This is a genomic window from Streptomyces sp. NPDC030245, assembly GCF_055572995.1.
The window spans coordinates 56,138-152,021 of sequence record NZ_JBVICF010000001.1; the positions used below are offsets into that span (position 1 = coordinate 56,138).

At 72.2% G+C, this 95,884-nt stretch carries 84 protein-coding genes and 1 riboswitch (1 of these 85 only partly in view); of the genes, 52 read left to right on the forward strand and 32 right to left on the reverse strand.

Annotated elements, in window-relative coordinates; all coding sequences use genetic code 11:
* The 4 genes from ACZ4Z4_RS00250 to ACZ4Z4_RS00265 all read right to left on the reverse strand — a co-directional run.
* Positions 1 to 39: the start of a FecCD family ABC transporter permease gene (locus ACZ4Z4_RS00250; RefSeq protein ID WP_468320059.1), read on the reverse strand. It extends 1,059 nt beyond the left edge of the window; 39 of the gene's 1,098 nt are visible here — the first part of the coding sequence; the start codon lies at positions 37 to 39; the stop codon falls past the left edge of the window.
* An 8-nt stretch (positions 40 to 47) separates the two neighbouring features.
* Entirely contained in the window at positions 48 to 1,130 is a 1,083-nt protein-coding gene (locus tag ACZ4Z4_RS00255) for an ABC transporter substrate-binding protein (RefSeq protein ID WP_468320062.1), read from the reverse strand.
* Between the two features lie 66 nt (positions 1,131 to 1,196).
* A riboswitch (cobalamin riboswitch) is annotated at positions 1,197 to 1,381 on the reverse strand.
* Positions 1,379 to 1,870 (reverse strand): VOC family protein, encoded by a 492-nt coding sequence (locus ACZ4Z4_RS00260; protein ID WP_468320065.1) that lies wholly within the window; start codon positions 1,868 to 1,870, stop codon positions 1,379 to 1,381. Its footprint overlaps the riboswitch before it by 3 nt.
* On the reverse strand, positions 1,867 to 2,736 hold the full coding sequence (locus tag ACZ4Z4_RS00265; RefSeq protein WP_468320067.1) for an AraC family transcriptional regulator: 870 nt from the start codon (positions 2,734 to 2,736) through the stop codon (positions 1,867 to 1,869). The genes ACZ4Z4_RS00260 and ACZ4Z4_RS00265 overlap by 4 nt, the downstream gene beginning before the upstream one ends.
* Positions 2,737 to 2,925: 189 nt before the next feature.
* Here ACZ4Z4_RS00265 and ACZ4Z4_RS00270 point away from each other — a divergent pair, with 189 nt between their 5' ends.
* Both ACZ4Z4_RS00270 and ACZ4Z4_RS00275 read left to right on the forward strand, forming a co-directional pair.
* On the forward strand, positions 2,926 to 4,056 hold the full coding sequence (locus tag ACZ4Z4_RS00270; protein ID WP_468320070.1) for an HAD family hydrolase: 1,131 nt from the start codon (positions 2,926 to 2,928) through the stop codon (positions 4,054 to 4,056).
* Positions 4,057 to 4,138: 82 nt separating this feature from the next.
* Complete coding sequence (locus tag ACZ4Z4_RS00275) at positions 4,139 to 4,903, forward strand: alpha/beta hydrolase (protein ID WP_468320073.1); 765 nt, start codon at positions 4,139 to 4,141, stop codon at positions 4,901 to 4,903.
* A 25-nt stretch (positions 4,904 to 4,928) separates the two neighbouring features.
* Here the strand turns inward: ACZ4Z4_RS00275 and ACZ4Z4_RS00280 are convergent, their stop codons facing one another.
* Positions 4,929 to 5,915, reverse strand: coding sequence for an alpha/beta hydrolase family protein (locus ACZ4Z4_RS00280; RefSeq protein ID WP_468320076.1), 987 nt, complete (start codon positions 5,913 to 5,915; stop codon positions 4,929 to 4,931).
* 89 nt (positions 5,916 to 6,004) lie between these two features.
* Positions 6,005 to 6,313, reverse strand: coding sequence for a hypothetical protein (locus ACZ4Z4_RS00285; protein ID WP_362997767.1), 309 nt, complete (start codon positions 6,311 to 6,313; stop codon positions 6,005 to 6,007).
* Between the two features lie 168 nt (positions 6,314 to 6,481).
* Here ACZ4Z4_RS00285 and ACZ4Z4_RS00290 point away from each other — a divergent pair, with 168 nt between their 5' ends.
* From ACZ4Z4_RS00290 to ACZ4Z4_RS00305, 4 genes are all read left to right on the forward strand, one after another.
* Positions 6,482 to 6,850, forward strand: a complete 369-nt coding sequence (locus ACZ4Z4_RS00290) for an arsenate reductase family protein (RefSeq protein WP_468320079.1) — start codon at positions 6,482 to 6,484, stop codon at positions 6,848 to 6,850.
* A 172-nt stretch (positions 6,851 to 7,022) separates the two neighbouring features.
* On the forward strand, positions 7,023 to 8,051 hold the full coding sequence (glnII, locus tag ACZ4Z4_RS00295; protein ID WP_468322014.1) for a glutamine synthetase: 1,029 nt from the start codon (positions 7,023 to 7,025) through the stop codon (positions 8,049 to 8,051).
* Positions 8,052 to 8,353: 302 nt separating this feature from the next.
* The gene (locus tag ACZ4Z4_RS00300) at positions 8,354 to 8,920 is read left to right on the forward strand and encodes a winged helix-turn-helix domain-containing protein (protein WP_468320081.1); all 567 of its coding nucleotides are present in this window, start codon (positions 8,354 to 8,356) and stop codon (positions 8,918 to 8,920) included.
* A gap of 90 nt (positions 8,921 to 9,010) precedes the next feature.
* Entirely contained in the window at positions 9,011 to 9,997 is a 987-nt protein-coding gene (locus ACZ4Z4_RS00305) for an NAD-dependent epimerase/dehydratase family protein (protein WP_468320083.1), read from the forward strand.
* A 68-nt stretch (positions 9,998 to 10,065) separates the two neighbouring features.
* On the opposite strand, the gene ACZ4Z4_RS00310 is transcribed toward ACZ4Z4_RS00305, so the two are convergent.
* Positions 10,066 to 12,264: an MMPL family transporter gene (locus ACZ4Z4_RS00310; protein ID WP_468320086.1), complete on the reverse strand. Its 2,199-nt coding sequence runs from the start codon at positions 12,262 to 12,264 to the stop codon at positions 10,066 to 10,068.
* 253 nt (positions 12,265 to 12,517) lie between these two features.
* On the opposite strand from ACZ4Z4_RS00310, the gene ACZ4Z4_RS00315 reads away from it, so the two are divergent.
* The 3 genes from ACZ4Z4_RS00315 to ACZ4Z4_RS00325 are packed head-to-tail and all read left to right on the forward strand — an operon-like array spanning position 12,518 to position 15,830.
* Positions 12,518 to 13,795, forward strand: a complete 1,278-nt coding sequence (locus ACZ4Z4_RS00315; protein ID WP_468320089.1) for a sensor histidine kinase — start codon at positions 12,518 to 12,520, stop codon at positions 13,793 to 13,795.
* Positions 13,780 to 14,430, forward strand: a complete 651-nt coding sequence (locus ACZ4Z4_RS00320) for a LuxR C-terminal-related transcriptional regulator (RefSeq protein ID WP_468320092.1) — start codon at positions 13,780 to 13,782, stop codon at positions 14,428 to 14,430. The genes ACZ4Z4_RS00315 and ACZ4Z4_RS00320 overlap by 16 nt, the downstream gene beginning before the upstream one ends.
* Before the next feature lie 32 nt (positions 14,431 to 14,462).
* A complete protein-coding gene (locus tag ACZ4Z4_RS00325; protein WP_468320095.1) occupies positions 14,463 to 15,830 on the forward strand; it encodes a DUF1996 domain-containing protein in 1,368 nt (455 codons plus the stop codon).
* 49 nt (positions 15,831 to 15,879) lie between these two features.
* Here ACZ4Z4_RS00325 and ACZ4Z4_RS00330 read toward each other — a convergent pair whose 3' ends face one another.
* Complete coding sequence (locus ACZ4Z4_RS00330; RefSeq protein ID WP_468320097.1) at positions 15,880 to 16,263, reverse strand: hypothetical protein; 384 nt, start codon at positions 16,261 to 16,263, stop codon at positions 15,880 to 15,882.
* A 176-nt stretch (positions 16,264 to 16,439) separates the two neighbouring features.
* On the opposite strand from ACZ4Z4_RS00330, the gene ACZ4Z4_RS00335 reads away from it, so the two are divergent.
* From ACZ4Z4_RS00335 to ACZ4Z4_RS00360, 6 genes are all read left to right on the forward strand, one after another.
* Positions 16,440 to 19,574, forward strand: coding sequence for an alpha-N-acetylglucosaminidase (locus ACZ4Z4_RS00335; protein ID WP_468320100.1), 3,135 nt, complete (start codon positions 16,440 to 16,442; stop codon positions 19,572 to 19,574).
* A 453-nt stretch (positions 19,575 to 20,027) separates the two neighbouring features.
* Positions 20,028 to 21,989 carry a hypothetical protein gene (locus ACZ4Z4_RS00340; RefSeq protein WP_468320103.1) on the forward strand — a complete coding sequence of 654 codons (1,962 nt, stop codon included), beginning with the start codon at positions 20,028 to 20,030 and terminating at the stop codon, positions 21,987 to 21,989.
* Between the two features lie 86 nt (positions 21,990 to 22,075).
* The gene (locus ACZ4Z4_RS00345; RefSeq protein WP_468320105.1) at positions 22,076 to 22,990 is read left to right on the forward strand and encodes a metal-dependent hydrolase; all 915 of its coding nucleotides are present in this window, start codon (positions 22,076 to 22,078) and stop codon (positions 22,988 to 22,990) included.
* A 1-nt stretch (position 22,991) separates the two neighbouring features.
* A complete protein-coding gene (locus ACZ4Z4_RS00350) occupies positions 22,992 to 24,059 on the forward strand; it encodes a PDR/VanB family oxidoreductase (RefSeq protein WP_468320107.1) in 1,068 nt (355 codons plus the stop codon).
* 67 nt (positions 24,060 to 24,126) lie between these two features.
* A complete protein-coding gene (locus ACZ4Z4_RS00355; RefSeq protein ID WP_468320109.1) occupies positions 24,127 to 24,861 on the forward strand; it encodes a TetR/AcrR family transcriptional regulator in 735 nt (244 codons plus the stop codon).
* Positions 24,858 to 25,385, forward strand: a complete 528-nt coding sequence (locus tag ACZ4Z4_RS00360; RefSeq protein ID WP_468320111.1) for a GNAT family N-acetyltransferase — start codon at positions 24,858 to 24,860, stop codon at positions 25,383 to 25,385. The genes ACZ4Z4_RS00355 and ACZ4Z4_RS00360 overlap by 4 nt, the downstream gene beginning before the upstream one ends.
* Before the next feature lie 11 nt (positions 25,386 to 25,396).
* On the opposite strand, the gene ACZ4Z4_RS00365 is transcribed toward ACZ4Z4_RS00360, so the two are convergent.
* Positions 25,397 to 27,037, reverse strand: a complete 1,641-nt coding sequence (locus tag ACZ4Z4_RS00365; protein WP_468320113.1) for a SpoIIE family protein phosphatase — start codon at positions 27,035 to 27,037, stop codon at positions 25,397 to 25,399.
* Positions 27,038 to 27,367: 330 nt separating this feature from the next.
* Here ACZ4Z4_RS00365 and ACZ4Z4_RS00370 point away from each other — a divergent pair, with 330 nt between their 5' ends.
* From ACZ4Z4_RS00370 to ACZ4Z4_RS00380, 3 genes are all read left to right on the forward strand, one after another.
* Entirely contained in the window at positions 27,368 to 29,029 is a 1,662-nt protein-coding gene (locus ACZ4Z4_RS00370; protein ID WP_468320116.1) for a glycoside hydrolase family 13 protein, read from the forward strand.
* Positions 29,030 to 29,054: 25 nt separating this feature from the next.
* Positions 29,055 to 30,080: a LacI family DNA-binding transcriptional regulator gene (locus ACZ4Z4_RS00375; protein ID WP_468320118.1), complete on the forward strand. Its 1,026-nt coding sequence runs from the start codon at positions 29,055 to 29,057 to the stop codon at positions 30,078 to 30,080.
* Positions 30,081 to 30,197: 117 nt separating this feature from the next.
* Entirely contained in the window at positions 30,198 to 31,094 is an 897-nt protein-coding gene (locus ACZ4Z4_RS00380) for a phosphatase PAP2 family protein (RefSeq protein ID WP_468320120.1), read from the forward strand.
* Here the strand turns inward: ACZ4Z4_RS00380 and ACZ4Z4_RS00385 are convergent.
* Both ACZ4Z4_RS00385 and ACZ4Z4_RS00390 read right to left on the reverse strand, forming a co-directional pair.
* Complete coding sequence (locus ACZ4Z4_RS00385) at positions 31,075 to 32,658, reverse strand: amidohydrolase (RefSeq protein WP_468320122.1); 1,584 nt, start codon at positions 32,656 to 32,658, stop codon at positions 31,075 to 31,077. The two genes, ACZ4Z4_RS00380 and ACZ4Z4_RS00385, sit on opposite strands and share 20 nt — an antisense overlap.
* An 11-nt stretch (positions 32,659 to 32,669) precedes the next feature.
* Entirely contained in the window at positions 32,670 to 34,136 is a 1,467-nt protein-coding gene (locus ACZ4Z4_RS00390) for an APC family permease (RefSeq protein ID WP_468320124.1), read from the reverse strand.
* A 178-nt stretch (positions 34,137 to 34,314) separates the two neighbouring features.
* Between ACZ4Z4_RS00390 and ACZ4Z4_RS00395 the strand changes: the two genes are divergently transcribed.
* Both ACZ4Z4_RS00395 and ACZ4Z4_RS00400 read left to right on the forward strand, forming a co-directional pair.
* A complete protein-coding gene (locus tag ACZ4Z4_RS00395) occupies positions 34,315 to 34,932 on the forward strand; it encodes a TetR/AcrR family transcriptional regulator (protein ID WP_468320126.1) in 618 nt (205 codons plus the stop codon).
* A 132-nt stretch (positions 34,933 to 35,064) separates the two neighbouring features.
* Positions 35,065 to 35,832: an NAD(P)-binding domain-containing protein gene (locus tag ACZ4Z4_RS00400; RefSeq protein ID WP_468320129.1), complete on the forward strand. Its 768-nt coding sequence runs from the start codon at positions 35,065 to 35,067 to the stop codon at positions 35,830 to 35,832.
* A 33-nt stretch (positions 35,833 to 35,865) separates the two neighbouring features.
* On the opposite strand, the gene ACZ4Z4_RS00405 is transcribed toward ACZ4Z4_RS00400, so the two are convergent.
* The gene (locus tag ACZ4Z4_RS00405; protein ID WP_468320130.1) at positions 35,866 to 37,074 is read right to left on the reverse strand and encodes an eCIS core domain-containing protein; all 1,209 of its coding nucleotides are present in this window, start codon (positions 37,072 to 37,074) and stop codon (positions 35,866 to 35,868) included.
* 151 nt (positions 37,075 to 37,225) lie between these two features.
* Complete coding sequence (locus ACZ4Z4_RS00410) at positions 37,226 to 40,237, reverse strand: bifunctional [glutamine synthetase] adenylyltransferase/[glutamine synthetase]-adenylyl-L-tyrosine phosphorylase (protein ID WP_468320134.1); 3,012 nt, start codon at positions 40,235 to 40,237, stop codon at positions 37,226 to 37,228.
* Positions 40,238 to 40,356: 119 nt separating this feature from the next.
* Between ACZ4Z4_RS00410 and ACZ4Z4_RS00415 the strand changes: the two genes are divergently transcribed.
* Entirely contained in the window at positions 40,357 to 40,890 is a 534-nt protein-coding gene (locus ACZ4Z4_RS00415) for a pyridoxamine 5'-phosphate oxidase family protein (RefSeq protein WP_468320137.1), read from the forward strand.
* 58 nt (positions 40,891 to 40,948) lie between these two features.
* Positions 40,949 to 41,386, forward strand: coding sequence for a VOC family protein (locus ACZ4Z4_RS00420; RefSeq protein WP_468320140.1), 438 nt, complete (start codon positions 40,949 to 40,951; stop codon positions 41,384 to 41,386).
* Between the two features lie 24 nt (positions 41,387 to 41,410).
* Here the strand turns inward: ACZ4Z4_RS00420 and ACZ4Z4_RS00425 are convergent, their stop codons facing one another.
* Positions 41,411 to 42,328, reverse strand: coding sequence for a helix-turn-helix domain-containing protein (locus ACZ4Z4_RS00425; protein ID WP_468320142.1), 918 nt, complete (start codon positions 42,326 to 42,328; stop codon positions 41,411 to 41,413).
* Between the two features lie 429 nt (positions 42,329 to 42,757).
* Between ACZ4Z4_RS00425 and ACZ4Z4_RS00430 the strand changes: the two genes are divergently transcribed.
* A complete protein-coding gene (locus ACZ4Z4_RS00430; RefSeq protein WP_468320145.1) occupies positions 42,758 to 43,630 on the forward strand; it encodes a helix-turn-helix domain-containing protein in 873 nt (290 codons plus the stop codon).
* Positions 43,627 to 43,836, forward strand: coding sequence for a DUF397 domain-containing protein (locus tag ACZ4Z4_RS00435; RefSeq protein WP_468320148.1), 210 nt, complete (start codon positions 43,627 to 43,629; stop codon positions 43,834 to 43,836). Before ACZ4Z4_RS00430 ends, ACZ4Z4_RS00435 begins: the two co-directional genes overlap by 4 nt.
* A gap of 70 nt (positions 43,837 to 43,906) precedes the next feature.
* On the opposite strand, the gene ACZ4Z4_RS00440 is transcribed toward ACZ4Z4_RS00435, so the two are convergent.
* Complete coding sequence (locus ACZ4Z4_RS00440) at positions 43,907 to 45,268, reverse strand: glutamine synthetase family protein (protein WP_055564891.1); 1,362 nt, start codon at positions 45,266 to 45,268, stop codon at positions 43,907 to 43,909.
* Positions 45,269 to 45,882: 614 nt separating this feature from the next.
* Here ACZ4Z4_RS00440 and ACZ4Z4_RS00445 point away from each other — a divergent pair.
* Together ACZ4Z4_RS00445 and ACZ4Z4_RS00450 are read left to right on the forward strand one after the other, a co-directional pair.
* The gene (locus tag ACZ4Z4_RS00445) at positions 45,883 to 46,542 is read left to right on the forward strand and encodes a DUF3105 domain-containing protein (protein WP_468320150.1); all 660 of its coding nucleotides are present in this window, start codon (positions 45,883 to 45,885) and stop codon (positions 46,540 to 46,542) included.
* Complete coding sequence (locus tag ACZ4Z4_RS00450) at positions 46,539 to 47,162, forward strand: DUF305 domain-containing protein (protein WP_468320153.1); 624 nt, start codon at positions 46,539 to 46,541, stop codon at positions 47,160 to 47,162. The genes ACZ4Z4_RS00445 and ACZ4Z4_RS00450 overlap by 4 nt, the downstream gene beginning before the upstream one ends.
* Before the next feature lie 201 nt (positions 47,163 to 47,363).
* Here the strand turns inward: ACZ4Z4_RS00450 and ACZ4Z4_RS00455 are convergent, their stop codons facing one another.
* Positions 47,364 to 48,335 carry a hydroxyacid dehydrogenase gene (locus ACZ4Z4_RS00455; protein WP_468322017.1) on the reverse strand — a complete coding sequence of 324 codons (972 nt, stop codon included), beginning with the start codon at positions 48,333 to 48,335 and terminating at the stop codon, positions 47,364 to 47,366.
* A 371-nt stretch (positions 48,336 to 48,706) separates the two neighbouring features.
* Here ACZ4Z4_RS00455 and ACZ4Z4_RS00460 point away from each other — a divergent pair, with 371 nt between their 5' ends.
* The 4 genes from ACZ4Z4_RS00460 to ACZ4Z4_RS00475 all read left to right on the forward strand — a co-directional run bounded on the left by ACZ4Z4_RS00460 (position 48,707) and on the right by ACZ4Z4_RS00475 (position 53,320).
* Positions 48,707 to 49,561: an ABC transporter permease gene (locus ACZ4Z4_RS00460; RefSeq protein WP_468320155.1), complete on the forward strand. Its 855-nt coding sequence runs from the start codon at positions 48,707 to 48,709 to the stop codon at positions 49,559 to 49,561.
* 29 nt (positions 49,562 to 49,590) lie between these two features.
* On the forward strand, positions 49,591 to 50,454 hold the full coding sequence (locus ACZ4Z4_RS00465) for a carbohydrate ABC transporter permease (protein ID WP_468322019.1): 864 nt from the start codon (positions 49,591 to 49,593) through the stop codon (positions 50,452 to 50,454).
* Positions 50,455 to 50,507: 53 nt separating this feature from the next.
* Positions 50,508 to 52,142 carry an extracellular solute-binding protein gene (locus ACZ4Z4_RS00470; RefSeq protein ID WP_468320158.1) on the forward strand — a complete coding sequence of 545 codons (1,635 nt, stop codon included), beginning with the start codon at positions 50,508 to 50,510 and terminating at the stop codon, positions 52,140 to 52,142.
* A 125-nt stretch (positions 52,143 to 52,267) separates the two neighbouring features.
* Complete coding sequence (locus tag ACZ4Z4_RS00475) at positions 52,268 to 53,320, forward strand: LacI family DNA-binding transcriptional regulator (RefSeq protein WP_468320161.1); 1,053 nt, start codon at positions 52,268 to 52,270, stop codon at positions 53,318 to 53,320.
* A gap of 83 nt (positions 53,321 to 53,403) precedes the next feature.
* Here ACZ4Z4_RS00475 and ACZ4Z4_RS00480 read toward each other — a convergent pair whose 3' ends face one another.
* From ACZ4Z4_RS00480 to ACZ4Z4_RS00490, 3 genes are read right to left on the reverse strand one after another with little or no spacing between them, the layout of a single operon-like run.
* Positions 53,404 to 54,201 carry an alpha/beta fold hydrolase gene (locus ACZ4Z4_RS00480; RefSeq protein ID WP_468320164.1) on the reverse strand — a complete coding sequence of 266 codons (798 nt, stop codon included), beginning with the start codon at positions 54,199 to 54,201 and terminating at the stop codon, positions 53,404 to 53,406.
* Entirely contained in the window at positions 54,198 to 54,968 is a 771-nt protein-coding gene (locus ACZ4Z4_RS00485; RefSeq protein WP_468320167.1) for a DUF998 domain-containing protein, read from the reverse strand. The genes ACZ4Z4_RS00480 and ACZ4Z4_RS00485 overlap by 4 nt, the downstream gene beginning before the upstream one ends.
* Positions 54,969 to 55,020: 52 nt before the next feature.
* On the reverse strand, positions 55,021 to 56,487 hold the full coding sequence (locus ACZ4Z4_RS00490; protein ID WP_468320170.1) for an APC family permease: 1,467 nt from the start codon (positions 56,485 to 56,487) through the stop codon (positions 55,021 to 55,023).
* 70 nt (positions 56,488 to 56,557) lie between these two features.
* On the opposite strand from ACZ4Z4_RS00490, the gene ACZ4Z4_RS00495 reads away from it, so the two are divergent.
* From ACZ4Z4_RS00495 to ACZ4Z4_RS00510, 4 genes are all read left to right on the forward strand, one after another.
* Positions 56,558 to 57,058: a hypothetical protein gene (locus ACZ4Z4_RS00495; RefSeq protein WP_468320173.1), complete on the forward strand. Its 501-nt coding sequence runs from the start codon at positions 56,558 to 56,560 to the stop codon at positions 57,056 to 57,058.
* Between the two features lie 162 nt (positions 57,059 to 57,220).
* Positions 57,221 to 58,855 (forward strand): multicopper oxidase family protein, encoded by a 1,635-nt coding sequence (locus ACZ4Z4_RS00500; protein WP_468320176.1) that lies wholly within the window; start codon positions 57,221 to 57,223, stop codon positions 58,853 to 58,855.
* Positions 58,856 to 58,946: 91 nt separating this feature from the next.
* A complete protein-coding gene (locus ACZ4Z4_RS00505) occupies positions 58,947 to 59,747 on the forward strand; it encodes a DUF4190 domain-containing protein (protein WP_468320178.1) in 801 nt (266 codons plus the stop codon).
* Positions 59,748 to 59,815: 68 nt separating this feature from the next.
* Entirely contained in the window at positions 59,816 to 61,576 is a 1,761-nt protein-coding gene (locus tag ACZ4Z4_RS00510; RefSeq protein WP_468320182.1) for an NAD+ synthase, read from the forward strand.
* A 131-nt stretch (positions 61,577 to 61,707) separates the two neighbouring features.
* Here the strand turns inward: ACZ4Z4_RS00510 and ACZ4Z4_RS00515 are convergent, their stop codons facing one another.
* Together ACZ4Z4_RS00515 and ACZ4Z4_RS00520 are read right to left on the reverse strand one after the other, a co-directional pair.
* Positions 61,708 to 62,922: an MFS transporter gene (locus ACZ4Z4_RS00515; RefSeq protein ID WP_468320184.1), complete on the reverse strand. Its 1,215-nt coding sequence runs from the start codon at positions 62,920 to 62,922 to the stop codon at positions 61,708 to 61,710.
* Positions 62,923 to 63,103: 181 nt separating this feature from the next.
* The gene (locus tag ACZ4Z4_RS00520) at positions 63,104 to 64,135 is read right to left on the reverse strand and encodes an endonuclease/exonuclease/phosphatase family protein (RefSeq protein WP_468320186.1); all 1,032 of its coding nucleotides are present in this window, start codon (positions 64,133 to 64,135) and stop codon (positions 63,104 to 63,106) included.
* A 327-nt stretch (positions 64,136 to 64,462) separates the two neighbouring features.
* On the opposite strand from ACZ4Z4_RS00520, the gene panB reads away from it, so the two are divergent.
* From panB to ACZ4Z4_RS00535, 3 genes are all read left to right on the forward strand, one after another.
* The gene (gene panB / locus ACZ4Z4_RS00525; protein WP_468320188.1) at positions 64,463 to 65,344 is read left to right on the forward strand and encodes a 3-methyl-2-oxobutanoate hydroxymethyltransferase; all 882 of its coding nucleotides are present in this window, start codon (positions 64,463 to 64,465) and stop codon (positions 65,342 to 65,344) included.
* 243 nt (positions 65,345 to 65,587) lie between these two features.
* Positions 65,588 to 66,616, forward strand: coding sequence for an ATP-binding cassette domain-containing protein (locus ACZ4Z4_RS00530; protein WP_468320191.1), 1,029 nt, complete (start codon positions 65,588 to 65,590; stop codon positions 66,614 to 66,616).
* Positions 66,613 to 67,443, forward strand: a complete 831-nt coding sequence (locus tag ACZ4Z4_RS00535; protein WP_468320194.1) for an ABC transporter permease — start codon at positions 66,613 to 66,615, stop codon at positions 67,441 to 67,443. The genes ACZ4Z4_RS00530 and ACZ4Z4_RS00535 overlap by 4 nt, the downstream gene beginning before the upstream one ends.
* A 35-nt stretch (positions 67,444 to 67,478) precedes the next feature.
* On the opposite strand, the gene ACZ4Z4_RS00540 is transcribed toward ACZ4Z4_RS00535, so the two are convergent.
* Positions 67,479 to 70,880: an ATP-binding protein gene (locus ACZ4Z4_RS00540; protein ID WP_468322022.1), complete on the reverse strand. Its 3,402-nt coding sequence runs from the start codon at positions 70,878 to 70,880 to the stop codon at positions 67,479 to 67,481.
* Between the two features lie 98 nt (positions 70,881 to 70,978).
* On the opposite strand from ACZ4Z4_RS00540, the gene ACZ4Z4_RS00545 reads away from it, so the two are divergent.
* The gene (locus tag ACZ4Z4_RS00545) at positions 70,979 to 72,946 is read left to right on the forward strand and encodes a trypsin-like serine peptidase (protein ID WP_468320196.1); all 1,968 of its coding nucleotides are present in this window, start codon (positions 70,979 to 70,981) and stop codon (positions 72,944 to 72,946) included.
* A 102-nt stretch (positions 72,947 to 73,048) separates the two neighbouring features.
* Entirely contained in the window at positions 73,049 to 73,858 is an 810-nt protein-coding gene (locus ACZ4Z4_RS00550) for a site-2 protease family protein (protein WP_468320198.1), read from the forward strand.
* Here ACZ4Z4_RS00550 and ACZ4Z4_RS00555 read toward each other — a convergent pair.
* From ACZ4Z4_RS00555 to ACZ4Z4_RS00565, 3 genes are all read right to left on the reverse strand, one after another.
* Entirely contained in the window at positions 73,848 to 74,036 is a 189-nt protein-coding gene (locus tag ACZ4Z4_RS00555) for a hypothetical protein (protein WP_468320200.1), read from the reverse strand. The genes ACZ4Z4_RS00550 and ACZ4Z4_RS00555 overlap by 11 nt on opposite strands.
* 102 nt (positions 74,037 to 74,138) lie before the next feature.
* Positions 74,139 to 74,867 (reverse strand): NADPH-dependent F420 reductase, encoded by a 729-nt coding sequence (npdG, locus tag ACZ4Z4_RS00560; RefSeq protein ID WP_468320202.1) that lies wholly within the window; start codon positions 74,865 to 74,867, stop codon positions 74,139 to 74,141.
* Positions 74,868 to 74,876: 9 nt separating this feature from the next.
* The gene (locus tag ACZ4Z4_RS00565; RefSeq protein ID WP_468320204.1) at positions 74,877 to 75,974 is read right to left on the reverse strand and encodes a sialidase family protein; all 1,098 of its coding nucleotides are present in this window, start codon (positions 75,972 to 75,974) and stop codon (positions 74,877 to 74,879) included.
* A gap of 79 nt (positions 75,975 to 76,053) precedes the next feature.
* On the opposite strand from ACZ4Z4_RS00565, the gene ACZ4Z4_RS00570 reads away from it, so the two are divergent.
* Together ACZ4Z4_RS00570 and ACZ4Z4_RS00575 are read left to right on the forward strand one after the other, a co-directional pair.
* Entirely contained in the window at positions 76,054 to 76,656 is a 603-nt protein-coding gene (locus ACZ4Z4_RS00570) for a hypothetical protein (RefSeq protein WP_468320206.1), read from the forward strand.
* 86 nt (positions 76,657 to 76,742) lie between these two features.
* Positions 76,743 to 78,029: an MFS transporter gene (locus ACZ4Z4_RS00575; RefSeq protein ID WP_468320209.1), complete on the forward strand. Its 1,287-nt coding sequence runs from the start codon at positions 76,743 to 76,745 to the stop codon at positions 78,027 to 78,029.
* Positions 78,030 to 78,095: 66 nt separating this feature from the next.
* Here ACZ4Z4_RS00575 and ACZ4Z4_RS00580 read toward each other — a convergent pair whose 3' ends face one another.
* Positions 78,096 to 78,329 carry a hypothetical protein gene (locus ACZ4Z4_RS00580; RefSeq protein ID WP_468320211.1) on the reverse strand — a complete coding sequence of 78 codons (234 nt, stop codon included), beginning with the start codon at positions 78,327 to 78,329 and terminating at the stop codon, positions 78,096 to 78,098.
* An 80-nt stretch (positions 78,330 to 78,409) separates the two neighbouring features.
* On the opposite strand from ACZ4Z4_RS00580, the gene map reads away from it, so the two are divergent.
* The gene (gene map / locus ACZ4Z4_RS00585) at positions 78,410 to 79,267 is read left to right on the forward strand and encodes a type I methionyl aminopeptidase (protein WP_468320214.1); all 858 of its coding nucleotides are present in this window, start codon (positions 78,410 to 78,412) and stop codon (positions 79,265 to 79,267) included.
* A gap of 148 nt (positions 79,268 to 79,415) precedes the next feature.
* A complete protein-coding gene (locus tag ACZ4Z4_RS00590; RefSeq protein ID WP_468320217.1) occupies positions 79,416 to 80,084 on the forward strand; it encodes a biliverdin-producing heme oxygenase in 669 nt (222 codons plus the stop codon).
* A 66-nt stretch (positions 80,085 to 80,150) separates the two neighbouring features.
* Here ACZ4Z4_RS00590 and ACZ4Z4_RS00595 read toward each other — a convergent pair whose 3' ends face one another.
* Both ACZ4Z4_RS00595 and ACZ4Z4_RS00600 read right to left on the reverse strand, forming a co-directional pair.
* Complete coding sequence (locus ACZ4Z4_RS00595) at positions 80,151 to 81,608, reverse strand: HtaA domain-containing protein (RefSeq protein WP_468320220.1); 1,458 nt, start codon at positions 81,606 to 81,608, stop codon at positions 80,151 to 80,153.
* A 46-nt stretch (positions 81,609 to 81,654) separates the two neighbouring features.
* The gene (locus ACZ4Z4_RS00600; RefSeq protein ID WP_468320222.1) at positions 81,655 to 83,100 is read right to left on the reverse strand and encodes an HtaA domain-containing protein; all 1,446 of its coding nucleotides are present in this window, start codon (positions 83,098 to 83,100) and stop codon (positions 81,655 to 81,657) included.
* A gap of 134 nt (positions 83,101 to 83,234) precedes the next feature.
* Between ACZ4Z4_RS00600 and ACZ4Z4_RS00605 the strand changes: the two genes are divergently transcribed.
* The 6 genes from ACZ4Z4_RS00605 to ACZ4Z4_RS00630 all read left to right on the forward strand — a co-directional run bounded on the left by ACZ4Z4_RS00605 (position 83,235) and on the right by ACZ4Z4_RS00630 (position 88,496).
* The gene (locus ACZ4Z4_RS00605; protein WP_468320225.1) at positions 83,235 to 84,248 is read left to right on the forward strand and encodes a heme/hemin ABC transporter substrate-binding protein; all 1,014 of its coding nucleotides are present in this window, start codon (positions 83,235 to 83,237) and stop codon (positions 84,246 to 84,248) included.
* A 47-nt stretch (positions 84,249 to 84,295) separates the two neighbouring features.
* Positions 84,296 to 85,360, forward strand: coding sequence for a FecCD family ABC transporter permease (locus ACZ4Z4_RS00610; RefSeq protein ID WP_468322025.1), 1,065 nt, complete (start codon positions 84,296 to 84,298; stop codon positions 85,358 to 85,360).
* On the forward strand, positions 85,351 to 86,208 hold the full coding sequence (locus ACZ4Z4_RS00615) for a heme ABC transporter ATP-binding protein (protein ID WP_468320228.1): 858 nt from the start codon (positions 85,351 to 85,353) through the stop codon (positions 86,206 to 86,208). The genes ACZ4Z4_RS00610 and ACZ4Z4_RS00615 overlap by 10 nt, the downstream gene beginning before the upstream one ends.
* A 30-nt stretch (positions 86,209 to 86,238) precedes the next feature.
* Positions 86,239 to 87,075 carry an FTR1 family iron permease gene (locus ACZ4Z4_RS00620; protein ID WP_468320231.1) on the forward strand — a complete coding sequence of 279 codons (837 nt, stop codon included), beginning with the start codon at positions 86,239 to 86,241 and terminating at the stop codon, positions 87,073 to 87,075.
* A gap of 10 nt (positions 87,076 to 87,085) precedes the next feature.
* A complete protein-coding gene (locus tag ACZ4Z4_RS00625; protein ID WP_468320233.1) occupies positions 87,086 to 87,424 on the forward strand; it encodes a hypothetical protein in 339 nt (112 codons plus the stop codon).
* Positions 87,425 to 87,509: 85 nt separating this feature from the next.
* Positions 87,510 to 88,496: an SCO2278 family lipoprotein gene (locus tag ACZ4Z4_RS00630; protein ID WP_468320235.1), complete on the forward strand. Its 987-nt coding sequence runs from the start codon at positions 87,510 to 87,512 to the stop codon at positions 88,494 to 88,496.
* Positions 88,497 to 88,520: 24 nt separating this feature from the next.
* On the opposite strand, the gene ACZ4Z4_RS00635 is transcribed toward ACZ4Z4_RS00630, so the two are convergent.
* Positions 88,521 to 89,258 (reverse strand): bifunctional DNA primase/polymerase, encoded by a 738-nt coding sequence (locus tag ACZ4Z4_RS00635; protein WP_468320238.1) that lies wholly within the window; start codon positions 89,256 to 89,258, stop codon positions 88,521 to 88,523.
* Positions 89,259 to 89,426: 168 nt separating this feature from the next.
* On the opposite strand from ACZ4Z4_RS00635, the gene ACZ4Z4_RS00640 reads away from it, so the two are divergent.
* Entirely contained in the window at positions 89,427 to 90,287 is an 861-nt protein-coding gene (locus ACZ4Z4_RS00640) for a glycerophosphodiester phosphodiesterase (RefSeq protein ID WP_468320240.1), read from the forward strand.
* Here the strand turns inward: ACZ4Z4_RS00640 and ACZ4Z4_RS00645 are convergent.
* Entirely contained in the window at positions 90,259 to 90,906 is a 648-nt protein-coding gene (locus tag ACZ4Z4_RS00645) for a TetR/AcrR family transcriptional regulator (protein WP_468320243.1), read from the reverse strand. The two genes, ACZ4Z4_RS00640 and ACZ4Z4_RS00645, sit on opposite strands and share 29 nt — an antisense overlap.
* Before the next feature lie 233 nt (positions 90,907 to 91,139).
* On the opposite strand from ACZ4Z4_RS00645, the gene ddaH reads away from it, so the two are divergent.
* Positions 91,140 to 91,973 carry a dimethylargininase gene (gene ddaH, locus ACZ4Z4_RS00650; protein ID WP_468320245.1) on the forward strand — a complete coding sequence of 278 codons (834 nt, stop codon included), beginning with the start codon at positions 91,140 to 91,142 and terminating at the stop codon, positions 91,971 to 91,973.
* Here the strand turns inward: ddaH and ACZ4Z4_RS00655 are convergent.
* Positions 91,970 to 93,967: a glycoside hydrolase gene (locus ACZ4Z4_RS00655; RefSeq protein WP_468320248.1), complete on the reverse strand. Its 1,998-nt coding sequence runs from the start codon at positions 93,965 to 93,967 to the stop codon at positions 91,970 to 91,972. The two genes, ddaH and ACZ4Z4_RS00655, sit on opposite strands and share 4 nt — an antisense overlap.
* 201 nt (positions 93,968 to 94,168) lie before the next feature.
* On the opposite strand from ACZ4Z4_RS00655, the gene ACZ4Z4_RS00660 reads away from it, so the two are divergent.
* Complete coding sequence (locus ACZ4Z4_RS00660) at positions 94,169 to 94,672, forward strand: hypothetical protein (RefSeq protein WP_468320251.1); 504 nt, start codon at positions 94,169 to 94,171, stop codon at positions 94,670 to 94,672.
* A gap of 1 nt (position 94,673) precedes the next feature.
* On the opposite strand, the gene ACZ4Z4_RS00665 is transcribed toward ACZ4Z4_RS00660, so the two are convergent.
* Positions 94,674 to 95,690 carry a small ribosomal subunit Rsm22 family protein gene (locus ACZ4Z4_RS00665; protein WP_468320254.1) on the reverse strand — a complete coding sequence of 339 codons (1,017 nt, stop codon included), beginning with the start codon at positions 95,688 to 95,690 and terminating at the stop codon, positions 94,674 to 94,676.
* Between the last annotated feature and the right edge of the window lie 194 nt (positions 95,691 to 95,884).

Genomic DNA, 95,884 nt, shown 5'->3' on the forward strand with positions numbered 1-95,884 from the left:
AGCGGTGGGAGCGGCGAGGGCCGTGTCCCCGCCTGGCACTGCCTCCCTCACTTGACGAGCCCGAATTTCCGCAGCCCCGCCGCGACCTGCTCGATGCCGTCGACCGTGCGGATCGTGGGGTTCATGGCCTGGCCGCTGAGGAGGACGTACCGCTTCTTCCTCACGGCGGTGAGGTTCTTCGTCGCCGGGTTCGTCTCCAGGAACTTGATCTTCGCCGCGGCGCTCTCGGCCGACTGCGACTTGCGGGTGAGGTCGCCGATGACGAGGACGTCGGGGTCGCGGTCGGCGACGGTCTCCCAGTTGATCTGGGGCCACTCCTCGCGGGTGTCGTCGAAGACGTTCTTCGCGCCGAGCTCGCGGGTGATGATGCCGGGCGCGCCGCAGCAGCCCGCCATGTAGGGGGCGTCGGAGTTGGCGAACCAGTACAGGAGTGTCACGTCGGAGGCGGCCGCCTCGTCGATGTCCTTCGTGGCCCTCGCGACCCGGCTCTTCAGGTCCGCGACCAGCTGCTCGCCGCGCTGCTCGACGTGGAAGACCTTCGCGAGGTCGCGCACCTCTCCGTAGACGGTGTCCATGGTGAGGGTCTTGACGCGTTTGCCGTCGCCGCTGCCGTTGTTGTCCTTGCCCGCGCAGTCGGTGGGCGAGACATAGACCGGGACGCCGAGTTCGGTGAACTTCGTGCGGTCGGCGACGCCGCCCTTGCCGACCGTGTAGAGGAAGGAGGCGCTGACGAAGTCCGGCTCCTTGGAGAGGACCTTCTCCAGCGCCGGGTAGCGGTCGGCGAGCCGCTCCACCTTCGCGTTCTCCTTCTCCAGGTTCTTCAGGACCGGGTCGGTCCAGGTGCCGGTGCCGACCATGCGGTCGGCGAGGCCGAGGGAGAGGAGGATCTCCGTGGATCCCTGGTCGAGGGAGACGGCCCGCCGGGGCGGCGCGTCGACCTTCGCCTCCTTGCCGCAGGAGGCGACCGTGACGGGGTAGCCCGCGGCGCTCTTGTCAGCCCCGCCTGCCTTGTCTCCCTTGTCCGACGTGCCGCCTCCGCCGCACGCGGTGAGCGCGAAGAGGCCGGCACAGAGCAGGGCTGACAGGGCAGGCAGGGCGGACAGGGTGGATGTACGGGCTGTCGAGGACACGTGATCCCTTGGGTCTCGCGGCTCATACGCGGAGCCTGGCCTGCGTCACGACCTCCGTCGCCCGGTGTGCGAGCGGAGGCGCCAGCAGGTCTTCGGACTCGGGATCGTCCGGACGGGGCGCCTTCCCGGGCGTCCTGGAACGCCCAGTGGCCGTGGCCCCGCCCGTCCCCCTCACCGCTGCGCGTCAGTTCCGGATTCGCACCGGATTCCCTGGCCCAGGTGTGGGTTTGACTGGCTTGCGCAAGTTATCACGCGCCCTCGCGGGGGCGGTCCGTGCCTTGGGCCGGTGCGGGCCTCGGCTCGCCGCGGTAGGTGCCGAAGGACCAGCGGTTGCCCTCGGGGTCCTCGATGCCGAACTCGCGGCTGCCGTACGGCTTGTCCTCGATCTCGCGGGTGATCTTGACGCCGGCCTCGGTGAGGCGGGCGTACAGGGCGTCCACGTGGTCGGTGACGACGTAGGCACCGGCCGTGCCCGGCTTTCCGCAGGCCGCGGCCGCCGACCCGGGGTCGTACGAACCGAGCATGATGCCGCCGCCCTCGGGCCAGTCCAGCTGGGCGTGCGCGACGCGGCCGCCGTCCTCGTAGACGGCGGTGCGCAGGAAGCCGACGGTGCCGACGAGGAAGTCGATCAGCGCGGGGGCGTCCTCGGCCTGGAGCGCCGGCCAGATGGCGGGAGCGGGCGTGGCGTCGGTAGTCGTGTCGGGTGTGGTCTCGGGAGTCGTGTCGGGTGTGGTGTTCATGGCTTCCACTCTTCGCCGTCGCCGTGCGCCCCGGCTTGGATATTCCGGCACTCTTCGGCCAGCCAGCGGGTGGGGCTCGCCTTCGTGTACTGCCGGAAGTCGCGTACGAGGTGGGAGTGGTCGTAGTAGCCGGTCTCGGCGGCGACCCGGGCGAGGTCCGGCGGCCCGCCCGCCGCGACCGCGCGGACGACGGCGGCCTTGGCGTGCTGGAAACGCATCAGGCGCGCGGCCTGTTTGGGGCTCAGCCCGGTCTCGGCGCGGAACAGCGCGGTCAGTCGGCGCTCACTGAGCGCGACGTGCCGGGACAGGCCGCCGAGGGTGCCCGCGCCGCGGTGCCGGGCCAGCCACGCCCAGGCCTCGGCGACCTCCGGCCGTACGGATCCGGCGGCCCGGTCCTCGGCCGCGCGCCGCCGCAGATAGCGGGAGAGCAGGGCGAAGCGGTCCTCCCAGCGGTCCAGCTCGCACAGGCGCTCACGGATGTCCGCCGCCCGGTCGCCGAGGACGTCGGTGCCGCCGACGACGAGCTGCCCTGCCAGTGCGGCGGCGGGCAGACCGAGGAGCGGGCGGGCCGCGAGGGGGTGCACGGCGAGCTGGATGCCCGCCTCGTGCTCGGGCTGTACGACGTACGCGGGGCTCTGGTGCAGGCCGCCCACGACGATGTCGGTGCGGGCCGCGTCCGGGCCCGTGGCCTGGCCGGGGGTGCCGCCGGTGGCGATGGGCCCGTCCAGCGAGAAGATCACGGTCAGATACGGGGACGGGAGGCCCCGGTGCAGGGCCGGCCGCTGTCCCGCGGTGCGGTAGCCGACCGCGGAGACGACCATGCCGTCGAGCCGCGGAACGGTCCTGACGAACTCACGGGAGCCCATGTGTTCCAGTATGCGGGGCGGGGCGCGGCGGGTCGCGCGGTCCCACACCGCTACCCGGCCCTCCCCTCCCCACACCCTCCGCGTCCGGTGACTTCGATCATGGGAAACGGGCGCCCCGGCCCATAGCATTGCGCGCCGCTCCGGACGGGGCCGCGCATCGCTTTCAGGGAACGGCAGGGACGTAGAGACATGGCAGTACGGGCAAAGGGCAAGCTGGCCGTCATCGGTGCCACGGGGGCGCTGGCCGCCGCCGTCCTCGCGGGCGGCGCGCTGTGGCCGACGGGCGAGGCGACCGCCGCCGACACCTCCGTGGCCACCGCCCGTGAGCTGTCGCACTGGCCGAAGCCCGTCGCGAAGAAGCTCGGCAAGGTCATCTCGGAGAACGGGCACAAGGGCGCGTACGCCGTCTTCGACGCGGACAACACGACGTACCGCAATGACCTGGAGGAGTCGCTGCTGCCCTTCCTGGAGATGAAGGGCGTCCTCACCCGCAAGACCATGGACCCGTCGCTGAAGGTCATCCCCTTCAAGGACAAGGCCGGGCACAAGGAGAGCCTGTACAGCTACTACAACCGGCTGTGCGAGGTGGACGACCAGGTCTGCTACCCGTGGGCCGCGCAGATCTTCTCCGGCTTCACGCTGAAGGAGCTCAAGGGGTACGTCGACGAGCTCCTCGCGTACAAGAAGCCGATCCCCGCCGAGTATTACGAGGACGGGAAGCTGACGAAGACCGAGGTGAAGGCGCCGGAGTTCTCGCGCGGCATGCAGCAGCTCTACAGGACGCTGCGGGCGCACGGCATCGAGGTGTACGTGGTCAGCGCGGCCAGCGAGGACCTGGTGCGCATGGTGCTCGCGGACCCGAAGTACGGCTACGGCGTGAAGCCGCAGAACGTCATCGGGGTGTCCATGCAGCTGAAGGACCGTAAGACCGGCGAGGTGACCAGCTCCCGCAAGGAGATCGCCGAGGGCCGCTTCGGCGAGCAGGACCGCGCGAAGCTCGCGGAGCGCGAGCTGACGCCGAACCTGTGGGTGCCGCTGACCTGGTACGAGGGGAAGCCGGCGGCGATCAACACGTACATCGACGAGTGGAAGAAGCCGATCCTCGCCGCCGGTGACACGCCGGTCAGCGACGGGCCGATGCTGTTCCACTCCGCCGACGTGGACCGCGGCGGCGTGCGCGTCTGGGTCAACCGCAAGGACTCGTACATGAAGCAGCTCGACGGGATGAAGGCGAAGAACGCCGAGCGGCAGCGTGAGCTGGGGCAGAAGGTGACCGCCGACAAGCGGTGGCTGACGGTCACGCCGGACCAGATCGGCTGACAGTTACTCCGGACCAGATCGGCTGACGGCGCGGGAGGCGTATGCAGGAGGGCGGCGTGGAGGACGGCGCAGGATGGGTCGCATGACTCAGGAATTCCTCGCCACGGAAACCTCACCCGCCCTCTCCCCCCTCTCCGCCTTCTCCTTCGCCTGTGACGGCGAGACGCTCAGCTGCGCCGAAGCGCTGCCCGGCGCCGCCGCGGCGCCGGCCCCCGCCACCACCGTCGTCCTGCTGCACGGCGCCGGTGGCGGCAACAAGGCGCGGCTTGCCGCTCTCCAGGCGGAGTTCGCGGCGCGCGGCTGCCGGGCGCTCGCCCTCGACTTCTCCGGGCACGGCGAAAGCACGGGAGCTCTGCGGGAGTTGAGCCTGCGGCGGCGGTGCGCGCAGGCGGCCGCGGTGATCGAGGGGCGGGTGCCCGCATCCGACAGCCTGGTGCTCGTCGGGTTCAGCATGAGCGGGCAGACCGTGGCGGACCTGGTGGCGCGCTTCGGCGCGCGGGTCACGGGCATCGGCCTGTGCGCGCCCGCCGTGTACGCGCAGGAGGCCTGGCCGCTGCCCTTCGGCGACGGCGACGGCCGCTTCACCGAGATCATCCGGACCCCGGGCCGGTGGCGCGACTCCGCCGCGCTCGACGTCTACCGGGGCTTCGGCGGGCGCGCGGTGCTCGTCGTGCCCGGCACCGACGCGGTGATCCCGCCCGAGGTCACGTCGGCCGTCGGCGAGGCGCTCGCCACCCGGGCCCGGTTCGAGCGGCTCGGACTGCCGGACGCCGACCACGCGTTGGGCGCCTGGCTGCGGGACCACGCGGCGGACCGGCGACGACTGGTGGACGCGCTCCTGGCCTGACGCACTCCCGGCCCGACCCGCCGCGCTACTCCCCCGGCCTCGTCGCCCACGCCGCCACCCACTTGGCGAGCGTGCCGCCCGCGCGGGTCCACGCGAAGTGGTCGAGCCGGGCGCCCGCCTCCTGCGCCGTGTAGTGGCGGCGGGTGAGGCGGGCCCGCGGGACCTTGCCGAGCAGGTGGTCGAGGGCGGTGGCGGGCGCGAACGTGTCGCCGTCGACGGAGACCGCGAGGACGGGCAGCTCCAGGGTGGCGAGCGCCGCTTCGTAATCGAGCGTGGAGCCCTTGCCGCTGTAGCGGCCCGTCCGCACCTGCCGGGCCCAGTCGCGCATGACGCCCTTGGGCTGGTCGCCGCCGAAGCCGAGCCGGGTGCCGGGCCAGCGGCCGAGCACGGTCGACGCCGCGGTGATCAGCAGCTGGAGCAGGAAAAGTCCCGGGCCGCGCAGCGGGCCGTACGCGCGGAACCACACCGATCCGGTGGCGACGACGGCCACCCCGTCGAACCCGCCGCCCGGCTTGGCCAAGGACGCGTACACCAGCGCCAGTTGGCCGCCGAGGCTGTGGCCAAGGACGTACAAGGGCGGTTCGGTGCCGAGCTCGGCGCGGATCGCCGCGACGACCGCCGGGATGTCCTCCTCGACGATCGCGCGGTAGCCGTGGCCGGGCGCGCCGGGACCGGTGGCGCGCGGCGTCGCCTCGCCCTGGCCGCGCAGGTCGACGGTGAGCACCGTCAGCCCCTCGTCGTGCAGTTGGCGCGCGAAGCGGCGGTAGAAGCGGGCGGGGGTGCCCATCGCGGGCAGGATGAGCACCGCGGGGGCCGGGGGCGGCCAGGGTGCAGGGCCGGAGCCGGACGGGAGGAAGCGCTCCGGTGCGGGGGCGCGGAGTGCGCGCACGGGCAGGCGGGTGCCGTCCGGGAGTCCGGCGGTCGTCAGGAGCGGCAGTTCGCCGACGGGTTCCGGCTGGGGCATGCCGACGGGTTCCGGCTCGGGCATGCCGACGGGTTCCGGCTGGGTCATGGGGCACAGCATGTCCCATCGCACACATGACCGGACAGACCTGTGCGGGGCCCGTGGAGGAGTGCTCCCTCCACGGGCCCCGCGGCCGCTCAGCGGCTGTAGCGCATGAGCGCCCGCACCATGTGGCAGGTGATGTCGGACGGCGGATGGATCCCGACGTCCTCCGCCATGCGCCGGATCGTGCTGTTCTTCGCCTGGTTCGGCAGGTAGACGCCCGAGTCGAGCAGGGCGATGGCGAGGCGCATGGCCTTGAGGCGGCGGTTGTGGTTGACGTACCACTCGCGCGGGCGGCCCGGGGGCAGCGCCTTCTTCTCCAGTGGTGCGTACGGCAGGTCGATCAGGACGGGCTTCGGTACGGTCTTGGACACACGCTTCGACGTGAGTGCGGCAGCGGGCACGGGCATCCTCCTGTCGCGGTCGGGACCCCCCGTCGGGCGCCCTCGAACACTACTGTGATTCTACTGCGGGCCACTGACAATCGCCGCTGGCCAGAGGGGCTTTGGGCTGTTCGAATACGGGGGTGCCGCGCACCCCGGGACGGGTGTTCCGGGGGTAGCGTGTGGGGCATGGAGATCTGGATCAACCCCGCCTGCTCGAAGTGCCGGAGCGCGCTCACGCTGCTCGACGCGGAGGGCGCCGACTACACCGTCCGCCGCTACCTCGACGACGTACCGACCGAGGACGAGATCCGTGCCGTCCTCGACCGCCTCGGCCTCGAACCCTGGGACATCACCAGGACCCAGGAGCAGGCCGCCAAGGACCTGGACCTCAAGGACCGCGAGGCCTGGCCGCGCGACGCCACCGGCCGCGACCGCTGGATCAAGGCGCTCGCCGGCCACCCGAAGCTGATCCAGCGCCCCATCATCACGGCCGACGACGGCACGGCGGTGGTGGCCCGCACGGAGGAGGCCGTACGGGACGCGCTGTCGCGCTGAGACCGCGCGGCCGGGCGGTGCCGTGAGCCCGGACACACCCGCCTCAGGTAACACGGGGTTCACATGAGGGCAACGGTCGGGAAATCGCGGGTTGCCAGGCTGCCGCTCATCACCACGGCACCGCAGCACCCGCACGTGCTGCGCCGTACCGAGCGTTATGAGGATGAGCCCCGTGACCTTCAAGGCCGAGTACATCTGGATCGACGGCACCGCGCCGACCGCGAAGCTCCGCTCCAAGACCAAGATCCTGGCGGACGACGCGAAGGGCGCCGAGCTGCCGCTCTGGGGCTTCGACGGATCCAGCACGAACCAGGCCGAGGGCCACGCGTCCGACCGTGTCCTCAAGCCGGTGTACACCTGCCCGGACCCGATCCGCGGCGGCGCGGACGTCCTCGTCCTGTGCGAGGTCCTCAACACGGACATGACGCCGCACGCGTCCAACACCCGCGCCGAGCTGGCCGAGGTCGCGGGCCGCTTCGCCGCGCAGGAGCCGATCTTCGGCATCGAGCAGGAGTACACGTTCTTCGAGGGCGACCGCCCGCTCGGCTTCCCCGTCGGCGGCTTCCCCGCCGCGCAGGGCGGCTACTACTGCGGTGTCGGCTCGGACGAAATCTTCGGCCGTGACGTCGTCGAGGCGCACCTGGAGAACTGCCTCAAGGCCGGGCTCGGCATCTCCGGCATCAACGCCGAGGTCATGCCGGGTCAGTGGGAGTTCCAGGTCGGCCCGCTGGCGCCGCTGGAGGTCTCCGACCAGCTGTGGATCGCCCGCTGGCTGCTGTACCGCACCGCCGAGGACTTCAAGGTCTCCGCGACCCTCGACCCGAAGCCGGTCAAGGGCGACTGGAACGGCGCGGGCGCGCACACGAACTTCTCGACGAAGGCGATGCGCGAGGGCTACGCGCCCATCATCACCGCCTGCGAGGCCCTCGGTGAGGGCTCGAAGCCGCTGGACCACGTCAAGAACTACGGCGCGGGCATCGACGAGCGGCTGACCGGTCTGCACGAGACCGCCCCCTGGGACGAGTACAAGTACGGCGTCTCCGACCGCGGCGCCTCGGTGCGCATCCCGTGGCAGGTCGAGGTGGAGCAGAAGGGCTACATCGAGGACCGCCGCCCGAACGCGAACGTCGACCCGTACGTCGTGACGCGCCTGCTCGTCGACACGTGCTGCACCGCGCTGGAGAAGGCCGGCCAGGTCTGATCCCGGACCCGTCACCCGAGGGTCGCCCGCCGATGACGGTGGGCGGCCCTCTCTTCATCTGATTCAATGGAGCCATGGGCAGCCACCAGAACACCGCGACGGGTCGTCACGACCTCGAGCCCTTCTGGCCCTCCCGTCAGCACCACGACTTCGACCGGGTGTGTTGCCGCGCGACGAACGCGCGGGCCCTCTAAAGCTGTTGCTCCCGGCCTGAAGCCGCCGCAACCGGCCTTCGCCTGACGCGCACGACGTACGTCTCGTTCTCGACGACTCCTTCTTCGCGCGAAAGAGCTGACTCCCCCATGGCGAACTCCCGTTCCTTCACTGCCTCCGCTCCCACCGCCCTCACGCCTCCCCCGGCGCCGGGCCGCGGCCGCCTGCGGGCCGTCGCGCCCGACGAGGTGGTGCAGATCACCGACTTCCTGCCGCCGGGCGCCACTTGGCTGCCCGCGCCGCAGCACACCCTGCCGACGCTGCCGGGACAACCGCCGATGGTCGGTTACCTCGTCCTCGTACCGGCCGGGCAGGAACCCGCGCCCACCGCCACCGGGCCCGAGGCGCCGCACGCGCCCGCCCCGGGCCCCATCAGGATCGACACCGTGCAGCGCTCCGTGGAGGTCGAGGGGCGCCCCCTCGACCTCACGTACCTGGAGTTCGAGCTGCTCGCGCACCTCGTCGCGCACCCCCACCGGGTGCACACCCGCGACCAGTTGGTGACCACGGTGTGGGGGTACGGCCACGTGGGCGACGGCCGCACGGTCGACGTGCACGTCGCGCGGCTGCGGCGCAAGCTGGGCGCCGAGCACCGCAGGACGATCCAGACGGTGCGCCGCGTCGGCTACAAGTACGCGCCGCCGAGTCCCCGCTGAGCCGCGGTGCCCGCTGAGCTGCCGTGCCCCGCTCTGCCCCGAGCAGAAACCGGTTCACAGGACCCGGGTCGCCGGGGCAGAGTCACCGGCATGAGACTTCTGATGCTGGGCGGCACCGAATTCGTGGGGCGTGCGGTCACCGAGGCGGCCCTCGCCCGTGGCTGGGACGTGACCGTCTTCCACCGCGGTCACCACGCGGCGCCCGAGGGCGCCCGTACCGTGCACGGCGACCGCACCGTCGAGGGCGGCCTGGCCGGGCTCGCCGACGGCGAGTGGGACGTGGTGGTCGACACCTGGTCGGCGGCGCCCCGCGTGGTGCGCGAGTCGGCCCGGCTGCTCGCGTCGCGCGCCGGGCGGTACGTGTACGTGTCCAGCGGCTCCGTGTACCGCTACCCGGGCGCGGCCGGCTCCGACGAGAGCTTCCCCGTGGTGGACGGCGACCCGGACGCGGACGCGTCGGCGTACGCGGAGGACAAGCGGGGCGGGGAGCTCGCGGCGCTCGCCGGGTTCGGGGCGGAGCGGACGGTGCTCGCGCGGGCCGGGCTCATCCTCGGACCGTACGAGAACATCGGGCGGCTGCCGTGGTGGCTGAACCGGGTGGCGCGCGGCGGGCCCGTGCTGGCCCCCGGGCCGCGGGACCTCGACATCCAGTACGTCGATGTGCGGGACCTCGCCGAGTTCGTCCTGGACGCGGCGGCCGCCGGGCTGCACGGGGCGTACAACTTGGTCAGTCCCATGGGGCGGTTCACGATGGGTGAGCTCCTCGACGCGTGCGTGGAGGTGGCGGGTCCGGCGGCGGAGCTCCGCTGGACCGAGCCGCGGGCGGTGCTCGACGCGGGCATCGAGCCGTGGATGGAGCTGCCGGTGTGGTTGGCCCCCGGCGAGCTGCACGACACGATGCACCGGACGTCGTCGGAGAAGGCGGTGGCCGCGGGGCTCAGGACGAGGTCCGCCGCCGAGACGGTGCGCGACACGTGGGAGTGGCTGCGGTCCATCGGCGGGACGGCGCCGCAGCGCCCCGACCGGCCGGTCGTCGGGCTCGCCCCCGAGAAGGAGGCGAAGGCGCTGGGCCTGTGACGTGACATGGCCGGCCCCGGCGCGGTGTGCGCGCCGGGGCCGGCCATGTCAGGTGTGCGGGTTTCTCGTCAACAGCCGCTCGGAACCGGGGTGTTGTACGGGTCGGTCCGGTGCGGGGCGGTCGGTGCCTCCTCCGCGTGGGAGATCCGCGGGAGCCACCGCAGGGAGCGGGGCGTGTGCCAGTTGCGCTCGCCGAGGAGGGCCATCAGGGACGGCAGCAGGATCATGCGGACGACTGTCGCGTCCAGGAGGACCGCCACTCCGAGGCCCACGCCCATCTGCTGCATGTCCTGCATGGACAGGGTGCCGAAAACCGCGAAGACCGCCACCATGATCACGGCCGCGCCGGTGACCGCGCCCGCCGTGCGCGTGATGCCCTCGCGGATCGCCGAGCGGTTGTCCAGGCCGCGGTCGCGGGCCTCGCTGATCCGGGAGACCACGAAGACGTGGTAGTCCATGGAGAGGCCGAACAGGACGACGAGGACGAACAGCGGCATCCAGTTCTCGATCGCGCCGACCTGCTCCGACCCGATCAGCTCCGCGCCCCAGCCGTGCTGGAAGACGGCGGTCATGACGCCGTAGGCGGCGCCCACCGAGAGCAGGTTCAGCGCGATCGACGTCACCGCGATCACCACCGAGCGGAAGCTGAAGAGCATCAGCAGGAAGGTCACCGCGGCGATGAAGACGAAGACCGGCACGATGCCCTTGCCGAGCTGATGGCTGAAGTCCTCGGACGAGGCCAGGTCGCCGCCCACGTGAGCCGTCGCGTCCACTCCCTCGAAGGCCGCGGGCACCGTGTCGTCGCGCAGCTCGCGCAGGGCCTTCTTCGCCTCGGCGTCGGTGCCGTCGCCGGGCAGCGGGACCTCGACCTCGGCGACGTTCTTCGCCCGGTGGACGGTGAGCTCGGCGCCGTCACCGGCCTTCTCGGTCAGCGCGTCGAGGGCGGCCCGCACCGGTTGCGCGCCGATGTCGTCGGCCTTGACGACCACCCGGGCCGGAGCGGGGCCGCCGGGGAACTCCTCGGTGATCCGCTGGTAGGAGACGGACAGCGGGGCGTCGGAGCCGAACTGCTTCTCCAGGCCCAGCTGTTCGGTCTTCATGCCGAGTGCGGGCGCGGCGAGGGCGAGCAGGACGACGGTGGCGCCGACGGCGAAGAACTTCGGGCGGGCGAGGACCGGCTTCAGGATCTTCGCCGCGGTGCCGCCGCTCGCGTGCACGCCCTTCTTGGCACGGCGGTTGAGGAAGGGGATGCGGCCGGCGTCGATGCGGTCGCCGAGCGCGGCGAGCAGCGCGGGCAGAACCGTGACCGAACCGAGCATCGCCACGCACACCACGAGGATCGTGGCGACGGCGAAGCCCTCGAAGAGGAGCAGTCCGGACAGGAACATGCCCGCCATGGCGACCATGACCGTGAGACCGGAGACCAGGACGGCGCGGCCGCTGGTGGCCGCGGCGATCCGCAGGGCCGTGTCGGCGTCCCGCCCCGCGGCCCGCTCGTCCCGCTCGCGCCGCAGGTAGAACAGGCAGTAGTCGACGCCGACCGCGAGGCCCATCAGGAACATCACGGAGTACGTCGTCTCGAACAGGTGCAGCTGGTGGCTGGCCAGGGAGAGCAGTCCGAACGCCGCCACGCACGCGGTGAGCGCGAGCCCCACCGGGAGGAGCGCCGCGACCACGGCGCCGAAGGCGACCAGGAGAATGCCGAGGGCGAGCGGCACCGCGGTGAACTCGGCCTTCTTCAAGTCGTCGGCGAGCAGGTCGGAGAGGTGCTTCTCGGAGCTCGCGTCGCCGAACTGGTGGATGGCGATGCCGCGCGCCGCGCCGTCCTCCTTCGCCTTCGCCACGGCGTCGAGGACCGGTTGGACGCGGTCGGCGGCCTCGTCGGAGGGGCCCTTGATCTCAAACCGGAGCAGCGCCTCCCTGCCGTCCTCGGAGGGCAGCGGCGCCTTGAGGTCGCGTACGTCGCCGGTCGCGGTCAGCGCCTTCGACAGGTCGGCCGCCGCGTCCCGCCAGCCGCCGGCGGACGCCCCGTCGGCCGCGCCGACCATGACGAGCTCGCCCGCGGGCTCGTCGATGTCCGCGTCCTTCAGGATCTTGGCGGCACGGCCCGATGCGCCGACCCCCATCTCGTCGTCGGACGCGGTGACCATGCCGGAGGCCCCGCCGATGATCGTGGCGAGGACCACGAAGACCAGCCAGCCGATGATGGCCGCCTTTCGGTGGTGTGCGCTCCACACACCTAGTCGTGCCGCGAGGTTCCGCCTCATGGCGCTTCGCCCCCATCAAGTCTGCGTGAGTATGCGTCGGATAAGACGTCCCTCACGCTAGGAATCGGCGGCCGCCCGTCCCAGCCGCCGAAGCCCCCTGTCGCCGGAGCGCAGGGCGAGGCCGGGGGTGTCGTCAGGTACACCCCCGGCCGGGTGGCGGGCCCAATGACCCGCGCCCCCGGCAGCGGCGAAGATATGACGGTGCCGGCCGCGCGGAACGCGGCCGGGCCCACGGGGTCGACGAGAGGGACGGATGACCATGACGAGGCTCAAGGACGCACTGGTCGCGGGGGCGCGGGGTCTCTATCTGACGATCTTCGCGCTGGTGGGCTCGATCGTCCTCTTCGTGTTCTCGGTCGTCTCGATCGCGCTCATCCTGGTGGGCATCGGCCTCCTCACCACACCGGTCGTCCTCGCGGGCGTCCGCATGTACGCGAACGCCTACCGCGGCCGGGCCGCCGCGTGGTCCGGCGTGACGATTCCGCGGGCCCACCAGCCCTTCCCCGCCGACCTGCGCCGCGGCGTCACCGGCCAGGTGGAGCGCTGCACACTGCTCCTGAAGGACCCGGCCACCTGGCGCGACCTCCAGTGGCTGCTGGTGAACATGACCGCGGCCACGGTGGTCGTGATCCTCGCCGCCGCGCTGCCGCTCTACATGGTGTACGGCTGGGTGCTCGCCCTCGGCGTCTGGGAGCCGATCCACGACGCGGGCGGCGGCGAGTGGTTCGCCTTCATCCACGTCACCTCGCAGTCCACCGCCAACCAGGCGGCGCTGCTCGGCATGGGCTTCTTCGCCCTCGCGCTCCTCGTCAACCCCTCCCTCGTACGCGCCCACTTCCTCCTGGCCCGTACGTTCCTGGCCCCCACCACGAGCATGCGCGAGCGCGAACTGGCGCGGCGCGTGGACCGGCTCACCGAGACCCGGCACGACGCCGTCGACAACTCCGCCGCCGAGCTGCGCCGCATCGAGCGCGACCTGCACGACGGCGCGCAGGCCCGCCTGGTCGCCATGGGCATGGACCTCAGCACCATCGAGGCGATGATCGAGACCGACCCCGCCAAGGCCAAGGAGCTGCTCGCCAAGGCCCGGCAGAACTCCGGCGAGGCGCTGACGGAACTGCGCGACCTGGTCCGCGGCATCCATCCGCCGGTCCTCGCCGAACGCGGCCTCGGCGACGCGGTGAAGGCTCTGGCACTGCGCCTCCCGATCGCCACCGAGGTCGACGTGGAGCTGGCGGGGCGGGTCGAGGCGCCGGTGGAGTCCGCCGCGTACTTCGCGGTGAGCGAGTCCCTGACCAACGCGATCAAGCACTCGGGGGCCGACCGCGTCTGGGTGGACATGCATTACGCGGACGGCATGCTGCGCATCGCCGTGACGGACAACGGCAAGGGCGGTGCCGCCGTCGGCCTCGGCTCCGGGCTGAGCGGTGTCGAACGCCGACTCGGTACATTCGACGGCGTACTGGCCGTCAGCAGCCCCGCGGGCGGCCCGACCATGGTGACCATGGAGATCCCTTGCGAGTTGTCCTAGCCGAAGACCTCTTCCTGCTCCGTGACGGCCTGGTGCGGATGCTGGAGGCGTTCGACTTCGAGATCGCGGCGGCCGTGGAGAGCGGGCCCGAGCTGGCCAGGGCCCTCGCGGAGCTGCGGCCGGACGTGGCCGTCGTGGACGTGCGGCTGCCGCCGTCCCACACGGACGAGGGCCTTCAGTGCGCGCTCGCCGCCCGCCGGGCCAGGCCGGGACTGCCGGTCCTGGTCCTCTCGCAGCACGTCGAGCAGTTGTACGCGCGCGAGCTCCTCGCCGACGGGAACGGCGGCGTCGGCTACCTCCTCAAGGACCGGGTGTTCGACGCCGCACAGTTCGTCGACGCCGTACGCAGGGTCGCGGCCGGCGGCACCGCGATGGACCCGCAGGTGATCCAGCAGCTCCTGTCGCGGCACACCGCCGAGGAGCCGCTCGGCGCGCTCACCCCGCGCGAGCGCGAGGTGCTCGAACTCATGGCGCAGGGCAGGTCGAACGCGGCCATCGCGGCGCAGCTCGTCGTCACCGAGCGGGCCATCGCGAAGCACACGTCCAACATCTTCGCCAAACTGGACCTGGCGGTCTCCGACGACGACAACCGGCGGGTCCTCGCGGTCCTCGCCTATCTGGACCGGGGGCGCTGAACACGGCGGGCCGCTGATGCGTATGTAGTCCCATGGGACGTACCTCACGAAAACGATCAAGGCTGACGCGGCGCGTCGTCGCCACGTCGGCAGCGTTCATCATGGGCGGCGGCGCTCTGGTCGCCGTGAACGTCTACGCGAATGCCGGAGAGGGCGCGGACCGGCCCCCGCCGCGGGGTTCCGGGGAATCCGGACAGCAGGTGTCGACCATCAGCTGTCCGGATGTGGGCAACCGACTGCCCGAGGTGCCGGGCGCCGCGCGCGGCGAGGTGGACCGGCAACTCGCCGACCTCGACGGCCAGATCACGGAGGCGTACGGGAAATTCGCGCGGACACCGGACAAGGAATCCCTGCTCGCTCCCCTGGCGGAGCAGCGCAGGGAAACCCTCGGCAGCATGACGAAGACCCTGGACCGGGCCGGCGCCCGGCCCCCCGAAGGACTCGACGGCATGGCACCTTGCACGCTGCGCGCCGACGACCAGGGCCAAGGCCGAGGTGAAGGGCAGAGCGGCAACGGGCCCGAGGCCGGTGACTTCGTCGAGATCGAGTCCGTCCGGCCGAACGTCAAGCGCCCCCGCAACGGCCGCGACGGGTCACGCGGGACCTTCACCACGAAATGCGGGCGGAACGAGAACGGCAAGTTCAATCCGGACAACGTCATCGTCGCGCCCGGCGTGAGCAATGGCGCCCACCACATGCACGACTACGTGGGAAACCAGGCGACGGACGCCTTCTCCAGCGACGCCGATCTCGCCGCGGGACAGACCAGTTGCCGCAATCAGGGTGACAAGTCGACGTACTACTGGCCGGTCCTGAGGTTGCAGAACGGGCAGGACGAGGACGACGCCCAGGCCGATGGCGGCGGAAAGGACCAGAACGTCGGCGAGATCCAGACACCGGCGTCGGTGACTCTGCGATTCGCCGGAAATCCGGTGAGCAAGGTCGTCGCCATGCCGCGTTTCCTGCGCATCATCACGGGCGACGCCAAGGCCTTCACCAACGGCGACGCCAACGCCAACGCGTCGTGGAGCTGCACCGGATTCGAGAACCGGCAGCTGACGGACAAGTACCCGATCTGCCCCGAGGGCAGCAAGGTCGTCCGGACCTTCAACTTCCAGAGCTGCTGGGACGGACAGAACACCGACAGCGCCAACCACCGCACCCACGTCGCCTTCGCCGACCGGCGCACCGGCGCCTGCCCGCGCGGCTTCCGCGCCATTCCCCAGCTGGTGCAGCGCGTCGTGTACGACGTGCCGCCGGGGCCGGGCTTCGCCGTCGACTCGTTCCCCGAGCAGTTGCACAAACCCGTCACCGACCACGGTGACTTCATCAACGTCTTCGACGAGCGGCTGATGCGGCGCGTCGCGAAGTGCGTCAACTCCGGGCAGCGCTGCACCTGACCGCAGGGGCCCTGCACCTGACCGCGGGGGCGCCCGACGGCGCCACCGCTCACCCCGCGTGCCGGCCGTGGTGGCCGCCGTGCCTCTCCGCGGCGTCCACCACGGTTCCGCCGAGCCGGCCGCGCAGCGCCGCGATGTCGTCGGCGTCCCCGACGGCGACCCAGCTGCTGCCGCCGACGAGGTACGTACCGCCGTAGTCGTTCGCCTCGTCGAGCCATTCGGCCTGGCCACGGGCGTTTGTAAAGGTTACGAGGACATAGCGCCGGGCACCGTTCTCACAGGTGGCCTGGCGCAGCTCGGCCGCGTCCGTCCGGACGTCGGGCCTGCATCCCGCCTCGGCCGCCAGCTGCTCCAGGCTGCCGCTCGCCGTGTCCGGCGTGCCGTCACCCCCCGAGCCGCAGCCCACCACTGTCAGCAGGGCTCCCACAGCCATGCCCGAAAGGGCGCCGCGTGCTGCCCGCACCGTCCTCGCCGCCCGCGTCTCCCGTGCTGCCCTCATCGTCCCGGCACTCCCTTTCAGCTATCTCGACCCGTCCGCTCCACGTGGACCGTTGAGCACTCGGGGCGACGCGGATACCGTGCGCGCAGCCTTCACCCCAGGGGGTACACATGTCCGAACCGTCCCGACGTACCGTGCTCGGCAGCGCGGGGGCCCTCGGCCTCGGTGCCGCGGTCGGCGGCCTGCCGGCCCTCACCGGCACCGCGACCGCGCGACCCGCCGAGGCTCCCGCCTTGGATACGGATGCCGCGCGCTCCGCGCTCAACAGACTCCTGCCGCACCACGCGGAACAGATCCGGCTCAGACTCGTCCCCGGGCGTGAGCGTGAGGACCGCTTCAGAGTCACCGGCACCACGGGCCGGATCGAGGTGTCCGGCACGACGCCCGCGGTGCTGCTCACCGGCGTCCACTGGTACCTGAAGTACGTGTGCGGGGCCCACATCACGTGGAACGGCGGCCAGGTGGACCTGCCGCGCCGGCTGCCCGCGCCGGCCCGGCCGCTGGAGCGGTCCACCTCGCTCCCCCACCGCTTCGCCCTGAACGACACCAACGACGGGTACACCGCGCCGTACGCCGACTGGGCGTACTGGGAGCGCATGATCGACGTACTCGCCCTGCACGGCTGCAACGAAGTCCTGGTCATAGCGGGCGCCGAGGCCGTGTACCACCGGGTGCTCCAGGAGTTCGGCTACTCCGACGCACAGGCCAGGGCGTGGCTGCCCGCCCCCTCGCACCAGCCGTGGTGGCTGCTGCAAAACCTGTCCGGGTACGGCGGGCCTCTTACGCAGCAACTCATAGACGACCGGGCGGAGTTGGGGCGGCGCATCGTCGACAGGCTGCGGGAGCTCGGGATCGCCCCCGTCCTGCCCGGCTACTACGGTCACGTCCCCGACGGGTTCGTCGAGCGCAACGGCGGCGACGCGCGCGTCGTGCCGCAGGGTGTCTGGCACGGATTCCGCAGACCCGACTGGCTCGACCCGCGCACCTCCGCCTTCGCGCGGGTCGCCGCCTCCTTCTACCGGCACCAGGAGCGGCTCTTCGGCCCCGCCGACCTCTTCAAGATGGACCTCCTGCACGAGGGCGGCACCGCCGGTGACGTGCCCGTGCCCGCCGCCGCCCGGGGTGTCGAGGCGGCCCTGCGGACGGCGCGGCCCGGCGCGACCTGGGTGATACTCGGCTGGGAGGCCAATCCGCTGCCCGCGCTGCTCGACGCCGTCGACAAGAAGCGGATGCTGATCGTCGACGGTGTCTCGGACCGGTACGCGCGCGTGCCGGACCGGGAGAAGGACTGGGGCGGCACGCCGTACGCCTTCGGGACCATCCCCAACTTCGGCGGGCGCACGACGATCGGCGCCCGCACCCATCTGTGGAACGAGCGGTTCTTCGCCTGGCGCGACAAGCAGGGCAGCGCGCTGGTGGGCACCGCCTTCATGCCGGAGGCCACCGACCGGGACCCCGCCGCCTTCGAGCTCTTCTCCGAACTGGCCTGGACGAAGGGCCCCCTGGACCGGGCCGCGTGGTTCACCTCGTACGCCGACTTCCGGTACGGCGGCCGCGACCGGGACGCGCGGGCCGCGTGGCGCGCGCTCCACGACACCGCTTACCAGCACACCGCCGTCGAGCGCAGCGACCCGCACGACTCGCTCTTCGCCGCGCGGCCCGACCTCGCGGCCGCCCGCGCCGCGGAGTACGCGCCGCGCGCGCTCACCTACGACCCGGGGCGGTTCGACGCCGCGCTCACCGGGCTCCTCGGGGTGTCGGGCGCGCTGCGGGACAGCGCCGCCTACCGGTACGACCTCGTCGACGTCGCCCGGCAGGCCCTCGCGCACCGCAGCCGGCAGCTCCTGCCGCAGCTGCGGTCCGCGTACGAGCGGAAGGACCGCGAGACCTTCGCCGCCCTGTCGAAACTGTGGCTCCGGCTGATGCGGCTGTCGGACGACGTGACGGGCACCCACCCGGCGTTCCTGCTCGGCCCCTGGATCGAGGACGCCCGCCGCATGGGGACGAACGACGCCGAGCGCGCGGAGTTCGAGCGCACCGCGAAGGTCCTGATCACCCTGTGGGGCGACCGGGCCACCTCCGACGCGGGCCGCCTCCACGACTACGGCAACCGCGAATGGCACGGCCTCATGCGCGACTTCTACGTGCCGCGCTGGCAGAAGTGGCTCGACGAGCTGGGGGACGCGCTGGCGGCCGGGCGGGCGCCGAAGCCGGTGGACTGGTTCGCGTTCGAGGAGCCCTGGACGCGGGAGCGCGAGGACTATCCGCTGCGGCCCGTCGGTACGCCGTACCGCACCGCCTCACGCGTACGGGACGTCCTGGCGCGCGCCCCCTACCAGGGCACCCTGGAGGTCACCGCCGACCCGCCCGCCGTCCCGCCGGGCGGCCGCTCCCTGCTGACCGCGACCTTCCGCAACGTCAACGGGCTGCGCGCCACGGGGCGCGTCGACTTCGCGTTGACCGGGATCGAGGCGGAGCCGGTCGGCCCCGTGTCGCTGCCTCGCGTCGCGCCCGCCGGGACGGGAAAGGTGGCATGGCGAACCACTACACCGGACACCCCTCTCGACCGCCCCCTGCGGGCCCTCCCCTACGAGATCGCCGTCCGGTACGGACCGCTGGGCGAGCGCCGCGTGCGGTCCGTGTACGAGGGCACGCTGTTCGAGGCCGGTCCGCTGAGCGACGCGTGGTTGACCTACAGCAACAACGCGGCCGTCTTCGGGGAGTTGGACGGGCGGTACGCGATCGACGGGGGCGGCGCCGATCTGTGGAAGGGGACCGCCGAGTTCGGGACGCTGTACCGGGGCGGGGCGCTGCGGGACGGGGTGTCGGTGACGGTGCGGGTCGATGCGCAGGCGGTGACGGGGCCGTGGGCGCGGGCGGGACTCATCGCCCGCAACTCCCTGCGCACGCCGCTCTCCCCCGGCTTCCTGAACCTCGCCGTCACCCCCGCCAACGGGGTCGTCCTCTCCTACGACACGAACGGCGACGGCACGCTGGACACGTACCAGCGCGTCACCGGCGTCAAGGCGCCGGTGCTGCTGCGGCTGTCCCGCGCGGGCGCGTCGTTCACGGGAGCCTTCTCACCGGACGCGGGCTCGACGTGGCACACGGTGGCGACGGTACCGGTACCGGTACCGGGCGCGGCGGCGGCCCAGGACGTGGGCCTGTTCATGAGCGCGACGAACGGGGGCGACGGGGAGCGCGGGACGGTGGAGTTCAGTGGGTGGGGGGTGGTGGGGGGGTAGGGGTGGGGGTCTGATTCCTGCGGACGCCCCGGGGAGCGGGACGCCTTTGCTTCGTTCGTGGGGCGGGGCCGCGGGGGTAGGTGCGTACTCGCCATCCCTGCGCCGCGTCACACGGACAAAGGCGCCGATGTGTGCTCGGTGCTCCGTTCGCACGTACCCCCGCGTCCCCTCCGGCGCGCTCGCGGCCGCCGGTCGGTGGGGGCCGCGCCCCCTCACTCCCGCAGAACGCCACGGGCCACACCCACACACCCGCCCCTACCCCCAGTGGACGTCGCGGGGCAAACGGGTGGGTGGGTGGGAGGTATCCGCCGCGAAGCGGCGGCTTGGGGCTCCTACGCGGGAGGGGGGGACGGTGCAGGGTGAGCCCCCCGCCAAGTGCCGCGCCACCAGCGGCCGCTGGCCGTGAGGTGACCAACCGAGGATTCGCTCGTTTTGCTGAACGTGTCGTCGAATGTGCAGTCTCCGTCGAAGTCCCCGAAGTCCCCGAAGTCCCCGAAGTCGCCGGCGTCTTCCAAGTCCAGCGGCCCCGACCCCGTCGTCGACGTGGAGCAGGCCGAGGCCGCCCTCGTCGAGCACTACCCACGGCTCGTGCGGCTCGCCTATCTGGTGCTGCCGCCGAGTCTGGGCCGCAACCGCCGGGTCCTGACCGCCCACGCCCTCACCCAGCGCGCCCTGCCGCGCAGCCGCAGGACGGGTGAGGCGGTCGCCGTCCCGGCGCAGCGGAGCGGTGGGAGGGGCGGGAACAGTGGGGCGCAGGGGGATCCTGCGTACTCGTACGTGCGGCTCCAGGTCGTGTGCGGCGCCCTCGCCGCCGGCGAGCCCCTGCGGTGGCGTTCCTGGCCCAAGCGGGCCCAGTTGCCGCCGCTGCTGCCGCAGGTCCGCGGGCTGCGGCTCTTCCCGCGCTCGGGCGGCGCCGACGAACTCGCCCTGGACCAGCGCCTCGCCGAGCTGTCGGGTGCCGCCCGCGCCGCCTACGTACTGCGCGGGATGGAGGGCCTCGACGACGACGGCGTGCATGCCGTTCTCCTCGCCGCGGGCTGTGCCGACCCCGAGGACGCCCTCGACGAGGCCGACGAGGTCGAGGAGCGGTACGAGCTGCTCGCGTCCCCCGAGTTCGACCCCTGCACCCTCCAGGCCCGGCCGACCGACCTGATGCGGCGCAGGCAGCACATGAAGGCCGCCGGTGTCGCGGTCGCCGCCGCGCTGGTGTGCGGGGCCCTGCTCGGCATGCCCGGCGACGGCTGGGGGCCCGACGGCGCCGCCGCGCCGCCCTATGCGAAGAACCCGGCCGGGCAGGCCGCGCTCGATCCGGCGCAGCTGACGGTGGTTCCCGCGGGGGCGTGGAAACGTTCCGCCCGTACCGACTTCTCCGTGTGGCCCGCCCGCGGCAACCTCGTCGGGGACAAGGAGCTGCTCCGCCGCGCCCTCGCCGTCTGGGCGCGGCCCGGCGAGTCCGTGCGGGTCTCCGCGACGCCGGGCACCGCGGCCGGGGCGCCGCCCGGCCCCGCCCAGCTGCTCTTCGCCGGTGAGGTCGACTCCGCGCGCGTGGTGCTGCTCCACGACGGCCTGCGCATCGTGCGGTACGCGGAGCCGCAGGAGGGCACGAGCGGCGTGGCGCTCGACTTCGCGCGCGTGGACGGCGCGACCGGCACCGAGGCGAACGCCGTCGTCGTCGACCGTGCCGACGGGAACATCCGCTACCTGACCGCTCCCTGGGTGCGGTCCGCCGCCGTGCAGGATCTGGTGAAGCCCACCATGGAGGCCACTGTCCTGCGCCGTTCCGCGGACGGCGTCACCGATCCCTTCGCCGGGCCCGCGCAGACCGGCCGGTGCACGTCGTGGAACGCGCTGCGGCTGCGCGACCACTCCGGCACGGTGCGAATGTCGACCGACCTCGGCGAGCTCGTCCCCGCCCATCTGACGGCGGGCCGCCCGCACGCCCCCCGTGAGGCCACGCCCGCGGAATGGTCGAAGTCCGCGTGCTCCCTCGCGTCGGTGCGCTCGCACGGCGTCCGGTCCGTGAACTCGTGGACGTACGCCCGTCAGGCACTGCCCGAGGCCAACGGCGTCGCGGAGTGGGCCTGCACCCGTGCCGAGACCTGGCGGGGCGTCGGCAGCCGGACCCTCGCCGAGTTCCGGACGCCCAACGGGCCCATGGGCGCCGTCGCCGCGCAGGCCGAGGACTCCCCCGCCTGCGGCAGCCGCGCCCCGCACGTGCTCGCGGGCGTCCTGTGGAAGTCCCGGGCCGGCTCCTGGTACCTCCTCGGCGCGGGCAGCAAGAACGTCACCTCCATCACCGCGTCCGGCGGCACGCGCGTGGTCGGCAACCTCCTCGCCACCCGGACGGAGCGGACCGCGAAGGCTCGGCTCAGCGGCAGGCTCGCCGACGGGACGAAGGTGCGGACGCTGCGGTAGGGCGGGGGGGCGAGGCCGGCGGGGCTGCCGAAGTTCCCCGCGCAGACCCCTGTACCCCCCGCCCTACCCATCAGTACATTGACGCCATGCCTAATACGCAGAGCCGGGTGCCCGAGCCCGTCGCGTCCGAGCACATACCGCTCAAGGCACGCAACGTCTCCTTCTCCTGGGAGAACACCCCGCTCCACTGGCTCCCGGACGACCCGTTCACCACGCACACCATCAACGTGCTGCATCTGCTGCTGCCCGCCGGTGAGCGCTGGTTCGTGCACGTCTACAAGCAGGTGCTGCCGCTCATCCGCGACGAGCGGCTGCGCGCGGACGTCATCGGGTTCATCGGGCAGGAGGCCATGCACGCGCAGGCCCACGACGAGGTTCTGCCGCATCTGAAGGAGCAGGGGCTCGATCCGACGCCGTACACCGCGCAGGTCGACTGGCTCTTCGAGAAGCTGCTCGGCGACCGGACGCTGCCGCCGGGCAGGGCGAGCCGGTGGTGGCTGCTGGAGCGCGTCGCGATGATCGCGGCCATCGAGCACTACACCGCGTTCCTCGGCAACTGGGTGCTCAACGCCGAGGAGCTGGACCGCAGGGGCGCCGACCCGACGATGCTGGACCTGCTGCGCTGGCACGGCGCGGAGGAGGTCGAGCACCGGTCGGTGGCCTTCGAGCTGTTCATGCACGTCGACGGGGGGTACCGGCGCCGGGCCAGGACCTGGGCGACCGCGTTCACCGCGCTGGTCTTCCTGTGGCAGCGCGGGGCGCGGTTCTTCATGGCGAACGACCCCACGCTCGTCGACGGCAGGGCGACCTTCCGGGACTTCCACCGCGGCGGGCGCGCCGGGACGCTGCCCTCCACCGGTGACATGATCCGCTCCATCCCCCGCTATCTGAGCCGGAGTTACCACCCTTCACAGGAAGGCAGCACGGCGCAGGCCGTCGCCTATCTGGCCTCCTCGCCCGCCGCCCGCGCCGCTCTCGCCGCCGAGAAGGGGACCGCCTGACATGCCCCGCATCCGCACCGTCGCCCTCGCCGCGGGCGCCGCCCTGCTCACCAGGCGGGCCGTGCGCCGCCGCATCGAGGCGTCCCCGCTGTGGCCGCTGCCCGCCCTGGCGGAGCCGGTCTCCGGGCGGCCGCGCTCCCGGGCGCTGCGGCTCCGCGTCGCCCGGCACGAGACGGTCGCCGACGGTGTCGTACAACTCCGCCTGGAGGGGCATGGCTTGCCGCCTTGGGAGCCGGGGGCCCACCTCGACGTCGTGCTGCCGTCGGGGCTCGTGCGGCAGTACTCGCTCTGTGGCGACCCCGAGGACACCTCCTCGTACACCGTCGCGACCCGGCTGATCACGGCCGAGCAGGGCGGCAGGGGCGGCTCCCGCGAGGTGCACGGCCTCCGTGCGGGCGCCCTGGTCGAGGTGCGCGGGCCGCGCAACCGCTTCCCGCTCGCCGACGCGGCGTCGTACGTGTTCGTGGCCGGGGGCATCGGGATCACGCCGGTCCTGCCGATGGTGCGGGCCGTCGAGGCGTCCGGGGCGCGGTGGCGGCTGCTGTACGGGGGGCGTTCGCGGGCCTCGATGCCCTTCCTCGAAGAGATCGAGAAGCTCGGCGGGGTGGGGCGGGAGCGCGTCACCGTCGTCGCGGAGGACGAGGACGGGCTGCCGGACCTCGCCGCCTTCCTCGACGGGACGCCACGCGGCGCCGCCGTCCACGTGTGCGGGCCCGAGGCGCTGATGGACGCCGTCGCCACCGCCCTGCCGGACGGGTGTTCGCTGCACCTCGAACGTTTCGCGCCACGTACCTCGGCCGACGGCAACACCGCCTTCGAGGTCGAACTGCGCCGCAGCGGACGCACGGTGGCGGTCGCCGCGGACACCACGGTGCTCGCCGCCGTCCGCGCCGAGCTGCCCGACACCGCGTACAGCTGCGAGCAGGGTTTCTGCGGGACGTGCCAACAGCGCGTGGTGGAGGGGGAGATCGACCACCGCGACGAGCTGCTCACGGACGGCGAGCGGGCCGGCTCCATGCTCATCTGCGTCTCGCGGGCGCGCGGTGAGCGCCTCGTCCTCGACATGTGAGGCGAGCGCCCCCGGCGGACGCGTACCGACCGGCGGTAAGGCCGGTTCTGCTCGGTAAGGTGTTCGCATGACAACCGGGGTGCGCCGCAGGATGGGTGTCGAGGAGCGGCGGCAGCAGTTGATCGGGGTCGCGCTCGAACTGTTCAGCCACCGCTCCCCCGACGACGTCTCCATCGACGAGATAGCAGCGGCCGCGGGCATCTCGCGCCCGCTGGTCTACCACTACTTCCCCGGCAAACTCAGCCTGTACGAGGCGGCGTTGCGCCGGGCGGCGGAGGATCTGGCCGAGCGGTTCGTGGAGCCGCGCGAAGGGCCGCTCGGGGCGCGGCTGCTGCGGGTGATGGGGCGCTTCCTCGCCTTCGTCGACGAGCACGGCCCCGGCTTCTCCGCGCTGATGCGGGGCGGCCCCGCGGTCTCGGCGGGCGGGGTGCTCGCGCGGGAGACGGCCTCCGCGACGAACGCGCTGATCGACTCGGTGCGGCAGGCGGCGTACGACCAGATCCTCGCGCATCTGGGGGTCACCGACCCGCCCGCCCGGCTCGAACTCGTCGTGCGGTCCTGGATCTCGCTCGCCGAGTCGACGGCGCTGATCTGGCTGGACGGCCGGCGCATCCCGCGCGGGGAGCTGGAGTTGCAGCTGGTGCACGACTTCGCGGCGCTGGCCGCGGTGAGCGCCGCGTACGACGAGGAGATGGCGTCGCTGCTGCGCGACATCCTCACCACGGAGCCGCCCGACGGCCCGTTCGCCCAGCTCCTCGACCGGCTGTTCGCGCTGGCGCCGCAGGCCGCCGCCAAGGCATGACGGCGCAACCGACCGTCCGCAGCGCGGACATCGACGACATAGCCACGCTGGTGGGCCTCTACGAGGGCGCGGCCCGCTGGATGCGGGACCACGGCATCGACCAGTGGAAGCCGGGCGCGAAGGACGAGCGGCACTTCCGCCGGCTGATCGGGTCCCCCTCGGCTCAGGTGTGGCTCGCGCGGGACGCGACGGGGGTCCTCGGGGCGTACGAGCTGTGGTGGTCCGACGAGCAGGCGTGGGGCGTCCAGCCGCCGGTTGCCGGGTACGTGCACCGGCTGATGACGCGGCGCGGGGCGCCCGCGGGGACGGGCCGGGCGCTGCTGCGGGACGCCGAGCGGCGGATCGCCGCGGCGGGGCGCGGACTGTGCCGCCTGGACGTCGTGGTGACCAACCCGCGTCTGCGCACCTACTACGAAGAGGCCGGTTACGCGGCCGTCGGGGAGCTCCCGGACAAGCCCGCCGCCGACGGCAGCGCGTACGGCGTGCTGCTCATGGAGCGGCGGCTCGCACCGGCCGGCCGCTGAAGGGCGGGCTCTCAGGCCTGTCCCTCCGTGCGCAGGCGCATGGCGAGCAGGGCGATGTCGTCGTCGCGGCCGTGGCCGAGGCAGGCGAGCAGGGTGTCGCAGAGGGCCGCGACGCCGAGGGGCGCCTCGGCGGCGACCGCGCGCAGCTGCTCCATGGAGACGGCGAGGTCGGTGCCGCGGGTCTCGATGAGCCCGTCGGTGACGAGGAGGAGCCGGTCGGTGGGGCGCAGGACCGTCTCGGTGGTGGACGGTCTCTTCAGGCCGAGGCCGAGCAGCGGGCCGCCGGCCCGGAGGTAGTCGGCGGTGCCGTCGTCGCCGACGATGAGGGGCGGGATGTGTCCGGCGTTGGCGACGCGGGTGTGGCCGGTGGCCGGGTCGGTGAGGGCGAGGCAGACGGTGGCGGTCACGTCGGGGTGGTAGCGCTGGAGCATGTTGTCGAGGCGCCGGGCGAGGGACGCGGGGTCGGGGTCCTCGATGCAGTAGGCGCGCAGCGCGTGGCGGATCTCGACCATCACGGTGGCCGCTTCCAGGGAGTGGCCGACGACGTCGCCGATGCCGGTGAGGAGGCCCTGCGCGGTGCTGAGCGAGGCGTAGAAGTCGCCGCCGATCTCCGTGTCCCGGGAGGCGGGTTCGTAGCGGACGACGACTTCCGTGCCGGGTGTCTGCGGCACGTGCGCGGGCAGGAAGCTGCGCTGGAGGGTCAGGGCGATGTGGCGCTCCACCTCGTACATGAGCAGTCGCTCGGCGGCGACCGCGGTGGCGTGGGCGAGGCGTCCCACGAACCGTCCGTTGCCGGGCACGAGTCCGCCCGCGTACGCGGGTGTGGCGAGGCAGACCGGTGCGGCCCCTTCGCGGGCGCGGGCCAGGGTGAGCCGGGCGCCGTCCGGGGGCGGGCCGTCGCCTGCCCGGTCGGCGTGGAAGAAGCCGGCCGGCCACAGGGGCGCGGGCACGACGAGGTCGTGCACGCCGACCCGGCCCGACATGTCGCGTTCGATCAGGAGGGCCACCGCTTCGTGCGCGCCGTCGTCGGGCAGTGCGGCGGTGGCCCTGTTCCGCGACAGGCCGCGGTGGACCTCGCCGTCGTCGCCGAGGACGAACGCGGCGGCGGGGCCGTGGGTGAGGCGGGCCGCGCCGGTCGCGGCGGCCTCGGCGAGTTCGCGCGGGCAGCGGGCCGACTGCACGTCGAGGATGGTCTCGGCGAGCCGGGTGAGGTGTCCTGCCTGTGCCTCGGCGTGGGTGCGGTGGCGTGCGCCGCGGGCGGCGGCCCGCACGACGGCCTGGATCTCCTCCGGTTCGGCGGGCACGGTCAGATAGGCCTCGCCGCCCGCGTCGAGGCCGCGGCACCGGTCGGCGGGGGCTATCCGGGCGGCCGAGAAGTGCACGACGGGCAGCGCGGCGAACGGCGGCGACTCCTTCAGGCGGCGGCACAGCTCGAAGCCGCTCATGTCGGGCAGGCCGACGTCGACGAGTGCCACGTCCGGCAGTTCCCCGGCGCGTCGGCGCGCGTCGAGTTCGGTGAGCGCCTCGGTCGCGCTGGCGGCGAGCACGACGGAATGGCCGTCCCTGCGCAGGACGGCGCTCAGTGCGTATCGGCTGGCGGCGACGTCGTCTACCACCAGGATCGTGGTGCGTGCCTTGCCGTTGACGCTCACTCGGGGCCCCTTTGGGGCTGGTGGGGCAGACCCCCTTCGGGCCCGCCCGACCAAGTTAGCGCTCCGCGGCACGCTCCGGGAGGTGATGACGGCGCTGCGACCGGGAACGGTGAAGATCGAGGAACTTCCCTCATGAGGAGGGCTTGTGACGCTACGATCCGCGGCCGCTGCCGGGGCGTCCGTGCCCATGACCGGGGCCGCAACGCGCCGGTGCGCCGCGGGCCGTCGTGACCTTCGCGCTCCGCCGGGCGTTTTACCGGAGTGTCCGTCCGTCTCTCCCCGCGCCCCCGCGCCTGTCACCCGTAACTCCCCGTACCGGCAAGGGACCCCATGACCCAGAACGTCACCACCGCACCCACCACCGGCTCCGCTTCCGCCCGGGAGTGGTGGCGCGACGCGGTCATCTACCAGGTCTACCCGCGCAGCTTCGCCGACGGGAACGGCGACGGCATGGGCGACCTGCCCGGCATCACGGCCCGCCTGCCTTACCTGCGCGACCTGGGCGTGGACGCCGTCTGGCTCTCGCCGTTCTACGCGTCGCCGCAGGCCGACGCGGGGTACGACGTGGCGGACTACCGCGCCGTCGACCCGATGTTCGGGACCCTCGCCGACGCCGAGCGCCTCGTCCGCGAGACGCACGCGCTCGGTCTGCGCTTCATCGTCGACATCGTGCCCAACCACTGCTCGGACCGGCACGAGTGGTTCCGGCGGGCGCTGCGGGACGGGCCGGGGTCGGCGGCGCGCGAGCGCTTCCTCTTCCGCCCCGGCAGGGGCGCCGACGGGACGCTGCCGCCGAACGACTGGGAGTCCGTCTTCGGCGGCCCCGCCTGGACCCGGGTCGAGGACGGCGAGTGGTATCTCCACCTCTTCGCGCCCGAGCAGCCCGACTTCGACTGGGAACACCCGGACGTCCACGAGGAGTTCCGCTCGGTCCTGCGCTTCTGGCTGGACCTCGGCGTGGACGGCTTCCGCATCGACGTCGCCCACGGCCTCGTCAAGGCGCAGGGGCTGCCGGACATCGGCCACGCGGAGCAGGTCAGGCTGCTCGGCAAGCAGGCCGTGCCGTACTTCGACCAGGACGGCGTGCACGAGATCTACCGCGACTGGCGCCGGATCCTGGACGAGTACGGGGCCGGTCCCGGCACCGAGCGGATCGCCGTCGCCGAGGCGTGGACGCCGACGGTCGAGCGCAGCGCCCTGTACCTGCGCCGCGGTGAGCTGCACCAGGCCTTCAACTTCGAGTATCTGACGACCGGCTGGGACGCCGCCGCGCTGCGCGCCGTCATCGACCGCTCCCTCGCCGCGATGAACGCGGTGGACGCGCCCGCCACCTGGGTGCTCTCCAACCACGACGTCGTACGCCACGCGACGCGCTTCGCCGACGGCGACGGGGCCCGCGGGCTGCGCCGGGCGCGGGCCGCCACGCTGCTGATGCTGGCGCTGCCCGGCTCCGCGTACCTCTACCAGGGCGAGGAGCTCGGCCTGCCGGAGGTGACCGAACTGCCGGACGAGGTGCGGCAGGACCCGGCGTTCTTCCGCGGTTCGGGGCAGGACGGCACACGGGACGGCTGCCGGGTGCCGCTGCCGTGGTGCGGTGAGCGCCCGCCGTTCGGCTTCGGTCCTGTCGAGGGCGGGCCGAGCTGGCTGCCGCAGCCGGACTCCTGGCGGGAGCTGTCGGTGGCGGCGCAGACGGGCGACCCGGCGTCGACGCTGGAGTTCTACCGCCGCGCCCTCGCGGTGCGCCGTGCGCACCCGGCGCTCGGCGCGGGCCGTGACATCGCGTGGGTGCCGTCGCCCGAGGGTGTGCTCGCCTTCCGCCGCACCACCCCCGCCGGTTCGTTCGTGTGCACGACGAACGTCTCCGCGTCCCCCGTCACGGTGCCCACGCCCGGCACTCCGCTCCTCACGAGCGCGGACGCGGCGCCGGAGGCCGGGCCGGGCGGTGGAGGGAGCGTACTGCCGGCTGATTCAACGGTCTGGTGGGCAGCCTGAGACACGACCGGTACAGTCCAATCCTGTGACCGCACGGCTAGCCGACATCGCAGCCCAGGCGGGGGTCAGCGAAGCGACGGTGAGCCGCGTGCTCAACGGCAAGCCGGGGGTCGCCGCGGGCACCCGTCAGTCCGTGCTCGCCGCGCTCGACGTCCTCGGCTACGAACGCCCGGTGCGGCTGCGGCAGCGCAGCGCGGGCCTCGTCGGGCTGATCACGCCGGAGCTGGAGAACCCGATATTTCCCGCGCTCGCACAGGTCATCGGGCAGGCCCTGACCCGGCAGGGGTATACGCCGGTGCTGGCCACGCAGACCCCGGGGGGCTCCACCGAGGACGAGCTCACCGAGATGCTGGTGGACCGCGGGGTCGCGGGCATCATCTTCGTCTCGGGTCTGCACGCGGACACCTCCGCCGACATGCACCGCTACGAACAGCTGCGGGCGCAGGGCGTCCCCTTCGTCCTCGTGGACGGGCACGCGCCGAAGGTGCAGGCGCCGTCCATCTCCCCCGACGACCGCGCGGCGATGCGCCTCGCGGTCACCCACCTCGTCTCCCTGGGTCATACCCGCATCGGTCTGGCCCTCGGCCCGAAGCGGTTCGTGCCCGTGCAGCGGAAGATCGAGGGGTTCGTGCGCACGGTGCGGGACCAGTTGGGGGCGGACCGCGAGGACATCGAGACAGATCTCGTCCAGCACTCCCTGTACACGCTGGAGGGCGGCCAGGCCGCGGCGGCGGCGCTGATGGACCGCGGCTGCACGGCCGTCGTGTGCGCCAGCGACATGATGGCCCTCGGTGCGATAAGGGCGGCGCGGCAGCGCGGCCTGGAGGTCCCCGACGACGTCTCGGTGGTCGGCTTCGACGACTCCCCGCTGATCGCGTTCACCGATCCACCGCTGACGACCGTGCGCAAGCCGGTGCCCGCGATGGGTCAGGCGGCGGTGCGCACCCTCCTGGAGGAGCTGGGCGGCACCCCGGCGCCGCCGACGGAGTTCGTCTTCATGCCCGAGCTTGTGGTTCGCGGTTCAACGGCTTCTGGTCCCGGGCGCCCCTAGGGGCACACCGGCGTCGTCCCGGGGGCGTGGCCTCGTCCCTGTGGCGTAGAGAATGCGGCCCGAACCCGACCAGGGGATGATCGGTCGGAGGGTGTGGATCTGGCAGACTCTGTCCCTATGGGTGAGACGACCGTGACGACACTTGAGGGCCGGCAGCGGCCCGAGGCATCACCCATCGCGGCCGAGGAAAAGGACCGCAATGGGCGGAATGCGCTGCGTCGTCTCGGGCGGTTCCGCACCCCTCGCCGCCCCCGGCTCTGGTTCGAGATCCTGCTGATCGCGGTGAGTTACTGGACGTACTCCCTGATCCGCAACGCCGTGCCGGAGCAGAAGTCCCAGGCCCTGCGCAACGCCGACTGGCTGTGGCGCCTCGAACACGACCTGGGCATCGCCGTCGAGAAGAGCGTCAACCACGCCGTGGACTCGGTGACATGGCTGATCGTCGGCATGAACTACTACTACGCGACGCTCCATTTCGTGGTGACGCTCGGTGTCCTCGTGTGGCTCTTCCGTTGGCATCCCGGGCGGTACGCCGCCACGCGCCTCGTCCTCTTCGCGACGACGGCGGTGGCCCTGGTCGGCTACTACCTGTATCCGCTGGCGCCGCCGCGCCTGATGAACGGCACCACGTTCATCGACACCGTGGTGGTCCACCACACGTGGGGCTCGATGGCCTCCGGCGACCTCAAGAACATGTCGAACCAGTACGCCGCGATGCCGTCGATGCACATCGGCTGGTCCCTGTGGTGCGGTCTGACCATCTTCGCCCTGGCGTCGGTGCCGTGGGCCAGGGTGCTCGGCCTGCTCTACCCCGTCGCGACGCTCGTCGTCATCGTGGCCACGGCCAACCACTTCTGGCTGGACGCGGTCGGCGGCATGATCTGCCTGGCCTTCGGCTTCCTGGTGGCCCGGCTCTGGTACGGCTCGATGCCGTACGCGCTGCCGCGCGAGGTGGCGGGGACCGCACCCACGACGGATGCGGCCCTCCGCATGCTCATGCGCCGCGGTACGTGACGTTTCCGCCCGCCACCGTCAGCCGGACCGGCGCCTGCGCCACCTCGTCGGTGGGCGCGGTCACCGGGTCGAGGCCGAAGGCCGTCAGGTCCGCCCGGTAGCCGGGGGCGATCCGCCCGGCCCTGTCGGCCTCACCGGCGGCGACCGCGGCGTGCGCCGTGCACCCCTCCAGGGCCATCAGCCCCGTGAGGCCCTGGGCGGGGCCCGCCGCGCCCCGGGGTGTCCGGGCGGTGGCGAGGACCTCGCGCGCGTCGTAGTGCGCGATCGGCCAGTCCGAGCCGAGGGCCACGTAGGCCCCGGCGTCCCGCAGGTCACGCGTGCGCCAGGCCCTGGCGGCACGGGTGTCGCCCAGCCGCTTGGACCACTCGTCGCTGTGGTCCGCCCGCGTGTACGCGGTGTGCGGCGGCTGCATCGAGGCGATGACGCCCAGCTCGGCGAAGCGCGGGACGGTGTCGTCCGGCACGGTCTCGATGTGTTCGATCCGGTGCGCGAGGCGGCCGCTCTCCCCGAGTGACGCCACGGTGTCGAGGACGTGCCGCACGGCCGCGTCGCCGATGGCGTGGGTCGCCGTCCGCACCCCGGCCGCGTGCAGCCGCCGCACGGCGTCGGTGTACGCCTCGGGGTCCGGCCAGAAGGCTTCGGTGCCCTGGCCGTGGCAGTCCGCGTGCTCCAGCCACGCCGTGCCGCCCTCGACGGTGCCGTCCATGAAGAACTTGGCGCCGCCGACCCGCCACAGCCGCCCCGCCTCGGCCTGCAACGCAATGATCGCGTCGATCCCGTCCTGCCCCACTCCGGGCATGCACCAGGGGGCGAGCCGCAGCCGCAGCGGCAGCTCGCCGTCCTCCTCGACCGACGCGAGGAGCTTCGGCACGTCGTCGCCGAGGTCCATCACGTGGGCGCCGGTGAGGCCGGTGGCCGCCATGGCGGAGAGCAGCTCGACCAGGCGGGCGCGGCGCTCGGCGTACGAGGGCCTGGGCAGCACGGCCTGGACGAGGTCCATGGCGGCGTGCTCGACGAGGTGCCCGGTGGGGCGCCCGTCCGCGTCGCACACCACGGTGGACCGCTGGACGAACTCGCGCGGCCCCTCGATTCCGGCTGCGCGCAGCGCGGCGCCGCTGACCAGCGCGGAGTGCCCGTCGTAGAGGCGGATGAAGGCGGGTGCGCCGTCGAGCACGTCCTCGATCAGGGCGCGGTCGACGGGCCGTCCGCCGAAGGCGTTGTGGTCGAGCCCCCAGGCGACGACCCAGCCCTCGGTCCGCTCGGCGCCGCGCAGGGCCGCCCGCAGCGCGTCGAGGTCGCGCACGGCGGAGAGGTCGGTGCCGGTGGCCATCTCCAGGCCCCACACCGGGTGGCTGTGGGAGTCGACGAGGCCGGGGGTGAGGGTGGCGCCGGCCAGGTCGATCACTTCGGTGCCGGGGCCGCGTCCGTCCCGTACGCGTGCGTCGCCGGGGTCGCCGACGGCGACGATGACGCCGTCCCGGACGGCGACGGCGGTGGCGTGGGGGCGGCCGGGGTCGAGGGTGCGGATGTGGGCGCCGGTGAGGATGAGGTCGGCTGCGGGCATGCTCTCTGCTCCTATGCGGTGGGGCTCGTGGTCTTGGTGAGGGGTTCGGTGGGCCGTTCCTGTTCCCGCGGCGGCTCGGCCGCGAAGCCCTCGTAGATCTCCGGCCTGCTCCGGCGCAGCCGTACCGCCAGGGCGAGGCCGAGGAGCAGCACGGCGGGCACGAGCGCGACGAGCACCGTGTTGACGACGGCCGAGGCGCCGGTGAACAGGTCGATGTGGGTGACGACCAGGACGAGCGCGGCGGTGAGCAGCACGGTCGCGGCGGCGGGGGCGACGACGGTGCGCAGGGCGCCTTCCTGGTGGCTGATCCGGCGGAAGTAGCAGGGTATGGCGATCGCGGCGAGCAGCTGGAGCACCAACAGACCGATCATCCCTGGGGTGTTGACCCAGAGCAGCAGCTGTTGGTAGGGGTCCGCGTCGGCCGCGGCGAAGGCGAGGACGACCACCGCGCCGAGGACGGTCTGCGCGATGCCCGCGACGTACGGCGAGCGGTGGCGCGGGTGGACGCGGCCGAGCGCCGCGGGCAGGACGCCTTCCTCGGCGAGGGAGAGGCTGTAGCGGTTGATGGCGTTGTGGAAGGCGAGCAGGGAGGCGAGGACGCTGGTGACGATGAGGACGTGCATGAGGTCGGCGGCCCAGCCGCCCACATAGGTGGTGATGGCGGAGAAGAAGAGCCCGGCGGGGTCGGCTCCGGCGGCCCGCACGACCTCCTCCTCGCCGAAGGCCTGGACGACGGTCCAGACGACGAAGGCGTAGAAGAGGCCGAGGAAGGCGACGGCGATGTAGGTGGCGCGGGGCACGGTGCGGTCGGGGTCGCGGGCCTCGCGGCGGTAGATGACGGTGGACTCGAATCCGGTGAACGCGGCGAAGGCGCAGGCCAGGACGGCGGCGGTGCCGGGTACGAGGACGTTGTCCGGGGCGAGGCTGCGCAGGCCGAGTCCGTCGGCGCCGCCTTCGAGGAGAACGCCGCCCGCGAGCAGGACGAGGATGCCGGTCTCGGCGACGAGGAGCACGCCGAGCAGCTTCGCGCCGAAGTCGATGGACCGGAATCCGCCGTACCAGATGAGCAGCAGGCCCGCGAGGGAGACCGGGAGCCAGGGGATGTCGGCGCCGAAGAGGGCGTGCGCGGTGTCCTGGGTGGCGGTGCCGAGCAGGCCGTAGACGCCGATCTCCATGCCGTTGTAGCCGAGCATGGCGAGGAGCGCCGCGGCGATGCCGGCCGGGCGGCCGAGGCCGCGGGTGATGTACGCGTAGAAGGCGCCGCCGCTGCGCACGTGACGGCTCATGGTGGTGAAGCCGACGGCGAAGACGGTGAGGGTGAGGCCGGCGAGGAGGTAGCCGACGGGGGCGCCGATGCCGCCGAGCGTGAGGGCTATGGGGGCGACGCCCGCCATGACGGTGAGCGGGGCCGCGGCGGAGACCACGAAGAAGGCGATGTCGGCGGTGCCGAGTGTGCCGGTGCGGAGCGTGCTGGCCATGGCGGGACGGCCCTTCTGCGGCAGGCGGATGCAGGGCATGGCATGGGACGGGGACCCATGCGGCGGGGACCCATGCGGTGGGGACCCATGGGGCGGGGGTAAACCTAAAGGCTTTCGGTTTCGGCAATGTAGCCTCACCCTGGGCAGTTCGGGAAGGCTTCAGAGAAAGATCGGGACCATGGGACGGCCGCGCACACCACTCCTCGACCGGCAGCGCATCACCACGACCGCGCTGGACCTCGTGGATGAGCAGGGCGACTTCAGCGTGCCGCAGATCGCGCGGCGGCTCGGGGTCCAGACGGGCTCGGTGTACCACCATGTGGACGGCAGGGACGGCATCGTCGAACTGCTGCGGGAACGGGTGGCCGAGTCGATCGACTCCGGCACGCTGGCCCCCGGCCGCCCCTGGGATGCGGCCCTGACCGCCTGGGCCCGCTCCTACCGCGCGGCCTTCGCGGCCCACCCCAAGGCGATCCCGCTCCTGACGACGTCCCCGGTGCGGGCGCCGCGCGTCCTCGACCAGTACGAGCGGGCGGTGGTCCTGCTCCTGGCCGCGGGGTTCGCCCTCTCCGACGTCATGCCGGTGATCACCGGCCTGGAGAACCTCGTCCTCGGCTCCGCCCTCGACCTGGCGGCGCCGGAGACCATGTGGGTGCTCGCCGAGGAGACGGCGACGCCACGCCTTGCCGAGGCCCTCGCCGCGGCGCCGGGGGGCCGCGCGGAGCGGGCCTTCGAGCTCGGGCTCGCGGGGTTCCTCGCGCATGCGCGGGAGATGCTGATGGCCAACTCGGGGTAACGGCCGCCCTGTTAGTGCCCTGTTCGCACCTACACTCGGTGGCGGCCCGCGTGCCGAAACGAGGGCCGCCGCTCGGCGAGATGGCCGAGATGGCTGTGACAGCCGTGACGGACGTAACGACGGGGAGACGAAGTGCAACGCGTCGGGATCATCGGTGTGGGTGAGATCGGCCGGGCTCTGGTGACCGGCCTGTGCGACGGCGTCGAGGACCCGCCGGAGATCAACCTCTCGCCACGGGGCGCTCGTTCGGCCGCCGAGCTGTCCCAGCGGTATCCGGACAACGTACGGGTGTGCGCCGACAACCAGGACGTGGTGAACCGCTCGGAGCTGGTGATCCTCGCCGTCCGCCCGCAGGACCGTTCCGAAGCCCTCGCCGGGCTCCGGATCGGCGACGGCAGGGTCGTGGTCAGCGTCCTGACCGGTGTCGCCATCGGCGAGCTGCGCCGCACGCTGGGCACCGACGCGCCCGTGGTGCGCGCCATCCCGCTGCCCTCCGCGCGCGAGCGTCGCTCCGTCACCGTGACCTGCCCCTCCCACCCGGCCGTGGACGACCTCTTCGGCTGCCTCGGCGGGACGCTCCCCGTCGCGGACGAGTCGACCCTCAACGTCTTCCAGACGCTGACCGGCACGCTGACCACCCATTACCGGTATCTGGCCACACTCGCCGACTGGGCCGTCCAGCAGGGCATCCCCGCCGAGGGCGCGGACCGCTACCTCCGGGGCCTCTTCCAGGGCGTCGGGCGCGCGCTGGGCGACGACACGCGCTCGCTGCGGCAGCTCGCGGCCGATCACGAGACGCCGAAGGGGCTCAACGAACGCCTTCGCACCACGTGGTTCGACCCGGCCAACGCCGAGGCCCTGACGAAGGCGCTCGACGCGCTCCTCGCCGACCTCGACTAGTCGGCAGCCGGTCCGACCGGCGGGCCGGTCGCGCTACTTGAACGACTCGTCGCCGTCCCACTTCACGTGGACGACCTCCGGCGCGAGGCCGTGGACCACCGCGCGGCCGACGTCCGTCTTGAAGCGGTCGATCAGCCCCTGCACATCACCCACCGGGTACCGGGACTCCAGCGCGCCGATCAGCGCCTCGGTCGAGACGCCGACCGCGCCCGCGAGCTGCTGGGTGTTGTCGGTCCGGTTGTTCCAGCCGGCGGCGTTGTTGCGGCCCACGTGGATCGACTCGGACGCCGTGAGGGCGGACGCGCCCGCCTGGTGGATCAGGTTCTGGCCGGCCACCGGGCGGGCCGTCAGGTGGAAGAGCGCGCCCCTGATGGACACCGTGGACGCGCCCGTCTTGCGGTCCTGCACCTCGCCGCCGCTGGTGAGCATCACATTGAGGTGGACGGCGAGCTGGGCCGTCGTACCGCGGTCGCTCACGGTGACCACGACCGGCCGGGAGATGAGGTTGTTGCCGCCGTTGTTGCGGCACTCGGGGCCGAACTGGAACCCGGCGAGCGAACGGTCCTGGCCCACGATGATGTCCAGGAGCTGGTTCCAGTCGACCCGAGGGGTCGTCTGGGTGCCGCCGACGCGCTGCACGGTTGCCGCCTCCGGCGCCGCGGTCGTGGTCGCGGCCGCGCGCTGCACCGGTGCCGCCTCGGCGTGGGCCTCGGGCGCCGGGCCCGCGAGGACCCGGTGGGCGTTCGCCTCCGCCTCGCGTTCGAACCGGTCGGAGGGGTCCGAGACGCGGAGCCCGTTGCCGTTGTCGGTGCCCGCGACCGGGCCCTGCCGCTGCTGGATGACGTGCGTCAGCTCGTGGGCGAGGGTGTGCCGGTCCGCGCCGCCGTCGCCGATGACGACGTGGCTGCCGGAGGTGTAGGCGCGGGCGCCCACCTCGGCCGCCGAGGCCTTCGCGGCGCTGTCGTCGTGGATGCGGACGTCGGAGAAGTCCGCGCCGAGGCGGGCCTCCATGTCGGTGCGGGTGGCGGTGTCGAGGGGCCGGCCACCGGTGCGGAGCACGTCGTGGACGGCGGACCGCTGCACCGCCCGGACGACGGCCGCGTTGCCCGCGGTGCGCTGCAACGCCATGAGCTCCTGCGCGCTCATGGCGCCGCCCGCGCTCGACGGCGACGCGGCGGGCCGCGCCGGTACGCGGCCGGTTCTGTCGCCGTCGGCGGGTCGGGCGGATTCGCGGGCGCGCATGGGGCCTCCAGGGAGACGGATCGGGACTTTTCCTGGATACGCCATGAGGTGGCCGCCGGGCCAGGTGCGCAAGGGCAGTGTTGTGTGTCTGTTGGGGCAGGACTGGGCCGCGGGGGCGGGGAGAAGGGAGGGAGGGGGAGAGGGCGCGGGCTCAGGAGCCGTAGAACCGTTCCTCCACCACCGCTCGCGCCCTGCGCGTGATGCGCCGGTAGTCGTCCAGCATGTCGCCCACGTGACCGGCGTCGTAGCCCAAGTAGCGCGCCACGGCCGCCAGTTCGCGTCCGTCGGAGGGGAACGTGTCGCCCGCGCGGCCCCGTACCAGCATCACCGCGTTGCGCACGCGGGCCGCGAGGACCCATGCCTCGTCGAGGGTCGCCGCGTCGTCGGCCGGGATCAGCTCCGCCTCGCGCGCCGCGGCCAGGGCCGCGCGGGTGCGGGTCGTGCGCAGGCCCGGCACGGTCCCGGCGTGCTGCAACTGAAGGAGCTGGACGGTCCACTCGACGTCGGAGAGGCCGCCGCGGCCGAGCTTCGCGTGCAGGGTCGGGTCGGTGCCGCGCGGCATCCGCTCCGCCTCCATGCGGGCCTTGAGGCGGCGGATCTCGCGGACCGCGTCCTCGCCGAGGCCGTCCGCCGGATAGCGGAGGGGATCGACGAGGTCGATGAAGGCGCGGCCCAACTCCTCGTCGCCCGCGACCGGTTCGGCCCGCAGCAGCGCCTGGGACTCCCAGACGAGGGACCAGCGGCGGTAGTACGCCTCGTACGACTTCAGGGTGCGCACCAGCGGCCCGCTCCTGCCCTCCGGGCGCAGATCCGCGTCGACGAGCAACGGCGGGTCCGCAGACGGGAGTTGGAGGAGCCTGCGCAGCTCGGCGACGACCTTGGCCGCCGCCTTCGCCGCCTCCTGCTCGTCGGCGCCCTCGCGCGGCTCGTGGACGAACAGGACGTCCGCGTCCGATCCGTAGGCCAGCTCGTGGCCGCCGAAGCGGCCCATGCCGATGACCGCGAAGCGGGTCGGGAGCGTGTCGCCCCAGCCCTCGCGGACGACCGCGCGCAGCGCGCCCGAGAGCGTGGCGGCCGTCAGGTCCGAGACCGCGCCGCCCACCCGGTCCACGAGCCTGCCGGGATCGGCTTCGGCGGGGCTGTCCTCCGTGCCGTACGAACCGATGATGTCGCCCGCGGCGGTGCGGAACAGCTCGCGGCGGCGCATGCCGCGCGCCACCGCGACGGCCTGCTCGGCGCCGTCGGCGCGGCGCACCGCCGCCAGCACCTCCTGCTCCAGATGGGCGCGGCCGCGCGGTTCGAGGCCTCGCTGGTCGCCGAGGAGGGCGACGGCCTCGGGGGCGCGCAGGAGCAGGTCGGGGGCGAGGCGGCCGGCGGACAGGACGCGGGCGAGGTTCTCGGCGGCCGCGCCCTCGTCCCGCAGCAGCCGCAGGTACCAGGGGGTCTTGCCGAGCGCGTCGGACACCTTGCGGAAGCCGAGGAGGCCCGCGTCCGGGTCGGCGGAGTCCGCGAACCAGCCGAGCAGGACCGGCAGCAGGGTGCGCTGGATGGCCGCCTTGCGGGAGACGCCGGACGCCAGCGCCTCCAGGTGCCTGAGCGCGGCACTGGGGTCCGCGTACCCGAGCGCGACGAGCCGCTCGCGGGCTGCCTCGGTACTCAACCGCGCCTCCCGCGGGGCGAGTTGAGCCACCGCGTCGAGCAGCGGACGGTAGAACAGCTTCTCGTGCAGGCGGCGCACCACGGAGGTGTGCCGCTTCCACGCGCGGTGCAGTTCGGTGATCGGCTCGGTGCGCATCCCCAGGGAGCGGCCGATGCGCCGCAGGTCCGCGTCGTCCTCCGGCACGAGGTGGGTGCGGCGCAGCTTGTAGAGCTGGATGCGGTGTTCGAGGGAGCGCAGGAAGCGGTACGCGTCGTCGAGCTGGGCGGCGTCCACCCGCCCCACGTAACCGCCGGTGCCCAGCGCGTGCAGCGCGACCAGCGTCGAGCCGCTGCGGATCGAGGGGTCGCTGCGGCCGTGCACCAGTTGCAGCATCTGCACGGCGAACTCGACGTCGCGCAGCCCGCCGGGCCCGAGCTTCAGCTCCCGGTCGACCTCACCCGCCGGGATGTTCTCGACGACCCTGCGGCGCATCTTCTGCACGTCGGGCACGAAGTTCTCGCGCTCGGCGGCGTGCCAGACGAGCGGCGCGAGTGTGGCGACGTACTCCTCGCCGAGCGCGAGGTCGCCCGCGACCGGGCGGGCCTTCAGCAGCGCCTGGAACTCCCACGTCTTCGCCCAGCGCTGGTAGTACGCGAGGTGGCTGGAGAGCGTACGCACCAGGGGGCCGTTACGGCCTTCGGGGCGGAGGTTCGCGTCGACGGGCCAGATGGTGCCCTCGACGTTCGTCTCGGAGCAGATCCGCATCATGTGCGAGGCGAGCCGGGTGGCGGCCCGCAGCGCCTTGCCCTCGTCGGCGCCCTCGCTTCCGTCGGTGCCGTTGGCGGGTTCCGCCACGAAGATGACATCGACGTCGGACACGTAGTTCAGCTCGTGGCCGCCGCACTTGCCCATCGCGATGACCGCGAGCCTGCACAGCGCCGCGTCGCCGGGCGCGGCCGCGCGGGCCATGGCGAGCGCCGCCCGCAGCGTCGCCGTCGCGAGGTCCGCGAGCTCGGCCGCCGCCTCGGCGACGTCCGTCGTGCCGCACACGTCGCGCGCCGCGATGGAGAGCAGGCAGCGGCGGTAGGCGACGCGCAGCGACACGGGGTCGGTGGCGACGGCGAGACCCCGCTCGAACTCCGCCACGCCGGGGTGCAGGTCCGCCGACTCGTACGTGACGAGGGCACGCCAGTCGCCGGGATGGGTGGCGAGATGGTCGGCGAGGGCCTCGGAGGCGCCGAGCACGCCGAGGAGGCGGTCGCGCAGGGGCTTCGCGGTGACGAGGGTGTCGAGCAGCTCCCGCCGCCCGAGGTCGTCCTGCTGCGCCTCCACGAGCCGGACGAGGCCCAGCAGCGCCAGATCGGGGTCGGCGGTGGCGCCGAGCGCGTCCAGGAGCAGCGAGTCGGAGCGCACGGCGCTCAGCGCCGGGTCGTCGAGCAGCCGCTCCGCGGCGGACGGGTCGGTGAAGCCGTGCCGCAGCAACCGCGTGAACGTACTGCTCCGTCGCCCCTGCGGCAGCGTCATGCCGATCCTCCGTTCGATCGCTCCTCGGGCCGAGCCTACGGCCTGACCGATGAACTCGGCGCACGAGCGGAGTCTGCCCTGTCGAAGGGAAGCCGAAGGCGCGCCGGGAGGTAGGGACCATGCCGAGTGAAGAGCCCCGTACGGAAAGTGCACAGCCCCGTACGGAACTGGACAGCAGGTACAGCAGCGCGGGCGCGGAGGCGACGCCGTGGCCGTCGGCCGTGGCCCGTCTGGAGGCGGCCGAGCTGTTCTGGATCTCGACGGTGCGCCCCGACGGGCGCCCCCACGTCACCCCGCTGCCCGCGGTGTGGCTGGACGGCGCCCTGCACTTCGCGACGGGCCCTGAGGAGCGCAAGGCCCGCAACCTGGCGGCCAACCCGGAGACCGTCCTGACGACCGGCGTCAACGCCTGGGACAAGGGATACGACCTCGTCGTGGAGGGTACGGCCGTACGGGTCGCCGACGAGGCCCGGCTGCGGCGCCTGGCGGCGGCCTGGGAGGAGAAGTACGGCAGCTTCTGGCACTACGAGGTGCGGGACGGCTGCTTCCACCACGGAGCCGGACACGCGTACGTCTTCGCGGTGGCGCCCCGCACGGCGTTCGGCTTCGGCAAGGGCGAACCGTTCAGCCAGACGCGGTGGCGTTTCACGTGAGCCCGACACCCTTCGCAGAGCGCTGACACGGCTCCAACTCCCTGATGTACTGCGCCCCATGGAATACACACTCGAAGTGATCCCGCTGCCGGTCAGCGACATCGACCGGTCCATGGAGTTCTACCGCGACAAGCTCGGCTTCCACGTCGACATCGACACGGAGGTCATGCCGGGCATGCGCATCGTCCAGCTGACCCCGCCGGGCTCGGGCTGCTCCATCGCCCTGGCGGGCGACGCGCTCTGGGAGACGATGGCGGGCCCGAAGCCGGCCGCCGGCGCCTACCAGGGCCTCCAGCTCTGCGTCGCCGACGCGAAGGCGGCCCACGCGGAGCTGGTCGCGCGCGGCCTCGACATCTCGGAGCCGGTGCAGCATGCGCCGCAGGACGGCGGCACGTTCATGTACTTCTCGGACCCCGACGGGAACGGGTGGGCGATCCAGGAGTACCGGGTGCGGGCGACTACATCGCTGCGGGAGGCGATTGTGCCGAAGGCCTGACCACTCCCCTACGGGGGCCGGCGGCTACCGCGGGCACTCCGGCCGCACCGCGCTCCCGCCTACGCCGGTCACGGCGGTTGTGCAGGCCGCGCACAGGCCCGGTTCCGGGCCGCGGAAGGCGTGGTCGCAGTGGTCGCAGTTCTGGAGTGGGTCGGGGCGGTGCGGCCCGGTGGGCGAGGCCGGGAGCGGGGGCGGCAGGAGCGCGGTGAGGCGGTGCGCCAGCAGCGCGGCCGGATGGTGGATCGGCCCCTCGGGCAGGTCGGCGGTGAGGGCGCGGCGTACGGCTTCGGGAGCGACGTCGCGCTCCAGCCAGGCGGCGACGGCCGGGGCGAGACGACGGACGTCGCGTTCGCCGAGCAGGAGGCGGGGATCGTGGCGGCGCAGGCCGGTCAGGACGGTGATCGCGGTGCGGTGGCGGTCGAGGTCCGGAGGGTCGGGGGTGAGGAAGGGGGCGGCCGCCGGGACGGCGCGTGTCGCAGGAGAGGCGGGTGTCGCGAGAGGGACGGGAGTCGCGTGTGAGAGGGGCCTCGGCCTGTCCGGCTGCCGCTGCCCGACGGAAAGCGGGGCCCGCTTCGAACCGGTGTTCATCGCGGGCGGATTGTTGTACGAGACCGTGCGGGTGATGACCCGGCCGGACGGCAGGCGTTCGCGGGTACGGGTGAGGTAACCGTGCCTTTCGAGTTCGCGCAGGGCGGCCGCGATGCGGACCTCGCCCTCGGGAAAGCGGTCCGTGAGGCACTTGATCGTCACCTTGGCGCCGGCGGGAAGCGACTGGATGTGGGTCGCGAGGCCGATGGCCGTGAGGGACAGTTCGCGGTGCTGCGCCAGGTGGTTGCCGACCACGGTGAAACGGTCGGGGTGGCGTCTGTTGATGTGCCGGATGCCGCTGGTGGGAATCGCGGGTGAGGCGCACGGGGGCGCGTTAAGCTGCTGTTCAACCATCAGGAAGTTGCCTCTTCCTCGGTGGTCAGGCCCTCGCACTGGGATTGCAGTCCCTGCGGGGGCCGTCACATGTGTGGGGTTGTGTCGCTGTCGTGGCGAGCCTGCACCGTGGACCGGCATATGCGCCAGCCGAGTTGGGCTGGCTCACCCTTACGGGTAAGTGAGCCGGCGGGCAGGCTCTCGGGGGCCGGGGGCGGTTGGGTCGGGTTCTTTCCCTGAGGGCTTTGGTCTTGATGTCGGGTGCCGCCAGGTGCTGGTCGACCGGGTCCCGAGAACCTCGATGCGGTCAGGCGGAGACGTCGCCGTCTCTTCACTGCCCGTCACGAACTGTCCGGTCTCTGTCCCGGCCTGTCCCGGCTGTCCTGGGTGACGGCGGGGTACGGGTGCGCGTTGGGCAAGCACGGAACGGTACGTCGGAGGTGGGCGCGCATGAGTGTCAGCAGCGGCAGTACGGAACCCTCGGACGCGGCGGACGAACCCGGCTGGGACGTCGATCCGGAGGATGACATCGCCTCCGTGGTCGAAGCGCTCGGACGGCAACAGAAGCGGTGGCGGGAGGCTGCCGGACTGCGTGTCGCCGAGTTCGCCGACGCGATCGGGTACGGCGAGGACCTGGTGCGGAAGGTGGAGCGCGGGGCGCGGATTCCTCGGCCGGAGTACCTGGACAAGGCGGAGGAGGTGTTGGACGCCAAAGGGTTCATCTCCGCGATGAAGGAGGAGATGCTGAAGGCTCGCTACCCCAAGAAAGTACGGGAGTTGGCGAAGCTGGAGGAGCGGGCGGTCGAGGTCCTGCTGTACAGCAACCACAATCTGCATGGGTTGTTGCAGACGGAGGAGTACATGCGGGCACTGTTCAGCATGAGGCTGCCCGCCCAACCGCAGGACGCAGTGGAGCGTGGCGTGGCCGGGCGCTTGAGTCGGCAGTCCATCTTCGGCCGTTCACCCGATCCAACGCTCAGCTTCATCCTGGAGGAGGTGATACTGCGACGCCCGCTCGGAGGCAGAATGGTGTGGCGCCGCCAGCTCGAACGCCTTTTGGAGATCGGGAAGTTGCGAAACGTCGCACTGCAAGTGATGCCGACCGACCGCGAGGAGCACGCCGGAATGGGCGGCTTGATCGAGGTACTGAAGTACGAGGACGGGACAGCGGTGGGGCGGTCCGATGGCGCGTTCAACGGCCGCCCGGTATCCGACCCGAAACAGCTCCGCGTCCTCGAACTGCGGTATGGCATGATCCGGACCCAGGCTCTCCCGCCAGGGGAGTCACTGGCCTTCATCGAGCAAGTGCTGGGAGAAACATGACCCTCAAGTCCGCTGCCGGGGACGCGTCCGAGATGGAGTGGCTCAAGAGCAGCTACAGCAGCAGCGACGACGTGAACGACTGCGTCGAGGTCGCCACCGCCGCCGACGCTGTGCACGTCCGCGACTCCAAGAACGCCCGGGGACCCCAGCTCGCGTTCCCCACCACCGCATGGGCCCACTTCGTGACGTACGCCTCCGCGGGCTGACCCGGGCCAGGGGGCCGAAGGCAGGACGCCATGGGCCCGCCTGGCCGAAGCTTGTCAGCGGGAACAGGGGCTACAGCACCGGCAGGTTTTTACGGAGTTCGAAAGCCGTGACCTCCGACCTGTACTCCTCCCACTCCTGCTTCTTGTTGCGGAGGAAGAAGTCGTAGACGTGTTCGCCGAGCGTTTCGGCGACCAGTTCGGACTTTTCCATGAGTGCGATGGCCTCGCCGAGGTTCTGTGGGAGCGGTTCGATACCCAGGGCTCGGCGCTCGGCGTCGCGGAGTGCCCATACGTCGTCGTCCGCGCCCGGCGGGAGTTCGTAACCCTCCTCGATGCCCTTCAGGCCGGCGGCGAGCAGTACCGCGTAGGTCAGGTAGGGGTTGGCGCCGGAGTCGATCGAGCGGACCTCGACCCGTGCCGAGCCCGTCTTGCCCGGCTTGTACATCGGGACGCGGATCAGGGCCGAGCGGTTGTTGTGGCCCCAGCAGATGTACGAGGGGGCCTCGCCGCCCGCGCCCGCGGTGCGCTCGGAGCCGCCCCAGATGCGCTTGTAGGAGTTCACCCACTGGTTGGTGACGGCCGAGATCTCCGCGGCGTGCCGCAGCAGGCCCGCGATGAAGGAGCGGCCGACCTTGGAGAGCTGGTACTCGGCACCCGACTCGTAGAACGCGTTGCGGTCGCCCTCGAAGAGGGAGAGGTGCGTGTGCATGCCCGAGCCCGGGTGTTCGGAGAACGGTTTCGGCATAAAGGTGGCCTGGACGCCCTGTTCGAGCGCGACCTGCTTCATGACCAGGCGGAAGGTCATGATGTTGTCGGCCGTGGAGAGCGCGTCGGCGTAGCGGAGGTCGATCTCCTGCTGGCCGGGGGCGCCCTCGTGGTGGCTGAACTCGACCGAGATGCCCATGGATTCGAGCATGGTGATGGCCTGGCGGCGGAAGTCCATGCCCACGTTCTGCGGGGTGTGGTCGAAGTAGCCGGAGTTGTCGGCGGGGGTGGGCCGCGAGCCGTCCAGCGGCTTGTCCTTCAGGAGGAAGAACTCGATCTCCGGGTGGGTGTAGAAGGTGAAGCCCAGGTCGGAGGTCTTGGCGAGGGCCCTCTTCAGTACGTAGCGGGGGTCCGCGAAGGACGGGGAGCCGTCCGGCATCAGGATGTCGCAGAACATGCGGGCCGTGCCCGGGGCCTCCGCGCGCCAGGGCAGCACCTGGAAGGTCGACGGGTCCGGCTTGGCGATCATGTCCGACTCGTACACCCGGGCGAAGCCCTCGATGGCCGAACCGTCGAAGCCGATGCCCTCGTCGAAGGCCTGTTCCAGCTCGGCCGGGGCCACCGCCACCGACTTCAGGAAGCCGAGGACGTCCGTGAACCACAGGCGCACGAACCGGATGTCGCGCTCCTCCAACGTACGGAGCACGAATTCCTGCTGCTTGTTCATCTTCCGCTTCCACCCATCCTTGCTGGTCAGGCCACCTGCGCCCGCGCCTCGGGACACACTCGGGACACATTGGCATCCGAGCATGCCACTCCGTGGTTTCGGGCGCGTTGCGGGCGCCGCGGGCGCCGCGCCGTGCCCGTGCTCTGTCCTCTGTGCCCGAACCCGGCACCCGTGCTCTGTGCCCATAGTGCCTGCTGATCGGCGGCTCGGTAACAGCGGGCCGTTCGATCTCTCCCCGACTTGTCGGCAAGTCGGGGACGACGGGGCTCCGACTGGGCTCGGCTTCGGTCCGGTCCGAACCTTTAACACGCCGCGTCCGTCCCTGCCACCCCGTCCGTCGTTGGATGCTCCATCGGGGCGGTCACTGAGCGGCTCAGAGCCGGGCCGGGCCGGACTGGGCTGGACTGGGCTGGGCTGGGCTGGGCTCGGCTGGGCTGGGCTGGCTGGCTGGCTGGCTGATTGATGGCTGCTGGCTGCTGGCTCGAATCTTGCGTCCGGCTGCTGCTGCCGGCGTCGTGGATCCGCGGATGCCCTGTAGTACTGGGCCTCCCTCGGATTACGATCAGCGGACTCGTTCGTCGTCCCGTTCGGCCCTTTCCGCAGAAGGACACATCATGGGTTCCGCCAAGAACACGAGCAATGCTTCCCGCAAGGCCCGGATAGAGGAGATGCGCCGGGCGGACCGTGCGCGTGACCGGCGGGGGCGGGCCCTGACGATCACCCTCGGCGCGGTCCTCGTCGCGGCGCTCGGCGTGGGCGGCTTCTTCCTCTTCGACAACGCGTCCGACGACTCGGGGTCGACGGACGACGCGAAGGGTTGGCCCAAGTACAAGGTCTCCGCCGACGGCGAGAAGGTCTGGGGCAAACTCGGCCGTACGCACGTCGCGAAGCAGGTCGACTACCCCATGACGCCGCCCGTCGGCGGGGACCACAACCAGGTGTGGATGAACTGCAACGGCGACGTCTACGAGAAGGAGATCCCGGAGGTGAACGCCGTGCACTCCCTCGAGCACGGTGCCGTCTGGGTCACGTACAACGACAAGGCGAAGCCGGCCGACCTGAAGAAGCTCGAAGCGAAGGTCAAGGCCACGCCGTACTCGCTGATGAGCCCGGTGAAGGACCAGAAGGACCCCGTCATGCTGACCGCCTGGGCCCACCAGCGGACGGTCTCGGGCGCGGACGACCCGAAGGTCAAGGAGTTCTTCTCCAAGTACGTCCAGGGCAAGCAGACGCCGGAGCCGGGGGCGGCGTGCACGAACGGGATGGCACAGTGAGGCGACGTACCAACTGGCTCGTCGGGGGCGTCGTCGCCGCGGTCGTCGCCGGGGGCGGCATCACGGCGGCGGTCGCCGCCACGGACTCCTCCGACTCCGGGAACTCGCCCGCGAGCTCGTCGGCCGACGCGGGGTTCGCGCGGGACATGGCCGTCCACCACCAGCAGGCCGTGGAGATGTCGTACATCGTGCGGGACCGGACCGACGACGAGGAGGTGCGGCGCCTCGCCTACGACATCGCGCAGACCCAGGCCAATCAGCGCGGGATGCTGCTCGGGTGGCTGGATCTGTGGGAGCTGCCGAAGGTGCCGGACGGGGCTCCGATGGAGTGGATGGGCATGGGGGACATGCCGCCCGGCAAGGACGGGGCGCTGATGCCGGGGATGGCTACGGGGGCGGAGCTCGAACGGCTGGGGAAGCTGAGCGGCAAGAAGGCGGAGGTGCTGTATCTCCAGCTGATGACGCGGCACCACCGGGGTGGGGTGCATATGGCGCAGGGGTGTGTGGAGCGGTGCGAGGTTTCCGCGGAGCGGAGGCTGGCTCGGGGGATGGTGGAGTCTCAGGAGTCGGAGATCGCGCTGATGTCGACGCTGCTGAAGGCGCGGGGCGCTAAGCCGTGATGTGACGCTGGTGCTGGCGCTGTGCCTGGGCGGTGCGCCGGGGGCCCGTCTGTGGGGCGGGGCCGCGGGGGTATGTGCGTACTCGCCATCCCTGCGCCGCGCCTCACGGACAAAGACGCCACCGACTCCTCAGTGCTCCGTTCGCACATACCCCCACGTCCCCTCGCGAGCGCTTGCGGCTGCCGGTTGGTGGCGGTCAGGTCACGCCAGGCGCGGCAGGTCCTCCCGGAGGAGCCGGCCTTTGAGCCGCGTTCCGGTGACGTAACGCTCGACCTCGGCAACCGCGTACTCCCCCAGCCTGCGCACCTCACTCCCCTGCGCCCCCGCCACATGCGGGGTCACCAGCACGTTGGGGAGGGTGAGGAGGGCGTGGCCCGGCGGCAGTGGTTCGGGGTCCGTGACGTCGAGGAACGCGTCGAGGCGCCCCGCCCCGCACTCCCGCGCCAGCGCCTCCGTGTCGATGAGTGAGCCCCGCGCCGTGTTGATGATGACCCCGCCGTCCGGGATGCGCTTCAGCATGTCGGCGTTCAGGAGGCCCCGGGTCTCGGGGAGTTGGGGCGCGTGGACCGTGACGATGCTGCTGCGCTCGCAGAGGGCGGGCAGGTCCACCAGTTCCGTGCCCAGTTGCATCGCCTCGGCGCGGGTCACGTAGGGGTCCGTGAGCAGGACGCGGAAGCCCGCGTCCGATCCCCGCAGCGCCGCGATCACGCGGCGGCCGATGCGGGACGCGCCGATGACGCCGATGGTGCGCGCGTCCGCTCCGGTGCGGGCGGTGAAGGGCGGCCACCCGGACGCGTAACCCGCCGCGGCGGACAGCGCCCCCTTCGCCGCGAACGTGATCGCGGCGAGGGTGAAGGCCACCACGGGGTCCGCGTTGGCGTCCGCCGCCGAGGAGACGACGATGCCGCGGTCCCACACGGCCTCCGTCACCATCGGCTTGACGGAGCCCGCCGCGTGGATGATCGCGCGCAGGGCGGGTGCGGAGGACAGGATCTGGGGTGTCAAGGGTGGGCAACCCCAGCCCGTTACCAGTACTTCCGCCGTGGAGAGCGCGGCCGTCGCCTCCGGGCTCGTGAGAGGGCCGGAGAGCAGGGGTGATGTCAACTGCGCGCTGCGGGCGAGCCGTTCGCGCAGGTCCGGTGGGAAGACCCGGTCCGCGACCTCGGCGGCCATGGCCAGGGCCGTGATGGGCGGACCGTCGCCGTTCCGTTCCCGCCGATCCGCCCGCTCTGCCTGCTCTGCCACGCGTGACCGTCCCTCGTAGTAACCGGTTACCAACCAGCGTCTGGAGGCTAGGGCCAATTTGGGAAAGTGGTCAAGAGACAGCTGGGCAAGGGGGGTTGACCGGGTGAAGTAAGCGCTTTAGATTCCGGGCACCTTATTCCGACGACGGAGGGGTTGCCGTGCCGACGGTGACGAAGGACCGGGCGGAAACCGAGGCGGTGGAGCCGCCCGGCAGGCAAGATACCGGGGCAAGTAGGAGTGAATCGGTACGCGATACGGCGTGGAAGCGGTTTCAGCGGACGCGCTTCCTCGTGCTGCTCATGGCGCCCGGACTCGCGTACTTCCTGGTCTTCCACTACGGCGCCTTCGTCGCCAACGCGGTGGCCTTCAAGGAGTACGTCCCCTTCGACGGTCTCTGGGCCAGCCCTTGGGTGGGCACGGAGAACTTCTCGCGGATGTTCGGCGATCCGGACTTCTGGCGCGCGACGTGGAACACCCTGTTCATCGCCGTGCTACAGCTGGTCTTCTTCTTCCCCGCGCCGCTCGCCCTCGCGCTGCTCCTGCACGGCCTGACCTCGGATCTGCTGCGTCGTTTCACGCAGTCCGTGATCTATCTGCCGCACTTCCTGTCGTGGGTCGTCGTCGTGGCGCTCTTCCAGCAAGTGCTGAGTGACACGGGCCTGTTGAACACCTTCCTCAGCGACTCGGGGCTGCACACCGTCGACATCATCGGCAATCCGGACGCGTACCGGGCGCTCGTCGTCGTGGAGGTGATCTGGAAGGACGCGGGGTGGGGGACGATCATCTTCCTCGCCGCGCTGATGCAGGTCGACGAGCAGTTGTACGAGGCCTCCGCCATCGACGGGGCCGGGCCCTGGCGGCGCTTCTGGCACGTCACGCTGCCCAGCATCCGGCCCATCATCGTCCTGCTGCTGATCATGCGGCTCGGCGACATCCTCTCGGTCGGCTTCGAACAGATGCTTCTCCAGCGGCAGTCGGTCGGCCCGGAGGTCGGCGAGGTCCTCGACACCTTCGTCTTCTGGCAGGGCATCGTCGGCGGCGACACCGGATACGCGGCGGCCGCCGGCCTGTTCAAGGGCGTCGTCGGCGCCGCGCTCGTCTTCACCGCCAACCGGATCGCCCACCGGCTCGGCGAGCAGGGGGTCTACAAGTGAGTACAGGTCACGTCACCAGGCCCGCCTGGATGGAGAAGCCGCGGTTCGCCACCAAGGCCGCCAAGGCCGTCGCCGTCGTCGTCGTGCTCGCGCTCGTGCTCGTCCCGTTCCTCGTCATCGTCTCGACCTCGCTCGCCTCCAACCGTGAGGTGGTGGACAACGGCGGCTGGGTGCTGTGGCCGAGCGATCCGACGCTGCGCGCCTACCGGACCATCCTCGACGGCGGCATCGTCACCAAGGCGCTCGGCGTGAGCGTCGGCCTCACAGTCGTGGGCACGCTCTTCTCGCTCGCGTGCACCACCTTCCTCGCGTACGCCCTGGCCCGCCCCGGCGTCTTCGGCGGCAGGCCCGTGCTGCTGCTCATCCTCTTCACCTTCCTCTTCCCGCCCGGCATGATCCCCGCGTTCCTGCTGGTCAAGGGGATGGGGATGCTGGACACGTACGCCGCGCTGATCGCCCCCGTGCTCATCAACGTCTTCAACCTGATCGTGCTGCGCGGCTTCTTCCAGGGGATACCCGAGGAGCTGTACGAGGCCGCCCGGCTCGACGGCGCCGGTGACTGGCACATCCTGTGGCGGATCGTGCTCCCGCTGTCCAAGGCGGCGCTCGCCGTGGTCTCCCTCTTCTATGCCGTGAGCTATTGGAACGCCTGGTTCCATGCCTCCATCTACATGGAGTCCGGCCACTGGCCGCTGTCGCAGGTGCTGCGTACGTACGTCATCGGCGGCTCCCAGATCGCCGACACCGGGCTGAGCGAGGCCGGCCTGGTCTCCGCCCCGCAGACGACACAGATGGCCGTCCTGGTGATCGCCACCGTGCCGATCCTGCTCGTCTACCCCTTCCTCCAGAAGTACTTCACCAAGGGCGTGCTCACCGGCGCCATCAAGAGCTGAGCTCCTCTCCCACCCGTCGTCCCGAAGGGTTCATCCACGTGTCCGGTTCCTCGATGTCGCGGCGTACCGTGCTCCGCTCCATGGCCGTCGGCGGCGCCGCCCTGGCCGCCCCGTCCCTCCTCACCGCCTGCTCGACCGGCTCCGGCGGCGGCGACGTCGCCAACGCGGGCAAGAAGGCGGCGCCCTGGCCGACGTACACGCCGGCGAAGGGCCCCGCCCCCGACCTGGCACCGACCCCCGAGGGCGTCCAGCCCGGATACACGAGGTATCCGCGGAAGCTGGTGCGGGCGACGAGCGAGAAGCCGGGCACCGGCAAGCAGAAGATCAAGGTCATGACCATCACCTACGGCACCCCGCCGAAGCCGGTCGGCCGCAACGAGTACTGGCAGGCCGTCAACGAAGCGCTGGGCGTCGAGGTCGAGTTCACCGTCGTGCCGGACGCCGACTTCCGCGCCAAGATGTCCACCCTCATGTCGGGCGACGACCTGCCCGACATGATCAACTTCGGGGGCGGGTACGTCCTGCCGCGCGAGTCGCAGTTCGTGAAGTCGCGGTGCGCCGATCTGAGCGAGCACCTGTCGGGCGACGCGGTCAAAGACTACCCCAACCTCGCCAACATCCCGACGTACGCCTGGGAGGGCATGGGCCGCATCGCCGGGCGCATCTACGGACTGCCGATCGAGCGCGCCAAGGTGCACGGCGCGATGTTCATCAACCGTGAGGCGTTCGACCGGGCCGGATACGAGCCGGGGATGTCCGCGCCCGACTTCCGGGCGATGGCGAAAGAGGCCTCGCAGGGCAAGAAGTACGGCCTCGGCGCGTCCACGGTGGGCTCCTTCGGATGTCTGTACCACGCGATGTGGCACGGCGCGCCCAACCAGTGGCGGATCAAGGACGGCAAGGTCACCGACATGTACGGGACCGACGCGTTCAAGGCCGCCCTCGAATACATGGCCGGGATGCGCGCGGCCGGCTCGTACAACCCGGACGCCACATCGATCTCCCAGGTCGACCTGAAGACCCAGTTCCACAACGGCACCGTCCGCTCGATGACCGACGGCTGGGGCGCCGTCATCTCCAACGCCCAGGGCATCAAGGACGAGTTCACCCTCGACGTCGCCGAGCCCTACACGGTCGACGGCGCCACACCCGTCTACCAGCAGAACCGCGGCTGTTTCGGTTACACGGTCATCAAGAAGACCTCCAAGGAGCGGGTGCGGCTGATGCTGCGGGTGCTCGACTGGCTGGCCTCGCCGTTCGGCTCGAAGGAGTACGAGCTGATGCACTACGGAGTGGAGGGCACCCACTTCGAGTACAACAAGGACGGCGACCCGGTCGCCACCGAGCTCGGCCTGATCGACTCCAGGACCAACCTGCCCTTCCCGTACCTCATGGACGCGCCGCAGCCGCTGTACTTCCCCGGCTTCCCCGACCTCACCGAGCGGCTGCACGCCTGGGAGAAGAAGGTCGTCCCGCTCCTCGTGCCCGACGACCACTGGGGCCTGATGTCGGACACGTACAACCGGCAGGGCGCTTCCATGCAGCAGATCATCGACGACGGCGTGACGGCGATCGTCTCCGGCCGCAAGAAGCTCTCCGACTGGGACGGCATCTACGCCAAGTGGCGCTCGCAGGGCGGCGAGCGGGCCGCCGAGGAGTTCCTGGAGGAGTACGAGGCCGCGCACTGACCCGGTGGCGGGGCGCGGGATGATGGGACCGGGGCGGGCGGGCCGCGAGGGCCGCAACTGCGCCCCGGTCCCGGTGGGTTGGCCGCCGGACGGCGGCCGGCCGATGGCCAGGAGAGGGAGACACAGTGGGTGAGCGGGTCACCATCCGCGAGGTGGCCGCGCGCGCGGGCGTCTCGGTGGCGACGGTCTCGCGGGTGCTCGCGGGCAACTACCCGACGTCCACGGCGTCGCGCGCCAAGGTGCTGCGCGCCGTCAAGGACCTGGACTACGTCGCCAACGCGCACGCGCGCGCGTTGGCGGGCGCGGGCCGCAAGACCATCGCCGTGCTCATGTACGACGTGGTCGGGGCGTTCTACGCGCAGGTCGCGCAGGGCGTGGAGGTGGAGGCCGCCCAGCGGGGCCGGCTCACCCTGGTCGCGTCCACGGGCAGCGACCCGGCGCGCGAGCTGGCCCTGGTCCAGATGATGCGGGAACAGGCCGCCGAGGCCGTGATGCTGGTGGGCGGCGCCGTCCAGGACGACGAGTACCGGCAGCGGATGGCGCGGTACGCCGAGGCGCTCGCGGCGGCGGGCTCCCGGCTCGTCCTGTGCGGGCGTCCCGCGCCGACGCCCGGCATGCCCGCGCTCGTCGTCGAGTACGACAACGAAGCGGGCGCCCACGCGGTGACCAGCCATCTCCTGGGCGCCGGGCACCGGCGGATCGCGCTGCTCGGCTACGAGCCGGGCAACACGACCGGCGACGACCGGCTCGCCGGGTTCCTGCGGGCGCTCGCGGACCACGGGGTGCCGCGCGAGGAGGCCGTCATCCACGGCGTCGGCTTCGGGCAGAACAACGGCTATCGGGCGATGCGGGAGCTGCTCGACAGGTCGGACGACAGGCCCGACTTCACGGCGGTCTTCGCGGGCGACGACCGGGCCGCGGCGGCGGCGATCGTCGCGCTGCGGGAGTACGGGTTGCGGGTGCCGGAGGACATGTCGGTGGTCGGCTACAACGACGATCCGGTGGCCGGTGACATCACTCCCGGCCTGACGACCGTGCACATTCCCGCGGAGGAGATGGGGCGCACGGCGGTCCGGCGCGCCCTCTCCGGCGCCCCGGCCGCAGGGCAGGAGCGGCATGTGCTGGGGACGCACATTGTGATTCGGGAGAGTGTGCGGGCGGTGCGGGCGCGCCCCTGAGAGGGCCGGATGTCGGGTGCGGGGGTGTCGTGGCTGATCGCGCAGTTCCCCGCGCCCCTGACGGGGGCCCGGTGGTGCTTTCGTCACGCTGTTGTCGTCAGGATTGTCTTCGCTACCTCTTCGGGGTGGTCGCGCATCACCAGGTGGGTCGATGGGGCGGCTACTCGGAAGGTTGCGTCGAGGTGGTGGGACAGGTGTCGCTGGCGGGTGAGCCAGCGGCGTGAAGCCCCCGCGTAGGCAGCCAGCACCGTCACCGGGAGGCCGGCCGGCAGGGGCACGCGGCGTCGGAGTGCGGTCAGTTCGCGCGCCACGTCGGCGTACGTCGCGTACTCCATGAGCGTCGCCCGCCACACGCGGCTGCTGCCGTACACCCGGGCCCAGGGCGTGGGCGCCGCGAGGCGTCGCAGGACGGGACCCGTCGCCCGTGGCAGGCCCGCCGCGCACAGCAGCGTCCCGCACGCGCGCGTGGCCGTCACGCGGACCCCGCGCGGCAGCAGGGCACGCGGCCGCTCCTCGACGCTGGAGTCGACCAGGACGAGTCCCTCCGTACGGTCCGGATACAGCCTCGCGAAAGCCTCCGCGTGGAATCCGGCCAGGGAGTGGCCGACCACCGTGACCCGCTCCGTGCCGAGCCGCACCGCGTCGAGGAGGCGCCGGACGCGGTCCGCCTCGTCCCGCAACGCGGGCGCCACGCGCGCGTGGCCGCTGAGACCGAGGCCGGGGCGGTCGAAGCGGACGACGGTCCGGTGCGGGGCGAGGAACGGGACCACCGGGTCCCAGTCGAACCAGCCGAGGCCGAGCCCCGCACTGAGCACGCACACCGGCCCGCTCCCGCTCACCTCGACATGGTGCGGGACTCCCCCGACGCGTACGAAGGTCACCCGCGGTCCGCCTCCGCAGGCCGGACCTTCGCCGTCCCCGACACCGACCACGCGAGCGTCACCAGCCACCCCGCGATCAACAGCACCTGGAGGCGCTGTCCGATCCCGAGCCCCCACGTCCCCCGGCCCGCCTCGAACGCGGCGACGGACGCCAGCGTCCAGCCCGTGGCGGCCAGTGCGAGGACGACGAGGAGGGGCCCGGTGCGGGCGAGCACCGGCCACGGGACGGCGCGACGCCGCGCGGCGACCGTGAACAGGACCATGGCCAGCAGCGCCGCCGTGGCCGCCACGCTGCTGCTGACCGTGTGTGCGGAGTGCGTCCAGGGGACGGTGCCCGCCCGCTCGCGCGCGGCACAGACCGCGTCGGCGGTCGCCACGCAGTTCAGCGGCAGCCGGGAGTCGGCCGCCGTGGCCGCCCCGAACAGCGCGAGTCCCGCCCACCCCGCCGTGGTCCACCGTTCCCGGCGCGGCAGCCGTGCCAGGGCGAGCGCCGCGCCCGCGAGGACGAGCAGGCCCGCGACGAAGTCCGCGGTGCGGAAGAACGTCCCGTACGGCTGGTCCTCGGCGGCGAGTTCACTGACGTACGTCGTGCGGGGCGAGAGCCCGGTCGGCAGGAAGGCCTCGACCGACCACGTGCTGTAGGCGAGGGCGGCGGCCAGCAGGAGGCCCGCGAGGGCACGCGCGGCGGTGGGGTGGAGGGACCTGTCGGGGCAGTGGGGGCGCTGGGCGCGGCCGCCACGCCGCCTTCGCCGCCGCTGTGTGGCCATGGGGGCGGCTGCCGTCGTGGCCGTCGTGGAGGAGGGCATCGGTGGGCACGCGTCATCTCTGCGCATGGGCCGGCCGGTGCTCGGGGTGGATCCAGCTGGGTTTGCGGTACTTGAGGAAGGCCGCGGGCGCGAGGACACCGAGCGCGAGGAGGCCGCCGCCGACGATCAGCAGGTAGCGCCAGAGCGGGCCCTTGCCGAACTGGTCGGGCGGCACGAAACCGATGGCCAGCGCGACGAGGGACGCGACGAAGCCGACGGACGCGACGAGCGTCACGGCGGGGACCACGAAGCCGCGCGGCACCTCCGGATGCGTCCTCCGCAGCCGTACGACGGCCACGAACATCAGCAGATACGCGATGAGGTAGATCTGCACGGTGATGACGGAGAACATCCAGTACGCACTGGAGACGTCGTCACTGAAGGCGTAGAGGACACCGATCAGCGTGGTGATCACACCCTGCGCGACCATGATGTTGCGGGGGACGCCGGCCTTGTTGAACTTCTGGAGGACGGGCGGCAGATAGCCCTCCTGCCGGGCGAGCGTCACGAGTCCCTTCGCGGGGCCCGCGAGCCAGGTGAGCATGCCCCCGAGGGCCGCCATGACCAGCATGATCCCGACGATCTTCGTCAGCCAGCCGACGTGGAAGTGGTCGAAGAACGCCTGGAAGGCCTGCATCAGACCGGCGGTGAGGCTGAGCTGCCCCGACGGCATGACCCAGCTGATGGCCAGGGCCGGAAGGATGAAGATCAGCAGGACGAGGCCGGTGGCGAGGAAGATCGAGCGGGGGTACTCGGAGCGCGGGTGGCGCAGCGACGACACATGGACACCGTTCATCTCCATGCCCGCGTAGGAGAGGAAGTTGTTGACGATGAGGACCAGGCTGGCGAGGCCGGTCCACGGGGGCAGCCAGTGGTCGGCGCTCATGGGCGCGGCGGACGCGTTGCCCTGCCCCAGGAAGACGACGCCGAGCGCGACGAGGACGACACCGGGGACGAGGGTGCCGATGACGAGCCCCCAGGAGGAGAGCCCGGCCACTGTCCTGGTCCCCCGGCAGGTGACCCACACGCCGGTCCAGTAGATGACGACGATGACGATCGCTACGTAGAGGCCGTTCTCGGCGAGGCTCGGATGGACGACGTACGCGAACGTCGAGGCGACGTAGGCGAGCAGGCTCGGGTAGTACGCGATGGTCATGGCGAACTGGCACCAGACGGCGACGAACCCGAGCGGCTTGCCCAGGGCCTCGCTCACCCAGCGGTAGATGCCGCCGGACCACCCGGAGGCGAGTTCGGCGCCGACGAGGGCGGTGGGGAGCAGGAAGACGACGGCGGGCAGGAGGTAGAGGAAGACGGCGGCCAGTCCGTAGATGGCCATGGAGGGCGAGGGGCGCAGACTGGCCACGGAGGCGGTGGTCATCAGGGCGAGCGTCAGCCAGGAGATGAACTGCCGCGGAATGGCCGGGTCCGGCTCCGGCAGGGTTCCCGTACCGGTCTGCTCCGGTTCGTCCTTTTTCGTCATGCGCTCATGATCGTCGGAGCGGCGGGGGCCCGCATGTCGCCGCATACCCGGCGGGGGTAGGGTGCGTCCCATGGCGAGGACGAGGAGCCGCACGGGGCACGGGCAGTGGCTGCTGCTCGTCGCGCTGCTCTTCGGGATCGTGACGATGCATACGTTGGGGCACCCCTCCGGGGGTTCCGGCGGGGGGCATGGGGAGGGCCAGCAGCATGGGGCCGACGTGTCCCATGCCAGTGCGTCCGGCGCGATGGTGGGCCTTGTGGCCCCCGAGCGTCACGGTCACCGTGACATGAGCGCGAGCGCGCTCCTGCCCCTGCCCGCCTCCCTGTCCGTGTCCGAGGCCGGTCCCGGCTCCGGGTCGCACGACGGCGGGATGGCGATGGACCCGCTGTCCGTGTGCCTCGCGGTCCTTGCCGCCTTCACGCTCGCCCTGCTGGTGCGGGCGGGCCTGCTGCGGCGGGGCGGCCCGGGTATCGCCGGTCCGCGCGCTCCCGGGCGGCTCCTCCACGTCCTGCGGCCCAATCCGCCGCCCCCTCGCACACTCCTGTCCCGTCTGTCGGTGCTGCGCATTTAGGCCTGCGCACCGGCTGCTTCGTGCTGCCCGCCGAACCCGTGGGGACGCGGTGAGACCCCGCGGGCGTCGAGCGGTGCGCCAGAAGCAGCAGATGCGCCCATCTGCACGCACCATCAGACGAGGTGTCACCCAGTCATGCCAGTTATGCCAGTTATGCCAATCATGCGTAAAGAAGCTTCTCCGCACGTCCCGTCCCAGGCCGCTCCCTCGCGGCGCGCCGTGCTCGGTGCCGCGGCCGTCGTCGCCGGGGCGGGGGTTCTGACGGCCTGTTCCGATGCGGAGCAGGGCGGCGGCCACGGCGGGCACGGCCGGGGCGGCGCGTCCGGGTCCGAGGGCTATGTGGACCCTGCGGGCAAGGAGGTCGCGGCCGCCGAGAAGAAGCGCGGCAAGGGCGGCCGGACCCGCGAGGTGCGGCTGACGGCGGTGGAGACCGGGCTCGACCTGGGCGGCCCCACGGTCCGGACGTGGGCGTACGGCGACCGGCTCCCCGGCAAGGAGGTCCGGGTCACCGCGGGCGACACCCTCGCCCTCACTCTCGCCAACCACCTCCCGCAGTCCACCTCCCTGCACTGGCACGGCATCGCCCTGCGCAACGACATGGACGGCGTCCCCGGCCTCACCCAGCGGTCCATCAAGCCCGGGGCCGACTTCACCTACCGCTTCGCGGTGCCCCACCCGGGGACGTACTGGTTCCATCCGCACTCCGGCACCCAGCAGGACCGCGGGCTGTACGCACCCCTGATCGTCGACGACCCGAAGGAGCCGCTGAAGTACGACAAGGAGTGGGTGATCGTCCTCGACGACTGGGTCGACGGAGTGGACGGCTCGACCCCGGACGGCGTGCTCGCCGAGCTGAGCAAGGGCATGGCCGACCACGACATGGGCGACGGGGCCTCCGGCGGCCACGGCGGGCACGACATGTCGAAGATGTCGAACACGTCGCCGCGGGCGGACGGTCCCGGTCCCTCCCGCATGATGATGGGCGCCAAGAGCGACCTGCTGGGCGGCGACGCGGGCGATGTGGCCTATCCGCACTACCTGATCAACGGGCGTACGGCGGCGGCGCCTTCGCAGTTCCGCGCCCGCCCCGGCGACCGCATCCGCCTCCGCATCATCAACGCCGGCGGGGACACGGCCTTCCGCGTGGCCCTCGGCGGCCACGAGATGACGGTGACGCACACGGACGGCTTCCCGGTGCGGCACGCGAGGACGGAGGCGCTGCTCCTCGGCATGGGCGAGCGGTACGACGTGCTGGTCACCGCCAAGGACGGCGTCTTCCCGCTGACGGCCGTCGCCGAGGGCAAGAAGGCGGCGGCGCTCGCGGTGCTGCGCACGGGCGGCGGGGCCGCGCCGACCGCGTCGACCCGCCCCGACGAGCTGAAGGGCCGCCTCCTGACCGCCGCCGGACTGAGGGCGCACGAGTCGGTCGCCCTGCCCTCCCGCAAGCCGGACCGCACGATCAGGCTCCGGCTGACGGGCGGCATGGCCGCGTACGACTGGGCCTTCGACAAGCAGCCCTACTCCCCCGGCCGGCGGCACCCCGTCCGCGCGGGCGAGCGGGTCCGCCTGACCTTCGCCAACTCGACGTCGATGTGGCACCCCGTGCACCTGCACGGGCACACCTTCGCCCTGGCGAACACCGCGGGCGGCCCCCGCAAGGACACCGCGACCGTCCTGCCGAACAGCAGCCTGACGGTGGACTTCGACGCGGACAACCCGGGCCTGTGGATGATCCACTGCCACAACGTGTACCACGCGGAGGCGGGCATGATGACGGTCCTCGGCTACCACGGATGACCATCCGTAAGAGGTAGGCACTTATCGCCAGAAGCGGGATAATAACGGCATAGCAGCCGACCGGCCTCCCCTTCCCGAAGGGGGCCATCCCATGACCACCCCGGGCGTCCCGCAACAACCGCCCCAGCCGCTACCGGAACAGCAGGTCCGCAACGGCCTCGGTACCGCGGCCCTGGTGCTCGGCATCATCGGGGTGCTGTGCGGGCTGGTGCCGCTGCTGTTCTGGGCGGCGGGCGTGCTCGCCGTCCTGGCGCTGGTCTTCGGCTGCGTCGGCATCGGGAGGGCCCGCAGGGGCCAGGCCACCAACCGGGGCACGGCGATCTGGGGCACCTCGCTCGGGGCGGTCGCCGCGGTCCTCGCTGTCGTCGGTCTCGTCATCACCGTCTCGGTCATCGACGACACGGTGGACGAGCTGGACGGGACCGGCGGCAAGAAGGAGGCGGCGACCGCGCCCGCCGAGCCGTCCGGCTCCGACCGGCGGACGGAGGACGATTCGGGCGAGCTGGGCTTCGGGGAGACCTTCGCGTACGACGACGGTCTCAAGGTGACCGTCGGAAGCCCCTCCCCCTACCGTCCCGGCCCGGATTCGGTGGGCCACGCCCCCGGCAACAAGGCCCTGACGGTCAAGATCACCGTCGTCAACGGCTCGGACGGTACGGCCGACCTCGATTTGTCCACCGTGACGTTCAAGGACGCCGACGGGGCCGAGGGCGAGATGATTTTCGCCGGCGACATGCCGAGGGAGCTGGCCGGCAAGCTGCAGCCCGGCAAGGAGGCCACCGCCACCTACGCGGTGAGCCTCCCGCAGGACGCGGCGTCGGTACTTGAGGTGCAGGTCGAGCCCGGCGTGTTCGCGTACGACAACGCCACCTGGTCCGGACGCACCCGCTGACGTGCGCAGACACCCTGCTCAGCCGCCCCAGCCAGGCATCGCGTCGCTCTGACGATTACACTGATTCCGTGCCTCAACTACGCCTCGCTCTGAATCAGATCGACTCGACCGTCGGCGATCTCGCCGGGAACGCCGAGGCGATCGTCCACTGGACCCGGCACTCCGCCGAGCAGGGGGCGCATCTCGTCGCGTTCCCCGAGATGGTGCTGACCGGCTATCCCGTCGAGGACCTCGCGCTGCGTTCGTCCTTCGTCCAGGCCTCCCGGGCGGCGCTGCGCGCGCTCGCCGTGCGGCTGCGGGACGAGGGGTTCGGCGAGCTGCCGGTCGTCGTCGGCTATCTCGACCGCACCGAGGAGGCCAAGCCGAAGTTCGGCCAGCCCGCGGGCGCCCCGCGCAACGCGGGCGCCGTGCTGTACCGCGGGGAGTGCGTCCTGACGTACTCCAAGCACCACCTGCCCAACTACGGCGTCTTCGACGAGTTCCGGTACTTCGTGCCGGGCGAGACGCTGCCGGTCGTGCGGGTGCACGGCGTCGACGTCGCGCTCGCCATCTGCGAGGACCTCTGGCAGGACGGCGGCCGCGTGCCGGCGACGCGCAGCGCGGGGGCGGGGCTGCTGCTCTCCATCAACGCGTCGCCGTACGAGCAGAACAAGGACGACCAGCGCCTCGAACTCGTGCGCAAGCGCGCGCAGGAGGCCGGCTGCACCACCGCGTACCTCGCGATGATCGGCGGGCAGGACGAGCTTGTCTTCGACGGCGACTCGATCGTCGTCGACAAGGACGGCGAAGTCATCGCCCGCGCCCCGCAGTTCTCCGAGGGCTGTGTCGTCCTCGACCTCGATCTGCCGGCCGCCGCGCCCGTGCCGCCGTCCGGCGTCGTCGACGACGGGCTGCGCATCGAGCACGTCACGCTCTCCGAGGAGCCCCTCCCGGCGTACGAGGCGGAGCTCACCGGCGGGTACGCCGAGCGGCTCGACGACGACGAGGAGGTGTACTCGGCGCTCGTCGTGGGGCTGCGCGCGTACGCCGCGAAGAACGGTTTCAGCAGCGTCCTGATCGGCCTCTCCGGCGGCATCGACTCGGCGCTCACCGCCGCCATCGCCTGCGACGCGCTGGGCGCGCAGAACGTGTACGGCGTCGCCATGCCGTCCCGCTACTCGTCCGACCACTCCATCGGCGACGCGGAGGAGCTGGCGCGGCGCACCGGGCTCAACTTCCGCACCGTGCCGATCGCCCCGATGTTCGACGCGTACATGGGTTCGCTGGGGCTCACCGGGCTCGCCGAGGAGAACCTCCAGTCGCGGCTGCGCGGCACGATGCTGATGGCGCTCTCCAACCAGGAGGGGCACATCGTGCTCGCGCCGGGCAACAAGTCCGAGCTGGCGGTCGGGTACTCCACGCTGTACGGCGACTCCGTCGGGGCGTACGGCCCGATCAAGGACGTCTACAAGACCGCGATCTTCCGGCTCGCCGAGTGGCGCAACCGCGCCGCGCGGGAGCGGGGCCAGACGCCGCCGATCCCGGAGAACTCCATCACCAAGCCGCCGAGCGCCGAGCTCCGCCCCGACCAGGTCGACACGGACTCGCTCCCCGACTATCCGGTCCTGGACGCGATCCTCGAGCTCTACGTCGACCGCGACCAGGGCGCCGACGCGATCGTGGCCGCGGGGTACGACCGGGAGCTGGTCGTCAAGACGCTGCGCATGGTGGACACCGCCGAGTACAAGCGGCGGCAGTACCCGCCGGGGACGAAGATCTCCGCGAAGGGCTTCGGCAAGGACCGGCGGCTGCCCATCACCAACCGGTGGCGCGAAGCCGCCTCCGGCTGAGGGGGGCGGTGTACTGAGCCGCCGCTTCGCGGCGGATTTCCGCCCACCCGCCCACCCGTTTGCCCCGCACCGCATCGAGCTGTAGGGGCGCTACTGCGGGTGGGTGGGTCAGCCCGTTGGTGGGTGGTCGGTCAGTGGTGGGCCGGCTCCCGCCGCTCGGTCGACGACGCCACCACCCGCTCCGTACCCGGCACGGGACCGCGCCGCAGGTCCACCACGTACGCCAGGCCCGCCACGCCGAGGCCCAGGACCGCCAGAAGGGCGCCCGTCACCGCCGGGGACGTCGTTCCGAAGCCCGCCGCCAGCGCGAGGCCGCCGATCCAGGCGCCGCCCGCGTTGGCGAGGTTGAACGCGCCCTGGTTGGCCGAGGAGGCCAGGGACGGGGCCGCCGCGGCCTTCTCCATGACCATGAGCTGTAGCGGCGAGCCCGTCGTGAACGCCGCCATGCCGAGCAGGGCGACGCCGAGCGCCGCGCTCCATTCGGCACTCATGAGCAGCGGGAAGAGCCCGAGGACGACGGCCAGCGCCGTGAGTCCGCCGAAGAGCGTGCCGCGCAGCGAGTGGTCCGCGAGGCGCCCGCCCAGCAGGTTGCCCGCCGTCGCGCCCACACCGAACAGCGCGAGGAGCAGCGTGACACTGGACTCGGCGTAACCGGCCGCGTCCGTCAGCATCGGCGTGATGTAGCTGTAGGCCGCGAAGAGCGCCCCGAAGCCGGCGACGGTCGTGCCGAGCGCCAGCCACACCGGGAGGCTGCGCAGCGCGCGGAGCTCGCCGCGCAGTCCCGCCGCGTCGCCGTGGCCGTGGTCGGCCGGGACGAGGAGGGCGAGCGCGGCGATGGCGGCGAGCCCGATCGCGCTCACCGCGAGGAACGTGGCGCGCCAGCCGAGCTGCTGCCCCATCGCCGTCGCCACCGGTACGCCGACGATGTTGGCGACGGTCAGGCCGAGGAACATCAGGGAGACCGAGCGGGCCTTGCGCTCGGGGGCGACGAGCCCGGTGGCGACGACCGCGCCGACCCCGAAGAACGCGCCGTGCGGCAGCCCGCTGAGGAAGCGGGCGGCCATCAGGAGGTGGTAGTCGGGGGCCGCGGCCGACAGCGCGTTGCCGACCACGAAGAGCACCATCAGGCCGATCAGGACGCGGCGGCGCGGCAGCTTCGCGGTGACGGCGGCGAGGAGGGGCGCGCCGATGACGACGCCCAGCGCGTAGGCCGAGACGAGGTGTCCCGCGGTGGGGATGGACAGGTGCAGGTCGTCGGCGACGTTGGGCAGCAGGCCCATCATCACGAACTCGGTGGTGCCGATGCCGAAGGCGCCCACGGCGAGGGCGAGCAGGGCCAGGGGCATGAAGAAGTACCTTCCACGGAACGGGGGCGGTGTGCTGCGGCGCGCCGAGCGATGCGGTGCGATGCGATGCGCTGCGCGCTGCGAAAAGGGGAATCCGTAAGTTTACGTACGGAACAAACCCATGTCGGCCCAGTATTCCGTGACCGCCCCAGTGTCCCGTGACCGCCGAGCAGACCGGGCGTTACGAGGAGAGGTCGACCCGTGCCGCGATCGGCAGGTGGTCGCTGCCCGTCTCCGGCAGCGTCCAGGAGGAGACCGGCTCGACGCCCTTGACCATGATCTGGTCGATGCGGGCCATCGGGAACGACGCGGGCCAGCTGAAGCCGAAGCCGTCGCCGGCCGCGCCCTGGGTGGAGCGCATCTGGGAGGTGACCGCGTTCAGCGCGCGGTCGTTCATCGTGCCGTTGAGGTCGCCGAGCAGGACGACCTTGCCGAGCTTCTCGTCGGCGATGGCCTCGCCGAGCGCGTCGGCGCTGTTGTCGCGCTGGTTGGCGGTGAAGCCCGCGTCGAGCTTCACGCGGACCGAGGGCAGGTGCGCGACATAGACGCCGACGTCACCCTTGGGGGTGTTGACGGTCGCCCGCATCGCCCGCACCCAGCCCAGCTTGATGTCCACGGGCCGGGCGTCGGTCAGCGGATACTTGCTCCACAGGCCGACGGTGCCCTTCACGGAGTGGTACTTGTACTCGCTCGCCAGCGCCTTCTCGTACGTGGGAACGGCGTCCGCGGTGAGCTCTTCCAGCGCGATGACGTCGGCGCCGGACGAGGCGACGTCCCGGGCGGTGCCGGTCGGGTCGGGGTTGTCCGCGTTCACGTTGTGCGTGGCCACGGTCAGGTCGCCGCCGGTGCCGCCCGACTTGCCGGTGATCAGGCCGCCGAACGAGTTCGTCCAGATGATCAGGGGCAGCAGCAGGGCGATCAGCGCGGTGGCGGACTTGCGGACCACCGCGATGACGAGCAGCACCGGGATGAAGAGGCCGAGCCAGGGCAGGAAGGTCTCGGTCAGGCTGCCGAGGTTGCCCACGTTGTTGGGGATCTGCGCGTGGAACAGCATCACCAGCGCGATCAGGACCGCGGCGCCCGCCGTGACGAGACCCCGCCGCCAGATGCCCGGGTCGCCCCGCCAGCCGTCGAGCAGGCGGCGGAACCGGGACCCCGGACGCTCGGGGCCCGAGCCGCCGCTGCCGGTCTCCGTCATATACGCCTGCGCCATGCTGTCGTCGCCTCACTGCTGCCGTGCACACCGTCTGTCCCGCCCCCTGAAACCCTAGGCGATGATCCGGTGTTGTCCCTGCCGTCCACGACGGCCGTACAGGCACCAGGACGTCCGGGGCGGCGCGAGGGGTTCCTGAACTGCCGGGGAGAGGGCCCTCTGTGACGAAATGCGCACAACCCCGACGGGTGGCCGCGGCGTGCCGTGTCGCCGGGCGGAGGGGACTTCCGCCACAGGCCCTAGCCCCCGGGTGGCCCGTGGTGCCACCATGGAGGTGATCCGGGGACGCCGTCAGGGCGCCTCGAGATGACAGAAGGAGCCGTTGCGATGACGCAGCTTTCGGCTGCCCAGAAGAGCGCCGACGCCCCCAGGAGCCCCGACAGCAGCAAGGCGCTGTACGGCGGCAAGGGCACCCGGCGCATCACTGTGCGCGACATCACCGCCGCCAAGGAGCGCGGCGAGAAGTGGCCCATGCTCACCGCCTACGACGCGATGACCGCGTCCGTCTTCGACGAGGCGGGCATCCCCGTCATGCTCGTCGGCGACTCGGCGGGCAACTGCCACCTGGGGTACGACACGACCGTGCCCGTCACCCTCGATCAGATGACCATGCTGGCGGCCGCGGTCGTACGGGGCACTTCGCGCGCCCTGATCGTCGGCGACCTGCCGTTCGGCTCGTACCAGGAGGGCGCCGTGCAGGCGCTCAGGTCGGCGACGCGCCTCGTCAAGGAGGCGGGCGTCGGCGCGGTGAAGCTGGAGGGCGGTGAACGCTCGCTCGCCCAGACCGAGCTGCTCGTCCAGTCCGGCATCCCCGTCATGTCGCACCTCGGCCTGACCCCGCAGTCCGTGAACACCATGGGCTACCGGGTGCAGGGCCGCGGCGACGAGGCCGCGCACCGTCTCCTGAACGACGCGAAGGCCGCGCAGGACGCGGGCGCCTTCGCGGTCGTCCTGGAGCTGGTCCCCGCGGAGCTCGCCGCCGAGGTCACCCGCTCCCTGCACATCCCGACCGTCGGGATCGGGGCGGGCTCCGAGTGCGACGCGCAGGTCCTCGTCTGGACGGACATGATGGGCCTGACCGGCGGAAAGATGCCGCGCTTCGTCAAGCAGTACGCCGAGCTGCGGAACGTCATGGCCGGCGCGGCGAAGGCGTTCGCGGAGGACGTCGTGGGCGGCGCGTTCCCGGCGCCGGAGCACGCGGTCCACTGAGGCCGTGGGGGCGGGCCGAATCTCTGAGGCCCGCCCCCTCGACGCCCGGGTCCAGCCCCTGACGACAACGCCCGAGTGCAGCCCCTGACGGCCGCAGCGCCGGCAGTCCGCCGCCCGAGACCACCGCGGCACCACGGCAGCCCGTCGATCTTCCCCCGTCGACGGGCTGCCGCAGCCCGCCCCCGCGGGAGGCTGTCGGTGGGATGTCGGTCGTTTGTCGGTGGCGTCTGACACCTTGAGGGCATGACGCGAAACGACATGAACCCCGGCGGCGCAGGGAGCGCGGTCACCGTAAGGGGACTGGTCAAGCACTACGGCGAGACCAAAGCTCTGGACGGCGTGGACCTGGACGTGCGCGAGGGCACCGTCCTCGGCGTGCTCGGACCCAACGGCGCCGGCAAGACCACCCTCGTGCGCTGCCTCTCCACCCTGATCACCCCGGACGCGGGCACCGCCCTCGTCGCCGGGTACGACGTGGCCCGCCAGCCCCGCCAGCTCCGCCGCGTGATCGGCCTCACCGGCCAGTACGCGTCGGTGGACGAGAAGCTGTCCGGCCGGGAGAACCTGTACATGATCGGGCGGCTGCTCGACCTGTCCCGCAAGGAGGCCAGGTCCCGCGCCGACGGCCTCCTTGAGCGGTTCTCGCTGACCGAGGCCGCCAAGCGCCCGGCGAACACGTACTCGGGCGGTATGCGGCGCCGCCTCGACCTGGCCGCGTCGATGATCGGCAGGCCGGCCGTCCTCTATCTGGACGAGCCGACGACCGGTCTCGACCCCCGCACGAGGAACGAGGTGTGGGCCGAGGTCAAGCGCATGGTGGGCGACGGCGTGACCGTGCTGCTCACCACGCAGTACATGGAGGAGGCCGAGCAGCTCGCCTCCGAGCTGACGGTCATCGACCGCGGCAAGGTCATCGCCAACGGCGGCATCGAGGAGCTGAAGGCGAAGGTCGGCGGCCGCACCCTGCGCGTGCGCCCGGCCGACCCCCTGGAGCTGCGCCCGCTGGCGAACGCCCTCGACGACCTCGGTCTGACGGGCCTCGCCACCTCCACGGTCGACGCCGAGACCGGCACGGTCCTCGTGCCGATCCTCAGCGACGAGCAGCTGACCGCCGTGGTCGGCGCGGTCACCGCGCGCGGCATCACGATCGGCTCGATAGCCACCGAACTGCCCAGCCTGGACGAGGTGTTCCTCTCCATCACCGGCCAGAAGGCCAGTGCCCCGCAGGACGCCCGCCCGTCCGAGAACGAGCTCGAGGAGGTCGCCGTATGAGCGCCACCACACTCACGGCCGCCCCCCTCAAGACGGGGGAGGCGGACGCCCGCATCGGCCTGCGCGGCCACGTCCGCCACACCGGCGCCCTGGTCCGCCGCAACCTGCTGTGGATCCGGCAGGACCCGGAGTCGATGTTCGACGCGGTCCTGATGCCGATCGTCTTCACGCTCCTGTTCGTGTACGTCTTCGGCGGTTCCATCGGGCAGGCGCTCGGCGGCGGCCAGGACCAGTACGTGCAGTATGTGGTCCCCGGCATGATGGCGATGATGAGCATGAACATCGCCATGGCCGTCGGCACCGGCTTCAACCAGGACTTCCAGAACGGCATCATGGACCGCTTCCGGACCCTGCCGATCGGTCAGGGCTCGGTCCTCTTCGCCAAGATCGTGGTGGAGCTGATGCGGCTGCTCATCGCGACGACGATCATGATGATCGTCGGTGTCATGGTGGGCTTCGACATCACGAACTGGCTCGGCCTGCTCGCCGCCGTGGGCCTCTCCGCCCTGTTCGGCACGTCGATCATGTGGATCTTCCTGGTCCTCGGCGTCTCCATGAAGAGCGCCCAGTCCGTGCAGGCGATGGGCTTCCTGGTCCTGATGCCGCTCCAGTTCGGCTCGTCGATCTTCGCGCCGACGCAGTCGATGCCGGGCTGGTTGCAGGCCTTCACCGACTACAACCCGCTCTCCTCGCTCGCGGACTCCGCGCGCGGCCTGATGGTCGGCGGCCCCGTCGCGCACGACGTGTGGGTGACGGTCGGCTGGTCGGTGGCGCTCACGCTGGTGATGGCGCCGATCGCGATCCACAAGTTCCGCACGAAGAACTGAGCGTCGGGGCACGGGGGCGCCGGATCACCGCCGGGTCACTCGGCCCACCTGGCGCACAGGGCGGCGGCTTCCTCCAGGGAGAGGCCGCCGCCCTCCGCGTACGCCGCTTCGAACGCGTCGTCCCCGAGCGCCGCCCGGCACCGCTCCCCCGCGCCCTCACGGATCTCCCGCTCCATCCTCTCCGCGAAGTGGCGCGGCGGCAGCTCCCGGTCGGCGAGCGCGAGGAGCCGCGCGGCGTCGCGCGCACGGGCAGCCGCCCCGGACCCGGACGGGCCCCCGTGCCCGTCTCCGTCCCTGTCCCCGGCCCCGGCCAGCGCCAGCGCGACGAGCGACAGCTGGACCGAGACCATCTGCGGGGCGACCAGCCGCGACAGCGGGTCGAGCGCCTTCTCGAAGGCCTCCCGCGCCCCGGCGAGCCCCTCGGCGTACCGCCCGTCCAGTACGTCGAGCCAGGCCCCGACGCCGAGCACGGAGCTGTCGAAGATGGCGTACCCGATGCCGTTGAACTCCTGGCGCAGCAGCCGCAGTTGCTCGCGCCCCTCGGCGGTGCGGCGGTCGTGGCCCAGCGCGCAGGCGAGGAAGAGCCGGGCGGCGGGCATGACCTCGCCCGTGTGGTGCCTGCCCGGTTCGTCGAGGATCTCCCGCAGCATCGCCTCGCCCCGGTCGAAGAGGTCCCGCTGCTCGGGCGAGCTCGTCAGGATCGCGCCGAGGCGGGCCTTGAGCAGGCCCATCTGGGTCTGGGCGCCGAGCTGTTCGGCGTACTCGACGGCGGCTTCGTAGTCCTCGGCGGCGGCCGTGAACTCGCCGCGCCGCTCCCGCGACTCGCCGCGCGCGGAGAGCGCCTCCGCGATGCCCCACACGTCACCGAGCCGCCGGAACCCGCGCAGCGCCTCGTCCGCGTCGCGGATCGCGTCGCCCGCCCAGTCGCTGCGGTTGGCGAGGATGTTGGCGCGCATCTGGAGGGCGGCGGCGAGCTCCCAGTCGTAGCCGAGGGCGCGGCACGCGGCGACCGTCTCGTCGAGGGTGACGCGCAGCAGGTCCATGTCGCCGCCCAGGAGCACGGCGTAGAACCAGAGGTTTCCGGGTGTGCGGCAGGTCTGCGGGAGGCCGGGCCGGTAGGCGCTCCTGATGCCGGCCAGCTTCTCCGCCGCCTCCGGCGACTGCCAGTCGACCAGGTCGAGCTCCATGCAGGAGAGGTGGAGCAGGTGCGCGCCCCGGCGGGCCTCCACCAGGAGCTCGGGGCTCATCGGCGGCGGCGCGGCCGTGCACGACTGGTGGAGCGGGGGCGCGGGGGCGACGGGCGGGGCGAAGGGGTCGGGGCCGAGGGCCGTGACGTCGCGGGCCCAGTTGCGGGTCTCCATGCGCATGCCGCGCATCTGCCAGTACCAGGAGAGGGACAGGACGAGGCAGAGCGCTTCGTGCTCGTCGCGCGCGGCGAGCGCGTGCCGCAGGGCGGTGCGCAGGTTCTCGTACTCCACTTCGAGGCGTTCCACGGCCGCCTGCTGGCCGCGGCCGCGCAGCTCGGGGTCGGTGGTCCTGGCGAGCTCGCGGTAGTGCACGAGGTGCGCCCGCTCGGCCGCGGCCCGGTCGCCGGCCTCGTCGAGCCGCTCGCCCGCGTACTCGGCGACGGTCTCCAGGAGCCGATAGCGCATGCCGCCGCCGTACGCCTCCGAAGGGGCCGCCACGACGAGGGACTTGTCGACGAGGGAGCCCAGCAGGTCGGCGACGTCGTACGTGCTCCCTGCGGCCGCGCAGACCTCTTCCGCCGCGGTCAGGTCGCAGCCGCCCGCGAAGACCGAGAGGCGGCGCAGCACGGTCCGCTCGGCGTCGTCGAGGAGGTCCCAGGACCAGTCGACGACGGCCCGCAGGGTCTGCTGGCGCGGCAGGGCGGTGCGGGCGCCGCTGGTGAGGAGGCGGAAGCGGTCGTCGAGGCGGTCGGCGATCTGGCGCGGGGTGAGCAGCCGCAGCCGGGCGGCGGCCAGCTCGATGGCGAGCGGCAGCCCGTCGAGCCTGCGGCAGATCTCGGCGACCGCCGCCGGGTCCCCCTCGACGGTGAACCCCGGCCGCGCGGCGGCACCGCGCTCGGCGAAGAGCCGCACCGCCACCGGCTCGGGCAGCGGCTCGACGGGGCGCAGCAACTCGCCCGGTACGCCGAGGGGTTCGCGGCTGGTGGCGAGGACGGTGAGGCCGGGGCAGCGGGCGAGGAGTTCGTCGGTGAGGCGGGCGGCCGCGTCGACGACGTGTTCGCAGTTGTCCAGGACGATCAGCATGCGGCGCGCGGCGCAGTGCTCGACGAGCCGGGCGACGGGGTCCTCGCCGTGCCGTTCGGAGAGGGCCCGCAGCTCCTCGGCGCCGGCGCCGCGCAGCACGGTCTCGCGGGCGCCGAGCGCGGTGAGGACGGCCGCGGGGACGTCCGCGGGGTCCTCGACCGGCGCGAGCTCGGCGAGCCACACGCCGTCCGGCAGGCCGGGGGCGACGGCCTCGGCGGCCTCCTGCGACAGGCGCGTCTTGCCGGCCCCGCCGGGCCCGAGCAGGGTGACGAGCCGCGCCCGCGCGAGGTCGTCCCGCAGTACGTCGATGTCGGCCTCGCGCCCGACGAACGAGGTGAGCCGGGCCCGCAGGTTACCGGCGGGGCGGCCGCGCGCCGGAGTCGGCGCCGCCGCGTCACCCCGCAGCAACTCCTCGTGCAGGGCGCTCAGTTCGGGCCCGGGGTCGGTGCCGAGCCGCTCGGCGAGCTCGCGTCGTACGCCGTCGTACGCGGCGAGCGCCTCCGCCGGACGGCCCGTGTCGCGCAGCGCGCGCAGCCGCAGGACGTGCAGGGGCTCGTCGAGGGGGTGGGCCTCGCACAGGGCGGCGAGCTCCGGCAGGACCCGCTCCCCTTCGCCCAGGGCGAGGGCCGCGGCCATCCGGGCGCGCCGGGCGTCGAGGTGGCGGGCGTGCAGGCGGGCGGTGTCCGCGGTGCGTTCCGGCAGGTCGGCGAGGGGTTCGCCGGTCCACAGGGCGAGCGCGTCGTCCAGGACGGCGGCGGCCTTCGCCGGGTCGCCGTCGGCCAGCGCGCGCCCGCCCTCGCCGACCAGCCGGTCGAACCGGAACGCGTCCACGTCGTCGGGGCGCGCGCTGAGCCGGTAGCCGCCGTCCACCGAGGCGACGGCGTCCGCGCCGAGGGCTCTGCGCAACCGCCCGACCAGCGCTTGCAGGGCGCCGGTCGCGTCGGCGGGGGGTTCGCCGGTCCACACGTCGTCGACCAGGGCCGGGGCGGGGACGGGGCGGCCCGCGTGCAGGGCGAGCGCGGTCAGGAGGGCGCGCAGACGGGCGCCGCCGACGGGAACGGCGGTTCCGTCGGCGCGGACGGCTCGGGTCGGCCCCAGGACGCGGTATCGCACGGGACCATTGTCCCTTGGTGCGGGGGGCCGGGGGACGGGGGCTGATCGACACATCATCAGATGCATGCGTAACGTAACTTCTCGTTTGATGTGTACCAATCGGACTCCGGTTGCCCGGGGTCCGTTTTTCGTGGGGGAACACCACTGTGAATATGAGACGCAGTCTGACTGCGACAGCCGCCGCGGCGGCGCTGCTGGCCGCGGCGGCCCCGGCGTGGTCCGCTCCGGACCCGACGCCGACTTCGACTCCGGCTCCGGCGAGGTCCTCGTCCAAGCCCTCGCCCAAGCCCTCGAAGTCGCCCTCCCAGGCCCCTGACCAGGAACTGGCCCACGCGCTCGAGGAGTTCTGGACGCCGGAGCGCATGGCCGAGGCCAAGCCGGTCGAGCCGCAGCGGACCCGCGAGGCCGCGGCGGCCGAAGCCGCCGAGGAGGCGAAGGAGGACGCGGCCGCGGCGCCGCGCAGGGGCATGCAGCGCTCGCCCTCCCACCCCTTCAAGGGCCGCAAGGAAGTCGGCACCTTCTACTGGGCCGAGAAGGCGGGCAACGACTTCCCGGACCGCTACGACTACCGCTTCTGCGGCGGCACCGTCGTCCCGTCCCCGGGCAGGAACCTCGTCGTGTCGGCGGCGCACTGCTTCGACAGCAACGCCCGCCAGGAAAACCTGATCTTCGTGCCGCAGCACAGCGCGAGGAACCCCATGCCGCACGGCATGTTCCCCATCAAGAAGAGCCGCATCTTCAAGGACCCCGGCTACACCGGGTCCAAGAAGAGCGAGGAGAACTACACCGCGGTCGACGTCGCGTTCCTCGCCACCGAGCCGCGCGGCGACGGCAAGAAGGTCGAGGACGTCGTCGGGTCCGTCCCGTTGGGCTTCAACACGGGCTTCCGGCACACCGCGCAGGTCATCGGTTACCCGTACATGTACGGCGGCGACCGCTACAGGCCGAAGCAGGACCCGCTCAGCTGCACCACGCCGACGAAGAAGTACACCACCGGCAACGTCAAGGACAGCGGCGGCCGGCTCTGGCGCGGCGGCACCTTCACCAAGATCGACTGCGACGGTTATGTCGGCGGCACCTCCGGCGGCCCCTTCATCACCGCGGGCGGCGAGCCGGCGAAGCTGATCGGCGTCATCGGCGGCTGGATGACGGGTGGCCACAGCGCGGACACCTCGTACTCGTCGTACTTCGGCAAGGACGTCAAGCGGATCTACGACGCCGCGAAGGCGGGCAAGCAGCCGGCGAGCATCGACCCGCCGCCGATGACCGACCCGGTGCTGCCGGGCGCCGGCACGTGGAAGCGCGCCAAGACCATCGTCAACGGCCACTTCACGGCCGACGGGCCGGCCGCCGGGGGCCGGACGGACATGCTCGTCCTGGGGTCGGACGGCGGGCTGAGCCTCTACCGGGGCGCGGGCAGGGCCAAGAACCACTTCGACAAGGCGTTCAAGGTCCAGGGCCCGAGCGCCCTGTGGCGCGACCACGCCAAGCAGCTCGTCGCGGGCGACTTCACCGGTGACAGCGGCTCGGATCTGATCGTCCGCTGGTCGGACGGCGAGGTGACGCTCTACCCGTCGGTCGACGAGAAGGGCTTCCACGGAGAGCACCGGCTGGTCGCCGCGAACAGCACCTGGAAGCACGCCGAGGTGATGACCGCGGGCCGTTTCGGCGGCAACAAGCGGCAGGACGACCTGGTCGTGCGCTGGTCGGACGGCGAAGTGACGCTCTACCGGAACACCGGCGGCAACAAGAAGCTCGGCAAGGAGATCAAGGTCGTCCCGCCGGGCTCCGCCAGGACCGGCACATGGAAGCACGCCACCCAGATCACCGCGGGCGACTACTCGGGCGACGACACCTGGGACCTCGTCGTGCGCTGGTCCGACGGCGAGCTGACGCAGTACCAGGACTTCACCGGCACCGGCTCCCTCCGGGACGAGCACAAGTGGCAGCCCCCGAACAGCCTGTGGAAGCGCGCCCTGATCGCCGGCGGCGGCGACTACACCGACAACGCCAGGCCCGACGACACCATCGTCCGCCGACCCGACGGCGAACTGACCCTCTACACCGACGGCAAGGCCTCCAACATCGGCACGGAGAACCGGCTCGTGACGCCCGCGTAGGACGGGCGCCAGGCCCCGGGGGCGGCGGTCCGCGTCCACCGTGGCGCCCGGGGGCGGTAGCGTCGGGCTCGCCAGGCCGTCCGACTCCAGGAGTCCCGCCCCATGACCACCGCCCCCACCCGCCGCAGCGACCGGCGGGTCAGCCCCGTCTTTCTGGGGATCGCCGCCGTCACGGCGGTCTCCGGCTGGGCCGCCTGGACCGGCTTCGCGGACAATGCCGGGCTCGCCGTCTTCCTCTTCGTGACGGCCGCCTGGATCGTCTCGCTCTGCCTGCACGAGTACGCGCACGCGCGCACCGCCCTGCACAGCGGTGACATCTCCATCGGGGCGAAGGGTTATCTGACCCTCAACCCGCTCAAGTACACGCACGCCCTGCTCAGCATCGTGCTGCCGGTGCTGTTCGTGATCATGGGCGGCATCGGTCTGCCGGGCGGTGCGGTCTTCATCGAGCGGGGCCGGATCCGGGGCCGCTGGAGGCACAGCCTCATCTCGGCGGCGGGCCCGCTGACGAACGTGGCGTTCGCCGTCGTCTGCACCGCGCCGTTCTGGCTGGACGCCCTGGACGGCGTCCCCGACACGTTCCGCTACGCGCTCGCGTTCCTCGCCCTGCTCCAGGTCACCGCCGCGATCCTGAACTTCCTGCCCGTCCCGGGCCTGGACGGCTACGGCGTGATCGAGCCCTGGCTCTCGCACCGGATCCGCCGCCAGGTGGAGCCGTTCGCGCCGTTCGGACTGATCGCGGTCTTCGCCGTGCTGTGGGTCCCGGAGATCAACCACGCGTTCTTCGACGCCGTCGACGCGCTCCTGCGCGCCCTCGGCGTCAGCGAGTGGGACACCTACTGGGGCCAGGACCTGTACCGCTTCTGGCAGACCTCGCAGGAGGTCCCGCCGGCGTCGGGGGTCAGTGCGTAGCGCTCCGCGCGTCCCGCTCCAGCTTGGCCCGCCGCAGGTAGAACCACGCCATGTTCGACGAGAGGCCCGCGAGCAGCACCCAGACGACACCGAGCCAGCTGCCCTGCACGAAGGAGATCACGGCCGCGGCGACGGCGAGGGCGCAGACGACGAGGGCGTACACGGCGAGGCGGGGCATGGGGGACGACTCCTGTCCGGTGAAGCGTGGCAAGCACGGTTGCGTACGCGAGCGCGTACCCGTCCAGTGTCCCCCATGCCCGCCCCGGCCCCGCACGGGTCCCTACACGTCCGTGACCCGCAGCCCCGCGTGCGCCTTGTAGCGCCGGTTGACGGAGATCAGGTTGGCGACCAGGGACTCCACCTGGTGGGCGTTGCGCAGCCGTCCTGCGAAGACGCCGCGCATGCCGGGGATGCGGGCGGCGAGCGCCTGGACCACGTCGGTGTCGGCGCGGCGCTCGCCCAGCACCATCACGTCGGTGTCGATCTCCTCGATGTCCGCGTCCTGGAGGAGGACGGCCGACAGGTGGTGGAAGGCGGCGGTGACGCGCGAGTCGGGGAGCAGCGCGGCGGCCTGCTCGGCCGCGCTGCCCTCCTCGGGCTTGAGGGCGTACGCGCCCTTCTTGTCGAAGCCGAGCGGGTTCACGCAGTCGACGACGAGCTTGCCGCTCAGCTCCTCGCGCAGGGATTCCAGGGTCTTCCCGTGCCCCTCCCACGGTACGGCGACGATCACGATGTCGCTGCGCCGCGCGCACTCCGCGTTGTCGGCGCCCTCGACGCCGAGGCCGAGCTCGTCGGCGGCGGCCTGTGCCCGTTCCGCCGCGCGGGAGCCGATGATCACCTTCTGTCCGGCGCGGGCGAGCCGGTAGGCGAGGCCGCGCCCCTGGTCGCCGGTGCCGCCGAGGACACCGACGACGAGCCCGGACACGTCGGGAAGGTCCCACGGGTCCTTGGCGGGGGCCTTCTCGGCGGCCTTCGCGGGAGCGTTCTGCGCACTGTCTGTAGAGGTCATGGGCCGACCTTACTCACCGGTCACAGCGGGCCGGGCGAGTTCCCCCACCGGTATCCGCCGGAAGGTGATCGTCTCGTAGGCGCTGAAGTCCCCCGTCTCGTAGAGGAGCCCGACGGTCTCCTCGTCGACCCGTACGAGATCGGAGTACGCGGCCGGCAGCCCGTCGACCGTGTGGACGGGCTGCCAGGTGGTGCCGCCGTCGGTGGAGCGGCGCACGGTCATCAGCGCGCGGAAGGCGGGGTCGGCGGGGCCGGAGAAGAGCAGCACGTCGGGGTCGCGCAGTTGCAGGACGCTGCCTTCGACGACGGGACCGGTGAGCGAGGCCTGCGGGCGGAACGGCTTGACGAGGCTCCGGCCGCCGTCGCGCGAGTGGGCGTCGGCGCGGTTGCCGGGCGCCGGGGAGTCGTTGCGGGTGTTGAGGTACAGGCGTCCGTCGGGGAGTTCGGCGGCGGTGGTCTCGTTGACGTTGATGTAGCCGTTGACGTTGTCGTCGACGTAGCCGATCCGCCAGGTGGCGCCGTCGTCGTCGCTCAGCAGGCAGTGCCCGCCGTTGTACTTGCCCTCGGTGCCGTTGTCGGTGCCGGTGGGCGGCAGGGAGTGGTTGGCGGGGACGACGACGCGGCCCGTGGTGAGCTGCACGGCGTGGCCCGGCGTGGTCGCGTACCACCGCCAGTTCGCCCGCTTCACCTGGCCGGTGATCTCGCGCGGCGCCGACCAGGTGAGGCCGTCGTCGTCGCTGTGCTGCACCCAGACGCGCCGCCCGTTGGCCGCGGAGACCTTGCCGCGGCGGATGGCGTCCTCGGTGGCCGCGGCGGCGTTGCGCACGTGGACGAGGAGGACGCGCCCGGTGCCGAGGACGACGGGGGCGGGGTTGCCCGCGAGGTCGGCGCCGTTCCTGCCGACGGCCTGGAGCGGGCCCCAGGTGCGGCCGCCGTCGGCGGAGCGCTTGAGGACGATGTCGATGTTGCCGAAGTCCTCCGAGGAGCCGACGCGGCCCTCGCAGAAGGCGAGCACGGTGCCGGAGGCCGTGGTGACGACGGCCGGGATGCGGAAGCTCGCGTATCCCTCGCGGCCCGCGCGGAAGGGAACAGACGTCTCATAAGTCATCCTCCGCGCCTCCCCATCCCGGGGGAATTCCCGGTGAACTCCCGGTGACGACTGGCGGGTTGGGGCAGGATGCGGCGCCATGGACGCCGTACGGGTCGCGCTGCTGCGCGAAGTGCTCGCCGGGACCGAGTGGCTCGGCGCCACCCGCCGCTTCGCGGGGACCCTGCGGTCCTCCGTCGTGCCGCACGGCGGCGGCCTGCTGCTCGTGGGCACGGCGGCGTACGAGCCGTGGCACCTGGCCGCGCACCTGGTCGACGAGGCGGCCTGGTCGGGCACGCCGGAGCTGACCCCGACGCTCGTACGGCACCGGGTGCGCGCCACGGACCCGGCGCATCTGTCGACCGGGCTCGGCCGGATCGAGGCGGCGCGGCGCGGCGAGACGCTGCTCGTCGTGGCGCCGGACGCGCCGGATCCGGAGCTGCTGACGCGGGTGCACGACGCGCGGCGCGCGGGGGCGACGGTGCTCGCGCTGGGCTCCGGCGACCGGGACCTGGGCGCCCTGTCGCACGAGGCGCTGACGGTGCCCGAGACGCCCGACCTCGACCTCGACACGGTCCAGCACCTGGTGAGCGCGGCGGCCGGGGAGAACGCGCTGCCGCAGGCGCGGGGCCGCAGCCGGCTGCGCGACCGGCTCTCGCGCCTCGCCGACCAGCTGACGTCGCCGCCGCCGACGCGCTGGTGAGCGCGTGGCGGTGAGCGCGGCGGTCGGCGCATGGGCGGCAGAAATGAGTTGCTCTCCGCACGGGCCTGCGCAGAACATGGCTCTTCGTGCCTCTCTCCGCGATACTGCCCGATCTCTCCCCCTGGCGTTCCACCCGTGACTTCCGGTTGCTGTGGGTGCAGGGGCTCGTCACCACGTTCGGCAGTTTCATGGCCCTGGTCGCCCTGCCGCTCCAGATCAAGGAGCTGACGGACTCACCGGTCGCGGTCGGCGCGATGGGCGCGGTCGAGCTGGTGCCGCTGATCGTCTTCGGGCTGTACGGCGGGGCGCTCGCCGACGCCGTGGACCGGCGCAGGGTGATCCTCCTGACCGAGGCGGGGCTCGGGCTCCTCGCCGCCGTCCTCCTGGTGAACGCGCTGCTGCCCGAGCCGATGCTGTGGCCGCTGTACGTCGTGGCGGCCGGCGTCTCGGCGCTCGCCGGGCTCCAGCGGCCCGCCCTCGACTCGCTGATGGCGCGGATCGTGCCGCACGACCAGCTGACGGCGGCCGCCGCGCTGAACTCGCTCCGGTGGAACGTGGGCGCCATCGCGGCGCCGTCCCTCGCGGGCATCGTCGTCGCGTACGCGGGCCACGCGTCGGCGTACGGGATCACGGCCGTCTGCTTCGTGCTGTCCGTCGCGCTGTGCACCCGCCTCTCCCCCGCGCCCGCCGCGCACGACGCGGAGAAGCCGTCGCTCAAGGGCCTCGCGGAGGGCGCGCGGTACGCGTGGTCCCGGCCGGTACTGCTCGGTACGTACGCGATCGACATGGCGGCGATGTTCTTCGCCTTCCCGAACACGATCTTCCCGTTCCTCGCGGACGACCTGGACGCCGAGTGGGCGCTCGGCCTGATGTACGCGGCCGGGGCGGTCGGCTCGCTGCTGTTCAGCCTCACCAGCGGGTGGACGTCGCGGGTGCGGCGGCACGGGCTGCTCGTGGTGTTCGGGGCGGCGGGCTGGGGCCTCGCGATCACCGCGGCGGGCTGGCTCTCGAACATCTGGCTGGTGCTCGGCTGCCTGGCGTTCGCCGGCGCCGGGGACATGGCGAGCGGGCTTGGGCGCTCCACGATCTGGAACCAGACCATCCCGGACGAGCTGCGCGGGCGGCTCGCCGGGATCGAGGTCCTGTCGTACAGCGTCGGCCCGCAGCTCGGCCAGGTCCGCGCGGGTACGGCGGCGGGCTGGACGGGCACGCGGCCCGCGATCTGGTCGGGCGGCCTCGCCTGCCTGGCCTCGGTCGGCATCCTCGCCGCGGTGCTGCCGAAGCTCGTCTCGTACGACGCGACGACGGACCCGGACGCACGCCGCCGCAGGGAGGCGGGGGCAGCGGAAGCATCCGAGCCGGTGGCCCCGTAAGGGGCGCGGGGAACTGCGCGCTCAGCCACATCCGACCCGCGCGAGGACCACCGGCCCAAAGAGCCCCTACACCTCACCCTCCCTGCCGCGCGCAGCGCCATCGTGCCACTTGGGATCGTTCTCCCACTCGAGGTTCCGCTCCTGGGCGGTCTGCATCGCGCGCTGGGCCTCCGCGCGCGAGGCGTAGGGACCCATGCGGTCCTTGCCGGGACAGTCAGGGCCCTCCTCGACCTTCTGGTGCTCCAGGCAGTAGAACCACTCGCCCGGCTTGCCGACGGTCCGCTTCTTGAACAGCGCCATGCCCCGCTCCTTCCGTCCCCGTTTCGGGTCACGTTCTCTGGGGCCATGCTGCCCCACGGCGGCTGGCTAGACTCGCTGGCATGTCTGGCCAGTCACTGCTCGTCCCAGGGGAGCTCTCTCCCATCCGTTCCGTACCCGGCAACATCAGGCGCCCCGAGTACGTGGGGAAACCCGCGCCGACCCCGTACTCGGGGCCCGAGGTGCAGACCCCCGAGACCATCGAGCTGATGCGCACCGCGGGCCGCATCGCAGCCCGCGCCATGGAAGAGGCCGCGAAGCACATCGCGCCCGGCGTGACCACCGATGAGCTGGACCGCGTCGCGCACGAGTACATGTGCGACCACGGCGCCTACCCCTCGACGCTCGGCTACCGCGGCTTCCCGAAGTCGCTGTGCAGCTCGGTCAACGAGGTCATCTGCCACGGGATCCCCGACTCCACCGTCCTCAACGACGGCGACATCATCAACCTCGACGTGACGGCCTACATCGGCGGTGTGCACGGCGACAACAACGCCACCTACCTCGTGGGCGACGTCGACGAGGAGTCGAGGCTGCTCGTCGAGCGGACCCGCGAGTCCCTCAACCGCGCCATCAAGGCCGTCAAGCCCGGCCGCCAGATCAACATCATCGGCCGCGTCATCGAGTCGTACGCCAAGCGCTTCGGCTATGGAGTGGTGCGCGACTTCACCGGCCACGGCATCAACACGTCCTTCCACTCCGGCCTGATCGTCCCGCACTACGACAGCCCGCACGCCACGACGGTCATCCAGCCCGGCATGACGTTCACGATCGAGCCGATGCTGACGCTCGGCACGCACGAGTACGACATGTGGGAGGACGGCTGGACCGTCGTCACCAAGGACCGGAAGCGGACCGCTCAGTTCGAGCACACGCTGGTGGTGACGGAGACCGGGGCGGAGATCCTCACGCTGCCCTGAATGGGAGATTCCGCAGGACGGGAGCGGGGTAAGTCTTTTACCGACAGGGTGTCGGGAACCGGTTGACTTAGGTAAGCCTAAGTTGCATGATCTTCAGAGGTCACCGGCTTCCGCCGCCCCGTCCTTCCCGGCTCCCCTGGAGGTCTTCATGGACTCGCCGCTCACGCCGTTCTCGACGGTCATCCGCACGGCGTCGCACGAGCAGCACACCGAGGCCGAGACCTCGACCTTCATGAGCGACCTCCTCGGCGGCGTGCTCGGCGTCGACGCGTACACGCGCTACACCGAACAGCTGTGGTTCGTGTACCGCGCCCTGGAGGACGGCGCGCAGGCCCTGCGCCACGACCCCGTCGCGGGCCCCTTCATCCAGCCCGAGCTGCACCGCGTGAGCGAGCTGGAGCGCGACCTCGCGCACCTGCGGGGCCCGGACTGGCGCGCCGGGCTCACCGCGCTGCCCGCCACGGAGGCGTACGCGGCACGGGTCGCCGAGTGCGCGCGCACCTGGCCCGGCGGCTATGTCGCCCACCACTACACGCGCTACCTCGGCGACCTCTCCGGCGGCCAGATCATCCGCGGCAAGGCCGAGCGGACCTGGGGCTTCGCCCGCAAGGGCGACGGCGTGCGGTTCTACGTCTTCGAGGGCATCCCCAACCCGGCCGCGTTCAAGCGGGGCTACCGCGAATTGCTCGACGGGATCGACGCGGTGGTCACGGACGAGTTGGAGAGGCGGCGGATCGTCGACGAGTGCAAGGTCGCTTTCGCTTTGAATACGGCGGTGTTCCGTGAGCTCGGGGAAGAGTTTCCGCTGACCGCGTGACGGGGTGACGACCCGGGGGCTCTGCCCCCGGACCCCCGCTCCTCAACGCCGGAGGGGCTGAAAGGCCTACCGAGTTCGTATCACCGCGCCCGCGCCCGCCACTAGCGCCACACCCGCCACAGCGAGCAGCGCGGCCGAGGGGACGGAGGAGCCGGTGTCCGCCAGTGAACCCGCGCCGCCTGCCGAACCGCCGCCGCCCACGGAACCGGAACCGGTGACGGCGGCGGAGCCCGAGTCGGAGTCGGGGGCCGTCGTCGGCGTGCCGCCGCCGGCCGGGAGTGCAGCGCTCGCCGACGAGGACAGCGCGACCGTCACCGGGTCGAGCTTCTCGCCCGGCCGGTACGGGGAGCCGGTCGTGTCGTTGGCGAACTGCTTCGCGCCCGCCGCCGTCAGGGTCGCGGGCACCTTGTCGAGCAGCACGACGTCGTTCTTCGCCTTGTACGAGGCGCCGGAGAGGTCGAGTGCGGCGAACTTCACGTCGTTGTTCGTACCCCGGGGTGTGGTGACGTCGGCGAGCAGGGTGCCCTTGGCGCCGTTCGCCCGCACCTTGAGGTCGCTGAACTTCATGTCGATGCCGTGCGCCTTGTACGTGAAGCGGACGCTGCCGCCGAAGGAGGCGTCGACCTTCTTGGCCGCGGAGTCCAGGTCCGCCTTGGCGTACGGGAAGCGGTAGCCGTCGGAGATCTTTTTGGCGCCGCCCGCGACGGTCGCCTTCCCACCGGTGGATATGTACTTCCGGAAGCTCTCCTTCAGCCCCCAGGAGAGGCGGCCGTCGACGACTTCACCTGCGGCCGTGGTCTGCTGCGAGGCGGTGGGCTTGGGCACCGGCTTCTGCGTCGGCTTCTTCGTGGGCTTCTCTGTCGGCTTCTGCGTGGGCTTCTGCGTCGGCTTCTCGGGCACCGGGCCGCCCGCCGTCACCGTGAGCGTGGCCGGGTCGAGCTTCTCGCCCGCCTCGTACATGCCGTTGAACGCCTTCGCGCCGTCCGCGGTCAGCGCCGCCGGGATGTCCTTGAAGACCATCGCGCCGCCCTGGCCCTGTCCGGGCCTGACCGCGCTCAGGTCCAGCGCGGCGAGGTCGATGTCGTGCTGGACGGCGCCGTTCAGGGTCACGTCGGCCTGGATGGCGCCGGTCCTGCCCTGGGTGCGGACCTTGACGTCGGTGATGCCGATGTCGAAGCGGTGGAGGGTGGAGGTGAAGCGGACACTGCCCTTGAAGGCGGTGTCGGTGGCGTGCGTACCGGTGTCGTACGTGCCCTTGCCCTCGGAGAACGTGAACGCCCCGTTCCCCGCGGCCTGCCGGGCACCGTCCTTGGCCTCGATCTTGCCGTGGGCCATGCCCATGACGTACTTACGGAAGGACTCCTTCAGACCCCACTCCAACGTGCCGTCCTTGAGCTCCAGCTTCGGCGGGGCGGCCGTGCCGGTGTCGGCGGCGACCGCCGGCAGTGCGAGCGCGCTCGCGCCCAGGGCGACGGCGGCCGCGACGGCTGCCGCGAGAACGGTGGGACGACGGGTGGCGGCCATGATCAGGCTTCTCCTTCAGAGGGGGGCTGGGGGGGCTGTCGGGCAGTCAGGCGCCCGGGGAGTTGCGGGTGTTCGTCGTCGCGCGCTTCTTGCGTACGACTCCGAAAGCGACCGCCGCCGCGAGCAGCACCGCGACACCTGCGCCGGCCGCGATCGGCACGGCGTTCGACGAGGAGGACGCGGAGGATGCGGAGGACGCGGAGGTGTTCTCGGTCCTGGGCGCCGCGGACTTCACGGGCGGCGAGGGCTTCGCGGACGAGCCGAGGTCCGGCAGCGAGGGCAGCTGCGCGTCCGCGTCGAGGGCGACGGCGAGCGAGAGCGGGTCCATGGCGGAGCCCGCCTTGTACATGCCGCCGAACGCCTTGGCACCCTCGGCGGTGAGCTTCGACGGGACCTCGGTGAGGGAGACCAGGCCACCCTTCGGCCGCAGCCCCTTCGCGGTGAAGGTGATCAGCGGGGCGTTCTTCAGGGTGGCACCGCGGTCGCCCTTGCCGTCGACGTCCGCGGTGAGCGTGCCCTTGCCGTCCTCGACCTCGACGGCGACCCCGGAGAGCGTCAGGTCGAGGCCGTGCGCGCCGGTGAAGCGGACCGCCCCCGCGAACTCCGCGGTGAGGGTGCCCTTCTTCTCGTCGTACGTGCCCTTGCCGCGGGGGAAGCGGAAGAGCGCGCCGCCGTCCTGGGCACCGGCGGACAGCTTCCACTCGCCCTTGGCGATGGGCCCGGTGACGTACTCGCGGAAGGTGCGGCGCACGCCCCAGTCGACGGCGGCATCCTCGATGCGGCCCGCCTGGCCCGCCTTCGCCTTCTTCTCGCCGCCGCCGGGCTTCCGCTGCTTGTTGTCGGGCTTCGGAGGGCTTTTGGCGACGAGGTCCGTCGACAGGCTCACCGGGTCGAGGGCGGTGCCCGCCGTGTAGTACCCGGCGAAGGCCTTCGCGCCCTGTGAAGTGAGCGTGGCGGGCAGGTTGTTGAGGGCGATCGGGCCGGTGCCGCCCTTCATGTCGATACCGGATATGTCGAGTGAGGCGAGCGGCACCTGCGCGGTTCTCGTGACCTTGCCGGTGCCCTTCTCCTTACTGACCATGTCGGCGTAGAGCGTGCCGGAGCCGCCGGAGACCTTCACCGCGGGGCGGCTGATGGTGAGGTCGAGCTCGTACGCGCCGCCCTTCTTGTGCCCGGTGAAGCGCACCCCGCCCGAGAACCCCGCGGCGAACACCCCGGTGTCCGGGTCGTACGAGCCCTTCGCCGAGTGGAAGCGGAACTGGCTCCCACCGACCGTGGCCGCTCCCCCTTGGAGGGTGGAGGCGCCTTGGGCGATGGGCCCCGTGACATAGCTCTGGAAGGAGGACTTGATGCCCCAGTCGAGCCGTCCGCCCTGGACCGTGCGGTCCTCGGCGTGCGCGGCGGCCGCCGGGAGCAGGGCTCCGACGAGTGCGGTGAGCACGGCCACGGCTCCGGCGCGAACGGTGGCACGCGCCTGTCCGGACGACGGCATGGGGCTCCTCCAGCGGTCTGGCGAATTAGGTAAGGCTAACCTAAACTACAAACGCTTCGGGCTGGAACCCCCAACCGGAACCCAGCCCTCGAAGCAACCCCAACAGCTCGACAGGACGGTGGACTTCGGTGCGAATGCCGCGCTCACTCCGCATCGCCGGCGCATGGGCCGCCGTGCTCGCCCTCGGTCTCACCGGGTGCGGAACCCCGGACGGCGACGGCGGCACAGCCGCGCGGCGGGCGCAGGCGAAGAGCTCCGCGCCCGACCGGGTCGAGCCCCTGAAGACCGAGCCGAAGCCCTCGCTCCCGGCCACCGTCACCTCCGCCGACGGCCACCGCGTGACGGTGCGGGACACCCGTCGCATCGTGCCGCTCACCGGCAGCCTCAACGAGATCGTCTTCACCCTGGGGCTCGGCGGTAACGTCGTCGCCCGCGACATCACCGCCACCTTCGAGCAGGCGAAGAAGCTGCCGGTGGTGACCCGCGCCCACGACGTCTCGGCGGAGAGCGTGCTCTCGCTCGAACCGACCGTCGTCCTCGCGGACACCACCACCGGGCCCGCCGAGGCCATCGACCAGATCCGTGACGCGGGCATCCCCGTCGTCGTCTTCGACCCCGCGAAGAGCCTCGCCGACGTGAGCCCCCGCATCGAGGCGGTGGCCGGGGCGCTGGGCGTGCGGAAGGCGGGGGCCGAGCTGACGGAGCGCACGCGGCAGCGGATCGCGGCGGTCCGCGAGGACGTCCCGGCAAGGAACGGGAAGAAGAAGCCGCGGGTCGCCTTCCTCTATCTGCGCGGCTCGGCCTCCGTCTATCTGCTCGGCGGGCGCGAGTCCGGCGCGAGTTCGCTCCTGGAGGCGGCGGGCGCGGTCGACGCGGGCAAGGAGTCCGGGCTCCGCAAGGACTTCACGGCGATCACGAGCGAAGCGCTCGCGAAGGCCGCGCCCGACGCGATCCTGGTGATGCGGAAGGGGCTCGCGTCGGTGGACGGCGTGCCCGGACTCCTCAAGGTCCCGGGCGTCGCCGAGACCCCCGCGGGCCTGGACCGGCGCGTCGTCTCCATCGACGACGGCGTGCTCCTCAACTACGGGCCGCGCACCGACCAGGTGCTGAAGTCCCTGGTGGAGCAGTTGTACGGGGACGCCGAGTGAGCACGCTCGCCAAAGCCAAAGCCAAAGCCGACGCCGAAGCCCCTGACGTGCCGGCCCCCGCGCCGGACGGCGACGCCCCCCGCCGCCGCGGCGCCGCCCTCCCCCTGACCGCGGCCCTCTCCGTCGCCCTCGTCCTGCTCTGCCTGCTCTCCGCGGGCACCGGCGCGTACGACATCCCTCTCGGCGACGTCGTCTCCTCCGTCCAGCACCGGCTCGGGCTCGGCGGGTCCGCGCTCGACCGGGTCGGCGAGAGCGTGCTGTGGAACGTGCGGCTGCCGCGCGTCGTGCTCGCCCTCCTCGTCGGCGCCTCGCTCGGCTGCGCGGGCGCGCTGATGCAGGGCGTGTTCGGCAACCCGCTCGCCGAGCCCGGCGTCATCGGGATCTCGTCGGGCGCCGCGGTCGGCGCCGTCGCCTCCATCGCGCTCGGCCTCACCTTCCTCGGCAACTGGACGGTGACCGTCTGCGCGTTCGTCGCCGGGCTCGCCACCGTCCTGCTCGTGTACGCGATGTCGCGCGAGGGCGGCCGCACCGAAGTCGTCACGCTGATCCTCACCGGCATCGCCGTGAACGCGTTCGCGGGCGCCCTCATCGGCCTGTGCGTCTTCCTCGCGGACAACGCGCAGATCAGCCAGATCACCTTCTGGCAGCTCGGCTCGCTCGCCCAGGCGACCTGGCCGAAGGTCCTCGCCGTCCTGCCCTGCGCCCTCGCCGGGCTCGCCGTCGCGCCGTGCTACGCGCGCCGGCTGGACCTGCTCGCGCTCGGCGAGCGGCCCGCCCGGCACCTGGGCGTGGACGTGGAGCGGCTGCGGCTCGTGCTCGTCCTCGTGGTGGCCCTGCTGACCGCGGCCGCCGTGGCCGTCGCCGGGATCATCACCTTCGTCGGCCTCCTCGTGCCGCATCTGCTGCGGATGGCCGCGGGCCCCGGGCACCGCTTCCTCGTGCCCGGCAGCGCGCTCGGCGGAGCACTGGTCCTCGTCGCCGCCGACCTGGCCGCGCGCACGGTGGCCGCGCCCGCCGAGCTGCCGCTGGGCGTGCTCACCGCGCTCCTCGGCAGCCCGTTCTTCTTCTGGCTGCTCCGCAGGACCCGTCGCAGGCAGGGTGGTTGGGCGTGATCGGACAGCTGCGCAGGAGACTTTTCGCGGGACGGGAGCGCGTGCTCCCGGGGCCGACCGCCCGTGGGGACGTCCTCGCCGAGGCCGAGGGGCTGCGGGTGCGGCTCGGCGGACGCGAGGTGCTGTGCGGGGTCTCGCTCGCCGCCCGCGCGGGCGAGGTGTTCGCCCTGGTCGGGCCCAACGGCGCCGGTAAATCCACCCTGTTGGCCGCGCTGGCCGCCGACCTGCCGGCCGACGAAGGCGTTGTACGCATCTGCGGCCGGCCCGCCCCCGACTGGCCCGCGCCCGAACTCGCCCTGCGCCGTGCCGTGTTGCCGCAGTCCGCGGCGCTCTCCTTCCCCTTCCCGGTCGCGGAGGTCGTACGGATGGGCCGCGCGCCCTGGGCCGGGACCCGGTCGGCGGACGACGACGACCGGGTGGTGCGCGAGTCGATGGCGGCCACCGAGGTGGGCGGCTTCGCCGCGCGCCCCTTCTCCGCGCTCAGCGGCGGTGAGCGCGCCCGGGTCGCGCTGGCCCGCGTCCTCGCCCAGCGCGCCCCCCTGCTGCTGCTCGACGAGCCGACCGCCGCGCTCGACCTGCGCCACCAGGAACTGGTGCTGCGCCTCTGCCGGGAGCGGGCGGCCGCCGGTGACGCCGTCGTGGTGGTCCTCCACGACCTGGGCCTCGCGGCGGCGTACGCGGACCGGGTCGCGGTGCTGCGCGGCGGGACCGTCGCGGCGGACGGCGCCCCCGGCGACGTGTTCGAGGCGACACTGCTCTCCGAGGTGTACCGGCAGCCCGTCGAGGTGTTCCCGCACCCGCGCACGGGCGCCCCCGTGGTGGCCCCCCGCAGGGACAGCGGGCAGTGACTCGAACGGGAGCGCGACTACTCTTCCGGGATGTTCGACAACTATCTGATCGGGCTGCGCGACGGCCTGGAGGCCGGCGTGGTCGCCTGTCTGCTCCTCGCCTTCACGGCGAGGAGCGGGCGGCGTGCCGCGCTGCCGCCCGTATGGGCCGGTGCCGGCGCCGCGGTGGCCCTCGCGGCCGGCTTCGGCTGGGCGCTGACGTTCGGTTCGCAGGAGTTGACGCCCCGGGCACGGGAGACGCTCGGCGGGACGCTGTCGGTCGCCGCCGTGGGCCTGCTGACGTGGGTGGTCCTTCGGATGCCGCGGCACGCGGAGGCACGGCACACGACGGCTCTGCTCGCGGTGACCGCGTTCTGCGCGGTGGGCCGGGAGGCTCTGGAGGCGGCCCTGTTCTGCTGGGCGTCGGCGCGCGCGTCGAGGGACGGTTCGCACGGGCCGCTGCTCGTCGTGCTCCTGGGCCTGCTCACCGCGCTCGTACTCGTGGGGCTGCTCGCCCGGCTGCTCCGCGCGGGCGCGGCCCGTGTCGGCCCCGACCGCCCGCGCACCTGGTCCGGCGCCGCGCTGATCGTCGTGGCGGCGGGCTTCCTCGCGCACGGCGTGGCCGCCTTGCAGGAGGCCGAACTCCTCGGCGGACCGGGGGACATGGCGTTCGACATCGGCGGCGCTGTCCCGCCGGACAGCTGGTACGGCGCGCTCCTGGCGGGCACCCTGAGCTTCCGCCCCGACCCGACGGTCCTCCAGGTGGTGGCCTGGCCGCTGTACGCGGTCCCGGCGCTCGCCCTGCTCCGGCTGGTGTCCCGCACCCCCTCATCCGGCTCGAACTCCGGTGCCTATGATCGTCGTTCACCAGTTGATCGACATCTCTGAGGATCCCCCCATGCGAACCTCCCGATTCGGGAAGAGCCTTGCCACGCTGACCGCGGCCACCGCCGTGGCGCTCGGCGCCTCGCTCATGACCGCCCCCACCGCCGCCGCGGTCGGCGGCAGCGCCTGCACCAAGAACGTCAAGAACCACAACATGATGGTCATCAACGTGGGCGCCACCGCCTACTCGGGCCCCGGCACCAGCTACAGCAAGCGCAAGCGCCTGGAGTGGTTCGACAACGTCTACGTGCGTTGCTACACGGTCAAGCGCGGCAACCAGTGGTACTACGGCGATCTGCCGCGCACCAGCAAGCGCGGCTGGGTCAACGCGACGCTCCTCCAGGAGATCTGACCCGCACCCGCACACCCCTTCCGCACACCCCTTTTCCGGGCCCGATAAGGTTCGGGCCCGGGAAGGGGTAGGTGAAGGCATTCCGATGAGCAACGTTCGCAGGGTTCGCGGTCTCGGCCGGCCCGTCATGGTGTCGGCGGCGGTGACGGCCCTGGCGCTCACGGCGAGCGGCTGCGTGACCGTGCACGGGGAGCGGGAGGTCGTCCCCGCGGCCACCAAGTCCGAGGCGGACCGCGCCCTCAGGGAGTTCCTCACCGCGTACAACAAGGCGGACAAGGCCTACGATCCGGCCCTGGACGCCGCCCGCATCACAGGGCCGCTGGGCGCCATCAACCAGGGCGGCCTGAAGTCCCGGCGTGTGCAGCACCCGGCCGGCAACCCGAACCACGTGCCGCTGGAACTCACGGACGTGACGTACGCGATACCGAAGAAGGCCGGCTGGCCGCGCTGGTTCCTGGCGGACACCAAGGCCAACCGCCGCTCCGACCTGCGGTGGCTGTGGGTCTTCACGAAGAGCGGCCCGGACCAGCTGTGGCGGGCGACCTATCTGAACCTGGTGTCGCCGCGGAAGATGCCGAAGCTGAAGAAGGACGCGGACGGCTGGGCCGAGCCGGTGTCCCCGCGGGCGAAGGATCTCGCGCTGGCCCCGGCCGACCTCGGCAAGGAGTACACGTCGTACCTCAAGTCGGGCGGTGACGCCTTCGCGCCGAGCGACCACACCTCGCGCTGGAAGGCGTACCGCAACCGCAATTCCAAGCGGGCCGGCCTCGCCGTGCAGTACGTCGACGAGCCGCAGAACGGCGGCACGTTCGCACCGCTGGGGCTGCGCACCGAGGACGGCGGCGCGCTGGTGTTCTTCGCCACTCGCCACTACGAGAAGCAGACCGCGTTCAAGGGCCTCAGCCCGAAGGTCGACGCGGACGCGAAGGCGCTGCTCAAGGGCGAGGTGCGGCAGTCCCTGCTCCTTGACCGGGTCTCCAACCAGGTGGTCGTCGACCCCGAGAAGCCGAGCGGCGACAAGGTGGCGTTCCTGGGCCGCCTCCAGGGTCTGACGGGCGCGAAGGGCGAGTAGCCCCCGAAGGGGGAACCACCCGGATCAGCCCCGCAGCGGCCAGGCGGCGACGTCCTCCTGCGGCTCGCCCGCCACGCGCGCGCATGCGTCGGTGAGGGTCGCGAGCAGCGTCAGCGGGTCCGGCAGCGGATGCTCGGGGCCGCGGATCCAGCGCACCTCCCGGTCGTCGGGGAGCCGGGCGGGTGGCACCAGGACGTACGACCCGCGGCAGTGCCAGCGCAGGCCGGGGTGCTCGTCCATCGTCTCGGGGTGGCAGTCGAGCTCGCACGGCCACCACTCGTCCTCGTCCTCGGGGGTGCCGCGGGTCGCGGTGTAGAAGAGCAGCCGGCCCTGGCCGTTGCCGCCGCCCGACTCGGCGACGGGGCCCACCTCGATCCCGGCGGCGAGCAGCCGCTCAAGGGCTTCGAGCCCGGCGTCCAGCGGCACGTCGAGGACGTCGTGGACCATGCCGGTCGCGGTGATGAAGTTGGCCTGCGGCTGGTGGCGGGCCCACCGCTCGATCTGGCCGCGGTCCGTCGTGGACTGCGTCTGCCAGGCGAAGGAGACGGGGTGCCGGGCCGGGGTGGGGCAGCCGATGCGGTCGCAGGAACATCGGTACCCCGACGGATACGCGGCCGGGGCGAGCGGCAGTCCGGCCGCCGCGGCGGCGAGGAGCAGCTCCTCGCGGGCCCGGTCATCCGCGGCCGTGTCCTTGGGGCGCCGGCGGAGCCACTGGGAGAATTTGCCCTGTCCGCCGGACCGGCTGCCGAACTCCGCGCCCATCTAGCCCCTCACCTCGCCGTTGTGCCGAAAGCATGACCCATGGTCCCACCATCCTGCGCCTCGGGGGGCCGGAGGCCACATCCGGGGTCGCCGGGGTATGCCCACCGGGTGGTGACATAGCAGGACATTCCTGTGCGAGTTTGGATTTACCCGCCTACCGTGGGCGCCATGGTCATTAGGACTGTGCTGACGAGCCTCACGGCGCTGACCCTCACGGCACCGAACGGCTTCCTCGCCCCGATCGAGTGGGGCGGCGTGCCGCTGACCGTGGACGCGCTGCCCCGCGTGGTCTACACCGCGCACCGCGGCGGCGCCCTGGAGGTGCCGGAGAACAGCATGTCGGGCCTGCTGGCCGCCTATCAACGCGGTACCGCCCAGGTCCTCGACTTCGACACGCGGATACTGCGCGACGGGACGCTGGTGGTGATGCACGACTCCACCCTGGACCGCACCACGTACATGTCGGGGCCGGTGCGCCGCCTCGACCGGTGGAGCTGGCTGGCCGTGCGGCTGCGCCCCTCCGCCGCGGTGCCCGGCCACTGGCGCCCGGAGCGGCCGCCGACGGTCGCGGAGGTCCTCGACCGGTTCGGCGGGCGGATCATGCTGATGCTGGAGGCCAAGGACCCGAAGAGCCTGGAACCGCTCGCCCGGCTGATCCGCGCCCGCGGGCTGACCCGCTCGGTCTTCGTGAACACCAACGACCCGGCCGTCGCCCGGCGCGCCCACCGCCTCGGCCTGCTGGCCCAGCTGTGGCGCTCGAAGGCGCAGATGCGCCGGGACCGCCCGAAGGAGTGGGCGTCGTTCGTGGACGTCCTTGACGTGGACTACAAGGCGCGCGACAGCGATCTGCTGCGCGCGGTGAACTCGGGCATCCCCCGGGTGTGGGCGCACACGGTCACCACTGCGGAGCAGCGCGACCGGGTGCTGCGCCTCGGCTGCAACGGCGTGATCACGGACGCGCCGGGCCTCCTCGCGCGTACGCCGGTCAGGAGTACGGCGGTCAGGTCGTGGAGAACGGTCGGGGCGTGATGCCGTACAGCGCGTACTCGACGAGCGTGTCGACGTACGCGTGGGTGAGGGGGCCGGAGCGCATCAGCCAGCGCTGGGCGAGCGGGCTCGACCACAGTTCGAGGGCGATGCGGGGGTCGATGTCGGGCACGACGTGCCCCGCCTCGCGGGCCTGCTCGACGCGTTTCACGAAGAGCTGGAGCTGCGGCTCCAGGAGCTTCTCGACGAACTCGGCGCCGAGCTCGGGGTTGAGCAGTCCCTCGGCGGCGAGCGCGCGGTAGGGCGCGTCGTACTTGGGGTCGTTGAACTCGTCGACGGTGGCGCGCATCACGTACTTGAGGTCGGCCTCCAGATCCCCGGTGTTCGGGATCTCGGTCTCGGTCTCCGCGCTGCCCGCTTTCTCACTGGCCTCGCGGGACGCCTGCTCGGCGAGGTCGAGGAAGGCGTCGAGCAGGACGGCTCCCTTCGAGGTCCACCAGCGGTAGATCGTCTGCTTGCCGACGCCGGCGCGGGCCGCGATGGCCTCGATCGTCAGCTTCGCGTAGCCGACCTCGCCGACGAGGGCGAGGGCTGCGTCGTAGATCGCGCGGCGCGAGCGTTCGCTGCGGCGCGTGGAGTCGGGAGCGGTCTTCTGGGCCATGCCCTCGAATGTAGCAGCGGCCGAACCGAGACGTCCCGTCTAGACAAGACGCGTCGTCTCGCGCATGGAGATCGCACCGGGCACCACCCGTCCGCCCCCGCCCGCACCGCCGTTCGGCCAATCTCGCAACCACCCGTTCGGTTCACTGCGCGAAGGCTCTCCCAGACCGCACTATGGGCATCAACTGCCCCACCACGGGCAGCACATGACCTGCGGTACGTGAGGAGCCTTCATTGTCCCGTTTTCCTCGCTCTCCCCGGCGCGCCACACCCCGGCGCTATCTGATGTGCCCACCGGCACACTTCAAGGTCACCTACTCCATCAACCCCTGGATGGACCCCGGCAAACCGGTCGACGTCCCCCTCGCCGTCGCCCAGTGGGAGGACCTGCGCGACCGGTACGTCTCCCTCGGCCACACCGTCGAGGAGCTCACCCCCCGGCCCGGCCTGCCGGACATGGTCTTCGCGGCGAACGGCGCGACCGTCGTCGGCGGACGCGTGCTCGGCGCCCGCTTCGCCTACCGCGAGCGCGAGGAGGAGGCCGCGGCCCACCTGGAGTGGTTCCGCGCGCACGGCTTCACCGAGATCCACGAACCCACCCACATCAACGAGGGCGAGGGCGACTTCGCCGTCACCGCCTCCTACGTCCTGGCCGGGCGCGGCTTCCGGGCCAGCCCGCTCTCGCACGGCGAGGCGCAGGAGTTCTTCGGCCGCCCGGTGATCGGGCTCGACCTGGTCGACCCCCGCTACTACCACCTGGACACCGCGCTCGCCGTCCTGGACGACGCGGCGGACGACGTCATGTACTACCCGCCCGCCTTCTCCCCCGGCAGCCGGGCGGTGCTGCGGCGGCTCTTCCCCGACGCGGTGATCGCCGAGGAGCCCGACGCCGAGGCGCTCGGGCTCAACGCCGTCTCCGACGGGCTCCACGTGCTGCTGCCGCAGGCCGCGCTCGGCCTCTTCGAGCCCCTGCGCGAGCGCGGCTACGAACCCGTCGGGATGGACCTGTCCGAGCTGCTCAAGGGCGGCGGCAGCGTGAAGTGCTGCACGCAGGAGCTGCGGGGCTAGCCCAGCTTCGCCGGACAGAGCCGGCGCGGCTCGTCGTCGCCCGCGAGGCGGGCGTCGACGCAGCCGCCCGGCAGCCCGTCGTGCGCCGCGGTGCCGAAGTTGGCCGTGACGGTCAGTGCGCCGTCGCCGAACACCGTGCGCTGGACGGTGCGGTCGGCGGTCAGGCGCCGGTAGGAGGTGAGGGGTTCGGTGCCCGCGGCCTTGTGGAGCGGGGCGAAGTACTTCTGGAGTGCGGCCAGTTCGGCACCGTGCTTCTTGAGGGACGGGCCGTCGAGGACGTAGTTGAGGGGCGTGTTGTAGAGCATGGCGAGCAGCGCGCGGTCCTTCTTCTGGCGCGGCAGCTTCTCGTACGAGAGCTCCCAGCGCTCGGCGTTGACGAGCGAGCCGTGCAGCGCGGTCTCGTAGAGCGGGACGCGGTAGCGGGGGGCGTACATCGCCTTGGCGAGGCCCGCGGGCAGGTCGACCGGTTTGAAGAAGACGCCGGGCGCGGTCTCCGGGTAGTAGCCGCCCCACTTCTCGCGGTCCTTCTGGAGCTTCCAGAGGCCGTCGGCGACCGGGGTGCCGCCGCCGTGGTCGAAGGCGAGCACCTGGTTCGCCCACGCCTGGGCGGTCTCCGAGCCGAGGACGAGGCCCTTGTCCGCGATGCGCCGCATCCGCGCGAGCCGGTTCCCGCGGTCGCCGTCCTTGGTCATCCGGTGGCCCTTGCCGTGGTCGCGGAAGAGTTCTCCGGTGGCGTCGACGTCGAGGAAGTAGCTGTCGGCGCCGTTGGCGACCATGGAGCGGGTGCGGTCGGCGAGGTGGTGGTGGCGGGGCTCAGCACGTTCGAAGGCCTGCGAGCTGAGGTAGCAGCCGCGGCCGCCGAAGCCGGTGACGGGTTTGCCCTCGGCGTCCCGCACGCAGTAGTCGGGGTAGACGGTGCCCGGCCAGGCGGAGGTGGGGCTGTCCGCGTTCTTGGGGTCCTGGCCGTTGGCGAAGGAGTCGTAGGGGCCGACGAGGTAGCCGGCCTTCTTCGCGGCGCTCACGGCGGCCTTGTCCATGGGGCCGGGGCCCGCGTCGTAGCCGAGCCACATCCGGTCGACGCCCAGCTTGCGGAGCTGCTCGACGCCCTCCGCCTCGCGGGCGGTGCCCCAGGTGTAGGCGTGGAAGGCGCCGAGGAGCTTCGCGGTGGCGGGGTTCTTCGCGATCTTCCGCTTCAAACTGCCGAGCCGGCCGCGTTCGGCGAGGTAGGAGCGGTAGTCGGCGGCGGGCGCGACGGCGTTGCCGTCGGTCAGGGCGAAGGTGACGGTGTAGTCGCGGGTGCCCTCGCCGCGGTCGAAGGTGTGCTCGGCGGTGGTGCGCAACCGCCCGTGCGGTGCGGTGAAGTCGAGGGTCGTGCCGATGTCGGTGGGGGTGAGGTAGCTGACGCCGGCCCGCTTGCCGAGGGAGTAGCCCCACAGCGGCAGCGTCAGGCCCTCGCCCATGTCGACGCCGCTGCCCGCGAGGCCGCCCTCCCCCTTGGTCCAGAAGGTGTCCCGCACGGGGATGTCCAGGCCCTCGCCGCGCGGGAGCTGGAGGGAGGTGGCGGCGGCGTCGGTGCCGGTGACGGGCCAGCCGACCTTGGTGTCGCGGTGTGCCTTCATGCTGAGGGAGAGGCGGCCGTGGTCGGTGCGGGCGGTCACGTCGATGCCGCGCTCGGGGTAGCTCCAGCGGGCCCGGCCCGTGCCGGTGCGGGTCACCGGGCCGGGCTTTCCGAGATCGGTGGTGGAGGCGTCGGAGAGGGTGAGGTCGCGGCCGTCGCGGGTGTGGGCGCGGACGGCGAGCGTGGCGGTGTCGACGACCGCGGTGCCGCCCTTGACGGCGAGTTCGACGCGCCGGCCGTGCGGCGGCTCGGCCCCCGCGGTGAACGCGTACGTGGTGGCTCCGGCGGCGACGACCGCGAGGGCGACGGACAGGGTGAGGAATCGGGTCTCGGACCGCCTGCGGGCGTGACCGGGTGAACTGCTCTTGATCGGCATGGAGATGTGGATAGTCGCCGCTTCTAAGAGTCTTTTAAGAGCCTTTCAAGAAGAGGGTCGGTTCAGCCATGTGGCCGACAACGTGCTAACAATACGGGCGCACAGGTACGCACGCGCTCCTGTGCGAACGCGTCACCACAACCAAACAGTTGGGTCCACGAGGGCCCAGGGGGAAGAAGAGGTATCAGCGCAGTGAACCGTATGCGCACGTCCGCCGCAGTGCTGGCCACCGCGGGGGCCCTGACCGCCGCTCAGCTCGGCCTCGCCGGGTCCGCGTCCGCCACGTCCGGCCCGACCGCTCCGAAGGCCGCTCCGACGGCGTCGCCGCGGGCCGTCTCCGGCTGCCCGATCGACATCGTCTACACCTCCCGCTTCCAGGTCGACCGGAACGGCTGGGTCACCAACGGGGGGCTGTACTTCGGCATCAAGAACAAGAGCACGAAGAGCTTCAAGAAGGTCAGCTTCACGGTGACCAACGTCAAGAACGTCCGCTTCGGCACGGCCACGCCGAAGGGCGGCAAGGTCACCCGCAAGACGTCCAAGACCGTCACCGTGTACGACAAGAGCCTGGCGGGCAAGGCCAAGCTCGGCGTCAAGGTGCGCACGCGCCTGCTGAACACCAGGTCCTACAAGGTGAAGTTCTCCGTGCGCGGCACGGGCTGGAACTGCGCCGTCGACCAGGGCACCTGGGGCGCGGGCGCGTGAGTCACGCCGCGGGCGGGGGCGGCCACGCGTCGCCCCAGTCCGCGTCGCGCGCCGCGCGGTAGAGGGGGCCGTGGCGCTTGGTCACGGTCTCCCTGCGCAGGGACTCCTCGACCCCGCACAGGTCGAGGAGCACCTGGCCCTTGCGGATCTGCGGGCGGCGCACCACGCGGGCGGGGGCGGGGGCCGGGTCGAAGCGGACCGCCGCGACATAGCTGAACTTCTCGTCCTCGTAGGCGAGGGAGCCGCCCTTGACCTGGCGGTGCAGGGACGACCTGCTGACCCGCGCGGAGAAGTGGCACCAGTCCGTGCCGGGTTCGATGGGGCACGCCGCGCTGTGCGGGCAGGGGGCGGCGATCCGGTAGCCGGCGGCGATCAGCCGGTCGCGTGCCTCGATGATCCGTCCGTAGCCGTCGGGGGTGCCGGGCTCGATGATGACGACGGCCTGCGTCGCCGCGTCGGCCGCCGCGTCGACGACGGAGCGGCGGTCGGCCTCCGTGAGCTCCCCGAGGACGTACGACACCGTGACGAGATCGGTGCTCTCGATGGTGAGCGTCGATCCGATACGGGAGCGCTGCCACCGCGCGGCGCTCAGCCGGGGCGTCGCCGCGGCCAGTTCCCGCCCGAGCGCCAGTGCGGGCTCGGCCCAGTCCAGGACCGTCACCGGCCGCTCCCCCGCCCAGGTGGCCGCGACCGCCCAGGTCGCCGCGCCGGTGCCGCCGCCGACGTCGACATGGCTGCCGGGCGCCCAGCCCTCGGGCGCCGCGTCCGCGAGGGCGGCCAGCGCGGCCCGCACGGCCTCGAAGGTCGCGGGCATGCGGTACGCCGCGTACGCGACGACGTCCGCGCGGTCGCGCAGGATCGGGGCGTCGGTCGGGGTGCGGCCCCGGTAGTTGGCGATCAGCCGGTCGACGGCCTGGGTCGCCTGCTTGGGCGGGAGGCCGTCCAGGAGTCCGGCGAGCGAGGCGCGCAGGGTCTCGGCCGGGGGGCCTTCGGATGCCGGGGGGATCGGGACGTTCACCCGCTGATTCTACGGGGGCGCTGCGCTGGCTGGGGCGGGTGTGGGGTGTGCCTGAGCCGACTCGTTCCCGTGCCTCCGCGTCTGCCCCATGCCGCCTGTCCGGCGGGTGCGGGGTCGGGTGGGCCGGTCGCGCAGTTCCCCGCGCCCCTGGAACCTTCGGCACCCCGCACCGTCCCGCGCCGGCCCCCGGCCCC

Bases quoted from the DNA above. Each gene is read 5' to 3' on its own strand.
- ACZ4Z4_RS00290 (WP_468320079.1), top strand. From the start codon at position 6,482: ATGGAGATCTGGATCAACCCCGCCTGCTCGAAGTGCCGGAGCGCGCTC.
- ACZ4Z4_RS00410 (WP_468320134.1), bottom strand. From the start codon at position 40,237: ATGACGCTGCCGCAGGGGCGACGGAGCAGTACGTTCACGCGGTTGCTG.
- ACZ4Z4_RS00430 (WP_468320145.1), top strand. From the start codon at position 42,758: ATGAGTGTCAGCAGCGGCAGTACGGAACCCTCGGACGCGGCGGACGAA.
- ACZ4Z4_RS00420 (WP_468320140.1), top strand. From the start codon at position 40,949: ATGGAATACACACTCGAAGTGATCCCGCTGCCGGTCAGCGACATCGAC.
- ACZ4Z4_RS00435 (WP_468320148.1), top strand. From the start codon at position 43,627: ATGACCCTCAAGTCCGCTGCCGGGGACGCGTCCGAGATGGAGTGGCTC.
- ACZ4Z4_RS00490 (WP_468320170.1), bottom strand. From the start codon at position 56,487: ATGACGAAAAAGGACGAACCGGAGCAGACCGGTACGGGAACCCTGCCG.
- ACZ4Z4_RS00655 (WP_468320248.1), bottom strand. From the start codon at position 93,967: ATGCCGATCAAGAGCAGTTCACCCGGTCACGCCCGCAGGCGGTCCGAG.
- ACZ4Z4_RS00315 (WP_468320089.1), top strand. From the start codon at position 12,518: ATGACCATGACGAGGCTCAAGGACGCACTGGTCGCGGGGGCGCGGGGT.
- ACZ4Z4_RS00645 (WP_468320243.1), bottom strand. From the start codon at position 90,906: ATGGCCCAGAAGACCGCTCCCGACTCCACGCGCCGCAGCGAACGCTCG.
- ACZ4Z4_RS00515 (WP_468320184.1), bottom strand. From the start codon at position 62,922: ATGCCCCTGGCCCTGCTCGCCCTCGCCGTGGGCGCCTTCGGCATCGGC.
- ACZ4Z4_RS00440 (WP_055564891.1), bottom strand. From the start codon at position 45,268: ATGAACAAGCAGCAGGAATTCGTGCTCCGTACGTTGGAGGAGCGCGAC.
- ACZ4Z4_RS00520 (WP_468320186.1), bottom strand. From the start codon at position 64,135: ATGGCGCAGGCGTATATGACGGAGACCGGCAGCGGCGGCTCGGGCCCC.
- ACZ4Z4_RS00550 (WP_468320198.1), top strand. From the start codon at position 73,049: ATGACCACCGCCCCCACCCGCCGCAGCGACCGGCGGGTCAGCCCCGTC.
- ACZ4Z4_RS00600 (WP_468320222.1), bottom strand. From the start codon at position 83,100: ATGCCGTCGTCCGGACAGGCGCGTGCCACCGTTCGCGCCGGAGCCGTG.
- ACZ4Z4_RS00335 (WP_468320100.1), top strand. From the start codon at position 16,440: ATGTCCGAACCGTCCCGACGTACCGTGCTCGGCAGCGCGGGGGCCCTC.
- ACZ4Z4_RS00455 (WP_468322017.1), bottom strand. From the start codon at position 48,335: ATGGCCGCCGAGGTCGCGGACCGGGTCTTCCCACCGGACCTGCGCGAA.
- ACZ4Z4_RS00620 (WP_468320231.1), top strand. From the start codon at position 86,239: ATGTTCGACAACTATCTGATCGGGCTGCGCGACGGCCTGGAGGCCGGC.
- ACZ4Z4_RS00505 (WP_468320178.1), top strand. From the start codon at position 58,947: ATGACCACCCCGGGCGTCCCGCAACAACCGCCCCAGCCGCTACCGGAA.
- ACZ4Z4_RS00350 (WP_468320107.1), top strand. From the start codon at position 22,992: ATGCCCCGCATCCGCACCGTCGCCCTCGCCGCGGGCGCCGCCCTGCTC.
- ACZ4Z4_RS00425 (WP_468320142.1), bottom strand. From the start codon at position 42,328: ATGGTTGAACAGCAGCTTAACGCGCCCCCGTGCGCCTCACCCGCGATT.
- ACZ4Z4_RS00485 (WP_468320167.1), bottom strand. From the start codon at position 54,968: ATGGCCACACAGCGGCGGCGAAGGCGGCGTGGCGGCCGCGCCCAGCGC.
- panB (WP_468320188.1), top strand. From the start codon at position 64,463: ATGACGCAGCTTTCGGCTGCCCAGAAGAGCGCCGACGCCCCCAGGAGC.
- ACZ4Z4_RS00460 (WP_468320155.1), top strand. From the start codon at position 48,707: ATGGCGCCCGGACTCGCGTACTTCCTGGTCTTCCACTACGGCGCCTTC.
- ACZ4Z4_RS00310 (WP_468320086.1), bottom strand. From the start codon at position 12,264: ATGAGGCGGAACCTCGCGGCACGACTAGGTGTGTGGAGCGCACACCAC.
- ACZ4Z4_RS00530 (WP_468320191.1), top strand. From the start codon at position 65,588: ATGACGCGAAACGACATGAACCCCGGCGGCGCAGGGAGCGCGGTCACC.
- ACZ4Z4_RS00445 (WP_468320150.1), top strand. From the start codon at position 45,883: ATGGGTTCCGCCAAGAACACGAGCAATGCTTCCCGCAAGGCCCGGATA.
- ACZ4Z4_RS00265 (WP_468320067.1), bottom strand. From the start codon at position 2,736: ATGGGCTCCCGTGAGTTCGTCAGGACCGTTCCGCGGCTCGACGGCATG.
- ACZ4Z4_RS00625 (WP_468320233.1), top strand. From the start codon at position 87,086: ATGCGAACCTCCCGATTCGGGAAGAGCCTTGCCACGCTGACCGCGGCC.
- ACZ4Z4_RS00630 (WP_468320235.1), top strand. From the start codon at position 87,510: ATGAGCAACGTTCGCAGGGTTCGCGGTCTCGGCCGGCCCGTCATGGTG.
- ACZ4Z4_RS00565 (WP_468320204.1), bottom strand. From the start codon at position 75,974: ATGACTTATGAGACGTCTGTTCCCTTCCGCGCGGGCCGCGAGGGATAC.
- ACZ4Z4_RS00495 (WP_468320173.1), top strand. From the start codon at position 56,558: ATGGCGAGGACGAGGAGCCGCACGGGGCACGGGCAGTGGCTGCTGCTC.
- ACZ4Z4_RS00280 (WP_468320076.1), bottom strand. From the start codon at position 5,915: ATGACCCAGCCGGAACCCGTCGGCATGCCCGAGCCGGAACCCGTCGGC.
- ACZ4Z4_RS00345 (WP_468320105.1), top strand. From the start codon at position 22,076: ATGCCTAATACGCAGAGCCGGGTGCCCGAGCCCGTCGCGTCCGAGCAC.
- ACZ4Z4_RS00540 (WP_468322022.1), bottom strand. From the start codon at position 70,880: ATGTGTCGATCAGCCCCCGTCCCCCGGCCCCCCGCACCAAGGGACAAT.
- ACZ4Z4_RS00380 (WP_468320120.1), top strand. From the start codon at position 30,198: ATGGGTGAGACGACCGTGACGACACTTGAGGGCCGGCAGCGGCCCGAG.
- ACZ4Z4_RS00405 (WP_468320130.1), bottom strand. From the start codon at position 37,074: ATGCGCGCCCGCGAATCCGCCCGACCCGCCGACGGCGACAGAACCGGC.
- ACZ4Z4_RS00640 (WP_468320240.1), top strand. From the start codon at position 89,427: ATGGTCATTAGGACTGTGCTGACGAGCCTCACGGCGCTGACCCTCACG.
- ACZ4Z4_RS00500 (WP_468320176.1), top strand. From the start codon at position 57,221: ATGCGTAAAGAAGCTTCTCCGCACGTCCCGTCCCAGGCCGCTCCCTCG.
- ACZ4Z4_RS00330 (WP_468320097.1), bottom strand. From the start codon at position 16,263: ATGGCTGTGGGAGCCCTGCTGACAGTGGTGGGCTGCGGCTCGGGGGGT.
- ACZ4Z4_RS00595 (WP_468320220.1), bottom strand. From the start codon at position 81,608: ATGGCCGCCACCCGTCGTCCCACCGTTCTCGCGGCAGCCGTCGCGGCC.
- ACZ4Z4_RS00275 (WP_468320073.1), top strand. From the start codon at position 4,139: ATGACTCAGGAATTCCTCGCCACGGAAACCTCACCCGCCCTCTCCCCC.
- npdG (WP_468320202.1), bottom strand. From the start codon at position 74,867: ATGACCTCTACAGACAGTGCGCAGAACGCTCCCGCGAAGGCCGCCGAG.
- ACZ4Z4_RS00660 (WP_468320251.1), top strand. From the start codon at position 94,169: ATGCGCACGTCCGCCGCAGTGCTGGCCACCGCGGGGGCCCTGACCGCC.
- ACZ4Z4_RS00590 (WP_468320217.1), top strand. From the start codon at position 79,416: ATGGACTCGCCGCTCACGCCGTTCTCGACGGTCATCCGCACGGCGTCG.
- map (WP_468320214.1), top strand. From the start codon at position 78,410: ATGTCTGGCCAGTCACTGCTCGTCCCAGGGGAGCTCTCTCCCATCCGT.
- ACZ4Z4_RS00545 (WP_468320196.1), top strand. From the start codon at position 70,979: ATGAGACGCAGTCTGACTGCGACAGCCGCCGCGGCGGCGCTGCTGGCC.
- ACZ4Z4_RS00360 (WP_468320111.1), top strand. From the start codon at position 24,858: ATGACGGCGCAACCGACCGTCCGCAGCGCGGACATCGACGACATAGCC.
- ACZ4Z4_RS00415 (WP_468320137.1), top strand. From the start codon at position 40,357: ATGCCGAGTGAAGAGCCCCGTACGGAAAGTGCACAGCCCCGTACGGAA.
- ACZ4Z4_RS00305 (WP_468320083.1), top strand. From the start codon at position 9,011: ATGAGACTTCTGATGCTGGGCGGCACCGAATTCGTGGGGCGTGCGGTC.
- ACZ4Z4_RS00260 (WP_468320065.1), bottom strand. From the start codon at position 1,870: ATGAACACCACACCCGACACGACTCCCGAGACCACACCCGACACGACT.
- ACZ4Z4_RS00270 (WP_468320070.1), top strand. From the start codon at position 2,926: ATGGCAGTACGGGCAAAGGGCAAGCTGGCCGTCATCGGTGCCACGGGG.
- ACZ4Z4_RS00325 (WP_468320095.1), top strand. From the start codon at position 14,463: ATGGGACGTACCTCACGAAAACGATCAAGGCTGACGCGGCGCGTCGTC.
- ACZ4Z4_RS00395 (WP_468320126.1), top strand. From the start codon at position 34,315: ATGGGACGGCCGCGCACACCACTCCTCGACCGGCAGCGCATCACCACG.
- ACZ4Z4_RS00555 (WP_468320200.1), bottom strand. From the start codon at position 74,036: ATGCCCCGCCTCGCCGTGTACGCCCTCGTCGTCTGCGCCCTCGCCGTC.
- ACZ4Z4_RS00470 (WP_468320158.1), top strand. From the start codon at position 50,508: ATGTCGCGGCGTACCGTGCTCCGCTCCATGGCCGTCGGCGGCGCCGCC.
- ACZ4Z4_RS00370 (WP_468320116.1), top strand. From the start codon at position 27,368: ATGACCCAGAACGTCACCACCGCACCCACCACCGGCTCCGCTTCCGCC.
- ACZ4Z4_RS00390 (WP_468320124.1), bottom strand. From the start codon at position 34,136: ATGGCCAGCACGCTCCGCACCGGCACACTCGGCACCGCCGACATCGCC.
- ACZ4Z4_RS00570 (WP_468320206.1), top strand. From the start codon at position 76,054: ATGGACGCCGTACGGGTCGCGCTGCTGCGCGAAGTGCTCGCCGGGACC.
- ACZ4Z4_RS00385 (WP_468320122.1), bottom strand. From the start codon at position 32,658: ATGCCCGCAGCCGACCTCATCCTCACCGGCGCCCACATCCGCACCCTC.
- ACZ4Z4_RS00300 (WP_468320081.1), top strand. From the start codon at position 8,354: ATGGCGAACTCCCGTTCCTTCACTGCCTCCGCTCCCACCGCCCTCACG.
- ACZ4Z4_RS00355 (WP_468320109.1), top strand. From the start codon at position 24,127: ATGACAACCGGGGTGCGCCGCAGGATGGGTGTCGAGGAGCGGCGGCAG.
- ACZ4Z4_RS00535 (WP_468320194.1), top strand. From the start codon at position 66,613: ATGAGCGCCACCACACTCACGGCCGCCCCCCTCAAGACGGGGGAGGCG.
- ACZ4Z4_RS00465 (WP_468322019.1), top strand. From the start codon at position 49,591: ATGGAGAAGCCGCGGTTCGCCACCAAGGCCGCCAAGGCCGTCGCCGTC.
- ACZ4Z4_RS00605 (WP_468320225.1), top strand. From the start codon at position 83,235: ATGCCGCGCTCACTCCGCATCGCCGGCGCATGGGCCGCCGTGCTCGCC.
- ACZ4Z4_RS00635 (WP_468320238.1), bottom strand. From the start codon at position 89,258: ATGGGCGCGGAGTTCGGCAGCCGGTCCGGCGGACAGGGCAAATTCTCC.
- ACZ4Z4_RS00580 (WP_468320211.1), bottom strand. From the start codon at position 78,329: ATGGCGCTGTTCAAGAAGCGGACCGTCGGCAAGCCGGGCGAGTGGTTC.